Genomic DNA, 115,343 nt, shown 5'->3' with positions numbered 1-115,343 from the left:
GATCCGCCTTCGCCACCGGTGTTCCTCCTGATATCTGCGCATTTCACCGCTACACCAGGAATTCCGATCTCCCCTACCGAACTCTAGCCTGCCCGTATCGACTGCAGACCCGGGGTTAAGCCCCGGGCTTTCACAACCGACGCGACAAGCCGCCTACGAGCTCTTTACGCCCAATAATTCCGGACAACGCTTGCGCCCTACGTATTACCGCGGCTGCTGGCACGTAGTTAGCCGGCGCTTCTTCTGCAGGTACCGTCACTCACGCTTCTTCCCTGCTGAAAGAGGTTTACAACCCGAAGGCCGTCATCCCTCACGCGGCGTCGCTGCATCAGGCTTCCGCCCATTGTGCAATATTCCCCACTGCTGCCTCCCGTAGGAGTCTGGGCCGTGTCTCAGTCCCAGTGTGGCCGGTCGCCCTCTCAGGCCGGCTACCCGTCGTCGCCTTGGTGAGCCACTACCTCACCAACAAGCTGATAGGCCGCGGGCTCATCCTGCACCGCCGGAGCTTTCCACCCACTTGGATGCCCAAGCAGGTCAATATCCGGTATTAGACCCCGTTTCCAGGGCTTGTCCCAGAGTGCAGGGCAGATTGCCCACGTGTTACTCACCCGTTCGCCACTAATCCCCCACCGAAGCGGGTTCATCGTTCGACTTGCATGTGTTAAGCACGCCGCCAGCGTTCGTCCTGAGCCAGGATCAAACTCTCCGTGAATGTGTACCGGTAATCCGGTCACACACACGAGAGCGGAACCAGAGGGAGGAATAATCCCCCCGGTCCACAGCATCCTCGCTGTGTGTTTCTTCAAAGGAACCCAAACCCAAGACAGCCACAAACGACTGCCGAGAGTCAGGGGTATCAACATATCTGGCGTTGACTTTTGGCACGCTGTTGAGTTCTCAAGGAACGGACACTTCCTTCGTACTCACCCCGACCATTCAGCTGAGGCTTTCCTCCGGGCGTTTCCCTTCGGTGTTTCCGACTCTATCAGATCCTTTCGGCTCCGATTTCCCTGTCGGCGGGATTGTCTTCCCGGCCTCGCGGCCGTTCCGACGTTTCAAACTCTAGCCCATTTCCCGGGCGGCTCCTAATCGAGCCGTAGAATTGCAATTCGGGCATGCCGAAAGAATTCCCGCAGGAAGGTCGTGCTGAGAGTTTGGGTTGCCGCTACTGCGGCGGGAGTGCTGCCGTTGCGACCTTCCGGCCCCGTGGCAACTCGAAGAACCTTACGGATCGCCCAGGGGGCTGTCAAGCGACGTCAGAGCGGGTCCAACCCCGCTGTCAGTCCAGGTCCTTGAGCCGGCCGCTCGCGTCGGGCTGGGCGTGTTCGACGCGTTTCAGCAGGCGGGTCAGGACCTCGCCCAGTGCCGTGCGGTCCTCCGAGGAGAGGTCCTGGAGCAGCTCCTCCTCGAAGACCGTGGCGAGCCGCATGGCCTCCAGCCACTTCTCGCGTCCTTCGACGGTCAGCTCGATGTTGACGCGCACGCGGTTCGACTCGTCGCGCTCCCGGGTGACGAGGCCTTCGCCGACCATCCGGTCGATGCGGTGCGTCATGGCGGCAGGGGTGAGGCCGAGCCGCTTCGCGAGTTCGCTGGGGCCCAGCTGGTAGGGCGCGCCGGAGAGGACGAGGGCCTTCAGCACCTCCCACTCGGCGTTGCTCATGCCGAGGGTCGCCGTCTGCCTCCCGTACGCGACGTTCATGCGCCGGTTGAGACGGGAGAGCGCCGAGACGATCTTCTCGACCTGGGGATCCAGGTCGTGGAACTCGCGCTGGTAGGCGGCGATCTGTGCCTCGAGGGTGCGCTCGACCTCGCTGGGGGTCTCGTCCATGGGCAGTGAGTATGACACGTAGGGACTTGGCATCGAAGTCCTTCCGTGTGTAGTGTTTAGCTTCGAACTTTAGCTTTGAAGTCTCCACTCCTGCAGCACGCGGGGTGGACGCAGCGGGGGCCATGCCTCCGACCAGTGAAAAGGGCAGGTGAAAGTGACCAGGGCGATGGGCGCGCTGCGCCGTATCCAGACAGGCAGCTTGCTGAGCGCGTTCGGCATCGGCTTCACGGTGCCGTTCCTCTACGTCTATGTGGCACAGGTGCGGGATCTCGGCGCCGGTACCGCGGGAGTCGTGCTCGGCGCCTTCGCCATGGCCGCCCTGATAGTCCTTCCCCTGACCGGACGCACCATCGACCGCCGGGGCCCGCTGCCGGTGGTCGTCCTCGCCTCACTGGTCGCCGCCCTGGGCGCACTCGGCCTCGGTTTCGCGACCACGCCGTTCGCCGCGGTGGCCGCGGCGGCGGTGCTCGGCGCCGGTACCGCGGTGATACAGCCCGCCCTGGCCACGATGATCGTGTGGTGCTCCGCCCCGGAGCGGCGGACGCGGTCCTTCGCCATGCAGTTCTTCCTGCAGAACCTCGGGCTCGGCATCGGCGGCCTGCTCGGCGGCCAGATCGTCGACGAGCACCGGCCGGGCAGCTTCACCGTGCTCTTCTCCATCGAGGCCGCGATGTTCCTGGTGCTCGCCGGGATCGCCGCCACGGTGCGGATACCGGCTTCGGCGGTCCTCGGGGAGAGCGCGCCCCGTGAGGAGCCGGGGGCCCGCGGGCTGCGCGCGCTGCTCGGGCACCGCGCGATGGTGCAGCTGTGCGTGCTGGGCTTCGTCCTCTTCTTCGCCTGCTACGGGCAGTTCGAGTCGGGGCTCTCGGCGTACGGCGTCGAAGCGGCCGGGGTCACGCCCTCGACGCTCGGCATCGCGCTGGCGGCGAACACCGCCGTGATCGTGATCGCCCAGTTCGCGGTCCTGCGGTTCGTGGAGCGGCGCCGGCGCTCCCGGGTGATCGCGGCCGTGGGGATCCTCTGGGCACTGGCCTGGGCCTTCGCGGGATACGCGGGCCTGGGGCACGGCAGCCAGGCGATGGCGACGGCGGCCTTCATCTCGACGTACGCGCTGTTCGGACTGGGCGAGGCGATGCTGGCGCCGACGGTGCCGCCGCTGGTGGCCGATCTGGCGCCGGAGGGCATGGTCGGTCAGTACAACTCGGCCTTCGCCCTGGTCAAGCAGCTGGCACTGGCGGTGGGACCGGCGGTCGGCGGCCCGATGGGCGCCTCGCTGCACGCTCCGTACATCGTCGCCTTCCTGCTGATATCCCTCGGGATCACCGCGCTCGCGATACGGCTGGGACGTCGGCTGGCACCGGTGCAGGACCGGCCCGCCTCGCTCGGCTCCCGGATCGTCGCGCAGGGCCCGGTGCGGACGGAGTCGGCGCACGCCTGAGCGGCAACGCCCCGGAGGACGCGCCGCGGCCGGGCCGCCAGGCCGAGGTGACCGACAGGCGAGGAGGTGACCGTCGAGGCGAGTGGGTGCGTCAGGCGGACATAACCGTCAGGTGAGTGGGAGCGTCAGGCGAAGGTGAGCGTCAGGCGGACGTGTCCCGCTCCGCTCCGCGCTCGCCGTCCGAGCCCTGTTTGCTCCCCTGTCCGTGTCCCTGCTTCTTCTCGGCTCCTCGGCCCGGTGGCTTCTCCCGCTCGGCGGGCGGGTCCGACTGCGGCAGGGCGAACTCGCACCAGACCGACTTGCCCCCGCCCGGGGTGCGGCGGGAGCCCCAGTTGGAGGCGATGGTGGCGATGATCGAGATGCCGCGTCCGGTCTCGTCGCCGGGTTCGGCGCGGCGGCGGCGCGGGAGGTGCTCGTCGGCGTCGGTGACCTCGACGATGAGCCTGCGGTCCGTGCGCCGCAGCTTCAGGCGCATCGGCGGTGTGCCGTGCTGGAGGGAGTTGGCGACCAGCTCGCTGACGGCGAGGACACCGAGATCGCGCAGTTCGGTGGGGAAGCGCCAGCTGGCGAGGACACCCGAGGCGAAGGCGCGGGCGCGCGGCGTGGCCTCGATGCCGCCGAGCAGGTCGAGGGCGGCGTTGCGGAAGAGTTCGCCACGTGCTCCGGCCCGCGAGGGGTGCTGGAGGACGAGCACCGCCACGTCGTCGTCGTGGTCGGCGGTGACCCCGGCGGCGCGCAGCAGCCGGTCGCAGATGGCCGCCGGGCTGCCGGTGGCACTGGCGAGGGCGCGCTCCAGGGCCGAGACGCCGACGTCGATGTCCTCACCGCGGCGTTCGACCAGGCCGTCGGTGTAGAAGACGGCGGTGGAGCCCGGGGCGAGCGGGACCGAGCCGGAGGCGTGCAGCCAGCCGCCGGTGCCGAGCGGCGGGCCGGTGACCTCGTCGGCGCGGTGGACGGTGCCCGATTCGTCGCGTACGAGGATCGGCAGGTGGCCCGCCGAGCTGTAGACGAGCCGGCCTTCGTTGGGGTCGTGCACGGCGTAGGCGCAGGTGGCGATCTGGTTGGCGTCGATCTCGGTGGCGAGGCCGTCCAGGAGTTGGAGTACCTCGTGCGGAGGGAGGTCGAGCCGGGCGTAGGCGCGTACGGCGGTGCGCAGCTGGCCCATGACCGCGGCGGCGCGGACACCGCGGCCCATGACGTCGCCGATGACCAGGGCGGTGCGGCCGCCGCCGAGGGTGATGACGTCGTACCAGTCGCCGCCGACCGCGGCCTCGGTGCCGCCGGGCTGGTAGGTGACGGCGATGCGCAGGTCGTCGGGCTCCTCCAGTTCCTGGGGCAGCAGGGAACGCTGGAGGGTGACGGCGGTCTCGCGCTGGCGTCGCTCGCTGGTGCGCAGGCGTTCGGCGGCCTCGGCGTGGTCGGTGACATCGGCGGCGAAGATCAGCACCCCGCTGCCGGGGGTGCCCGGATCGCCCTGCCCCGTGTCGATGGGGGTGCAGGTCAGGGTGTACGAGCGGCCGCCGGGCGCCCTGCGGGACTTGACCGTGCGGGGCTTGCCGCTGCGCTGCACCTGGTCGAGCAGGGCGGGCAGTCCGAAGGCCTCCAGCTCGGTGAGGGTCTCGCGGGCGGGGGTGCCGAGGGTGCGCGGGCCGAAGGTGTCGACGTAGGCGTGGTTGAGATAGCTGAGGCGGTGCTCGGGGCCGTGGACCAGGGCGACGAGCGCGGGGATGCGGTCGAGCACCTCGCGCGCGGGCAGTTCGCCGACGGAGCCTGCGGCGGCGGCGCGTTCACCGCGGGCCGCGGGTACCGGGCTCTCCGTACGCCGTGGGGTGAGTCCGCCGTTGTCGGCGGTGCGCGCCGCGGTGCGGCGCTGTGTTCCGGGGAGCCGGGCGCTCCAGCGCGTGAAGTTCACCGATGCACGCCTCGTGTTGTGGTGGTCGGCTGCACGCCGTGAGTGGTGGTCGGCCTGCCCGTACGGCCGGTGGGTCCCGCGTGGCCCGGGTCGGGGTGCACGGGGCGGGTGTCGTACCCGTTGGGGAACTGCACGGTGTGAAGCCTCGTCAGGAGTGGGAGGCGGGCGAGCCGCCAGGGTCAGCGGGAACAGTGTGGCGGACCGGACCGGTATTCGTCAGACGCCCGGGGCACGGGGCGGAGTTCCCGGTTCCGGTGGGCGCCGCCCCAGTGTCGTGCCCGTGGGTTTCCGTTGCTTGTCCGGTGCTTGTCCGTTGCCGGACTTCTGGTGCCGTCCGGTGCCGGACTTCCGGTGCCGGGTTCTGGTGCGGTGTGCTGCGTGTGCGGTGCGTGTCCGGGTGTGCGGGTGCGTGTCCGGCGTGGTCGCCGGGGCGCGCCTTGCGGGTGCCGGGCGTGCAGGGCGCGGATCCGGCGGGTGCGCATGGCGCGATTCCGGGTGGTTCTGGGTGGTTCCGGATCTTTCCGGGTGCTTCCGGAGCGAATTCAGGGCGAGCCCTCCGCGGTGCCTCCACCCTCGCGCGTACCGCCGTCTTTGTCACCGCCCCCGGCGCCGCCTTCTCGGGCCGGGCGGGAGCCGGGCCCCGGGCGGCCGCCGCCGGCCGCGAGGGCGAACTCGGCGCGCGGGTGCTCCAGGGAACCGAGCGAGACGACCTCGCGTTTGAAGAGGCCGGAAAGGGTCCATTCGGCGAGGACCCGGGCCTTGCGGTTGAAGGTGGGCACCCGGCTCAAGTGGTAGGCGCGGTGCATGAACCAGGCCGGATAGCCCTTGAGTTTTCGGCCGTAGACATGGGCCACGCCCTTGTGCAGGCCCAGCGAGGCGACCGAGCCCGCGTGCTTGTGCGCGTAGGCGGCGAGCGGGCGGCCGTGCAGGGAGGCCGCGAGGTTGTCGGCGAGGAGCTTCGCCTGGCGCACCGCGTGCTGGGCGTTGGGCGCGCAGACGGCCCCCTCCTCCTTCGCCGTGGTGTCCGGCACCGCGGCGGCGTCGCCCGCGGCCCAGGCGTGCGGGGCGCCGTCGATGCTCAGGTGGGTGGTGCACTTCAGGCGTCCGCGCCCGTTGAGGGGCAGGTCGCTCGCGGCGAGCACCGGGTGCGGTTTGACGCCGGCCGTCCACACCAGGGTGCGGGTCGGGAAGCGGGCGCCGTCGCTGAGTTGGGCGATGCGGTCCTCGCAGGAGTCGAGGCGCGTCTCCAGGCGGACGTCGATATTGCGGCGGCGCAGTTCGCGCACGGTGTAGCGGCCCATGTCCTCGCCGACCTCGGGGAGGATCCGGTCGGTCGCCTCGACGAGCAGCCACTTCATGTCGGTGGGCTCGATGTTGTGGTAGTAGCGGGTCGCGTAGTGCGCCATGTCCTGGAGTTCGGCGAGGGCTTCCACGCCCGCGTAGCCGCCGCCGACGAAGACGAAGGTCAGGGCCGCGTCGCGGATCGCGGGGTCGCGGGTGGAGGAGGCGATGTCCATCTGCTCGATGACGTGGTTGCGCAGGCCGATGGCCTCCTCGACCGTCTTGAAGCCGATGCCGTGGTCGGCGAGGCCGGGGACGGGCAGGGTGCGCGAGACGGAGCCCGGGGCGAGCACGAGTTCCTGGTAGCTCAGTTCCAGGGAGCCGGTGCCCTCCTCCTCGGTGGCGAGGGTGCTGAGCACGGCGGTGCGCTTGGCGTGGTCGATCGACTCGGCCTCGCCGATCAGCACCCGGCACCCGCCGAGGACGCGGCGCAGCGGCACCACGACATGGCGCGGCGAGATCAGTCCCGCGGCGGCCTCCGGCAGGAAGGGCTGGTAGGTCATGTACGGATCGGGGGTGACCACCACGATCTCGGCCTCGCCCCTGGCCAGCTCCGCCTTGAGGTTCCGCTGGAGCCGCAGCGCGGTGTACATCCCGACGTAGCCGCCGCCCACGATCAGAATGCGCGCGCCCGGCGCCGGGTCCGGGGCCGTCCCCCGGGAGAATGCAGCCTTCACCTGTCCATGAGGCATCGGCGCGGCGCGTTTGTCCACAGGCCCGTCAATTTGTGTGACGGGAAGTGGAGCGCTGAGCGACCGCACAGTAACCAGGCGCTCGTACGGGAGAACGCAGGTCAGAGTGGGTGCGGGGGTGGCTACTGCCGGGTACCCGAGGCACCGGAGCGGAGCCGGTTCCGATCGGCGGGAGGACCATGGTGAACGTTCCCCTTCTGAATTGACTGCACCTCAACTATCTTCGTAAGCCGTCGGGGTGTCGGGGGATGCGCTCGGCGGGCTGTACACCAAGCCTGCCCACGACTGCCAGTTCCTCGTTCTCTCCGGCTGCCAGCAAGGCAGGGAGCGTCTCCGGGGGGAGACGTCAATAAACCGGGGGAACGGTCATGCATATTCACGATGCTCATTGGTCCGGCGCGACTGCGGTCGCTTCCGAGGTGAAGGTCGCCGCGCGCGGACGCAGGCCGGCCGACGGCCGGACCACCCCGCTGCGCGTGGACGCGCAGCGCAATCTCGAACACGTTCTACGCGCGGCACGCGAGGTGTTCGGCGAACTCGGCTACGGGGCGCCGATGGAGGACGTGGCCCGCCGGGCACGCGTCGGCGTCGGCACGGTCTACCGCCGCTTCCCGAGCAAGGACGTACTGGTCCGGCGGATAGCCGCGGAGGAGACCTCGCGGCTGACCGAGCAGGCCCGCGCGGCGCTCGGGCAGGAGGACGAGCCGTGGTCGGCGCTCTCCCGCTTCCTGCGCACCTCGGTGGCCTCGGGGGCCGGGCGGCTGCTGCCGCCGCAGGTGCTCCAGGTCAGCGTCGGGGACACCAAGGAGGTGGTCGGGGACACGCTGGTGCCGCAGCAGCGGCTCAACGGCGAGCTGCCGGTCACGCCCGAACTGCGGCTCGTGGGACGGATATCCGGCCCGGGCGAGGGCCCGGACGCCGAGGCGAACGCCACGGAGGCCGCCGAGTCGGGTGACGACGGAACCGGCGCCGAGGAGCTCCTGGAGGTGGTCGGGCGGCTGGTGGAGCGCGCCCACGAGGCGGGCGAGCTGCGCGCGGACGTGGCCGTCGCCGATGTCCTCCTGGTCATCGCGACCGCCGCGCCCTCACTGCCCGACCCGGCCCAGGAGGCCGCCGCCTCCGCCCGCGTCCTGGAGATCCTGCTCGAAGGGCTGCGCGCCCGGGGAGTACGGCAAGGGGTCTGAGGAGAGGGTGGACACCGGCGGTCGCCGAGGGGCGGCCGGTGCCGGAAGGCTGAGTGGTACCGGAGAGCCGGCCGGTACGGAAGCCGACCGGCCGTCGGAGAACCGCCGGGCCGGAGGCCGCCCGTATCGGAGAGCCGACGCCGGACGCCGACGCTGCCGAGGGCGCTCTCCCGGTCCGCGCAAGAGGCGAGTGCCGAGGATCTCAGGAACTTCCGGCGTCTACGGCGTTTCTGGACATTCGGCCGTTACGGGCGGGCAGTTCGCGGAGCTGACCGAGGCGGCGGCGGAAGCCATCACCACAGGATGCCGCGGGAAAAGCGGCCCGGGGAGGGCTTCGCGGGAAGTCGCCACCAAGGAGTGGCAGGCACCCTTGCACCACGGGGGCAACCGCTGTCCGTGTGACACTCTTGCCCGGTAAACGACCGGTGAGCAGTGACCCAGAGGGCGGCGGAGGCAGTCCGCGATGAGTGTTGACGGGCGGGACGAACCGCTGCACGAGGGCGGCGGCACCGACGGGCTGTCCGCCCGCAAGGTGCCCGGACAGGGCGGTCCCGGCGGACAGCCCGGGCACCGTACGGGCCCGGAGACCGGAGCGCAGGACGCCGGCGGCGCCGCGGAGGAGTTCAGCGTCCCGGCGCAGCGCGACCCGGTCGGCGGTGAGGGCGCGGGCGCGGTCACGGGTTCGGGTGAACTTCCGCCCGGCGACGGTGACTTGCTGCTCCGGATGCGCGAGGGCGACGACACCGCCTACGAGGAGCTGTACCGCAGGCACGCCGACGGGGTGCGGCGCTACGCGCGTACCTGCTGCCGGGACGCCGACACCGCGGACGATCTGACCGCCGAGGTCTTCGCCCGCATGCTCCAGGCCGTACGCGGCGGGGCCGGACCCGAGTACGCGGTCCGGGCCTATCTGCTGACCACGGTCCGCAGGGTCGCCGCGGGCTGGACGAAGTCCGCGCGGCGGGAGCACCTGGTCGAGGACTTCGCAGTGTTCGCCGGGCAGGCCGCGCGCAGTGCGGAGGCACCGGACGACGAGACCGTCGAACAGGGCGCCGATGTCCGCGCCATGCACGAGGCCGAGCAGACCCTCGCCATGCAGGCCTTCCGCAGCCTGCCCGAGCGGTGGCAGGCCGTGCTCTGGCACACCGAGGTCGAGGACGAGGCGCCGAGCAAGGTCGCCACCCTCTTCGGCCTCGACGCCAACGGTACCCGGGTCCTCGCCAGCCGGGCCCGCGAGGGGCTCAAGCAGGCCTACCTCCAGGCCCATGTCAGCGCGACCCTGACCACCGACGGCGAGTGCGCGCGCTACGCCGACCGGCTCGGCGCCTACGCGCGTGGCGGACTGCGCAGCCGGGCCGAACGCGGGCTGCGCAAGCACCTGGAGGAGTGCGCCAAGTGCCGCCTCGCCGCGGGCCAGATCCAGGAAGTCGCGGGCAGCATCCCCGCGGTCGTCCCGGTCGCGGTCATCGGCTGGTTCGGCGCCGCCGGGTACGCGAAGGCCGCGGCGCTGTTCGCGGGCGGCACGGCGGGTGCCGGTGCCGCCGGAGCGGCGGGCGCGGCGGCGGGCAGCGCGGGCGGATCCGGTGCCTCGGGCGCCTCCGGCGGCGCGGCCTCCGAAGGCCTCGGCGCCCCTGTGAAGGCGGGCGCAGCGGCCGGTCTGGTGGCCGTGGCGGTCGCCGTGGTCGCCCTCGCGCTGGCGGGCGGCGACGGTTCCGAGCCCGCCAAGAAGCCCGTCGCGAAGCCCCCGGCCTCGCAGCCCGCGGCGCCCGAGGACCCGCCGCCCGCCGCCGAGGACAAGCCCGCCCCGCCCGCGGACAAGGCCGAGCCCGCGCCGCCGAAGGCCCCGCCCGCCGAGAAGCCGGAGCCCGCGCCGCAGGACGAGAAGGACACGCCCTCCCCCGAGCCGACCCCGACCACCCCGGACCCCACCGAGCCCACGCCCACCGAGCCGCCGCCCGAGAGCCCGACACCGCCGCCCCCGCCCGCGGTCTACCAGTGGAGCGAGCTCTCGTACGGGCTCTTCGGCGACGGCACCGAGCCGGAGATGCGCCTCGGCAGCAGTCCGGTCTGGCAGCGCGACAGCGTCTCCATCGACGGCACCCGCTACCAGAAGGGCGTGACCGTGAGCGGCAGTTCCTCGGTCACCATCGATCTGAACCGCGACTGCTCCGCCTACGACGCCCTGGTCGGCATCGACGACCTCTCCCTCGGCTTCGGCAAGGTCCGCTTCACGGTCTACGGGGACGGGGCGCAGCTCTACCGCTCCCCGCTGGTGAGCGGCAAGGACCCGGCCCGCCCGGTACACGTGAACCTCACCGGCGTGGACACCCTCCGCCTGGTCGTCGAGCCGAACGCACCCGTGGACGCGCTGGTCTCGGCGGACTGGGCGTCCTCACGGATGAGTTGCTGAGGACTGCTGGTCCACGGCTGGCTTTGATGCTGGTTCACGGCTCCGGCCCGGGGGGGCTGAACTGGTCGGCCGCGGGCGCCACTTGGCGTTCCAGGGTTGGCCGGGCGGCGGGGCAGGGTTCAGACCCGCCGACTGCGGACTGCTGAGCGCTGAATGCTGAGTGCGGAGTGCTGACTGCGAAGGACTGACCGTCGGCTCCCGGCTCCCGGCTCCCGGCTCCCGGCTCCCGGCTCCCGGCTCCCGGCTCCCGGCTCCCGGCTCCCGGCTCCGAACTGCTGCACGGGGGTGCGGGATTCGGGTCCGGGTGTTCGTCGGTCTGTTCGGGTGCGGCAGGTGGTGGTTAGGTGCCGGTGACGGCGGTGAGTTCGGCGAGGAAGGCGTCCTCGGTGAGGGTGAAGCCCCTGCTGAGTTCGCGGACGAAGCCCTCGACTCCGAGGGCGGCCTCGCCGTGTTCGCGGACGTGCCGGGCCTCGCCGAGTTCGGGTTCGGTGCGGGGGACGCCCCGGCGCTGTCCGCCGGCGCCTTGGAGCCGGGCGGCCCGGGCGTGCTCGCCGAGTTCGCCGAGGAGCCAGGCGCCGCTGTCGAGCAGGCTCGCCACCACCAGGTCGGCGCAGTTCGAGGCCAAGGCGTACCGCAGCGCCTCGACGAGCAGCGGCAGCCCCGCCCCGGCACCGGACTCCGCGGCCACCAGCCTGGCCTCCAGCCCCTGCATCGCCGCGTGGAACTGCGGCGGCGGTGAACTGCGCGCCGATTCCACCCCCGCCGCCTCGGCCTGTTCCCTGGCCAGGGCGAGGTTGCCGTCGCTGAGGGCGATGACCGCGTGCAGGAAGCGGACGAAGGCGCGGGCGTCCGGGACGGCGTAGCGCTCGGACTCGTCGCTGGCCTCCTTCAGGATCTCCAGGGCGCTCGCGCGGTCCCCGCCCCGGAAGGCGGTCTCCGCGAGCCGGGCGCGCAGGAAGGGCGACTCCGCGTGCGCCCCCACCTCGCTGGCGTGCCGCAGCGCCTCCTGGTACTCGTGCGCGGCCTCGTCGAGGTGGCCGCGCGCCATCGCCGTCTCGCCCGCCGCGCTGCACACCTGGGCCCGCATCCAGCGGTCGCCCACGCGCGGGCCCAGCTCGCGCAGTTCGGCCAGGTTCGCGTCGATCTCCCGCATGCCGCCGGGCCGGTCGACGGCGAGGTGGGTACGGAACATCAGGGTGACGCCGATGTCCCAATCGGTGCCGTGGCGGCGGCAGTTGGCGAGGGCGCGGTCCATCGCCTCGGTGAGCGCGCCGGAGCCTTCGAGCATGAAGACCGTGAACGGCCAGATGGTGCCGGGGAAGACGGCGGCCTGCGGGACGGGCCGGTCGAAGGCGGCGCGCAGCCTTGCCAGTTGGGTCCGCCGGGGCTCCTCGGTGAAGACATTGGTGCCCCGGGTCTCGGAGATGAGCAGGAACTGCTGCAACCGCAGGTACATCCGCGTCCAGAAGAGCGGATGCGCCTCCTCCTCCGGGCTGGGGACGAGCCCCTGGGCTCCGGCGTCCTCCGGGGCCTTGCTCCCGAGGTCCCCGCCTCCGTCGCGGGCGCCGTCTCCGTCCCCGTGACCGTCTCCGTCACCGCCGCCGTCCCGCTCGCCGAGGCCGTCCCCCTCGCTGAGGCCGTCCCGCTCGCCGAGGCCGAGGGCGAGGGAGATCCATTCGATGCCCTCGCCGCGGTAGTTGCGCAGCCACCAGAACCAGCTCATGGTCAGGGCGAGTCGGCAGGCCGTCTCCTCCTCGCCCGCCTCCGCGGCCCGGTCCAGGGCGGCCCGGATATTGTCGAGTTCGCTCTCCAGGCGCTGGATCCACGGGAGTTGGCCGCCGGTCCGCAGCTGCGAGTCGGCGCGCTGGGCGAGGGCGAGGAAGTACGCGGCGTGCCGGCGCTCGGCGGCCGCGCGCAGACCCGGGTAGGCGGCGGCCCGTTCGGTGGCGTACTCGTGGATGGTCTCCAGGAGCCGGTAGCGCATCCCGCCCTCGCCGCCGGAGCCCACCGGCCCCGCGACGACCAGGGACTTGTCCACCAGGGCGCCGATCAGGTCGGCGGCGGGGCCGCTGCACACCGCCTCCGCCCCGGGGAGGTCCCAGCCGCCCGCGAAGACGGCCACCTCGCACAGCACGGTGCGCTCCTGCTCGTCGAGCAGGTCCCAGGACCAGTCGACGACGGCACGCAGGGTCTGCTGGCGCGGCAGTACGGTACGGCTGCCGCTGGTGAGCAGCCGGAAGCGGTCGTCGAGGCGGTCCGCGATCTGGCGCGGGGTGAGCAACCGGAGCCGGGCGGCGGCGAGTTCGATGGCGAGCGGGAGTCCGTCGAGGCGGCGGCAGATCTCGGCGACCGCGGCGGCCTCGCGCTCCGGGTCGAAGTCGGGCCGTACCGCCGTGGCCCGCTCGGTGAAGAGCCGCAGCGCGGGATCCGGCGGCAGCGGTTCGACCGGGCGCACCAACTCCCCCGGTACGCCGAGGGGTTCACGGCTGGTCGCGAGCACCGTGAGGCCCGGGCAGCGGGTCAGCAGCGCCTCCGAGAGTTCGGCGGCGGCGGCGATGAGGTGCTCGCAGTTGTCGAGGATGAGCAACAGCTCCCGGCCCGCGCAGTGTTCGACCAGGATGGTCAGCGGGTCCTCCTGCACGGGGTGCGTCTCCCCGCCGCGGCGCAGCATGGTCTCCCGCAGCCCGAGCGCGGTCACGACGGCGCCGGGAACGGCCTCGGGGTGGTCGAGCGGGGCGAGTTCGGCGATCCAGGACCGCGGATAGCGCGCCGCCGCCTCCTCCGCGAGCCGCGTCTTGCCCGAACCGCCGGGCCCGATCAGCGTGACCAGCCGAGAACGCCCCAAGTCGTCTTGTATCGCGTCGAGTTCGGCCTCCCGACCGACGAAGGAGGTCAGCCGGGGGCGCAGATTTCCCTGCCGGGCGGCTGAGGGGGTGTGCGGTGGGGCGTCCGCCTGGGGTGGGTGCGGTGAGGTGCGGGGCGGGTGGCCGTCACGGGAGAGATCGGTGCCGAAGTGGGCTTCTCCGGGGCGGAGTTCAGTGGGGTGAAGCTCTGCGGGGTGGAGTTCTGCGGGGTACGGCTCGGGTTGCTGAGGGCGGGGGTTGCGTTCGTCGCGTTGAGGGTCGCGTTCCTGGCGCCGGGCGTCGCCCTCGTCGGGGCGTGGATGGGGTTCTTCGCCTCGGGGGCCGGGGGCCTTGCGTCGGAGGTCGCGTTGCTCTTGGGGTCGGGGGTCGCCGGCGGGGGCCGTGGGGTGTGGGTCGGTGGGATACGGCTCGGGGTCGTGAGCGGCGGCGTCGCGGGGGTCGGCCACGGGCCCCGGTGACCCGTACTCAGCCGGTTGCGCCGACCTCGCGGCCCCGTACGGCTGTTGGGCCCCACGTCCTGCGGCGCCCGGGGCGGTCGTCAGCAACTCGGCGTGCAGGGAACGCAGTTCGGGCCCGGGCTCGGTGCCCAGGCCCTCGTCCAGGGTGCGGCGGGCCTGCTCGTACGCGGCGAGGGCGTCGGCCCGGCGGCCCGCGTCCCGCAGGGCACGGAGCAGCAGGGCGTGCAGTTGCTCGTCGTAGGGATGAGCGGTGGTCAGCTCGCGCAGTTCGGGTACGAGTCCGGCGGCGCCGCCGAGGCGCAGCTCGGCCTCCGCGCGGGAGCGGACCGCCTCCAGGCGCTGGGCTTCGGCACGTGCACCCGCGCCGCGGTCGGGCAGGTCGTCGAGGGCGGGCCCGCGCCAGAGTGCGAGCGCCTGGCCGAGGAGTTGGGCGGCCCGGCCCGCCTCGTCCCGCTCCAGGGCCGTACCGCCCTCGGCTGCGAGACGTTCGAACGCGAACAGGTCGACGTGTTCGCGCGGGACGGCGAGGCGGTAGCCGCCCGGTTCGAGCAGGACGGCGTCCCGGCCGAGCACCCGGCGCAGGCGGCCGACCAGGGCCTGGAGCGCGGCGGGGGCGTCGCCCGGCGGGTCGTCGGCCCAGACCTCGTCGATGAGGAGCTCGGCGCCTACGGTGCGGTCCGCGCGCAGCGCGAGCGCGGCGAGCAGCGCCCGCAGGCGCGCTCCGCCCAGGGGCAGCAGTTCGCCGTCTTCGCCGCGCACCTCGGTGACGCCCAGGATTCCGTACCGCACCCGCCCATTCTCACCGCTCAGGCAGCTGAGGTCGCAGGGCTTTTCCGCGTGGCGGGGCGGGGCCGACGATCGGGAGGGACCGGATGGCGCGGAGAGGCAGGGGGAGAGCAAAAAGGGAGAGGGATGAGGCGGGGTGCCGGGCGGGCGGCTGGCGGCTGGCGGCGGGCGGCTGGCGGTGGAAGCGGTGGGGGGCGGGCAGCGATAGCAGATGACAAGTGACGGGTGACGGATGACAGATATCAATGACTGTCATCTGTCACCCGTCATCCGTCATCCGTCACTTGGCACCCGACACCCACACGCCCGCCCCCGTCAGCCACACGCCCGCCCCCACACGCCCGCCTCCACCCGCACCCACCGCACCTACCGCACGCACCGCACCCACCCCAACCCCCCTCACCCCTGAGCCGCCCCCAACTCCCCCCGCTCCGGCACCACGCTCCCCGAGGGAACGGCGCGCTGGCGGCCGGGAGTGCCGCTCCAGCAGGTGCCGCGGCGGGCGATGAGGCGGCCGAGCCAGAGTTCGAGGGAGACCAGGTCGGCCAGTCCGTCCAGCGGCAGGGGGGCGCCCTGGGACGCCGCGCGCAGGGCCTTGCGGACCACCCGGGCCTCGATGAGTCCGGCCTGGGCGAGCAGCGGGGCGTCGAAGAGGTCGAGCAAGTCCCCCACGGCCACCCGCAGCCCGGTGCGCATCGCGGCCGTGGACCCGGGCCCGGGGGTGCCCCACCCCGGCGGCAGTTCGGCGACCCCGGCGCCCTCCAAAACGGCGCGCAGGATGGCGGCGCGCGCCCCGGGCTGGACCCGCAGGGTCTCGGGGAGCGCCCGGCAGGCCCGTACCACCTGGTTGTCGAGGAAGGGGGCGTGCAGGCGCTGGAAGCGGATCTCGGCGGCCTGTTCGAGGACGCGGAGGTCGGCGGCGTGCCGGGCGAGCGCGGCGCGGGCGCGGAACTCGCCGGGGTGCTGGCCGGGGCCCGGGCCGCCGCGGGCGGTGGCGCCCTGGAGGCGAACCGATACTTCAGCGAGGGCCTCGCCGGTCAGCCAGCGCGCGGCGGGTCCCGGCCGGCCCCAGGACAGCGCGGCGAGGGTGGCGCCGAGCGGCTCGGCCGGGTCCGTGAAGGCGCGGCGCAGCAGCCGGTCGGCGAGCGCGTCGATGCCGGTGCGGTAGGGGGTGCGGGCCAGGCGCCGGGCCGCGCCGTAGACCCGGGCGGGGACCAGGACCGAGCCGTCGGCCTTGGTGAGCGCGGCGACGGGCCGCAGCAGATGGCGGCGTTTGCGGTCCATCAGGAGGTCGGCGAGGCGGGCCGGGTGGGCGTCGAGCACCTGGCGGGCGCCGTAGCCGGTGAAGTGGTCGGCGCTGCCGGAGGCCAGCCGGTTGCGGTGCCGGGCGGCGCTGATCAGGGAGGGGCCCGGTTCGTCGGTGAGGGGGCCGTCGAGTTCGCCGAAGGGCAGCGACTCCTCGGCGGCGGCGACCACGACATGGTGCAGCCGGGGGTTGGCGGCGAGCGCACCGGCCCGCTCGACCTCGGCCTCCCGGCCGGGCACCACCAGGTCGTTGAAGGTGACCGCGAGCAGCCGCTCGCCCGCGCCGGTGCCGTGGCCGAGGACGGTGCCGGGCATGCCGGGCAGCCCGGCGGCGAGCAGCGCGAGGGTGGCGGAGGCGGGGCCGCCGGAGAGGTCGGCGCCGATGCCCGGCACCGGCAGCCGGCGCGGGCCGCGCCGCTCCTCGGGCCCCATGCCGGGCACCGGACCGGCGTCGATGCCCTCGCCGGGTACATGGCGCGGGGCGGCGAGCCGGGCGCGTACCGACTCGACGAGGGCCTCCTGGACGCCGTGCACCGCGCTCTCCGCGTCCTGGGCCGGGGCGGCGACGGCGAGCGAGGCCACCGGTTCGTACCCGGCGATCTCGCGCGCTCCGGCCCGCAGGATCAGGGCGTGGCCGGGCGGGACGCGGCGCACCCCGAGGTACGGGGTCGAGTCGTGCAGCGCCTCGGGGACGTCGGGGGCGGCGAGCAGGGCGGCGAGGTGGCCGATGTCGAGGTTGGCCTCGACGAGGTCGGCGAGGGGGAGGGCGGCGGTGGCGTAGGCGGTGCCCTCGTGCCAGGGGGTGTGGAAGACGGGGCGGGCCCCGGCGAGGTCCCCGCAGACGGTGATCCGGCGGCCGACCTGGACGACCGCGGTGTAGCTGCCGGGCCAGTGGGTGAGGTGCCGCAGGGCGCCGCCGCGGGCGGCGAACAGGCCGATGCGCAGCTGCTCGTCGCTGGCGCCGCAGATGCCGAGGACGGCGATCCTGGTCCCCTGGTCGGCCTGGACCACGCGGACCTCGTCGGGGCGCCAGTCGCCGACCGCCCACAGCGGATCGGGGTCGCCCCACAGGAGGTGGGCGCCGACCGGCTGCACGGTCTCGCCGTTGGTGCCGGTCACTCCGGCGGAGCCGAGGTCACGGGGCCCGGCGGCGGTACTGCTCCACCCCACCAACCACCGCATCGCCGCCTCCACAGGCTGTGGACAACAAGGGCCGCCCGGCAGGACTCCGCGGGTGGCGGTGCCGTCTCCGCGAGGCCGGGGCCGGGAGTCGGGATCGTACGCCGCCCGCGGCCGGGCCGGTTCCGCCCGGGGGACGGTCCGGCTCCGCTCGCCGAACTCGCCCGTCCCTCCGCCGTCTTGGGAGCGCCGCCTGCACGGCACGCCCAGGAGGCGGCCGGGCGGAACGGCCAACCGCGAGGAATCCTGCGCGAACGGGACCATGCTGCCACGAAGGAGGCGCACGGGAAGGCCCACGGTGCAGCTTTGTGCTCCCCGGGCGCTCCCCCGAGTGCGCCCCTGCCGGGCGTTCGGCGTCCCGCGCGCGGCAAGGCACACCCCGGGGGAGGCGGGCGGCGGACGGGGCGGCCGGGAGGAAGAAGCCCGGCCCGCAAGGGAGGCGGGCCCGGTCCGCCGCCGGAATCCGGCGCTCACCAAGGGAAGTTGCCAGAGACGGAATCAGCGCTTCCGGGTCGCGGCCCGACGGCCGCGAGGGGGTGCCCACTTGGGCGATTTCCGGCCATTCTCGATCGGGATGGCCGAGGATGCGCACCACGCCCCGCACCCCGAGGGCGGGCACGCAGTCCGGGAGGCACCGCTGCGCCTCCCGGACCGGTCCGCCGCCCGCGGGGATGGGGACGGCGGGTGTTCCCCCAGCCCGCTGGACCCAGTGCAGCGGGCCGACCCACGCGTCCTCCAGGTAAGTCGCCGCGTCCGCGGGGGTGAAGAGCGCACGCACGGGCGCACGGCCACACGGGCGGGGCACGCACCCCGGGGCGCGAGGAGCACCGGCCACAATCCCGCCATCCGGAAGGGACCCCCTTAACGCTTGGGATGCGTCGAACTACGCTGTGTTTACGAATGCCGCGCGAGTATGCCAGCCGGGCGGCAGCCGTCTGTTCTGTGTCGAGGGGTGGCGCATGTCCAGGGAGCAACGCGAACCGAACGACAAGCTCGGCGCAGTTCTCGCCCTCGCGGGAATCAGCAACGCGGGTCTCGCCCGCAGGGTCAACGACCTCGGCGCCCAGCGCGGTCTGACGCTGCGTTACGACAAGACCTCGGTGGCCCGGTGGGTCTCCAAGGGCATGGTGCCGCAGGGAGCGGCGCCCCATCTGATCGCGGCCGCGATCGGGCACAAGCTCGGTCGGCCGGTACCACTGCACGAGATCGGCCTCGCCGACGCGGATCCGGCGCCCGAGGTCGGCCTCGCCTTCCCCCGGGACGTCGGCGCCGCCGTCAAGTCGGCGACCGAGCTGTACCGGCTCGACCTGGTCGGGCGCCGCACCGGCGGCGGCATCTGGCAGTCCCTGGCGGGCTCGTTCGCGGTGAGCGCGTACGCGACGCCTGCCTCCCGCTGGCTGATAACGCCGGCCGACAGCTCCGTGGCGCGCGACGCCGGGGTGGCCGAGGGCAGCGGCACGGGCCGCGTCGGCCACAGCGACGTGCAGAAATTACGCGAGGCCGCCGAGGACGCGCGGCGCTGGGACTCCAAGTACGGCGGCGGGGACTGGCGTTCGTCGATGGTCCCCGAGTGCCTGCGGGTCGAGGCGGCGCCGCTGCTGCTCGGCTCCTACTCGGACGAGGTCGGCCGGGCGCTCTTCGGGGCGAGCGCCGAACTCACCCGGCTCGCCGGGTGGATGGCCTTCGACACCGGCCAGCAGGAGGCCGCCCAGCGGTACTACATCCAGGCGCTGCGCCTGGCCCGGGCCGCCGCCGACGTCCCGCTCGGCGGGTACGTCCTCGCCTCGATGTCCCTCCAGGCCACCTACCGCGGCTTCGGCGACGAGGGCGTCGACCTGGCGCAGGCCGCCCTGGAGCGCAACCGGGGCCTCGCCACCGCCCGCACCATGAGCTTCTTCCACCTCGTCGAGGCGCGCGCCCACGCCCGTTCCGGCGGGGCGCAGGCCGCGGGCACCGCCCTGCGCGCCGCCGAGGGCTGGCTGGAGCGCGCCCGGGACGGCGACAACGACCCGAGCTGGCTGGGCTTCTACTCCTACGACCGCTTCGCCGCCGACGCCGCCGAGTGCTACCGCGACCTCAAGGCCCCGCGCGAGGTGCGCCGCTTCACCGAGCAGGCGCTCTCCCAGCCGACCGAGGAGTTCGTGCGCTCGCACGGGCTGCGGCTCGTCGTCTCGGCCGTCGCCGAGCTGGAGTCCGGCAACCTCGACGCCGCCTGCGCCCAGGGCACCCGCGCCGTCGAGGTCGCGGGCCGCATCTCCTCGGCCCGCACCACCGAGTACGTGAAGGACCTCCTGAACCGCCTGGAGGCGTACGGGAACGAGCCCCGGGTGGTCGAACTGCGGGAGCGGGCGCGGCCGTTGCTGATGGCGCCGGCGTAGGCGCCCGCACAGGGCGGCTCGCGGACCGCGGACCGGGACCCGTCGGCGCAGGCCCGTCGGCCGAGGCGCGGCGGGCGCCGGGCACTCGCGCGGCGCGGGCCCTCGGACGCCTCGGCCCCCGACCCCCGGCCCCCGGCCTGCGATCCGCGATCCGCGATCCGCGATCCGCGATCCGCGAGGGGGATCCTCGCTCCCAGGGATCCGCAGTCCCCCCATATCCCCTTTTCGCACCCACCGCGGCCCGACACCATGGACGACGAGGGCAACCGGACACGCATCCGGTGCCGTATCCGGGTTTGGGGGTCGACGGGGCTGTGCAGTGCACTATCGAGGACAGGAGCAGCGGGGGAGCACGTGCGAAGGCAGGAGGTGGAGCACGTGCCGACAGAGCGGACAGCGCGGACGTACGACTGCGATGTGCTGGTCATCGGCGGCGGCATCGTGGGCATGGCGACCGCCTACGCCCTGAGCAGGAGCGCGCCGGGCACCCAGGTCACCGTCCTGGAGAAGGAGACGGCCCCGGCCCGCCACCAGACGGGGCGCAACTCGGGCGTGATCCACAGCGGCATCTACTACCGCCCCGGTTCGCTCAAGGCGCGCTACGCGGTCCGCGGTGCCGCCGAGATGGTCAAGTTCTGCGCCGAGTACGACATCCCGCACGCGGTGACCGGCAAGCTGATCGTCGCCACCGGGCGCGAGGAGCTGCCCCGGCTGCACGCCCTCGCCCAGCGCGGCCGGGAGAACGGCCTCTCGGTACGGGAACTGGGCCCCGCCCAGATCTCCGCCTACGAACCGGAGGTCAACGGCCTCGCCGCCATCCATGTCGCCACCACCGGCATCTGCGACTTCACCGCGGTCACCCGGCAGCTCGCCGAGGCCTCCGGCGCGGAGATCCGGTACGGGGCCCGGGTCACCCGGATCGACCGCCGCCCGGGCCTGGGGGTCGCGGTGCGCGCGGCGGGCGGGGAGGTGGTGCGCGGCAGGGTCCTGGTGAACTGCGCGGGGTTGTACTGCGACGAGGTGGCCCTGCTCGCGGGCGACGAGCCGGACATGCGGATCGTGCCCTTCCGCGGCGAGTACTACGAGCTGGCCCGCCCGGACCTGGTCAGAGGGCTCGTCTATCCGGTGCCGGACCCGGCCTTCCCCTTCCTCGGCGTCCACCTCACCCGCGGTATCGACGGCGGCGTCCACCTCGGCCCGAACGCGGTCCCCGCCCTGGCCCGCGAGGGGTACGACTGGACCACCGTCTCCCCGCGCGAGCTGGCCGCCACCCTGAGCTGGCCCGGCTCCTGGCACATCGCCCGCCGCCACTGGCGCTACGGCGCGGGCGAACTGCACCGCTCCGCCTCCAAGGGCGCCTTCACCCGCGCCGCCCGCCGCCTGCTGCCCGCGCTGACCGACCAGGACCTGCTGCCCACCCCGGCCGGGGTACGGGCCCAGGCGGTACTGCGCGACGGCACCCTGGTCGACGACTTCCTGATCCGCGAGGCCCCCCGCACAGTGCACGTACTCAACGCGCCCTCCCCCGCGGCCACCGCCTCACTGCCCATCGGCCGTGAGGTGGCCCGCCGCGCCCTCGCGGCGCTGAACGGGGAGTGAGTCCGGGCGGCCGAGCGCGCTCCCGGCCGGGTGCTCCACCACCGCCGCGACGTCGGCCACGGCTGGCGGCACCGCCCTCGTTCCCGCCCTCCCGGCCTCCGTGACCGCCTCCCGCCCCGCCTCCGTAGAATCGAAGGCACTGTGTCCGAGCACCCCAGAACCCCGCATCCCCCTGCCCAGGCGAGCACCCCGGCCCCTGCCACCGCTGCCCCGGCCGCCCCCGCTGCTGCCGCCGCCGAGGAGACTGCCGCGCGGCCGAGCCAGGCCGAGCAGGCCGAGCACGTCGAGCAGACCGGACAGCCCGAGCAGGCGATCCGAGCTGAGCAGCTCGATCGGCCCGAGCAAGCCGAGCAGCCGAGCCAGGCCGGACCGACGGCCACCGCCGCGGCCACTGCCGAGGCCGACTCCGGCGCCCCCGCCGCCACCACCACCGAGACCGCCACCGAGACCGAGACCGATAGGCGCCGCCCGCCCCGTACGCGGAAGTTTCCCGAGGGGCCCGCGCCGGATCCGGCGGGATCGCACTTCGAGCGGCGGATCCGCAGCTTCCAGCCGCGGCGCAGCCGGGTCACCCCCGGGCAGGCGGACGCGTTGCGGCGGCTCTGGCCGCTGTGGGGCTTCGACATCGACGGGCAGCGGACGCTCGATCCGGCGGCGATGTTCGATGGGCGGCCCGTCGTCCTGGAGATCGGCTTCGGCATGGGCGAGGCCACCGCGCAGATGGCCGCCGCCGACCCGGACACCGGGATCCTCGCGGTCGATGTGCACACCCCGGGCCAGGGGAACCTCCTCGGTCTCGCCGAGCGGGCCGGGCTGCGCAACCTCCGGGTCGCGAACGGCGACGCGATCATCCTGCTGCGCGCGATGCTGCCGCCCGCCTCGCTCGACGGACTGCGGGTCTACTTCCCCGACCCCTGGCCCAAGAAGCGCCACCACAAGCGGCGCCTGATCCAGCCGGAGTTCCTCAGCCTGGCCGCGGGCGTCCTGAAGCCGGGCGCCCTGCTGCACTGCGCCACCGACTGGGAGCCCTACGCGGAGCAGATGCTGGAGGTGCTCACCGCCCACCCCGACTACGCCAACACCGCGCCGGACGGCGGCTACGCCCCGCGCCCCGCCTTCCGCCCCCTGACCCGCTTCGAGGGCCAGGGCCTGGACAAGGGCCACCGCGTCCACGACCTGCTCTTCCGCCGGGTGGAGCGGTGAGGTGCCGGGGCGGCGGGCCCGCCTCCGCAGGCAGCGCGCCTCGGTCTGCCCCATGATGGAAGTCCGCCTCGGAGACCTCTGACGGACGCCACGGTGTTCCGGACGTCAGGGCGTTTCGGACGTCACAGCGTTTCGGACGCTTCGAACATCCAAGACGTTCCGGACGCCCCGCGGAGACTCCCGAGACCGCCCTCCCCCGGGACCGACCATGGCCGTATGGCATGTCCGGGACTTCACCCCGGACGATCTCGAAGCGGTGGTGCGGCTGGACGGTGAGAGCACGACCACCGACCGGTCGGCGATGTTCCGGCTGTCCGAGGTCGTCGCCGCGCTGCAGGCGCAGCATCCGAGCGTCGTGGCGGTGGCCGACGGGCATCTGGTGGGCGCGGCGGTGGCCCGGGTCGACGGCGACCGGGCCTGGGTGCTGCGGATCTCCCTGCACCCCTCCTGGCGCCACCTGGGCCTCGGCAGCGCCCTGCTCGCCGCCCTGGAGCACCGGCTGCACGGCGCCGGGGCCAAGATCCTCGCCGCGGTGCTGCCCGAGGAGGAGACCGGCGCGACGGCGCTCGGCAACTCGGGCTTCCGGCCGCACCGGGGGCTGACGTACTTCGAGAAGGTGCAGCCGGTGACGGCGCAGGACTCGGCGCTGCTCTCCTCGCTCGGGGCGATGGTCCCCGAGGGCGGCCTCTGGGAGAAGCTGACCGGGATGGCGGACGAGAAGCAGCTGATCGATCGCCGTCTGGTGCTGCCGCTGGCCCATCCCGAGCTGGCCGAGGAGCACGGCGTCGAACCGCCGCAGGCGGTGGTCCTGTTCGGGCCGCCGGGCACCGGCAAGAGCACCTTCGCCAAGGCGGTGGCCAGTCGGCTCGGCTGGCCCTTCGTGGAGTTCTTCCCGTCCCGGATCGCCCTGGAGGAGGGGATCGCCAACGGGCTGAGCCGCCGTTTCGAGGAGGTCGCCCAGCTCGACCACGTACTGGTCTTCATCGACGAGGTGGAGGAGGTCGCCGCGGCCCGCAATCTCGCCGACCCCGCCTCGGTGGGCGTGGTCAACGAGCTCCTCAAGTCGATCGTGCGCTTCCGCGACCGCGACGGCAGGCTGCTGATCTGCGCCACCAACACGGTCGCCGCCCTGGACCCGGCCTTTCTGCGGCACGGGCGGTTCGACTACGTGCTGCCCGTCGGGCCGCCCGACCGGCACGCCCGCAAGGCGCTGTGGGCCGGGTATCTCGCCAGGACCGGGACCGAGGCCGACACCGAGGTGCTCGCCCGGGCCAGCGAGGGCTTCACCCCGGCCGACATCAAGCAGGCCGCGCGCACGGTCGCCCAGTCCGTCTTCGAGCACACCCTGGACACCGGGGCGAGGACCCAGCCCGGCACCGAGGAGTACCTCCAGACGATCAGCCGCACCCGGCCCACGGTCACCCAGGAGATGGCCCTGGAGTTCGCCGACCACACCATCCGCTACGGCCGCACCTGAACCCGTACGGCGGCACCTGGACCCGGCACACCCGGCCACCGGTCACCTGCCCCGACCTTCGACCGAGGACCGCCCGGCGCCTGTGACTTCGGGCCGCCCCCTCCTCGCCGTCTTCCCCGACCCCCGGCTGCCGTGATACCCAGGACGCGGATACTCAACAAAGAGACTAGTCGCATTGACGACTACAGCCTCCTCCACGCACACCCCGCGCCCTCACGCCCCGATCCCTTCCCACCCCGATCCCCTCACGCACTGCCCCCTCACGCCCTTCCCGCCCATGACCCGGCGGCGCGGTACGCGGAGAACCGCGTACGGCCCCGGTCGCCCCCAGGAGGCCCGATGACCCCGCAGCCGACCCACGACCTCGCCGCCGACTCCGCCCCCGTCACCCCCGCCCAGGCCACCGCCGCCCGCTTCCGCGAGGCCGTGGAGACGCGGGACCTGGCGGCGATCGAGGCGCTGTTCACCGAGGACATCCGCTTCTACAGCCCGGTGAAGTTCACCCCCTTCGAGGGCAAGCCGCTGGTGGTCGGCCTCTTCGGGGTGCTGCTGCGGCTCTTCGAGGACTTCCGCTACCTGGGCGGCTTCGAGGGCGCCGCCGAGACCAGCGCGGAGGGCACCGAGGCCCCCGCGGTGGTGCTGCCCTTCCGGACCACCGTGCGCGGCAAGGAGATCCACGGCATCGATCTGCTGCATGTCGACGAGGCGGGCCTGATCAAGGAGTTCACGGTGATGGTGCGCCCGCTGTCGGCGGTGCGGACGCTGGGGGACGCGGTGCTCGCGGGCCTGGTCGAGGCCGGGCTCGTCCCGGCCCCCGAGGCGGGCTGAGGGCGGCCGGCCCCGCGCTCCCCGCGCCCGCGCGCACCCGTGCACCGTCGCGCCCCGGGCTGAGGGGTCGTTAGTGTCGAAGGGTGGCCTTCCGTTTTCCGCACCCCGAGCCGGCGGGCCCGGCGCCTTCCGCGCAGCCGGGCCCGCCGCCTGCCGAACCCCCGGGGCCGGTGCGGCACGCGCGCTGGTGGCAGCGGCGGCCGGTGCGGCTCGGCGGGGCGGCGGCGCTGCTCGGGCTCTCGGGGCTGGTCATCCTGGCCCTGGTGCACGAGCAGACCGGCACCCAGGGCTTCCTGGTCGGCCTCGGGCTCGCGGTGACGCCGGTGCCGCTGCTCTTCGCCGCCTTCCGGTGGCTGGACCGGGTGGAGCCGGGGCCCTGGCGCGACCTGGTCTTCGCCTTCGCCTGGGGTGCCTGCGCGGCGGCGCTCATCGCGATCCTCGCCAACTCCTTCGCGACCCGGTGGATAGCGACCACCACCGCCAGCCCGCACAGCGCGGACACCCTCGGCGCCCTGGTGATAGCGCCGGTGGTCGAGGAGTCGGCGAAGGCGGCCTCGGTGCTGCTCGTCTTCCTGCTCCGCAGACGGCACTTCACCGGGATCGTGGACGGGGTGGTGATCGCCGGGCTCACCGCCTCGGGCTTCGCCTTCACCGAGAACATCCTCTACCTCGGCAACGCCTTCGGCACCGACCGGCTCAGCGGCAGCACCGGGCTCACCTCGGTCACCGCCGCGACCTTCTTCGTCCGTATCGTCATGTCGCCCTTCGCGCACCCGCTGTTCACGGTGCTGACCGGCATCGGCTTCGGCATCGCGGCGCTGAGCGCGGAGCACCAGCGGGTGCGCCGGGTCCTGCTCCCGCTCACCGGCCTGCTGCTCGCGATGGGCATGCACGCCTGCTGGAACGGCTCCGCCGCGCTCGGCCGCTACGGCTTCTTCCTCGTCTACGCGACCGTCATGCTGCCCGCCTTCGCGCTGCTGACCTGGCTCGCCGTCTGGCTGCGCCAGCGCGAACTGCGCACCGTGCGCGAGGAGCTGCCCGCCTACGCCGCCGCGGGCTGGCTCACCGCGCCCGAGCCCTCCGTGCTCGGCTCGATGCGCGGGCGCACCCTGGCCAGGGAGTACGCGGCGCACGCCCTGGACCGGCCCGCCGCCCGCGAGGTCCTGGACTACGCCCGCTGCGCCACCTCGCTCGCCGTGCTCCGGCGCCGGGGCCGCCGCGGCCGGGCGGGCGCCGACTTCCCCCGCCGCGAACGCGAACTCCTGGACGCCCTCTGGCGCCACCGCACCGTCGCCGCCCCCGCCCTCGCCTACGCGGCCCGCCTCACCGCCCCCCGCCCCTGGCCGCACCGCCGGACGGCCCCGCCCCCGCCCTGGCCCCACGGCCGACCGCGCCCGGGCCCCGGCCTTCAACCGCCCGGCGGCAGCCCCGGCCCGCACCCGTCCCCGTACGGAACACCGCCTTCGTACGGGACCCCGCCCGCGTACGGGACCCCGCCTCCGCACGGAACACCGCCCCCGTACGGAACCCCGCCTCCGCACGGAACCCCGTCCCCCTACGGAGCCCCTCCCCCGTACGGCGACCCCGCGGCCGCCCGCCCCGCGCCGCCCGTCCACCACGCGGCCCCCGGCTGGCACCCGGCGCACCACCGCGCCGCCCAGGACCGGCACCCGCGCTGAGCCACCGCGCCCCGGACCGGACAGCCGCCGCACCGGCCGGGGACCGGCACCGCCGCCGGGCACCGGGGGCTCAGGCCCCCGGTCCTGAACCCCGGCCCCGGCTCAGACCTCCACGTCGAAGACGACCGCGAGCGCGGCCTTGCCGGTGACGTGCAGGGGGACGCGTACCGCCGGGTTGAGGGTGCCGTTGACGGCGGCGACCGCGGCGGCGAGGTCGTCCGGGGGCGGCTGGGTGAACTGTGCGAAACCGGCGTCCACGGCCCGGCGCAGGCCCGGTGCGGAGCAGACGTAGGGCAGCAGGCGGTCGTGGGTGGTGTGCTGGATGTGGAGTTCGACGGTCTCGCTCGCGTAGGCGGCGTGCAGGAACTCCTGGATGTCGCCCTGGTCGAGCCGGAGCCCGGTGTCCAGGTCGACCTCGGTGTCCGGGAGCAGCAGCGAGGCGCGCAGGAAGCCGGGGTGCGCGTCCAGGTGCAGCAGGGCGCCCTCGTCCTGGACCGCCTCGCCGAGACCGTAGAGGTCGGGGCGGAGCCGCGGGGTCAGGCCGACCACGATCGCGGCCCGCCCGCCGAGCCCCATGAAGGTGACCGAGCCGTCCTCGACGCAGACGTTGTGCGGGACCACGGCCTGCACAGGGCCGGTCCCCGCGGGGTGGCTGGCGCGGGTCTGCGCGGCCACCCGGTCGGTGAGGCTCGGGATGGTGATCGGCGGCAACTGCCGTGCGCCGAGCCGGAGTCCGGGGCGGGCGGGCGCACCGTCCCCCGCCGTCCGGTCGAAGACCGAGAGGCCCACCGGCGCCGATCCGCGCCCGCCGCCCCGGCCCGCCCCTGCCTTCTTCGTCCTCCGCCACCATGCCATGCGGGGACGGTAGCGGGACCGGCCCGGGAGGGGTCCCGGCCCGGTGCCGGTCTCCCTCCCGCCCCGGTTCCGCTCAGTCCGAGGCCGCGGTCAGCCCCGCCAACTCCTCCTCGGTCAGCCGGAGACCGGTGGCCGCGAAGAGGGCCGGGAGCTGCTCGGGGACGCGGGCGCTGGCGAGCAGCGGGCCCACGGTCGGGCGGGCGGCGAGCCAGGCCAGGGCGACCGAGGCGATCTCGGCGCCGTGCGCCTCGGCGACCTTGTCGAGTTCGGCGAGCACCCGCCGGCCCCGCTCGGTCTCCAGGTGCTTGGCGGCTCCGCCGGCGCGGGCGCTGTCGACCTGCCGCCCCGGCCGGTACTTGCCGGTGAGGAAGCCCGCGGCGAGCCCGAAGTACGGGATGGTGGTGAGGCCGCCGCGTTCGGCCACGCTCTGCAGCCCGCCCTCGTAGGTGTCCCGGGAGACCAGGCTGTAGTGGGCCTGGAGGGCGACGTACCGGGCCATGCCCGCGCGGTCGGAGAAGTCCAGGGACTCCTGAAGGCGTTCGGGGCTGATGTTGGAGGCGGCGACCGCGCGGACCTTGCCCGCCCGTACCAGCTCGTCCAGAGTGCTGATGATCTCCTCGACCGGTACGTCGGGGTCGTCGAAGTGCGTGTAGAAGAGGTCGATCCGCTCGATGCGCAGGCGGCGCAGCGAGGCCTCGGCGGCGGCGCGCAGCGTCCCGGCGGCGAGGCCCAGGTGCTCGGGGTGGCGGGCCGCCTTGGTGGCGATGACCAGGTCCTCGCGGTTGCCGCGGGAGGCGAGCCAGTCGCCGAGGACGGTCTCGGACTCGCCGCCCCGGTGGCCCTCGACCCAGGCCGAGTAGGAGTCGGCGGTGTCGACGAAGGTGCCGCCGCCCGCGGCATAGGCGTCGAGGACCGCGAAGGACTGCTTCTCGTCGGCGGTCCAGCCGAAGACATTGCCGCCGAGGGCGAGCGGGGAGACCTCGATACCGGAGTTGCCGAGGGTGAGCGGTGCGGACATGGGAGCCGTGACCTCTTCCCGGGTACGGGCGCCGGGCCGCCTGCGGGGCAAGTGGCCGGTGTGCGCCGGTGGTTCATGGGTACGCGACCAGTGTGCGCGTGCGGGGCCGCACGCCGGACGGCGGGCCGTGTGGCGCGGGCCGGACCGCCCACCGTAGTACCCGCCCGGCCGGTGGAGCCGAAACCCGGCCGCCGCAACCGGAAGCGGCACCCGGCGGCGCTGTCGCACCGCGGATGCCGCTGCGGGAAGGGGTCGGTCCTGCGGTCGGCCGGGGCCGGGACCGGTATCAGGTCTCAGCGTGGCCGGGCCGCAGGAGTTCCGCCTCAGGAGTTCCCGGGCCTCAGAAGTTCCGGGGCCTCAAGGATTCCCGGGTCTCAGGGGTTGATGCCCTTGGACTGGAGCCAGGACAGCGGGTCGATGCCCGTGCCGTCCGGGGTGTGGACCTCCATGTGCAGGTGGGGCCCGGTGACGTTGCCGGTGGCGCCGACGCGGCCGATGACCTCGCCGGTGCTGACCTTCTGGCCCGCGCTGACGCTCATCGAGGACTGGTGGCAGTACCAGACCTCGGTGCCGTCCTCCAGCTCCAGGACCGTGCGGTAGCCGTAGGCTCCGGACCAGCCCGCGGACTTGACGGTGCCGGTGTGGACGGCCTTCAGCGGGGTGCCGGTCGGGGCGGCGAAGTCGAGGCCGGTGTGGTGGCCGGAGGACCACATGGAACCGGCGTCGCCGAAGTGCGAGGTGAGGGTGTACGAGGAGGTGGGCAGCGAGAACATCTTGGCGAGCTTGGCCAGGCGCTCCTCCTCGGCCTTGCGCCGGGCCTCCTCCTGGGCCTTCTTCTTCGCCGCGGCGGCCTTCTTCTCGGCCTTCTCGCGCAGTTCGGCGGCCTCCTCGGCGGCCCGCTCGGTGGCGGCCTCCTCGGCGGTCCTCTGCGCGGCGGTGTCGGCGGCGGCCTGCTGCTGCTCGGCCTGCTGGAGGATCCGGCTGCGCAGCGACTCCCCGGCGTCCTCGGAGGCGCTCTGCCCGGCGGCGCTCAGCGGGGCCGCGGCCTCGGCGGCGGAGTCCTCGCCGGAGCCCGCGACCAGGTCGCCGACGCCCGGCAGGGACTTGGCCTCGGGCAGCGAGGCGGTGACGGCGGAGACATCGGGTACGGAGATGCGGACCGGCGGCTTGCCGCCCTGGGCGGTCGCCATGCCCCCGGCGCCGACCGCGGCGATGACGCCGACGCCGAGCACGGTGGAGCTGCGGGCGAGGCCGCCGCGCTGCTTGATGACGCGGTGTCTGCCGCGCACCGGGCGGACCGACTCCGCCGTGGGATTCCACTCTCCGAGGGGCTCTTCGAGAGGTTCTCCGAAGGGCTGCCCGAAGGAGGACTCTTCGTCACCGGGCACATAAGTGACGCGTGTAGCGGGGCCGTTGGACGCCACGGAGGCGTACTCCTTTCCTTCCTTCTCGCCTACCGGGTTAGCTGACGGGTTCGGAGCAGGAAGGTCTCCTACCGCCGCCTCTCGAAGAAGAGGCGGCCGATTCACCCCAAGAAGTGGTTCCCCGGCTCCCTTGCGGGATTAGGCGCGTGCGCGCGGAGCCGTCGCGTGTGACGGCTGTGACGACCGCGCTGCGTTATCGAACGTTAATAGACCCGGGCCCGGTATTCCAAGGTTTCCCGGTGATCCTTGACCCGTTCCGGGCGGGACGATAGGGACATCGGGGGCCGCAGCGGGGCGAGTTGACCCCCACGGAGCCGTCTTCCTCACATCCCCGCAATGCTGACGGTGCGTCAATTGTTATCCCAGGGGCGTCGGACGCTCACCTACCGTGACCCTCGGAGCGGTCCCGGCGGCCCGCTCAGCCTTCGGAGGTGCCCGTTCCGCCCTGCCCGTTCGCCGTCCCGTTGCCCGCGGCCGGACGGCGCACCGCGAGCAGCGCCATGTCGTCCCGCGCCCCGCCGCCGGTGTGCGCCCTGACCTCCTCCACGAGCAGGGTCAGCAGGGCGCTCGGCGCCGGGAAGACCCGGCCCCGCAGGCGGGCCACCGGATCGTAGAAGACCCCCTCGGCGTCCCGGGCCTCGGAGAGTCCGTCGGTGTGGAAGAGGAGGGTGGCGCCGAGCGGGAACTCCGCCTCGTCCGTGCGGTCCGGTTCGGTGCTCAGCTCGGCGAGGCCGAGGGGCAGCGCGGCCCGGCTCGCCGAGAGCACCCGCAGGCCGCCCTCGGCGTCGAGCAGCAGCGGCCCCGGGTGCCCGCGGTTGAGCAGCCGCACGGTCCGGCCCTCGTGCACCACCTCGGCGAGCACCGCGGTGGTGAAGGCCTCGAAGTCCTCGGTGCCGCGCCGCAGTCCGGCCTCCCGGGCGAGCGCGTGGTCCAGCCGCCGGGCCACCGCCTCCAGGGTCACCTCCTGCTCGGCCGCCTCCCGGAAGGTGCCGATGAGCACGGCGACGGTGGAGACCGCGCCCATCCCCTTGCCCCGCACATCGCCGACGATCATGCGGATCCCATACGGGGTGTCCTGCACGGTGTAGAGGTCGCCGCCGATGAACGCCCCGGCCTGCGCCGCCTCGTAGCGCACCGCGATCTGCAGACCGGCGAAGCGGTCGGGCGGTTCGGGCAGCACGGCGCGCTGGGCGGCCTCGGCGATCTCGCGGGCGGAGGCGAGCTGGTCCCCGCTGCGGCGCACCACCCCGTTCATCAGCAGCGCGAGGAAGGAGACCGTGACCACGGTGATCGCCTCGGTGGTGCCCTCGACCTCGTCGAGGTCCGCGTCCTGGACGCGCAGCAGGAAGACCGCGAGGGTGGCGAAGGCGCCGGTGAGCGCGACCCCGCGGGTGGTGTAGACGGGCGCGGCGAGCAGCGGGGCCGCGGTGAACATCGGCAGGGCCGTGTAGAGGGCGGGGGTGGCCGCGTCGTAGTAGATGCCGAAGACGATCAGGAGCACCGGCAGGACGAGGAAGAAGGTCCGGGACAGCGAGCGGCGCTGCGGGCGCAGCGAGGGGTCGGCGTTCGCCCCGTGCAGCGACAGCGCGGCCTCCTCCGGCACGGCCCCCGCCGCCTCCGGGCGTGCGGGGCGGTGCGCCCCGCCGGGCTCGCCTCGGCTCCCCACCACTGGACTCCCATGGATTCGGACGGCACTCCTGCTCAGCCTTTCCCCTGCGGCCCGCGCGGTCGACCGGGCGGACCCGTGCGGGTGAGGACCGCACGGCACGTACGGCACGCCCGCGGACGGGCGGCAGGGGAAGAGGAGAGAAGTGAAACACCGGAGGCCGGAACCCGATCAGGGATTCCGGCCTCCGGCCTTGAGTAGCGGGGACAGGATTTGAACCTGCGACCTCTGGGTTATGAGCCCAGCGAGCTACCGAGCTGCTCCACCCCGCGTCGGTGAAATGAAGTCTACGCCATCCGCGGGGGTGCCTCGCACCATTTTCCCGCCGGGGCCGCCCGGGCCCGTCAGCCCGCCGGATTTCCGGCCTGGGTCAGGGTCTCCCAGGCCACGAAGAGGTCGTCGGTCCCGGCGGGCCTGGTGCGGCGCAGGAGGCGGTCGGCCTGGGGCAGCTTCAGCTGGAGCCGGTTCTCCAGGTGGTTGACCAGGACCTCCAGATCGGGGCCCAGGGTGCGCCGGACCTTTCCGCCGCAGAGCCAGGCCGGGGCCCGGGCGCCGTTCTGGTAGCGCGCGTGGAACTCGACGGCGGCGCGCAGCCGCTCCCGGTACGGGCCGTAGAGGTCGACGCCCTGGTGCCAGGCGGTCTCGGCGATGTGCGCGGTGGCGGCGAGCGCGTACCCGGCGTGCTGGAAGTTGCGGCAGCTCTCCTGGGCTAGGCCGTCCCGGAAGACCCGCTGCCCGAACCAGTACGTACGGATCGCGTCGGCGCCGCGGACCCGGCTGCCGGGCGGGGTCCGCGGCAGCGGCCCGTCGGAGCGCAGATAGAAGTAGGCGGGGACCCGGGCCCGGAAGCGGTCCAGGGCGCGCCGGAACCCGGCGTGGTCGTCGAGGAAGACGGCGATGGAGAGGGCCGCGTCGGTCATCGCCAGGTCCCAGTTGCCGTTGAAGTCGGCGGCGCCGGCCGTGACCGCGGGCCGGTAGGCGCCGCGCAGCATGGCGCCGAACCGGCGGACCGAGGCCCGCGGCCAGCCGGAGCCCGGGGTGCGCAGCACCTCGCCCGCGCGGGCCCAGGTGGCGCCCGCCCAGGCGGCCTGGAGTCCGGCGTTGCCCTCGGTGTGCCGCCGGACCTTCGCCGACCAGGCGTCCATGATCCGGGCGGCCGCGGCGGCGTGCGCGCGCTCCCCGGTGACGTACCAGAGCAGCGCCTGCGTATAGGCGGCGATCGCGTCCTCGCGCTCCTCGACGCAGCCGCGGCCGGGGCGGGTGTCCGGCGGGCAGGCCACCGTCGCGTAGGGGCGGGGCCGGTGGCCGAGGTCGCCGTAGCGGCTGTCGCGCATCGCGAGGAAGGCGCCGAGCCAGGGCTGCTCGCCGTGCTCCACATGGCGGCGTACGGCGTCGAGTTGCTCCCCGCTCACCAGCGCGCCCGGGTGCCGGAACTCGCGGCCGGGGGCGGAGCGCGGCCGGGGTGCGGCGCGGCCCTGGTTCCCGCAGGCCGAGGCGAGCAGGACGAGCAGCGGCGCCAGCAGGGCCGCGAGCGCACGGTGCGCGAGGGGGCGCATGTCCACCTCCGGGGTCGGCTTCCAGCAGCCTGACCCCTCGGCCGCCCGGCCCGCCTGATCTGTTGCGCTGCACGGGGTCCGGGAAAAGCGCAGGTCATGGGCGCGCAAAGGGCTCTTTACCGGTACGTGGCGCTTCCCGGGGGCGAGGGCCGGGGCCGGTGCACGCCCCGTGTGAACGCCGCACCCGGACCGCATGGCGCACGCACACTTCCGCGCGCCCCCGAACGCGCCTGAACTGGACGGACACCGGGCGGGACTGACGGACCCGCACGGAAGGGGACCGCCGGCCACCCCCCTGCCCTCGGCCGGCGGCCCCCGGAAGGAGCACCCGGATCCGGCGGTAGGGGCCGGGCGCGGGCTTTGGTGACGCGTCACAACGGGGGCCCGAAACTCTGGTCGCCGCTACAAAGCGCTCCGCCCCGTCCTCGCTCATGCTGAGCGTCAACCGAGCGCCAACGGGGGTGCGCGTCGTGCGGGACGTCCACGACGGTCCGCCCGCTGGCGGAGTCCGCGACCGAAGGACCGTCCATGAGCCGCTTCACCCCGCTCGGGGCCCGCCTGGCGGCAGCCGGCGCGGCCCTCGCCGTGACCTGCGCCCTGACCGCCGGTACCGCCCAGGCCACCGAGGACCGCGAGACCTACCCCGTCGGGGGCGTCGGGACCGCGCTGAAGAACTACGCCCTCAGCCCCGACAAGGTCGCCGGCGCCAACGACTGGAACTGCAAGCCGAGCGGGGAGCACCGCAAGCCGGTGGTCCTGGTGCACGGCACCTTCTTCAACTCCGGCGCCAACTGGGTCGCCCTCTCCCCGATGCTGGCCAACGCGGGCTACTGCGTCTTCACCTTCAACTACGGCATGCACCCGCTGCTCTCGCTGAACCGGGTCGGCGGCCTGAAGAGCGTCGCGAGCTCCGGCGAGCAGATGAAGGCCTTCGTGGACAAGGTCCTGAAGGCCACCGGCGCCGAGGAGGTCGACGTGGTCGGCCACTCGCAGGGCGGTCTGGTCGCCAACTACTACCTCAAGCGCCTCGGCGGCGCCGACAAGGTCGACGTCAACATCGGCCTGGCCCCGAGCAACCACGGCACCACGCTCAGCGGCCTCACCACCCTCGCCGAGAAGCTGCACCTGCTCGGCTTCGTCAACGGCCTCTTCGACTTCGCCGGCACCCAGGGCGTCAAGGACCAGATCGCCGGCTCCGACTTCCAGCGGGAGCTGTTCGCCGACGGCGACACCGTGCCCGGGGTGCGCTATGTCGTCGTCGCCACCACCAAGGACTGGGTGGTCACCCCGTACAAGAACGCCTTCCTCCAGGGTGCGGGGGTGGAGAACATCACCCTCCAGGACCAGTGCCCGGACGACCCGGCCTCGCACATCGGGCTGTTCAACGACAGCCCGACGCTGCAGAACGTGCTGAACGAACTCGGCCCGGACGTCCCGGACTTCAAGCCCGAGTGCAAGGACTACGGCCTGGTGCTCTGACCCGGCCGCAGGCGCCCGCCGCCCCGGTTCCCCGTGCGGGGGCCGGGGCCGCGGCATGCCGGAGCGGGGCACTGCTCCGGCCACAGAAGAAACCTTTCGGGGCGGATCTCGTGCGAACCGCCCGGCGGCGGCCCGGGTCTCGCATCCTTGATCCAGGAGGGCGCGCGTCCGTACGGGCGCCCCGGTACGGACGTCGGCGCACGACCGGCGGGAACGGCGAGAACCGGCAAGCGGTGGAGGCGAGTAGATGAGCCAGTTCGGCGACTACCAGCAGGAGATCTATCTGAACGGACTCGGCGGCCTGGTGCCGAAGTACCCGTTCACCCACGAGGAGCTGGAGTCCGCCGCCCGGGCAGCGCTGCCGCCCTCGGTCTGGTCGTACGTGGCGGGCGGCGCCGGGGACGAGCACACCCAGCGCGCCAACGCGGCGGCCTTCACGCGCTGGGGTCTGGTGCCGCGGATGTTCGTCGGGGCGGCCCGACGCGACCTGTCCGTCGACCTGTTCGGGATGCGGCTGCGCTCCCCGCTGTTCATGGCGCCGATCGGGGTGCTCGGCCTGTGCGCGCAGGACGGCCACGGCGATCTGGCGGCCGCGCGGGCGGCGGAGCTGACCGGGGTGCCGATGGTCGCCTCCACGCTGTCGGTGGACCCGCTGGAGGCGGTGGCCGCCGAGTTCGAGGAGACCCCGGGCTTCTTCCAGCTGTACACGCCCACCGACAAGGACCTCGCGGAGAATCTGGTCCGCCGGGCCGAACTGGCCGGATACCGCGGCATCGTGGTCACCCTCGACACCTGGGTCACCGGCTGGCGCCCGCGCGACCTGGCCACCGCCAACTTCCCCCAGCTGCGCGGCCACTGCCTCGCCAACTACTTCGGCGACCCGGTCTTCCGCGGCCTCCTCGACCGCACCCCCGAGGAGGACCCGGGCGCCGCGGTCCTGCGCTGGACGCAGATCTTCGGCAACCCGCTGACCTGGGAGGACATCCCCTGGCTGCGCTCGCTGACCGCGCTGCCGCTGATCGTGAAGGGACTCGGCCACCCCGAGGACGTCCGCCGCGCCAAGGACCTCGGTGTCGACGGCGTCTACTGCTCCAACCACGGCGGCCGCCAGGCCAACGGCGGGCTGCCCGCCCTGGACATGCTGCCCGGGGTGGTGGAGGCCGCGGGCGAGACCCCGGTGCTCTTCGACTCCGGTGTCCGCAGCGGCAGCGACGCGGTCAAGGCCCTCGCGCTGGGCGCCACCGCCGTGGGCATCGGCCGCCCCTGCGCCTACGGTCTCGCCCTCGGCGGCACCGAGGGCCTGGTGCACGTGCTGCGCTCGCTGCTCGCCGAGGCCGACCTGCTGATGGCGGTGGACGGCTATCCCACCCTCGCGGACCTCACCCCGCAGGCGCTGCGGCGGGTGGGCTGAGCCGGTGCGAGGGGCGGCCGGGACCCGTGCGTCCTGATCTGTCACGCGGATGACAAACGGCACCCGGTATTTCTTGCTCCGCTGACAAGCCCCGTCCCCCGGCCGCTCCCCATCCTTGTACGGCACCGCACGGCCGCCGACGCCGGGCCGGAAGGCGCCCCGGGCCCCTGGACGAGGCCGCCCGGACCGCTCTTCGGCAGCACTCTCCCCCCTCCGGGCCCGGCGGCAGCCTGAGCCGCACGCCCGGGGACCGCCCGCCGGGCCCCGGGTCCACGAAGGAGAGCGCGATGCCATGTCCGCACCGCTGAGGGCCCGGGTGGGAACCGCCGGCCGCCTCCCGCGCGGCCCCCTTCGCCCGTCCGTGCCGCCGTGCCGCTCAGGGGGCGCCGCGCCCCCGGGCGGCCGGGAGCGCGCCGCGCAGCCGCATCGCCCGCAGCACCAGTTCGAGTTCGAACCGCCGGTCGGGGTCGTCGAGTTCGGCGCCCCACAACTCCCGTATCTGGCGCATCCGGTAGCGAACGGTCTGCGGGTGCACCCCGATCCGCGCGGCGATCTCCGGCGCCCCGCCGCGGGTCTCCAGCCAGGCGAGCAGGGTCTGGGCCAGGCGGCCCGCGTGGGCCCGGCCGTGGTGCCCGAGCGGTGCCAGGCAGCGCCGGGACAACTCCTCGACCAGGGCGTCCGGTTGGAGCAGCACCAGGGCCTCGGTGTGCTCGGTGCAGTGCAGCAACTCGTCGCCCGGCAGCAGCCCTTGACCGGCGAGGCCGAGCGCGGTCTCGGCCCAGTGCAGCGACTTGGCGGCGGACGGGGTGGCCACCGGCGGGCCCAGCGCCCCGGACCAGCCGGCCAGGGCGCGGCGCAGCAGCTCGCCCCGGCCGCGGAGTTCGGGGTCGGGCACCACGAAGCGGGGGCGTTCGCACTCCATGTCGAGCAGGACGTCGGAGCCGAGGGCGGGGGCGACGGCGCCGAGCGCGGGCCGGACCAGGATGCCGACGGCGACGGTCTGGGGCAGCTGCCAGCCGATCCGGGCGGCGCGTTCGGCGAGGGCCTCGCGCGGGTCGTCGCGGTGCTGCGGGGCGAGCAGCAGCTCCATCAACCGGGCCTGCTGGCGCCGCCGTTCACCGGCCCGCTGGGCGGCGGCCTCCGCGTAGCCGCGGACCGACTGCTCGACGAGGCGGTCCAGGTACTCGTAGCAGGCGTCGGCGAGGTCGTACATGGCCTGCGGCGGGATCTCCACCCGCTGGCCGATGTCGCAGAGGCGGCGCCAGGCCAGCCGTACGCCGAGCCGGTAGAGGGCCTGCAGGGAGTCCAGGCTGCGCCCGCCGAGGCCCTCGGCGCGGCCGAACTCCTGGAAGAGCTCCGGGTCGGCGCGCGGTGCCCGCTTGTCGGTGAGCAGTTGCTGCACGAAGAGTTCGATGGCCCGGCGGATCGCGGTGAGCGCCTTGGGCTCCCCCGACTCGTCCGGCTCGAAGTGGAACTGGGGATAGCTCGCGCGGATCGCCCCGAGGATCTCCTCGGCCAGGGCGGGGGCCTCGGCGAGGGCGTGCATCACGAACTGCCCGACCCGCTCGGCCGAGACATCGCCCCAGACGGACCCCGGCGGCAGCACCGGTCTGCTCGTCGTGGTCACGGCTCAGCGCTCCTGGCGGGGCGTCTCGTAGCTGATGAGCGGGGTGTTGGGCTGCTCGGGCGTCTTGCCGAGGAGGGCGACGGCGCCGAAGGCGGTGCCCACGGCGAGGCCCGCTCCGAGGAGGACGGCACAGGCGGCGGCGAGGTAGCGGTTCATGGCGGCGCTCCAGCTTCTGTGTCGGGACCGCGGCCGCCGGGGCTTCGTCGGCCCGGCGGGCCCGCGGTCCGTACTGCCTTGCACCCGGCTGCCGTTGGCGTCCGACGCAGCGGCCTCGTCCGGTGGAATCGCATTCTTCCCACTTTGTTGACATTTGGTCAACACTTTGTTTACTTTTCCCGCCACCCCCGCTCCACCGTCCTCCGCCGCGCTCGCCCCGAGCCGGCTCGAACCCCTGGAGTGCCCGGATGCGCCGCAGACCCGCCCGCCGTTCCCCGCTCTCGCTCCTCCTCCTCGGCACCGGCACCTTCCTCCTCGTCCTGGCCCCGCTGCTCGCCTGGTACGTGGAGCCCCAGGCCCGGCGGACCCCGCTGGACGTGGACGTGACCACGGTCTTCGAGGGCAGCGGCAGCTACTTCGACACCTCGAAGGTGAGGCTGGTCGAGGACGAGCCGCTGACCGTGACCCGCCAGGTCCGCGGCGACGTCGCCGACGGCGACCGCAGCGGGCGCGCGGTCTGGGACGTCTCCACCTCGGTGGACACCGCGGACACGCTGCCCGCGGCCGATCCGCACGACTCGCTCCAGTGGACGACCGAGCGCTGGGTCACCGACCGGAAGACCAACCGCCCGGTGCACTGCTGCCAGGAGAAGCCGCGCTTCGAGGGCGAGGCCTATCTGAAGTTCCCCTTCGGGGTGGAGAAGCGCTCCTACCGCTGGTGGGACAGCACCCTCGGCGGCACCGTGGTCCTCAAGTACAGCGGCGCCCGGGCGGTCCAGGGCTACCAGGGCCTGCTCTTCACCGGCCGGGTGGAGGCCGCGCAGACCGGCACCCGGCTGGTCCCCGGCCGCCTGGTCGGACGCCCGAAGAGCTCCCAGGTCCTCGCCGAGGAGTGGTACGCCAACCACGGCGTCGAACTCGTCGCCGACCAGGAGACCGGCCGGATCCTGTACGCGGCGATCGGGCCCCGCAAGACGCTGCGCGCCCCCGGCGGCAAGAAGGACGCGATGGTCCTGCTCGACAGCCGCAAGCTGGCCTTCACCCCGGCCACCCAGCGGGCCCAGGTCGCGCTCGCCCGGGACGACACCGACCGGCTGCGGCTGCTCGGGCGCACCGTCCCGCTCGTCGCCCTCCCGGCGGGCGCGGTGCTCTTCCTGGCCGGGGCGGTGCTCCTGGTCCGCGGCGGCCGGATCCGCCGCGGCGGGCAGGCGGCGCCGCTGCCGGACACCGCCCGGCACGCCGCGCCCGCCGGACGCTGAGGCGGACCCGGTGGCGGCCGTCCACCACCGGGTCCCCCGGCCCGTACCACTGCGGCCGGTGAGCAATAAGGGCCCGCGAAACCGGCGAAGTTGTCATCCCGGTGAGTAGCCGCCCGGCAGCGCTCCGCGAAAACTGTGCTTCCGCCCCGAACCGCGCACCTGTTCCCCTCGCGCCTCCGGCGGACTCACCACCCGTACCGCAGAAGGCAGTTCGGCCCCGCAGCTCTCAACCACCGCACCTCGCGGGGGAGTCGGCCCCGTAAGGCCCCAGCACCGCGCACGCCCCGCACCCTTCGCCCCGCCCGCACCACGACCCGCGCTTCGCCCGCGTACGAGTCGGCCCCGGACCCGGACCCCGAGACGGAGTTGCTGCACCGATGACCCAGCACCTGCCCGCGCCCGCCCCGCGCACCGCCGCCCCGGCGGCCACCCGCGCCCTGCCCGCGCCGCCCCCGGCCGTGCCCCGCCGCATCGTCTTCCTCGCCCACCGCGGCCTCGGCAACCCGGCGGCGGGCGGCTCGGAACTGCTCGTCGACCGGCTCGCCACCGGGCTGACCCGGCTCGGCCACGAGGTCACCCTGGTCTGCGGGGGCCCCGCCGAGGCGCGCCCCTACCGGGTGGTCCCGGCGGGCGGCGGGCTCGGCCACTTCCTGCGCGCCCCGGGGGCCTTCGCCCGCGAGGTCGGCGAGTGCGATCTGCTCGTCGAGGTCTGCAACGGCATGCCCTATCTGACCCCGCTCTGGCACCGCGGCCCCACCCTCTGCCTGGTCAACCACGTGCACACCGACCTCTGGGAGATGCGCTTCGGCGGCGCCCTCGCCCCCGCGGGCAGGCTCGGGCGGCGCCTGGAGCAGTGGGCGCTCGCCGGGGCGCAGCGCGGCAATCTGACGGTCGCCGTCTCCCCCTCGACCCGGCGGGCGCTGCTCGGCCTCGGGGTGGCCGCCGAGCGGATCCGGGTGGTGCACAACGGCGTCGCGGACCCGGGGCCCGCCGCTCCGCGGTCCGCCGAGCCGCTCTTCCTCGCGGTGGGGCGCCTGGTCGAGTACAAGCGCATCGACCTGCTGCTGCGGCTGTGGGAGCGGGTCAGACCCGTCACCGGGGGCCGCCTGGTCCTCGTCGGCGACGGGCCCGAGCGCGCCCGTCTTGAGCAACTCGCGGGCCCCGGCGTCGAGTTCACCGGCCACATCGGTGAGGCGCACAAGCACCGGCTGCTCTCGGCGGCCTGGCTGCTGCTGCACCCCTCGGCGGTGGAGGGCTGGGGCCTGGTGGTCACCGAGGCGGCGATCCGGGGCACCCCCGCGGTCGCCTTCGACGTACCGGGGCTGCGGGACTCGGTCGCCGACCAGGTCACGGGGCTGCTCGCCACCCAGGAGAGCGCCTTCGCCGCGGCCTGGTGCACGCTCGCGCTGAGCACCGAGCGGCGCCGGGCGATGGGCGAGGCGGCCCGGGCGCACGCGGCCCAGTTCCGCTGGTCCCGCACCGTGGGCGCCTTCCGGACGGTGGCCGCCGAGGCCTACGCCCTGGCCGGACGGGGGTGAGGCCGTGAGCGGCACCTCCCGCACCCACCGCGGCGGCCCCGCCCACGCCCACCCGCCGGCCGCCCCCGAGCCACCCCCGTCCCCCCAAGTCCGTACCGTGGAACGGCAGTTGAAGGACCCCTCGCTACGCCGCTCGGCCGCGCTCTTCCGCGCCTTCCTGCGCGAGCAGACCGACCCGGACCACTGCTACGCGCTGCTCGCCCGGGACGCCGCCAACCAGGTCGAGGCCTGGGCGGGACCGCTCGCCGGGCGCCTGGTCGTCGATGTCGGCGGCGGCAGCGGCTGGTTCACCCGGGAGTTCCGGCGACGCGGGGCCGAGGCCTACCTCTTCGAACCCGACGCGGCCGAGCTCGGCGCCCGCCCGGTGCCCGGCGCGGTGCTCGCCGACGGCTATCTGCTCCCCCTCGCCGAGGGCCGCGCCGACGTCTGCTTCTCCTCCAACGTCCTGGAACACGTCGAGGACCCGGCGACCTTCCTCAGCGAGCTGGTGCGGGTCACCCGCCCCGGCGGACTGATCTACCTCTCCTTCACCAACTGGCTCTCCCCGTGGGGCGGTCACGAGTGGGCGCCCTGGCACTACCTCGGCGCCCACCGCGCCCGGGCCCGCTACCAGCGCCGCACCGGCCGCCGGGCCAAGCACACCCTCGGCGAGAACCTGCACGCCGTGCACATCGGCCCGACCCTGCGCCAGGTGCGGGCCCGCGGCGACGTGGAGATCCTCGTCCAGCGCTCCCGCTACTGGCCCTTCCTCGCCTCGGCCGTCACCCGCGTGCCCGGCCTGCGCGAATTCGCCACCTGGAACCTCCTCCTCGTCCTCCGGCGGTGCCCATGACCAGCACGGTGCAGACCCCTCCCCCGGCGACCGCCGCCCCCGAGCCACCCGCGCCGGACCCCGGGCCCGGACCCCGTTCGCGGCGCTGGCTGTTCGGCTTCTGGGCGGTGGTGCTCGCCGCCTTCCTCGCCGTCTCGCCGGGCCGCCAGACCTTCGACACCAAGCTCGGCGTCACCACCGACCCCTGGCAGTTCCTCGCCGACCTCGGCGACCTCTGGCACGAGCGCGCGGGCTTCGGCGGCATCCTCGACCAGTACGTCGGCTACGTCTTCCCGATGCTGCCCTTCCACGGACTCGCCCGGCTGCTGCACCTGCCGGTGTGGCTGGCCGAACGCCTGTGGCTCTCGCTGATCGTGACGGCCGCCTTCTGGGGCGCGCTGCGCCTGGCCGAACGCCTCGGCACCGGGAACCCGCGCAGCCGCCTGCTCGGCGCCGCCGTCTTCGCGCTGTGGCCGGTGTTCACCATCGTCGTCGGCTCCACCTCGGCCGCCGCGCTGCCCGGCGCGGTCCTGCCCTGGGTGCTGCTCCCGCTCACCGACACCCGCCGCACCGCACGGGCGGCGGCGCTGCGCTCGGCCCTGGTGATCCCCTGCATGGGCGGCGTCAACGCGGCCGCCACCCTGGCCTGCCTGCTCCCGGTCGGCCTCTATCTGCTCTCCCGCCCGGCGGGCCCGCGCCGCCGGGCGCTGCTCGCCTGGTGGATCCCCGGGGTGCTGCTCGCCACCCTGTGGTGGGTGGTGCCGCTGCTGCTGCTCGGCATCCACGGCGAGAACTTCCTTCCGTACGTGGAGACTTCGGCGACCACCACCGGCACCATGTCGGCCACCGAGACGCTGCGCGGCGCCGGGAACTGGGTCGCCTATCTGCACTTCGGGGAGTCCTGGCTGCCTGCGGGCTGGACCGTGGTCTCCGCCTGGCTCACCGTGCTCTGCTCGGCGCTGGCCGCCGCCCTCGGCCTCGCCGGGCTCGCCCGCCGCGACCTGCCCGAGCGCCGCTGGCTGGTCCTGACCGTGCTGAGCGTCGCCCTGCTCACCCTCGCCGGATACGGCGGCGCGCTCGGCGCCCCCTTCCACGGCGAGGTGCAGGACCTGCTGAACGGCGCCCTGGTCCCCTTCCGCAACATCTACAAGTTCCAGGCGGGCCTCGCCCTCGCGCTCGCCCTCGGCCTCACCCACCTGGTGGCCACGGCCCCGGCCCGCGCGCTGCGCCGCCCCGGCCGCCGCCGCCTGCTGCCGCTCGCCGCGGGCCTGCTCGTGCTGCCCGGGCTCGCCCTGCCCTACGTCAACGGCAGCATCCTGCAACCCGGTTCCTTCCAGGCACTGCCCGCCTACTGGCGCACCACCGCCGACTGGCTCCAGGACAACTCCGCCGACTCCCGCGCCCTGGTGGTCCCCGCCACCGCGCACGGCATCCACACCTGGGGCACCACCATCGACCAGCCCCTCGACGTCCTCGCCGACTCCCCCTGGGCCCAGCGCGACTACGTCCCCTTCGGCACCCCCGGCAACCGCCGCGCCCTGGACGCCGTCGAGCAGGCCCTCCTGACGGGCAGTCACGTACCGGGCCTGCGCGACTACTTGCACCGTGCCGGGCTGCACTACGTGGTCGTACGCAACGACCTCGACCCGGACCAGATCGGCCATGTCCCCACCACCACCGTCAAACGCACCCTGGAGGAGTCCGGCTACCGCCGGGTCACCGGATTCGGCCCGGTCACCACCGGCGGGCGCATCGCCGCCGACACCCCGCTGCAGATCGAGGGCCTCTACCCGCGCCAGCGCGCCGTGGAGATCTACGCCCCCGAGGACACCCCGAAGCCCGGCCGCGCCGCCCTGAAGCCGGTCTCCGCCACCGCCGCGGTCTCCGGCGGCCCAGAGTCGCTGCTCCCGCTCTCCGCCGACCCCGGCATGCGCGGGCGGCCCGCGGTGCTCACCGGGGACGCGCACCCCGGCACGGCAAAGCCCGAGGTGCAGGCCGTGGGCGACGGGCTGCGCCGCGCCGACACCCGCTTCGGCCTGGTCAACTCCAACACCTCGTACACCTACACGCCGCAGGAGAAGAACTCCCCCGAGGCGGTGCAGGATCCGGGGCGCGGACCGCACCAGATCCTCCCGGTGACCGGGCGCGCCCACCAGACCACGGCCGAGATCCGCGGCGCCGAGTCCGTCACCGCCTCCTCCAGCGGCAACTGGCTCTTCCATCTGCCGCAGTACGACCCGGTGCACGCCTTCGACGGCAACCCGGACACCGCCTGGGCCGAGGGCTCCGCCGCCTCCCCCGAGGGCGAGTGGCTGCGCGCCGACTTCGCCGGGAGCACCGGGGTCCCGGCCGCCTTCCCGGTGACCCCGCTGCCCCAGGAGGGCACCCGCTCGGCCCCGACCAGGATCCGCGTGGAGACCGAACAGGGCGCCGCCACCAGCGAGTTGCGGCCCGACGGCAGCACCCAGGAGGTGGCCGCCCGGCCGGGCGCCAGCCGCTGGATCAAGATCACCATCCTGGCCGCCGAGTCCGCGCACCGCGGCCTCACCGGCGCCGGGTTCTCCGAGATCGCGCTCCCCGGGGTGCAGATCTCCCGCGTACTGAAGCTGCCGACCGACGCCCTCGGCTCCACGGCGGACACCGAGGTCGTCTCCCTGCACCGCAGCGCCGACCCCGGCGGACTCTCCCCCGCGGGCAGCGAGTCCGCGCTCGGCCGCACCTTCACCACCGGCGAGGGCGGCACCCGGACGGTGCGCGCCCAGGCCGTACCCGTCCCCGGCGAGGCCCTGGACGAACTCCTCTACTCCGTCGCCCCCGACCAGCGCCGCCGCCTGGTCGCCACCGCCGACTCCACCTCCCGGATCGGCAGCGTCTCCCCGCGCAACCTCACCGACGGCGACCTCACCACCGCCTGGATCGCCGGGGACCGCCCGGTCATCCACCTGCGCTGGCCCGGCAAGAAGGCGGTCGGCGAGATCGTGCTGCCCGCCGCCGGGGGCCTGTCGACCCGGCCCGAGAAGGTCGAGATCAGCTCCCCGGACGGGGCGACCGTCGCCGGGGTCGACGAGAACGGCGTCGCCCGCTTCGCCCCCCTCACCACCGACCGGCTCGACCTCACCATCACCGCGACCGCGCCCCTGACCGTGCACAACCCGGTCGCCGACGACGACCTCCAGCTCCCGGTCGGCCTCACCGAGGTCTACGTCCCCGCCCTGGAGGAGTACCGCACCCCGCAGCCCAAGGCCTCCCGCACCTTCTCCCTGCCCTGCGGCCAGGGACCCCCGCTCGCGGTGGACGGCACCCTGCACGCCACCGCCGCGAAGGGCACCGTGCGGGACCTGACCGAGCGGCGGCCCGTCGAGGTCACCCTGTGCCAGAAGGGCAAGACGGACCCCCGGCTCGCCCTGGACGCGGGCACCCACCTCGTCCAGGCGGGCGGCGCGGGCCCGCTCGCCCTCGCCGACATCACCCTCACCCGCGGCAACTCCCCTGCCCCCGAAGGCGATCCGCGCACCGTACGGGTCCAGGACGCCACCGGCGACGACCGGAGCCTGACCGTCGGCGCGGGCCAGGCCTCGTACCTGACCACCTTCGAGAACGCCAACGACGGCTGGAAGGCCACCCTCGACGGCAAGGAACTCACCCCGCTCCGCCTCGACGGCTGGCAGCAGGCCTGGCTGATCCCCGCCGGAGCGGGCGGCACCGTCCACCTCAGCTACGAACCGTCCACCTGGTACCGCGCCGGACTCATCGGCGGGGCGGCCGGGCTGCTCCTGCTGGCGGGGCTTGCCCTGTGGCGACGGAACGCGGTCGACCGGGGGGCTGCGGACGGCAGTTCGGTAGTCGGTACGGGGAAGGCCGCCTCGGGGGGCAGGAGTTCGGGGGGCGGTACGGGAACTGCCGGTCCGGGCAGAGGTAGTTCGGCGGGCGGTACGGGAACTCCCGGCCGGGGCACGGGTAATTCGGCGGGCGGTACGGAAACTCATGTGCCGGACATGGGTAGTTCGGCGGGCGCTACGGAAACTCCCGGCCCGGGCAGGGGTAGTTCGGGGGGCCGCAGAGGAGCGTCCACCGCGAGCCTGGGCAGTTCGGGCGCCGGTACGGGAACAGCCGCGCCAGACGCGGGCAGTTGGGCGCCCTGGGTGCCCGCTCCCGGTCTGCTGCTCGGCACGGTGGCGCTCGCCCTGGTCGCCGTGGTGATCGCGGGGCCGCTCGCCCTGCTCCTGCTGCCGCTGCTGCTGCTCGCCTGGTGGCGCCCCGGCCTGCTCGCCCCCGTGGCCCTGACCGCGATGGCGGCGGCCGGAGTGCTCGCCGCCCTCGACGCGGGCGAGGCCCCGGGCGCGGAGCAGGGCGCCTTCAGCCCGGCGGCCCAAGTCCTCGCCCTGACCGCCCTGTTCGCGGCACTCGTGGGGGCCAGCCGCTCCCGGGAATCCGCGTTCGGCGGTACGGAGCCAGGGCCGGAGGCCGGACCTGGGGCGCGCACCGGACCGGGCGGCGACCCGGCGGGCGAGGAGGAAACCGAGGCTGCCCGGACCCGGCCGCTGCCCGCCGCACCGCCGCTGCCCCGCCGGGGCCCCCGGCGCCGCGCCCACCCGGGCCGCACCGGCGGCAAGGCGCCCCGACCCGCACCGGACGCCCAGGCCTCCGGCCCCACCCTCTCGGCCCGCGGGCCCTCGTCCGCCCCGGCCCCCTCGGGCGAGGACCCGGGGCCCAACCCCCGCCCGGACGCGGACGGCAACGGCAACGGCAACAGCAACAGCAGGGAGGCACGATGACCGCCCCGCACCGGGCGGCCCCGCCGTCACCGGAAGCCGACGGCGCCCGGGCCTCCTCGGCGCCCACTCCGCCGGGTGACCCCGTGGTCCCGGCCGTCCCAGATACCCCAGCCGTCCCGGCTGCCCCGGCTGCCCCGGCTGCCCCGGCTGCCCCGGCTGCCCCGGCATCATCAACTCACGTCCGCCAGAGTCCTGTTGACCGCATCCCCTTCCCCGTCGTCGACGAGATCTCCCGCCACTGCCTGGACCCGGACGAACCGGAGACCGTGCACATCGAGGTGCACCTGCCGGGCCGCCTGGAACCGGAGCGGCTGCGCGCGGCCTTCGCCGAGGCCCTGCGCCGCCACCCGCGGATCCTGATGCGCCAGGCAGCGGGCCCCTGGTACCGGCGCCGCCACTACTGGGAACTGACCGGCCAACCCGACGTCGACCCGGTCGAGTTCACCCTCGCCGCACCCGGAGCCCTGGACCGCGCCCGCACCCGGTCCCTGTCCGACGCCCCCTCGCTGCACGCCTCACCACCGGTGCGCCTGGAGGTCGTACAGGGGCCGTGGGAAGAAGCCGGGGAGGAGGGCGGCGTGCTTCCGGAGGCGGCGGGGGCAAGTGCCGCGCTTCCGGAGGGGACGGGACCCGGCGGCGCGCTTCCGGCGGGGGCGGAGGCGGGTGGCGCTCTTCCGGAGGAGACCGGACCGGGCATCGCGCCTCCGGAGCGGACGGGCCCGGGCCTTCGCGATGCCGCAAGTCCGGTACGGAGCAGGAGGGTTGACGGACCCGCGCCTCCACCCTCCGGGGCCGCCCTCGTCCTCACCGTGCACCACACCGCGCTGGACGGGCCCGCCTGCCTGCGGGTGCTTGCGACCGCCGCCGAGATCTACCGGGGCGCGGCGGACCCCCCGCCCGCCGCACCGCCCGCGCGCGTGGGCGCCCCGGAGCCGGGCCCCCTGCCGCCCGCCCCGTCCCCGTGGGCCCGCCCCGCGCGCATCCGCCGCGGCAGGCCGGACCCGGCGCCCGGCAACGGCCTCCTCCTCGCCGCACTGCCGGTGCCCGGGCGACCGCGCGGCGCCCCGTACACCGTCAACGACCAGTTGCTCGTGGCCACCGCGCTGACGCTCGCCGAGTGGAACCGCGCCCGGGGCGACCGGCCCCGGCCGCTGCGCCTGACGATGCCGGTCGACGACCGCGACCGCGGCCCGGACATGCCGCTCGGGAACGGCACCCGGCTGGTCGAAGTGCCTTTCACCGCAGCGGAGTTGGCGGCGGTACTGCCACCGGCGGCGCTCGGCGGCGAGGCCCTGGCCGCCCTGCTGCGGAACACCGCCGCCCGCACCCGCGCGCTCAAGGCCCTGGACCGCCCGCAGCTCGGCCGGGGGGCCGCCCTGGTGGCCGCGCCCTGTGCGCCGGTTGCCTGGCGGGGCGCGCTGACCCGGGCGCTGCGCCGGGCCGCCGGGCCCTGGACCTCGACGAGCCTGCTGAGCAACATCGGCCGCGTCCCGTACCCGCTCGACTTCGGCCCGGCGGGGGCGGCCCGGGCGGTCTGGTTCTCGGCACCGGCCCGGGTGCCGCGCGGGCTGACCGTGACCACCGCCTCCACCGCGGGACGGCTCCACCTCGCCCTGCGCTGGTCCACCTCGCTGCTCGGCCCCGAGGACGGCCGCGCCCTGCTCGACCGCTTCACCCACTTCCTCGACGCCACGGCCACCGGCGGCCCGGCCCCGCAGAGCAGGGGCGGCGAGCCGGGAGCCACGGCAGCCGGACCCCGAGCAGCCCCACCCGAAGCAGCCGAAGCAGTCGAAACACCCAAAGCGGCCGAAGCAACCGAAGCGGCTGAAGGAGCCGAAGCAACTCAAGCAGCCGAAGACCGACTGCTGCCCGAGGGCAGCGAACAGGAGCCGCGATGAGCAGCACCGCACGGACCGAGCCGCGCCCCCGCCCGCCCGGACTGCGCGACTTCTACGAGAACCCCTCGGTCCCCGTCGCCTCCGGTGACGCCCGCAGCCTGCGGCAGGCGCGGATGCTGGCCGCCGCGCTCGGTCCGGCCTCGGCGGGCGCCGCGACCGTGCTCGACGTCGGCTGCGGGGACGGCACCGCGGCCCGGGTCGCCGCCCCGCTGCTCGCCGGTCACCGGATCATCGGCGTCGACTGGTCGCAGGACGCGCTGCGCCGCGCGCGCCGCCGGCTGCCGTACGTGGTCCGCGGTGACATCGGCGGCGGGGGGCTGCCGTTCGCCTCCGGCAGCGTGGACGCGGTGCTCTTCAGCGAGGTGATCGAGCACCTGGTGGACCCGGACGGCGCCCTGGACGAACTGCGCCGGGTGCTGCGCCCGGGCGGCCATCTGATGCTCTCCACCCCGAATCTCGCGGCCTGGTACAACCGCGCCCTGCTGCTCGCGGGCGTCCAGCCGGTGTTCTCCGAGGTCAGCCTGCGCGGCATCTACGGCAGGCCGGGCTCGGAGGTGGTCGGCCACCTGCGCCTCGCCACCGCCCGCGCCCTCGCCGAGCTGGTGCGGGCCCGCGGCTTCGAGGTGGTACGGGTGGCGGGCGCCCCCTTCCACGGGGTGCCGCGCCCGCTGCGCGCCCTGGACCGGCTCGCCTGCGCGCGGCCCTCGCTCGCCTCCCTCCTGCTGCTGCACGCCCGAAGGACCTGAGGGCATGTGGTGGGGAGTGGCCGCGGCCCTGCTTGCCAACGCCCTCTACAGCACCGGCTTCGTCCTGGAGAAGCGCGCGCTGGGCCGGCTGCCCGCCGTGAGCGTGCGCCAACCGGCCCGCCTGGCTGCTGCTCGGCAGCCCGCTGTGGTTCTGCGGCGCGCTCGCCCTCGGTGCCGGGTTCGCGGCGCAGCTGGTGGTGTACCGGACGCTGCCGATCGCCGCGGCCCAGGGCATCTTCGTCTCCGGGCTCGTCCTGCTGCTGCTGATGTCCACCGTGCTGCTCGGCGAACAGCCCTCCGGCCGGGAGCGGTACGCCAGCGGCCTCATCCTGCTCGCCCTGCTGATGGTGGTGCTCTCCCTCGGCGAGGGCGGCGAGCAGCCGGGCGGCGAGGCCCCCGCCGCCCTCGTCCTCCTGGTCAGTCTGCCCGCGCTCGCCGCCGGACTGCTGCTCTTCGCCGCCGCCGAACGCCGCGCGCACCGGCGCCACCGGCTGCCCACCACCGGTATCGCCTACGGGGTCGCCGTCGGCCTGCTCTACGGGGTGAGTTCGCTGGCTGTCAAGGGCGTCTCGGGCCACCTCCCCGCACTGGCCGGGCGCCCGGTGCCCGCGGCGCTCGCGCTGCTCGCCACCCCGTACCCGTATCTGCTCCTGTGCACCGGCTGCTGCGGTCTGGTGCTCTCGCAGGCCGCGCTCCAGCGCTGCCGAGCCTCGCTGCTCGTACCGGTGTGCACCATGGTGACCTCGGTGTTCACCGCGGTGCTCGGCACCCTCGCCTTCGGCGAGGCACTGCCCGCCGCGCCCCTCCCCCTCGCCCTGCGCCTCGGCGGTTCGCTCCTCGCCCTCCTGGTCCTCCTCGCCCTGCCCGCACACGACCCCAGCCCGGATCCGACGGCACCCGCCAAGCCCCCTTCCACGGGCCCGAGTTACGGCTCCCCGCGCCCCGAATCACCACTCCCGCACGGCCCCTCGCCCGCCGTACGCCCCCTGTCCCGGGCCCGCACCCTCAGCGCGAGCCAGCCGCCGCCCCGGTCCGCCACCAACTGGGGCCCGGAGCACGGCACTTCGTCCGCCCTAGGGCAGCACGCCGCAGCACACCCGCCCACCCGCCAGGAGCAGCCATGACCACCACTCCCCGCACCCCCGAACCGTCCAACTCCCCTCCCCCTCAGCTGAGTTCGGACGACCCGCTGCTCCTCCTGCTCGCCTGCCCCCTCGACAAGGGCCCCTTGCACCTGCTGACCCCCACTCCCGGCGCCCCCGACCCCCTCGTACCGGAACAGGCCCTGTACAACCCCCGGCTGCGCAGGCGCTATCCGGTACGGGACGGGGTGCCGCATCTGCTGCCCGCCGCCGGTGAGCAGGTCGGCGCCGAGGAGCACGCGCGCCTGCTGCGGCGGATCGCCCCGTGACCCTCGCCGCGCGGCTCGCCCCGCACCTGCCCGGCCCCCTGGTCGCCCGCGCGGCCCGGCTGGTCTATCCGCGCTTCGAGCCGGAACTCGCCCGCCTCGCCGAGATGTGCCCCGCCGACTGCGGCACCGCCGTGGACGTCGGCGGCTGGTACGGCCCCTGGACGCACCGCCTGGCCCGCACCGCCCGGCGGGTGGTCACCGTCGAGCCCGTACCGCATCTGGCGCGGCTGCTCGCGGCGACGACCCCGGCGCATGTCCGGGTGCACCAGGCCGCGGCGGGCGAACGGGCGGGCACGGCCCGGCTGTGGCTGCCGCCGGGCGACCGCGGCGATCGCGGACTCGCCTCCCTGGTGCGCGGACGGGTGCACGCCCGCGCCGTCGACGTCACCTGCCTGACCCTGGACGGACTCGGCCTGCACGAGGTCGGCTTCATCAAGATCGACGTGGACGGCGGCGAACTCGTCGTCCTGCGCGGCGCGCGCCGCCTGCTCACCCGCGACCGCCCCGCCCTCTTCATCGAACTGGAGCATCGCATCAACCCGGTCGCCCCCGTCCTCGCCCTCCTCGACGAACTCGGCTACCACGGCTGGGTACTGCCCGGCGCGCGCTGGCTGCCGCTCGCGGAGTTCGACCTCGCGGCCCACCAGTCCCGTACCGCGCATGTCGCGGGGCGGGGCCTGCTGCGCCGCGTGCTGCCCGCGGGCGCCGGCCCGCGCTACGTCAACTCGGTGCTCTTCCTTGCCGGTTCACAGCGCCCGGGGCCGCTCTGAGGCGGCTGCGCGGGACGCCCGTACGTGCGTATGCGGCGGCCGGTGGCAGGCAGTGGGGGAGGCGGGTGGCGGGCCGCACATGCCGAAGGCCCGCAGCGGGGGGAGTGCGTACCCCTGCTGCGGGCCCGTTCGGCGGGGGCCGAGCGCTCGGCCCCCGGCGTCCGGCGTGCTCAGCCCATGGCGCGCGGCATCTGGCGGACCTTGCTGCGCAGGACGTCCTTGCAGTACTTGACGTAGCCCGTGTTGGCCGCGTACTTGGCCGAGATCCACGGCTGGCTCTTGTCACGCACCAGGTACCAGATGTCGTTGCCGGCGATGTTCTGGGCACGGACCTTGCAGACCACCCCGACCTGGGCGCGGTAGGGCAGGAAGCCCCGCACCGAGGAGTCGGTGGACGGGAACTGGCGCTTGTTCAGGCCCGCCTTGGTGGTGACGGTGGCGTACGGCTTCGCCGGTGCCATGACCGCCTGCTCCCCGGAAGGAACGGCGGCCTGGGCGGTCGCGCCGATACCCGCGGTCGCCCCGAAGACCATGGCCGACACCAGGCCTCCTGCCGCGGCGAGCCGGGCACCGCGCGCCGCGATTGTGGCGACTGAATTCATGAAGGTCTCCTTCTGCTCACAGATACGTCAGATACGACGTAAATGGGACATTAGGCTGAGCGGAGACCGGATCACCGCCGATCGCTCCCGACGCGCGCCCGGATCACGCGACCGGCCCCCCGTACCCGCCAACTGGCCCCGCCCGCAGCCCTGGCACCGCACCACGGGCGGGCGCGCGGAGCGGGCGGGCCCTCGGCGAAGAGGTCACCGGCCGGCGCGGGCCGCCCTCACTCCACCGTCGCCTCGAACATCGCCGTACAGCCGCGCACGGTCACCTTGTAGTCGGTGAAACGGCTGCTCAGCTGCGCGTGCAGGGCATCGAGGCCGTCCTCGGCGTTGTGGAAGGAACCGCGCCGGTTGAGCAACCACAGCAGCGCCCGGGCCTGCGGCGGCACCGGCACCCCCCGGCTGAGCACCGTGCTGCCGAAGAGCCTCCCCCCGGGGCGCACACAGGCGGCGGCGTGCCCGAGGGCGGATCCCTTGGCCGCGAGGTCGCCCGGCACGCAGTGCAGCATCAGGTTCAGCGCCGCGGAGTCGAAGGAGGCGGCGGGCAGCGGGAAGGGTTCGAGGACGGTGCCCCGGGCGGTGGCGACCTCGTACCGGTCGAGCCGTTTCGCCGTATAGGCAAGGCAGTTCGGGTTCAGATCGAACAGGGTCACCGCCCGCGGCCCGTCGGCGCCCCGGCACCGGTCGAGCAGATAACCGCTGCCCACCCCGATGTCCAGGTGCCGGGCGCCGATGTTGCGCCCGTACAGCGCGAGCAGTTCGGGCCGTGGGCAGCCCCAGAACATCCGGCAGGTGGTGGCCACCGTCGCGTCGTAGGCCCGCAGGGTCCAGGGGTTGTAGTCGGCAAGATTGACACGAACGGCCGCGGCCGCGTTCACGGGAGCCTCTGTCACGCCATCGCTTCCTTCCACCTCGTCCTCTGCGACCTCCGCGGACATCCGTGTCCTCTGCGGACTCCTGCGTCCTCTGCGGACGTGACGCCCGACGCCCGTTCGGCGCGCCCCGGAGGAAGGGCCGCGCCGAACGGGCGGACATCGCGCAGACGGTCACCTCACTACGCACACGTTCCCGGCGCCGGCACCGGACCGACGCCTGGATTCAGCCGTGTTTCCTGCTCCTCCTGCGCTCCAGGGCCGCCGCCCTGCGGACCTCCTCCTGATCCCAGAGGGCCTTCAACTCCAGGGCGCGCGCGTCGAGTTCGACCGGCACGTCGTTCTCCTCGTCGTCCTCGTCCCACAGCCCCTGCTCCTTGAGCTGGCGGGTGTGGATCTCCACCGGGGGCTCCGGGTCGAAGTCGCTGGGCCGCGGGCCCTCCGGCCCGTCGGGGCCGATCCGGATGAGGCGTTCGACGCGGGTGATGCGGAACCTGCGCCCGTCCACGCTCAGGCTGTTGGCGCGCTTCTCGTCCAACTGGTCGGCCGCACGGGCGTATTCGGCCCGCTTCTCCTCCGAGAGCCTCATACTGAACGGCGCCATCACCCGAAGCCACCTGGCCAGCGCGTCACGCGCCTCCTGCGGAGTGCCGTTCGAGGAACCGGGGTTCTGCGCGATCCACCGCCCCTCCTGCCGCTCGGAGGTCATGAAGACCGCCGGGAGCAGCACACCACCGGGGTAGTTCTCGGCGGCCCGTACGGCGTCGTCGCGCACCTCGGGCGGATTGCCGGGCGAGGTCCCGATGAACTGCACCAGGTCCAGCTTGAGGATGCTGTCGGACAGCCCGCTGGTGGTGTACGGGTCGACGACGAAGTCCTTGGTGCGGCGCGGCTGCCGGAAGCCCTCGCCGACTTCCGCCGGGTCGGGGTCGGAGGGGCGGGGAGGCTCGGGCCCGCTGCGGCCCATGCGGACGAACTTCGAGGCGCGCACGATCCGGAACCGCTCACCGCGGACCCGGATCTCGTCGAGGGGCTCCCAGTCCAGCCGCACCGCGGCCGCCATCCACGCCTTCTGCGCCTTCGCGTCCCCGGCCTCCTCGGCCGCCTTCGCCCGCAGCCGGAACTGCGACCCCAGCGAGTCCCGGGCCCCCTGCGGCGCCTCCACCCCCCACTCGGAGAGCTCCCAACCGCCCGCGTCACGCTCACGCGCGTGGAAGAACTCCCCCAGGCCCACCCCCATCAGATCGGGGTACCTCTCCCGCGCCAGCCACGCCTCCTGATCGGCGAAGGCCGCGATGGGCCCCTCCTGCGGCGCCACCCGGAACGTGAGGTAGGCGGGCACCCTGTCTTCGTAACCGGTCATGTACCGAATGTGCACGATCCCGACCGGACCTCGCTGAGGAACGGGGAAATCCGTCGCTCTGCGCGAGGGGGCGGGTCGGATGAGTCACCGGCCGCAGGCGGTACCGGCCGCGCCCTGGCCTACCTCGCCGCGTGCGAGCAGACCTACGACGCGATCTACAGCAACTTCGGCGCAGCCTGGTTCACCGACCCCGGCAAGCTGTTTCCCCTCGTCCGGTCCCGTCTCGACGCCGGAGGCGTGTTCGTCTTCTCGCAGCCCCCGGTCATCCCCGGCGCCTACGGGCCACAGGGCATGTACAAGGGCGGCTTCGCGGGCAGGGCCCTGTTCACCTACCGCTACAGCTACCGCCCGCCCGTCTGGGAACGCCTGCTGACGCGTGCCGGTTTCGCCACCGCCACGGCCCGTGTGCACGAGGCGCCGCGGCCGGGTCACATCGGCACCCTGATCGTCCGGGCGACGACCCGCGGCTGACCGCGGAGGGAGCGGCCCGGGGCACGCCCGAGCCGGTCGCCGCCTGCAAGCGCGCGGCGCGAACCGGCCTCGGGAGGCCCGGGCCCGTACGAGTCCGAGCCCGGGACCGACGGCAGCTCAGGCACCGCCCACGCCTCGCTCGCGCGAGCACCCGCCCCGCGGACGAAGAAGCGCCCGGGCCGACCGCAGTCGTCCCGGGCGCTTCCTGACAGGTCAGAGAGGGGTTCCCGCTCCCTCGTCCCCGTAGGCCGTGTGGGACTCGAACCCACAACCAATGGATTAAAAGTCCACTGCTCTGCCAATTGAGCTAACGGCCCGCCCGTGCAGCATAGCCCGCGTCCCCGCGTGGCGTGCGGGGGATATGCCCGTGCGGCGCGGGGGCGTCACACGTAGCGGGGGAGGCGGCCCGCCGCCACCGCTTCGGTGAGGGTCGGGGCCGTCGCGTCCTTGGCCGAGAGGAGGGGCTCGGGGGTGTCGGGCCAGGCGATGGCGAGGTCGGGGTCGAAGGGGTGGACGGTGTGTTCGCGGGCCGGGTTGTAGGGCTCGGAGCAGAGGTACATCACGGTGGCGTCGTCGGTGAGGGCGAGGAAGGAGTGGCCGAGGCCCTCGGGGAGGTAGAGGGCGCTGTGGTTGTGCTCGCCCAGCTCGACCGCCTCCCAGGTGCCGAAGCCCGGGGAGCCGAGCCGCAGGTCGACGACGACGTCCAGGACGGCGCCGCGCAGGCAGGTGACGTACTTGGCCTGGCCGGGCGGCAGTTCGGCGTAGTGGATGCCGCGCAGGGCGCCGCGGCGGGAGACGGAGACATTGGCCTGGGCGAGGGCGAGGGGGTGGCCGACGGCCTCGGTGAACTCCCGTGCGCGGTACGCCTCGTGGAGGGTGCCGCGGTGGTCGGCGTGCTGCCGCGGGGTGTGCAGCCAGGCGCCCTCGATGCCGAGTTCCTTCACGGGGAGTCAGTCCTTCCCGGGCCGGGGTGAATCCTCCTGCTGGGCCTCCGGCTCCCCGGATCGCGGGTCCAGGGACTGGTGCTCCGAGGACCGCCGATCCAAGGACTGCTGCTCCAAGGGCTGCCCCTCCGAGGACTGCCCCTCCAAGGACTGCGGCTCCGAGGACTGCGTTTCCAAGGACCGCCGATCCAAGGACCGCTGCTCCGGGGACCGCGGCTCCTGGGACCGCCGCTCCCCCGCACCCTGCTCCCGCCACCCCGGATGCCCCCGGTACCACTCCACCGTCGCCGCGAGCCCCTGCGGGAAGGCGTGTACGGGCCGGTAGCCGAGTTCGGTGCGGGAGCGGGTCCAGTCGAGGGCGTAGCGGTGGTCGTGGCCCTTGCGGTCGGGGACGAGGGTGATGCGGTCCTCGAAGGCGCCGCAGGCGGCGAGGAGGCGGAGGGTGAGTTCGCGGTTGGAGAGCTCGGTGCCGCCGCCGAGGTGGTAGACGCGGCCGGGGCGGCCCTTGGTGCGGGCCAGGTCGACGCCGAGGCAGTGGTCGTCCACGTGCAGCCATTCGCGGATCTGGGCGCCCTCGCCGTAGAGGGGGACGGTGCGGCCCGCGAGGAGGCGGCTGAGGAAGAGCGGGATGATCTTCTCGGGGTACTGGCGGGGGCCGTAGTTGTTGGGGCAGCGGGTGACGCGGACGTCGAGGCCGTGGGTGCGGTGGTGGGCGAGGGCGAGCAGGTCGGCGGCGGCCTTGGAGGCGGCGTAGGGGGAGTTGGGGGCGAGGGGCTGGTCCTCGGTCCAGGCGCCCTCGGCGATCGAGCCGTACACCTCGTCGGTGGAGACCTGGACGAAGACGGCGGTCCCGGCGCGCACGGCGGCGTCCAGGAGGACCTGGGTGCCGAGGACGTTGGTGCGGACGAAGGCGCCCGCGTCCTCGATGGAGCGGTCGACATGGCTCTCGGCGGCGAAGTGCACCAGGTGGTCGTGGCCCGGGAGCAGGCGGCGGACCAGGGCCGCGTCGCCGATGTCGCCCTCGACGAAGGTCAGGCGCGGGTCGCCGAGGAGTCCGGTGAGGTTGTCCCGGCGGCCCGCGTAGGTGAGGGCGTCCAGGACGGTGACCTCCAGGGGGCCGGAGGCGGGGGCGGGTGTGCTGTGCAGGAGGCGGCGTACGTAGGCCGAGCCGATGAAGCCGGCGCCGCCGGTGACGAGGATTCTCACGAGCGGATCCGTACCTCGCTGTGGTCGCCGAGTATCAGGCGGTGGGGTGCCGGGGCGGCCGGGGCGACGGTGGCGTGCCGTCCGATCAGGCAGCCCTCCAGCGGGCCGGTGCCCTCGATGCGGGCGCCGTTCAGGACGATGGAGTACGCCAGGGAGGTGTCCGCCAGGGTGCAGTCCGGGCCGATGGAGGTGTACGGGCCGAGGCGGCTGTCGCGGACCGCGGTGCCCGCGCCGATGATCAGCGGGCCTTCGAGGCGGGAGCGGACCACGGTGGCCCCGGCCTCCACGACGACCGGGCCGCGCAGCTCGCTGGCGGCGTCCACGCTGCCCTCGACGCGGGACCGGAGGCTCTCCAGGACCTGGCGGTTGACCTCCAGCATGGCCTCGGCGTCGCCGGTGTCCTTCCAGTAGCCGGTGATACGGGTGGAGCGGACCGTGCGGCCGCGGTCGACGAGCCACTGCAGGGCGTCGGTGATCTCCAACTCGCCGCGGGCGGAGGGCTTCAGGGCGGCGACGGCCTCGTGGACCGCCGGGGTGAAGAGGTAGACGCCGACCAGGGCGAGGTCGCTGCGCGGGCGGGCGGGCTTCTCCTCCAGGGTGACGACCCGTCCCTCGGCGTCGAGTTCGGCGACCCCGAAGGCGGTGGGGTCGGGGACCTCGGTCAACAGCAGGGAGGCGTCGGGGCGTTCGGCGCGGAAGGCGGTGACCAGGTCGCGGATGCCGCCGACGACGAAGTTGTCGCCGAGGTACATCACGAAGTCGTCCTCGCCGAGGTAGTCCCGGGCGACCAGGACCGCGTGCGCGAGGCCGAGCGGGGCCTCCTGCACCAGATAGGTCACCTGGACGCCGAAGCGGGAGCCGTCGCCGACGGCCTCCCGGATCTCCCGGGCGCGCGGGTTGACGATCAGCCCGACCTCGGTGATCCCGGCCTCCGCGATCGCCTCCAGGCCGTAGAAGAGGACCGGTTTGTTGGCGACCGGGACGAGTTGCTTGGCCGAGCTGTGGGTGAGCGGGCGCAGCCGGGTGCCGCTGCCGCCGGCGAGGACCAGGGCCTTCACGGGGCCGGCTCCCGCCGCCGGGCCATGGGCTCCTGCCGTACGGCCGCTTCCGCCGCCTCGCGCTCCGGTTCCCGGTGCCGGGTGCGGGGCTCCCCCGCCAGTTCGCTCTCCAGCCTTCGCAGCAGGGCGAGTTGGGCGGCGGCGTGCTCGGTGAGCAGGGCGTCGAAGCGGGCCGCGTGCTCCGGGGTGGAGAGGAAGACGGGCACCGCGAGGAGGTAGCCGCCGCCGCGGGGGACGATCAGCGGTTCGGGTCCGCGGCCCGAGTCGGGCGGGATCTCGCCGGGCTCGGGCACCTCGGGCGTCGCCAGCGGCCGTACGAACTCCGGTGTGGCGCCCAGGCGTTGGATGCGGGCGCGGCTGTCCTGCCGCGCGGCGGCGTCCAGCAGGCGCCGGGTGTCCGGGGCGTCGAGGGCGTCCCGGACCCGGCGGGCCAGGCGGGCGTCGGTGGTGCGCAGCAGGGGCGCGAAGTGGCCGGGGGCGAGGCGGTGGCGGCGGGTGGCGGTGCTCTCGAAGACGGAGACGGTACGGGCGGTCGTGGTCCGGGGGTGGTGGCCCGCCTCGGTCAGGCGGACGAGCAGGTCCCAGTCCTCCAGGCCCGGGGTGACCCGCCAGCCGCCGACCGACTCGGCGAGGCCCCGGCGGTGGGCGAACCGGCTGGGCTCGAACAGCGGGTCCAGATACTGGAGTTCGGGGTGCCAGCACAGGTCCCACCAGCCGCTCTCGCGGGTGGTGCGGCCCTCCTCGTCGACGGCCCGGTAGCCGGTGACGGCGAGCGGGGCGCCCTGGTCGAGCAGCTGGTGCAGGGCGTCCAGGTGGTCGGGGCGCCAGCTGTCGTCGTGGTCGAGATAGGCGATCCAGCGGCCGCGGGCGAGGGCGAGTCCCTGCTGCCGGGGGCCGCTCGGGTGGCCGGTGCGCCGGGCGCGGACGACCCGTACCCGGGGGTCGCCGGTGCTCTCAGCCACCCGCACGGTGTCGTCCGTACTGCCGTCGTCGAGGACGAGGAGTTCGAAGTCGGCGAGGCGCTGGGCGAGGACCGAGCGCAGGGTGGGGAGCAGCCGGGCGGAGCGGTTGTAGGTGGGGCACAGGACCGAGAACAGCGGGGCGTCGCCGTCCGGGCGGTCTTCAACTGCCCCTGGACGGCGGCTCATCGGGCCTCCTCCCAGAGCGGCAGTTCGCAGCCGCCGAGTGCGGCGGAGCGGGCGGTGAGGACGAGTCCGGCGAGGCCGGTGCCGAGGTCCAGGGAGAGTTTGAGCGCCTCGTCGCCGAGGGCGATCCGGTGCGGGCCGAGCGGGGCCGTGTACCAGGCGGCCTCCTCCAGGGCGCGCGCCACGGCCTGCTGCGAGGCGGGGGCGCCGGGCGCCGCGGCGAGCAGGAACTGCACCAGTCCGAGGCGGCCGTTGAGCAGTCCGTTGTGGGCGGCGGTGGTGTGCTGCGCGAGGGCGGTGATCCGGCTCAGCGGCTCGGCGAAGCGGTCCTCGCCGCTCAGCCGCACCTCGTCGTGGAGGGCGAGGCCGAGGCCGAGGGCGCCGCTGCTGAGCCCGGTGCCGAAGGCGGGCAGGGCCGCCGCGACCGGGGTGGCGCCGGGGCCGAAGCCGAAGCGGGTCACCTCCATGTCCAGGAGTTCCACGGCAAGTCGGGCGTACGAGGAACTGCCGAGGGCGGTGGCGGCGCGCCGGGCGAAGACGGCGAGCCCCGCGGCCCCGTCGAGGAGCCCGGCGGCGATCTGCTCCCGCTCGGCGGGCAGATCGGCGAGCAGCCGGGCGGCGAGCCGGTCCGCGCCCGCGAGGTCGCCGGTGGCCAGGAGGTGGGCGCCCAGCCCGCTGATCCCGGAGCCGAGGGAGAGGTCGGGGGCGGACTCGGCGGCGCCCAGGGCGCGTTCGCGGCAGTACGCGGCCAGCTCGGGGTCCAGTGCGGCCGTGGCGTGCGCGATGCCCGCGAGGCCGCTGTGGAAGCCGACCGGGATCTCCGGCTCGGCGTGCACCCGCCGCCGCAGCCAGTCCAGGTCGGCCGGGTCCACCTCGCCGCCGCAGCGGTGCAGCGCCCACAGGACGCCCGCGGCCCCGTAGGCGAGACCGAGGCCCCCGGCGGGCTGGAGGAACTGCCGTACGTCACCGGGGAAGAGCCGGTCCGCGCGCTCCGGGGAGCGCCAGGCCCGCAGGGACTCGGCGAGCCGGTCGACGAGCAGGGCGTCCTCGGCGGGCGGGGCGGGGACCACTACGGCACCGGCGGGGGGATCGGGGTGGGCTGGGGGCTCGTCGGGCTCAACTGTGCGCGTAGCGCCGCGAGTTGATGCCGCAGCGGGGATCTCAAGGCGGGCCCGCGTCTCGTCGGTCCCAACTGCACGCTCAGCTACGGAAATTGAAGCAGCGGCAGGGATCTCGGGGCGGGCCTCCGCCTCTCCGGCCCCAACTACGCGCTCAGCGAGCGGAGTTGCAGCAGCGGCCGTCTCCGCCGGTGCCAACTGCTCCCGTACTCCCGCGAAATACTCCTCCCCCACTCCGAACCGCTCGCCCGCCACCCGGCACAGGTCCTCCGCGCGCTCGGGGCCGAGGGCGAGGAGGCGGGTCATGGGGAGGAGGAGGCCGATGCGCATGCAGGCCAGGGCGTAGTGGTCGACCGCGCGGCCGAGGTGGCCGTGCGGGGCGCGGTAGCCGAAGACGCCCATGGTCTGGGCGTAGCCGTCGAGGTCGCGGGAGGCGGACTCGAAGTCGATGAGGTGGACGCGGTCCTCCTCGTCCACGATGACGTTGCCGGGGTGCAGGTCGCCGAAGACCCAGCCGCGGGCGTGCATCCGCGTGACGGTGTCGGCGACCTGGTCGACCAGGCCCCGGGCCCACTCGGCGTAGGCGCCGGGGCCGAGCGGGCTGCCGGGGCTGACGAAGGGGTTGCGCTCCAGGGCGAGGTCCATCAGGGAGCGGCCCTCGACGTAGGCGCGGCCGAGGAACTTGTGCTCGACGCCGTCCACGTAGGCGTCGACGGCGGGCACCCCGGGAAGGCCGGCCAGGTCGGTGAGGGCGGCGCGTTCGGTCTCCAGGCGGGCGAGGGCGTCCCGGCCGCTCTCGTCGAGGCCGCAGTGCGGGCGGGCCTCCTTGAGCAGCAGGGTGCGCCCGGGGGCCTCGGGGCGGGTGGCGAGGTAGACGCCGCCGCCGTTGGAGAAGTGCAGGGCGCGCGAGACGCGGTACGGGAAGTCGCCGAGGCGGCGCTCGGAGCGGGCCCGCAGGGACTCCTGGAGCACCTCGGGGACGGCCGCCCAGCTCGGCGGGTGGAAGCCGGGGCGGCGCTCGTCGGGGACGAGGTTGCCGTCCGGGTCCTCGATGCACTCGATCCGGCGGCCGCTCTCGTCGGTGCGGTGGCGGGAGACGAAGGCGCCGTAGCGCACATAGAGCGGACCCTCGCGAAAGCGCAGGTCGGAGAGGATGGTCGGGCCCTGGTGGCCGCCGATGAGCGCGTCGAGGGCGTCCAGCGCGGTGGCGAGGGCCTCCTCGGTGGGCGGGTAGAGGGTGAGGAACTTGCCGCTGCCGCCGCGGTCCGCGTACTTGCTGTTGCGCTGGCGCAGCGTCGGCATGCCGGACAGCGCCTTGAAGGGCAGGCGGGCGGCGAAGCAGTGGGCACAGACCGCGGCGAGGAGTTCCTCGGCGTTGGCGGTGGTGGCGCTGACGTGGATCTTCCAGCCCTGCCAGGGCAGCGGCACGTCCGCCCGGGAGTACATGATCCACTCCGAGCGGATCTCGCGGGCCCAGCCCTCGGGGAGGTCGGCGCGGTGCAGGGGGAAGAGGACGTCGGGGCCCTCGGTGCCGCGCTGCTCGTAGAAGGGCGAGCTGGGGTGGCAGTACTGGAGATAGGTGAGGTACATGTCCTGGCCCTGTCAGTGGAACGGCGCCGCGAACGGCAGCAGGAGGCGCTCGTAGGCCCAGCGCGGGAGCGGCATCGACCGGGCGTGCAACCGGGCGCTGCCGCGTCCGGGGGGCAGCGGGTGGTCGAGCCGCAGCGGGTAGCGCTTGCCCCGGATGCGGAGGTTGTCGGCGGTGACCGGGATCAGACCGCCGAGCGGTACGGAGGTCTCGCGGGCGGCGGCGGTGCCGACGGTGCCGGTGCCGAGGGTGCGGCGCAGCATCATCCCGGCCCTCTGCAGCTCGACCCGGTCGCCGGGCCGCACCGGCTGGAGTTCGGCGCCGGAGGGTACGTAGAGGTGGACGGCGCCGTCGGGGGTGACCTCGTAGGAGGCCACCTGGCTGCTGGACAGGCGCAGTTGGGTGCTGCCGAGGGCGAGGGCGGCGAGCAGCACGGCGAGGAGGGCGAGGCGCAGCGGGCGCGGGCGGTTGCCGCGGAAGGACTTCAGGAGTCCGCGGACGGTCTTGACCGCGACCAGGAGCAGCATGCCCGCGACGCAGCTGGAGAGCATCGCGCCGAAGGTGCCGAGCGACATCAGGGCGTCCAGCCACTGCCCGAGTCCGCGCACCACGAGGACCATCGGGGTGAGCAGGCAGCCGAGGCCGAACAGGGGCAGCCAGCCGGGCCCCTTGACCCGGTACGGCTTCTTGGCGAGCAGCGCCACGAAGCCCTCGCGCAGTGAACCGAGCGCGGCGTCCCGGAGGTTGGGGCGGTTGAGGTAGCTCATCAGGGCGATATAGCCGTCGAGCTTGACGAAGGGCACCAGGTTGACGACCGCGGCCGCCGCGTTGACCAGGGCGAACAGGAGCAGGGTGTCCCCGGCGGTGCCGCGCCCGACCAGGCCGGCCGCCGAGGCCGCGGCGCCGCTGACCCCGGCCTGGACGGCGATGCCCGCGAGGGAGACCTTGGCCCGCCGGAGGTGGTTGAGCCGCCAGGAGTCGGAGACGTCGCAGAACATCGCGGGCGAGAAGTAGAAGAGCATGACGCCCATCCGGCCCGGCCTGCCGCCGTAGTGGGCGAGCAGGCAGGCGTGGCCGAACTCGTGGGCGACGGTGGTGACGAAGACCCCGGCGAGGACGGTGCCGAGGGTGCCCATCGACACCGGGCTGCCGAGGACGTGCGCCACCTGCGCGTGCCGGGCGAGGAGCACCGCGGTGCCGATCGCCGCGAGGGCGGCCACCAGCCAGCCGAGCACCCGGGGCGGGGCGAGCCGCAGCGAGTTGATCCGGCGGGCGGCGGCGTCCCCGGAGCGGACCACGGCCAGCTGGAAGGTGAGCGGCGGCACGTACTTCCAGCGGCGGATCCTGCGGTGCCGCCCGGGCGCGAGGACCGCGGGGGCGAGCAGGTGCGCCCGGTCCAGGGTGGTGACCGCCTGCCGGACGGCGGCCGCGCTCCAGGGCGGGCCGAGGCGGGCGGCGAGGGACTCCGCGTCGCCGGTGCCGTCGAGGGCGCGGGCCAGCCGCGCGAGGTCGGCGCCGATCCGGAAGTACTGGTGCTCGCCGCGCTGCATCACCCAGGGCTCGCCGTCCGCCACCGGCGGGTGCACCCGTACGCCCGTGGTCAGGCGCGGGCGCCGCAGGTGGGCGGTGCCCGGCTCCTGCCGCGGGGGCTCGGGGCGGCGGCGGAGCACCTGGGTGAGGCTCATCCGATGTCCCTGCGCAGCAGCGAGACGCGGGCGGCGGCGGTGAGCGCGGCCACCCAGACCACCGAGACGAGCGCGGCCGCGGCGACCGGCAGCAGGTCCGGCTTGGGGTCGCGGTACAGGCTGCTCAGCGCGATGGTGAACAGGAACTGGGCGGCCTCGGGCGCGAAGCGCTGGACCGCCGGTTCGATGCCGACCATCAGGACCAGGACGCTGAGCACGGCGAGGGTCTGGTTGCGCACCAGCCAGCCCGTCATCAGGCCCCAGACTCCGGAGAGCAGTACGCAGGCGGCGACGCCGAGGAGGGTCTTGGTGGACTCGGCGTTCCAGACGAGGTCGGTCTCGGTGGAGCGGGCCGCCAGCGCCCAGTTGGCGAGCGCGCCGCCGACCGCGACCACCGCGAAGAGCGCCGAGGTGGCGAGCGCCGCGAGCAGTTTGGCGAGGAAGACCCGGCCCCGGCCGCCGTAGCTGAGCACGGCGCGGGCGAGGGTGCCGCCGGAGACGTCGCGGGTGACGATCAGGGCGCAGGTGATCGCCGAGAAGAGCAGCATCATCATCCAGCCGCGGATGATGTCGCCGGTGACGGCGCCGGAGGCGAGGGCGGCGGCGTCGTCGCGGCCCTGCGCGTAGTAGCCGTAGCCGGTCAGGGCGCACCACAGGGCGCCGCCGAGCAGCGAGCCGAGGGTGGCCCGGCCGGTGCCGGTCTTCATCAGTTCGGCGCGGAAGTGCTGTGCCGGTCCGCTCATGCCCGTATCCCTCCCACGACCTCGAAGAAGCGGTCCTCCAGGGCGAATCGGCCGCCCGCGGTGAACTCGTGCAGCGAACCGGTGTGCACCAGGCGCCCCTTGTCGAGGAGCAGGACGTCGTCCACGGTGTTCTCCATCTCGGAGAGCTGGTGGCTGGAGACCAGGACGGTCTTGCCGGAGGCGGCCATGTCCTTGATGAAGCGGCGGACCCAGCGGATGCCGTCCGGGTCCAGGCCGTTGGCGGGCTCGTCGAGCATGAGCAGTTCCACGCCCGGGACGAGCAGGGCGGTGGCCAGGCGCAGCCGCTGGCGCTGCCCGGTGGACAGCTTGGCGCAGCGCTGGCGCTCGTGGCCGTTCAGCTCGACCAGGTCGATCACCTCGCGGATGCGGTGCTTCGGCACGCCCAGCGCCGTCGCCCAGAGGGCGAGTTCCCTGCGGACGGTGGCCGCCGGGTAGAAGCCGATGCCGTCCATGGCGACGCCGACCCGCTGGGCGTGGCCGGGCCCCGGGGCGGCACCGAAGATCTCGACGCTGCCGCTGTCCGCGGTGGCGGTGCCGAGCAGCGACTTCATCAGCGTGGTCTTGCCGGCGCCGTTGCGGCCGAGCAGTCCGACCACGCGGCCCCGCGGCACGTCGAAGGAGACGTCGCCGAGCACCTGCCGGTCGCCGTAGGACTTCGACAGGCCGCGGACGCTGATGACCGGCGGTTCGGCCGGTGCGAATCCCCGGTCAGCCGTCATGGCGCAACACCTTCACGAGGGCCCCCACGGAGCCCGCGACGACGAGGACGCCGACCGTCAGCAACGGGTAGACGGCCCAGCCGCTCCACGCGTCCCCGAGCAGGAGTACGGCGATGAGGCCGACTGCCGCGACGAGGGCGAACAGAGCCAGTCCGGCCGCCCGGGGCGTCGCCGTGCCTTGCTCGTTCATGATTCTCCAAGCTGTCGTACGAGGGCCGTGCCGGCTGGGGCACCGCGCGTTGCCCCAGCCGCTACGACCTGATGATCAGGTGGTGACGACCGCGCTGATCGCCGTGTAGGCGGCGGCGCTGGCGCCCGCCACCGAGACCACGGCGGCGGTCGCCTTGAAGCCGGTGGAGACGCCGGTCCAGAAGCCGGGGGCCTCCAGGGTCTCCAGCTCCTGGAGCGCCAGCTCGAGGCCGGACTCCTGGAAGGCCCCTTCGGTGCTCTTCATGTTGTTCTCCTTGCTGTACAAGGCGGACTGTCGGTCAGCGTGCTCAGGTGGCGATCGTGGCGGCGGTCAGCGCGTAGCTGCCGTACGCGGCGGCGCTCGCCGAGACGACGCCGACCGAGATGCCGACGTTCGTCCACAGACCCGGAGCCTCAAGGGTCTCCAGCTCCTGCAGACCCAGCTCCAGGGCGGCGCTCTCGTGCGCGGCCTTGTCCAGTTCGAGGATGTCGTTCATGGTGTTTTCCTCCCCCCTCGGTGAGTGGTGATCAGTGCACCCGCGCGGTACGCGGGAGTCGGTGGGCGCAGTACGCGCAAGTCGCCGAGGAGCAGGCGCAGTTCGGCGGCGCCGAGCCCGGCGAGCATCGGCAGTCCGCCGCCCCACATCCGCAGGCAGGAGGCGACGACCGCCTCGGTGTCGGCGGGGGCGGGCGCCGGGGCCGGGGCGACGCCGAGCAGCGCGAGCCAGGCGGCGAAGCCCTCGGCGGGGTCGGCGGGCAGCGGGGCGGGCGCGGTGGGCGAGGCCGCGAGGACCGCGCCGCGCAGGGCGGCCCAGGTCCGGGCGACCCGGTCGGCTCCGGCCGCGTCCCGGGCGGCGAGGTGGCGCCAGTAGCCGGGGACCAGGTTGGCGAGGGCCGTCATCTTCCGCAGGCCGAGGCGGTGCGCGAGGTTGTTGGCCAGGAACCAGATCTTCACCGTGAACGGCAGCCGGTCTTCGAGGAGTTGGGCCTCCTGGGTGGCCACGCTCAGCTCGGCGAGCGCGGTGCGCTCGGCCGCGGTGGCCGCCCCGGTGGCGCCGATGCCGCTCAGCAGGGCGGCGGCCTCGGCGCCGAGCCGCAGCGCCGCCTCGTCGGCCGCCGTCCAGGGCCCGGTACTCCCGGCGACCGGGCCGACGCCGCGCAGGATCAGCTCCAGGGCGCCCTCGACCAGGAGGTGCCCGGGCAGGCCCTCGGTGCAGCGGGCGTCGAGCAGCGCCGCCTCGGGTTGCAGGGCGAGACTGGTGAAGGCACGTTTCTGCTCTTGGTGTACGTAGCTGACGATGCCGCTGACCTCGGCGGCGGTGCCCAGCGTGGTGGGAACGGCGGCCAGCGGCACCGGGCGCGGGCGGTCCGGGCCGAGCACCCAGCCGCTGCGCTGCGGCGCCGCGAGGATCCGGGCCACCAGCGGATCGGCCACCGCGAGGGCGAGCTTGGCGGTGTCGAGCAGTGAGCCGCCGCCGACGGCCACCACCAGGCGGCCGCCGGTGAGCCGCGGCGCCAGCGCCCGCGCGTCGTCCAGCGAACAGGCGCCCGGCACCGGCACCACCCGCACCGGCGCCCCGCTCTGTGCGAGCAGCCGGTGGCAGGCGGCGAGGCCCGGGTTGCCGTCCAGGGCCGCGTCGTGCACGAGCAGCACGGGGCCGGTGCCACCGGCCGCGAGCCGCGGCAGCGCGTCGAGTCCCCGGTGCACGCGGCACCTGTTGACGAGGGTCATGCCGCCGCTGCCCCGGTGTGCGCGTCCACTCCGGCGCGGACGGCGGCGAGCAGCTCCCCGACCTCGGCGGCGCTGTAGGTGAGCGCCGGGATCAGCTGGATGCCGTGCGGTCCGCCGTGCACCGCGGCGCCCGCCCGCCGGATGTGCCGGATCAGCGCGGGCACCTGCCGCGGGTCGAGGGGGGCGCCGGGCTCGCGCGGGTCGGCGAGCTCGACGGCGCGGAAGCAGCCCCGGCCGCGGAAGCCCCGTACCCGGGCGTCGGTGCGCTGCCAGTCGGCGAGCGCGGTGTCCAGGGCGGCGGCGACCGCGCGCCCCGACTCCACCGCCTTCAGCCGCTCGAACTCGGCGAGGGTGGCGCTCACCGCGGCGGCGGTGACCGCGGTGCCGCCCTGGGTCTCGCCGTGCAGGAGCAGCGCCCCGGTGGACGAGAAGCGGTCCGCGATACGGGAGTTGACCAGCAGCGCGGAGGCCGCCATGGTGCCGTTGGTCAGGCCCTTGGAGACGAGCACCACGTCCGGCGGGCGGCCCCAGGTGCCGGAGGCGAACATCTCGCCGGTGCGGCCGAAGCCGGTGGCGACCTCGTCGGCGACGAGCAGGGCGCCGCTCTCCTCGGCGAGGGCGCCGAGCCGGGCCAGGAAGGAGGCGGAGAGTTCGACGGCGCCGTTGCCGAGCACCGGCTCCACCACCACCGCGGCGATCTGGCGGCCGAGGGTGGCGAAGAGCTTGTCGAGGGCGGCCTCGTCGTTGGCGGGCAGATGGCGCACCAGGCGGGTGTCCACCCCGTAGGCGCGCTGGCCGAGGTCCTCGCCGGTGAGGGCGTGCGCCCCGAAGGTCAGCCCGTGGTAGCCGTCCTTCAGGCCGACCACCAGCTTGCGGCCGCCCTCGCCGCCGAGTTCGTGGTACTGCCGGGCCAGCTTCATCACCAGGTCGTTGGCGCTGCCGCCGGAGACCGAGAAGACCACCCGGGCGAAGTCGTGCGGGTGCGCGGCGAGCAGTTCACCGGCGGCCTTCCGGGCGGGCCCGTTCTCGTAGCGGAAGACGCCCGCGTACGAGTGGGTGCGCAGCGCCTCCGCGACCGCCCGGGCGACGGCCTCGTTGCCGTAGCCGAGGTTGGCGTTCCACAGTCCGCTGGTGCCGCAGAGCACCTCGTTGCCGTCGGCGTAGCGGACCCGGTGGCCCTCGGCGCCGACCACGCAGATGCTGTCGTCGTCCGCCTCGGCGAGCGGCATCATCATCGGCCACAGGCTGCCGGTCATCGTGCTCCCTCTTTCCGTGCGCGGATCAGCGCGGCGGCGTAGCGCTCGCCGGGCAGGGTGGCGGTGTGCTCGACGGTGAACCCGGCGGCGGTGAGGTCCGCGGTGAGTTCGCCCTGCGGGACGACCCGGATGTACGAGTGGCAGACGGTGCGCGGCACCCCGGGCCCGCCGTCGGGGCCGAGCACCACGGTGTAGCGCCCGGCGCGGTCGGGGGCGACGAGGTCGTGCACCTGGTAGGAGCTGCCGGATGCGCCCCGCACCTGGAGCGCCCGCTCGGCCAAGTCGCCCGCGTCCGCGCTGATCTGAGCAGTCGTCAGGACGAAGATCCCGCCGGGGGCGAGGTTCTGCCAGGTGCGCCGCAGCATCGCCTGCCGCTGCGCGCGGCCGAGCAGCGAGACCGAGGTGGTGCCGAGCACGGCGGCGCCGACCGGCTCGGGTGCCGCGTAGGTGGTGATGTCGCCCCGCACGGGGGTGCACCGGGCGGCCGCGGCGGCGGGCAGCAGGGCCAGGCGCTCGCGCAGCAGGGCGAGCATGGCCTCGGACAGGTCCACGGCGAGCAGTTCGCGGCGCAGGCCGAGCAGCGGGAAGGTCAACCGGCCCGAGCCCGCGGCGAGTTCGAGGACAGTGCCGGTGGAGGCCCGCACCTCGCGCAGGATGTCCCGCACCTCGGAGGTGTCCCCCAGGGTGAAGTCGTGGTAGATCTCCGCCCCGCGCGGCTCGTACATGTCGCAGACCAGGGTGTCGGCGGGCAGCGCGGCCACCGCCCGGGCGGCGGCACTGCCCGCGAGCTGCGCGGGCAGCGCCTCGGCGGGGGCGCTCATACGGCGGCCCCGGCGGGGGCGGATCTGCGGTCCAGGAAGCTGCGGGCCTGCGCCCAGGCAGTCCCGTCCTCGGCCGCCTGGGGCCGCACCAGGGCGCGTTCGAGGGTCAGCGCGGCCTCGGCGCCCGCCTGGAAGGTCCGCCCGCCGTCCGGCTCGTAGACGAAGAACTCCTCGCCGGAGCGCAGCAGTACGGGCGCTCCCGGCAGCGCCAGGTCCGGGGCCTCGGGGCCGGTGTCCAGGTGGCCGTTGAAGCGCAGTCCGAAGCCGGAGACCTCGGCGCCCTCGTGGCCGCGGGCCCGCAGCGACTGGAGCGCCTGCACCGCCGCGTGGTAGCGGCCGAGCCAGGGCCGCCCGGCGACCTCGCGCCGCAGCTCGGCGGCGACCGGCAGCTGCTCGGGGCCGGGGGCGCCGGTCTCCTCGGCCTGCCCAAGTGGCGTGCCCAGGGCGCCGGTTCGGGCCTCGCCGTCCCGGTCCAGGTAGAGCCGGAGGCCGGGGCCGTCCAGGGGCGCGGCGCCGCCGAGGGTGCGCACCTCCGCGAGCTGCACCGCCGGGTTGGTGAGCACCTCGGGCCAACTGCCCTCGTGCAGCGCGGAGTCGGCGTCGGCGAGGAAGGCCTCGGCGTCCTCGTCCTCGGTGATCCGCAGCGCGGTGGGCCCAAGCAGGGCGAGGAAGCCCGCGATGCTGTACGCCTGCACCTGGAGGAAGAAGTCCTCCCCGAACTGCGCCTCCGCGCCCGCCTCCACCAGCGAACCCCGGTAGGGCACCACGGCGGCGGCACCCGGCGCCTCGACCCCCGGCGGCGCGAACACCAGGCTCCCGGCGCCCACCAGGCCCTTGTCCAGGGCCCGGTGGAGCGCGTCCGCGTCCTCGGCGACCGCGGTGGCCGCGCCCTGCCCGCCCGGCCGCAGCCCGAAGGCGCGGCCCGTGACCCAGGACATCAGATGCTGCTTATAGGGGTTCATCAGGCGCTCGCCTTCTCGAAGTGCCGCAGGATCGCGGCGAGTTCGCGTACGGCGACCTCCGGGCCGTACACCGCGCAGACACCGGTGGCGTTGAGGACCACCTCGTCGGCTCCGGCGTCCCGGTAGGCGAGGAGCTTCTCGGTCAGCTCCTCCTCGCCGCCGTAGAGGAAGCCGTCGTGGGCGACCAGCTCCCGGGCGTCGAGCGCCGGGTCGCCGGTGATCTCCAGGCCGCTGCTGCGCAGCATGCTCTGGTAGTGCGGCAGCGAGAGGTGCGGCTTGTTGCTGGCGAGCGCGAGCCGCACCGGGTCGCGGTCCTCGGCGGCCAGCGCCACCGGGACGATCGCCACGATCCGGGGCGCGGGGCGTCCGGCCCGGGCCGCGCCCTCCGCGAGCGCGGGGGCCAGCGTCCCGGCGAGGTAGGGCGCCGGGGTCAGCCAGGTGATCGCCGCGTCGGCGACCTCCCCGGCGACCTTCGCGGCCCCCTTGCGCAGCACCCCGAGGCCGACCTCCACCGGCGGCGAGGGGTAGGGCTGGAGCTGCCCGTGCACCTCGAAGTGGTCCCCGGAGAAGTCGAGCACCTCGCCGTCGAGCAGCCTTCGTACGGCACCGAGGTACTCGCGGCAGGCGCCCAGCTGGCTGGCGTACTCCTTGCCGAGCACCGAGCGCTGGAGTTGCAGCGCCCCCGGCCCGAACCCGGCGACGACCGGCTGCCCGGTGGTCAGCGCGAGGGACCGTGCCTGCACGGCGGCGTCGTAGGGGTGCCGGAAGGGCATCAGGGAGACCCCGAAGCCGACCGGGAAGCGGAAGCCCGCGCCCGCGAGGTAGCTGTAGACATGGTGACCCTCGGTGAGCAGTCCCTGCCCCTGCCACAGCCGGTCGGCGGAGGACCAGGACACCAACCCGGCGAAGGGCAGCGCCTGTTCGGGCCGTTTCGGAACGAACGGCAGCATCACCGAAGTCTTCATGAACCCGATTTCCTGGAGCAGGCCCGAAAGGGCTCGACGGACACCAATTCCCGTTGCGCGGACGGCTGTTGAAGCAGAAGGAGCGGAACAGCACCCGCGGAGAAACAGCGCAGAAAGGCAGCACCGGAAAAGGCAGCTCCCCGGCATACCGAAGGAACTCCCCCAAGGGAAACCACCACAGAGAAAACCACCGCGGCAAAGGGCGGCACGGAGAGGGCGGAGCGTCAGCGGTTCACCGGGGAAACCGGTATTCCCGAGCACCGGGGAAAGCCCCCGGCGGACGGCCGAACCGCCCTGCGGTTCACCCTCAACTCCCGTACCCCACAGCGGACTTGGCACCGCGGGGACCCGGCATCAGCCGTGGTCCGCCCCGTGGGCCGCCCGCTGCCCTCACCTTGCGGCAACTAGGCCGAGGTGCGGCTCTGCCAGGGCATACATCGACGACGGCGGCACAATCGGTCACCAGCACTCACGAGATCCCCCACACACGACTTGCCAGGCTCCCGAGGGAGCATCCGATCGGGCAGCGCGGCCACGGGCAGGAATTCCCCCTGCGCACACGGCGCACCATCCGAAGCACCGACTCCCGCGGTCATTCGGAAGTCGAGCACGATCACCGGAAAACATCGGCGATCCGACGCCGACCCCTCCGCGGGGATCCGGCGCGACGCACAAAACTTCTCACACGGGAACGCAGGATTCAATTTTCCGGAGAGAGAGTGACGCAGGTCACTCGCTCCCGCTCAACCCGCAGGGAACAGCAGGTCGGATCGATTGCACTGCGTAGTGCATTACTCACGCTTTACCCGCGTGGCGATCACCAAGACCCCGCCGGGGAGACGGACTTCGAGGGAAGAGGGCTCTCCACTCATTCTGGTTCCGCGGCGCAGATTTCGGTTTCGGAATTCTTCTCGCCGTCATCTTCTACCGAAAGTGATGCTTCTGGTGAGTACGGTCAGTGATCGGGGCGGGCCGGCAGGGGAGTTGGGGTCCGGCCTGGCACGGGGTGCGTCATCACATCGCGTCGCTCGCATCGCGTCGCTCACATCGCGTCTCGTCTTGTCCCGTCCCGTCTCGTCTCGTCTCGTCTCGTCTCGTAGAGCCGCGCGTACGGACTTACGGTCGTACGGACGCAGGCGGGCGGGGGCGCGGCAGGGGCGCCACGGGAACGGGCGGGGACGCGAACGGGCGGGGCCCGGTGCCAGGAGGTTGGTCCTGGCACCGGGCCCCGCCCGTGCTGTGCTGCTCTGCTGCTCTGCTGTGTGCTCCGCGCTGCCGCGCGGCTGTGCTGGGCGGCCGCCCCGCCCCCGGACCCGGAAGGTCTCAGAGGCGGCTGCGGCTCAAGTCCTCAGCTGCCGTTGCGCTTCCAGCGCGGCTTGTCCTCGCGGCGGCCGAAGGAGGACGTCGAGGAGGAGGGGGCATTGCCGCCCCGGTGGTCGTCACGGCGGGCGAAGGGGCGGTCGTGGCCGCCGGAGCGGTGGCCGCCCGCGGGGCGGTCGTCGCGGCGGTCGCGGTTGTACGGGCGGTCCCCGGCGCGGTGGCCGCCCCGGTCGTCCCGGCGGAAGCCGCCGCGGTCCCCACCGCGGTCGCGGTTGAAGCCACCCCGGTCGTTGTCCCGGCGGAACCCACCACGGTCACCGTCACGACGGTCGTCACGGCGGAAGCCGCCACGGTCGTTGCCGCGGTCGCGGTTGAAGCCGCCCCGGTCACCGCGGTCGCCGCGGTCGCGGTCCTCACGGCGGTCGAAGGAGCGGCCGCCCCGGTCGTCCCGGCGGTCGTCCCGGCGGAAGCCACCGCGGTCGTCGCGGCGGTCGTCGCGACGGAAGCCGCCGCGGTCGTTGCCGCGGTCGTTGCCGCGGTCGCGGTTGAAGCCACCCCGGTCGTTGTCCCGGCGGAACCCACCACGGTCACCGTCACGACGGTCATCGCGGCGGAAGCCACCACGGTCACGGTTGAAGCCACCGCGGTCGCCGTCCCGGCGGTCGTCCCGGCGGAAGCCGCCGCGGTCGTCACGGCGGTCGTCCCGGCGGTCGTAGGAGGAGCGCTCCTCGCGGACCGTGCGCGCGGCGGGCCGCTCGGCCTCCGCGGAACGGTCCACGGCCTCGGCGGCGGGCTGCTCCGGCACCGACACGGCGGCCTCGGCCACCGCGCCCTCGGTGCTCTCGGCACCCTCCGGCCGCTCCGTGACGGCCGCGGCCTCGGCCGGGTCCTCGCCGCGCTCGCGGGCCGCCCGCACGGTCAACCGGTCGGCCTCCTCGCGGAGTTCGGCGGCGCGGCGCTGGGCGCGCTCCAGTTCGCGGGTCAGCTCGGCGACCTCGCGCTCGGCCTGCTTGGCGGAGTTGCCCGCGGCCTCGGCCTGCACCTCGGTCATCGAACGGGCGCCGGTGATCTCGGCGACCTCCGGCTCGAAGACCCCGCCGCCGCCGACGATGTGGCGCGAGGCGTCCACGCCCGCGTCCTCCATCAGCCGGAAGATCTGGCGGCGCTGGTGCGGCAGCGACAGCGAGACGACGGTGCCCGAGCGCCCCGCGCGGGCCGTACGGCCGGAGCGGTGCAGATAGTCCTTGTGGTCACCGGCGGGGTCGACGTTGAGCACCAGGTCGATGCCGTCGACGTGGATGCCGCGGGCGGCGACGTCGGTCGCGACGAGCGCGTTGACGTAGCCGTCCTTGAAGTCGGCGAGGGTGCGGGTGCGCGCGCCCTGGGTCATGCCGCCGTGCAGCGCGTCGGCCTTCACCCCGGCGTCGCGCAGCTGCTCGGCGATGCGGTCGGCGCCCAGCTGGGTGCGGACGAAGATGATGGTGCGGCCCTTGCGGGCGGCGATCGCGGCGGTCACCGGTGCCTTGTCGCGCGGCTTCACCACCAGGATGTGGTGGGTCATCGTGGTGACGGCGCCCTGGGCGGCGTCCACCTCGTGCGTGACCGGGCTGTTCAGGTAGCGCTTGACCAGGGTGGAGATCTCGTTCTCCATGGTCGCGGAGAACAGCATGCGCTGGCCGCCGCCGGGGATCTGGTCGAGCAGCTCGGTGACCTCGGGCAGGAAGCCCAGGTCGGACATCTGGTCGGCCTCGTCGAGGACGGCGACCTGGACCTGCTCCAGGGAGCAGGCGCCGCGGTTGATGATGTCGCGCAGCCGGCCCGGGGTGGCGACGAGGATGTCGACGCCGCGCTCCAGGGCGTAGATCTGGTTGCCCATCGAGGTGCCGCCGCAGACGACCTTCATCTTCAGGCCGAGTACGTCACCGTAGGGCTGGAGGGCGTCGGCGACCTGCATGGCCAGCTCGCGGGTCGGGGTGAGGATCAGTCCGCGCGGGCGCTTCTTCTCGGTGTAGCCGCCGGACAGGGTGGCGAGCAGCGGCAGACCGAAGGAGAGGGTCTTGCCGGAGCCGGTGCGGCCGCGGCCGAGGATGTCCTTGCCGGCCAGGGCGTCCGGGATGGTGGCGGCCTGGATCGGGAACGGGACGGTCACGCCGTTCTGCGCGAGCTTGCGCACCACGCCCTCGGGGAGACCGAGGTCGGCGAAGGTGGTCTCGGGCGCGGCGGCCTCGGCGGACTCCACCGTCTCGGCGGCCTCGACGGCCTCGACTGCTTCGGCCTCTACGGACTCGGGCACGACGATGTGATCAGTGCTGGAAACAGACATGCGAAATGCGAAACCTTCCGGAGTCTCGGCACGCGCGCCCAAAACTCCGTGATTCTCGCAATCGACCGCCTCAATGCGGTCCAGCCACGGCTAGGGGGAGTACGCGCCACACGCGGCGCGCTTCGTTTCCTCGTACGGTGAGGAGTGCGCCGGGCAAATGGGATCAAACGATCTACCACCATACGCACCCCCTGCCCCGAGGAGCAAACCGGCTGGTGAGCGCCGTGACAAGGCCCTCGGAGCGCCCCCTGACCGGAGCGGAATGAGACCCCTGGGGCGTTCCCCGACCGAGCGGAGTCCGGGACCCGGCTCACCCCGCGGGCACCGGCGACTCCGTACCCGGCGGCTCACCGCTCGGGTCCGGCGAGGGCTCGGTGGGCGGCGGTGTCGTACCGCCCGGCGACTCGGGTCCCGGCCCCGGTCCGGGTTCCTGTCCGCCCGAACCGCCGCTCTGGCCACCGCCGTTGCCGCCGCCCGGCCGGTCCGCGGAACCGGAGCCCCCGCCCGGGCGGCCCGTGGCCCCGCCGCCGTCCGGGGCGGAGGCGCTCGGCGAGGCCCCGTCCTCCGCCGCGTCCCCGGAGGCACCGGGGCTCGGCCTGTCGTGCCCGCCGTGGCGTCCGTCCCCGTCCTGCCGGTCCCGGCCGCCCTCACCCCCGACCGTGTCCCCGGCGTCCACCCCGGCGACGGCGCCGCCCTGCCCGTCCGGCACCGAGGGGCGGTCCTCGCCGCCCCCGCCGACTTTCACGCAGCCCGCGGCGGCGAGCACGGTCAGCGCGGCCGCGGTCAGCCGTACGGGGTGGGGCAACCGGAAGGTCAGGGGCAAGGGGCGCACGGCGGCCACCTCCGGGAGACGGGGACACGGGAAGGTTCCGGCCCTGCCCAACTCACTTGGCGCACAAGAGGACACGCACCGCGCACACACCGGCGCACACGCCTCCGCGCCCGCCCCGTAGCTCCCGCCGGAGCGCCACGGGGCGCGGGGACGGCGGCCCGCCGCGCGGATTCCCGCGCCCGGGCGGCCCCGTACCGCTCCGCGTCCCGGACAATGGCGGTGTGCTGGAGATGACACGCGACGCCTTCGAAGAGCTGGTGGCCCAGGCCCTGGACCGGATCCCGCCCGAGCTGACCCGGGTCATGGACAACGTGGCCGTCTTCGTGGAGGACGAACCCGCCGCCGAGGACCCCGAACTCCTCGGCCTCTACGAGGGCACCCCGCTGACCGAGCGCGGCGAGTGGTACGCCGGGGTCCTGCCCGACCGCATCTCCATCTACATGGGCCCGACCCTGCGCTACTGCGCGACCGCCGAGGAGGTCGTGGAGGAGGTCGCCGTGACCGTCGTCCACGAGATCGCCCACCACTTCGGCATCGAGGACGACCGCCTGCACGAACTCGGCTGGGGCTGACCCGCACGCCCGGAGGCGGCGGCGCACACGCCCCGTGCGCCGCCGTGCGCTCCGGCGCACCCCCTTGGCCCCGCATAACCCGGCCCCCGTACGGGCATATCGGATGAATGGTCCGCGCCCCGGCCCTCCTGGAGCGCCTCGCGCGGCGTCTGCGGGACGCCGCTCGCGGCCCCGGCGGCGCACTCCCCGGACGGCTCCGCACCCGCCGCCGCGCCCCCGCCCTGGAACTGCGCCCGCCCGACCGGCGCGAACCCCCCACCTATCTGCGCGCCCTCGGCCTGTGCACCGTCGTCGTCCTCGGCGCCTGGCTCGGGCTGCTCGCGGCGGGCAGCGCCTCGGTGCCGGTCGGCCCGATGGACACCCGGATGGCCCTGCGGCCCTCGCTCAGCGGCGGCACCCGCATCAACGTCTCCCCGCTCGGCGCCCTCGACCTGCGCTCCCACACGGCACCGCTCCGCCTCGACGTCGATGTGGACCGCCTCGACCCGGTGCGCTCCGAGGCCCTGGTCAACCACCCCGAACGGCTCTCCGGACTCCAGGAGGAGGTCTCCCGCGACGTCGAGGACGGCACCCGCGAGCTGGCCGTGCGCTCCGGGGCCGCCGTCGTCCTGGGCGCGGGCGTGCTCGCCCTCGCCGTCTACCGCCGCCCGCGCCCCGCCCTCGCCGCGGGCGGCCTCTCCCTGGTGCTCCTGGCGGGCTCCGGCACCCTCGCCGCCACCACCTGGAACCCCAACTCCGTACTCGAACCGAAGTATTCGGGCCTGCTCTCCTCGGCGCCGAACGTGGTCGGCGACGCGCGCAGCATCGTCAGCGAATTCGACGTCTACCAGAAGGAGTTGGCGCGCCTGGTCACCAATGTCACCAAGCTCTACGACGTCACCTCCACCCTCCCCGCCTACCAGCCCGACCCCACCACCCTGCGCGTCCTGCACGTCTCCGACATCCATCTGAACCCGGCCTCCTGGCACATCGTGGGCTCGCTCGTGAAGCAGTACGACATCGATGTGATCGTCGACTCCGGCGACACCATGGACCACGGCAGCGCGGCGGAGAACGGCTTCCTCGATCCGGTACGCGACCTGGGCGCCCCGTACGTCTGGGTGCGCGGCAACCACGACTCCCGGCTCACCCAGGAGTACCTGCGCCAGATGAAGAACGTCCGGATCCTCGACGAGGGCCGACCGGTGACGGTGGCGGGGCTGCGCTTCGCGGGCATCGGGGACCCGCAGTTCACCCCGGACCGCTCCGCCGGGGGCGAGGGCGACTCCCCCGCGGCCCTCGCCTCGGAGGTCACCGCGGGCAGGCAGCTCGCCGCGGCCCTCGCCCGGCTCGCGGACGACGGCAAGCCCGTCGACATCGCGGTCGCGCACAACCCGGAGGCCGCCCGCCAGACCGACGGCCACGTCCCGCTCGTCCTCGCCGGGCACATCCACCACAACGAGATGGAGGTGCTGCGGGACGGCACCCGGCTGCGCATCGAGGGCTCCACCGGCGGCAGCGGCCTGCGCGCCGTCGAGGGCACCTACCCCGACCCGATCGAGGCCTCGATCCTCTACCTGGACCGCTCCACCAAACGCCTCCAGGCCTGGGACGCCATCAAACTCGGCGGCCTCGGCCTCTCCACCGCCGAGGTCAGCCGCCACCTCCCCAAGGAGAACCAGCCCGGCGCCGGCCTCCTCCCCCCGACCCCGCCCCCCTCTGCCTCCCCTTCCTCCCCGTCTTCCTCTTCCTCCCCTCCGTCTTCTTCCTCCCCGCCCTCGTCCACTCCTCCGGTTCCGCCACCGCCGCCTGCCACGCGCTCGCGCTCGGGCGCGGGCGCGGGCGCGGACTAGGGATCCCGGCGCCGGGCCGGACAGCGGCTGAGCGGTCCCCGGCAGCCGGGCGGCTGAGCGGGCCGAGCGGCGCCTTCGCGTACCCGCTCGGGCCTCCGACAATCGTTTTGGCGATACCTCGCCGCATCCCATATGCTTCTCACGTCCCCGACGCGCCGCCTCACCGCGGCGCCCAGGCGGGCCGATAGCCCTCATCGTCTAGCGGCCTAGGACGCCGCCCTTTCAAGGCGGTAGCACGGGTTCGAATCCCGTTGGGGGCACGCAGTTCGATGTGCGAGACTTGTCCCGCACCTCACACAATGCCTGGTCCTGTGGAGCAGTTTGGAGTGCTCGCCACCCTGTCAAGGTGGAGGCCGCGGGTTCAAATCCCGTCAGGACCGCTGAAGTTCCTGGTGAACTTCGTGGCTGGGTAGCTCAGTTGGTACGAGCGATCGCCTGAAAAGCGATAGGTCGCCGGTTCGATCCCGGCCCCAGCCACTCGCATGAGGACGTCCCGTACGGCATGCCGTACGGGACGTTCTTGTTGCGCGCCCCGGCGAAGACAGCCCCCTGAGAGCAATCGGCCCCACACCCGCAGCCCCCGTTTTCGGTGTCCTCGGTGCCACCGCTCGCGCCCGCACCGGTCTGAGTCAGGCACCGTGGCGACATCTGATACCAACGCGGTATCATTCATGCATGGCGATGACACTCCGACTCCCCGACGACCTCGACGCGAAGCTCACCGCGCGCGCCGAACGCACCGGCCGCAGTAAGCAGACGCTCGCCATCGAAGCGATCCGCGAAGCCGAGGCCCGCGCCGAACTCAATGTGCACGACATCCTGGCCGAGCTGACGGACACCGACGCGGAGATCCTGGACTACCTGAAGTGAGCGAAGTCCGCTACGTCCAGCTCGACGAGATCCTGGCCATCGCGGCCAAGATCAACGGCACCGAACACAGCGTGCGCGACCTCGGCTTGCTCGTCTCGGCCACCGAGCGACCACGCACCAACGTGTTCGGTGCCGTGCTGTACCCCACGCTCCACGAGAAGGCGGCAGCGCTGCTGCATGCCCTCGCCCGCAACCACGCGCTGATCGACGGCAACAAGCGCACCGCCTGGCTCGCCATGCGCTTCTTCCTGCGCATCAACGGCCTGCCCGCCGGACGGCCGGTCCCGTCGGCCGAGGAGGCGGGCCCGTTCGTCGAGGCCGTCGCCCAGGACCATCTCGACGTACCCGTCATCGCCAAGCGACTCGCGGAGTGGTTCCCGGTCCCGTAGCCGCCCCGGGACAAGAACCCACCGCAGCCCCGCCAAGGGCATACGGCCGAAGATGCGATCCACTGCCTTTGGCCTATACCAGACCGAGCTGTGCCAGGCGGGCGAGCGTCTCGCGCAGTGCGCCGGATACCGGGCATGGGCGTCGTGGACGGGCGACGCATGCCATGGCCCAGCTCGTTACCCTCCCCTGGCCGAGTCGTGTGAACGCGTCGGGGACCCGCCCGCGCCGGTGATCGCCCCTGCCTCGGCACTCCAGCGGCGAGGCGACGGCGACCCCCGCGATACGTACCGACCGCCCGGTACTCGCTCTGTCCCGGCCGGGCGGTCGCCCACGTACCCACGCGCACACCGCGCCCGGGGAGCCGAAGCACCCCAGGCGTGTCGCCAGCCCTACTGATAGATCGTGTTCTTCCCGGTGCCGCCCGAGATGAAGTCGTTGCCGCCGCCTCCGTGGATGGTGTCGTTGCCGCTGTTGCCGTAGAGGGTGTCGTCGCCCGCGCGGCCGATGATCATGTCGTGGTCGGCGCCGCCGCGGAGGTCGTCGGGGCCGTCGGTGCCGACCAGGGTGTCGTTGCCCGCGCCGCCCACGGCGCCGTAGTCCGGGGCGCTGAGCAGGTCGGCGCCGTTGCCGCCGTCCTGGGTGCCGCCGGTGAGGGTGTCGTCGCCGTCCTCGCCGAAGATGAAGTTGTTGCCGCCGCCGGTGATCTCGTCATTGCCGGAGCCGCCGTGCAGGGAGTTCTCGCTGCCCGCGTGCATGGAGAGGGTGTCGTCACCGTCGCCCAGCTCGACCCGGATGCGTACCCAGTAGTCGCCGAACTCGGTGAGGGTGCAGACCACCTTGGTCTGGTCGGAGGCGTCGGGGTGCACGCAGTCGGTGCCGGCCTTGATCGGCACCACGTCGTCGATGGTGAACTCCGTGCCCTTGGCCTCGGTGATCACCACCCGGTTCTCCTGCGCGGAGCCCGCGGTGTACGTGATCGCGTGGCCGCCGTCGTCGGCGACCGCGCCGGCCTCGGTCGGCGCGGCGGCACCCGCCGGAGCGGTGCCGAGGGCCAGCCCGGCCGGAGCGGCGATCAGCGCGGCGGCGGCCAGTAAACGCAACGAACGGGCGGAGTGAGCGGAACGGGTCGTACGAGACATGAGTCCCCCAGAGTCCAGAGCGAAGAGCGAAGAGCGAAGAGCGAAGAAGAGAGAGGGCGGAGGAGAAGAGGAGGCAGAGAGAGGAGAGAGAGAAGGAGAGGGGAAAGCGCGGTCCCCCTCGCTCCGTCGCACACCTTGACCCGCCGAACCGCCGAAGGGTTGCGCCCTTCCGGGGTGGAAAACGCCCGGAATCTCCCCGAAAGCCCGTGGACGCCAGGTGTCCAACTCCCCTCAACCCGCCGTTCACCCCGCCCTTCCCGCGCCCGCGCCCGCACCCGCGCCGCCCCTCACCCCGCCGCGTGCTCCCCCTTCGGCAGGGAGGCCGAGGCGCCCGGGTGGCGGTGGCGCCAGAGCCAGAAGACGGTCGTGCCGAGCAGGGCCCAGCCGCCGAGGACGAGGAAGGGCAGGGGGTGCTGGTGGCCCTGGAAGTAGACGGCGGTGTGCTGGGCGTTGACCGAGGCGCCCGGCGGCAGCCAGCGCCCGATGGCGCGGAGGACGGGGGGCAGCAGGGGGCCGGAGACGGCGCCGCCGGAGGAGGGGTTGCCGAGGATGATCATCAGGCCCCAGGTGGGCAGCATCGCCCAGCGGCCGAAGAGGGTGGTGAACATCGTGCTGACCATGCCCGCGGTGAACATGGTGAGCGCGAGGATCGCCCAGGACTCCCCCTCCGGCAGGTCGAGGGCGCCGATCCACCAGTCGACCACCGCCACGATGGCCAGCGCGCCGAGCATCGCGTACGCGGCGGTGAAGACGATCCGGGCCACCGGGCCGAGGTCCTTGCCGTGCACGGACAGCTGGATCGAGCCGACGAAGCCGATGATCACCGAGGCGAGGGTGATGTAGAAGATCGCGAGTCCGCGCGGGTCGCCCTCCTGGAGCGGGTTGAGGTCGCTGACGCGCACCCGGACCCCGGCCTCCTTCGCGACCTTCGGGGCGGCCTCGGCGATCACGTCCGCGACCGAGGCCCCGGAGGCGCTGGAGACGGCGAGCGCGACCTCGCGGCCACCGGGGCGGACGTCCACGATGGCGAAGATGTTCTGCTCCTGCACCTGGTGCCGCGCCTCGGCCGGGCGGTCGTAGGGGTGCAGCCGCAGCGAGGTGCCGAGTTCCTTCTCCAGGCGGTCGACGTAGGACTCGCCGCGCAGCGCCTCGTAGTCGCCGGTGATGCCGATGGGGATGCGGTGCGGGGTGGGTTTCGCCATGGAGTACGTGTACGAGCCCGCGAAGACTCCGGCCGCCGCGGCGAGGATCAGCACGATGACGGTCGCGGGCCAGAAGGGCGTGCCCCGGAACCAGTCCCAGCCCGCGCCGCGCTCCGGGGCGCGGGCGTGCGCCCGGGGCACGGGGTGCGCGGAGGAGCCGCCACCGGCCTCGTCCGGCGCCTCGCCGTCCGGGCCCTCGCTCCCCGGCCCTTCGCCCTCCGGCCCTTCGCTCCTCGGCCCTTCGCTCTCCGGCCCTTCATTCCCCAGGCCTTCGCTCTCCGGGCCTTCGTCCTCCGACTCCCGCCCCTCCGGCATTTCAGACATAAGGTCACGCTAGGACACCGCCCCACGGCTGTCGTGACGGGCGCCGCAGCAAAAGGGTTCGCCACGGATTTCCCCGGGATGAGATCCTGGAGTCCGTATGTCTACGCAGCCCGCCCCCGCCTCCGCCTCGGGCACCGCCCCGCAGGGCCCCCGCCCCAGCCCCCTCGGTCCGCTCGGCGACCGCCTCTCCGGTCTCTCGCTGCGCGACGCGCACCGGCTCGGCCGCAGGCTGGAGGGCGCCCGGCGGATACGCAAACCCGAGGCGCGCACCGCCGTGCTCGGGGAGATCGAGGCCGAGATCGCGTCCGGTGAGGCGCGGCTCGCGGAGCGGGCGGCACGGGTTCCGGCCGTCAGCTATCCCGAGCAGCTTCCGGTCAGCCAGAAGAAGGACGCGATCCTGGCGGCGATCCGGGACCACCAGGTCGTGATCGTCGCGGGTGAGACCGGGTCCGGCAAGACCACCCAGATCCCGAAGATCTGCATGGAGCTGGGGCGCGGGGTGCGCGGCATGATCGGCCACACCCAGCCGCGCCGGCTCGCCGCCCGTACCGTCGCCGAGCGGGTGGCGCAGGAGCTGGACACACCGCTGGGCGAGGCGGTCGGCTGGAAGGTCCGCTTCACCGACCAGGTCGGCGCGGGCACCTTCGTGAAGCTGATGACGGACGGCATCCTGCTCGCCGAGATCCAGACCGACCGCGAACTGCGCGCCTACGACACCCTGATCATCGACGAGGCGCACGAGCGCTCCCTCAACATCGACTTCCTGCTCGGCTATCTCGCCCAACTGCTGCCCAAGCGCCCCGACTTGAAGGTGGTCATCACCTCCGCGACCATCGACCCCGAGCGGTTCTCGCGGCACTTCGGCGACGCCCCGATCGTCGAGGTCAGCGGGCGTACGTATCCGGTGGAGGTCCGCTACCGCCCGCTCCTGGAGGAGGACTCCGAGGAGGCGGACCGGGACCAGATCACCGCGATCGTGGACGCGGTGGACGAGTTGAGCCGGGAGCCGCGCGGCGACATCCTGGTCTTCCTCTCCGGGGAGCGGGAGATCCGCGACACCGCGGACGCGCTGGAGAAGAAGTACCGGCACACCCAGGGCATGCCGGGGGCGACCGAGGTCCTTCCGCTGTACGCGCGGCTCTCGCACGCCGAGCAGCACCGGGTCTTCCAGCCGCACCAGGGCAGACGGATCGTGCTCGCCACCAATGTCGCCGAGACCTCGCTGACGGTGCCGGGCATCAAGTACGTGATCGACCCGGGCACCGCGCGCATCTCGCGCTACAGCCACCGCACCAAGGTGCAGCGGCTGCCGATCGAGGCGGTCAGCCAGGCAAGTGCCAATCAGCGCAAGGGGCGTTGCGGCCGTACCTCGGACGGCATCTGCATCCGGCTCTACTCCGAGGACGACTTCCTCGCGCGGCCCGAGTTCACCGACGCGGAGATCCTGCGCACCAACCTCGCCTCCGTCATCCTGCAGATGACCGCGGCCGGTCTCGGCGACATCGAGAAGTTCCCCTTCATCGACCCGCCGGACCACCGCAACATCCGCGACGGCGTCCAACTCCTCCAGGAACTGGGCGCCTTGGACCCCGAGCAGAAGGACTCACGCAAGCGCCTCACCCAAGTCGGGCGGAAACTCGCCCAGTTGCCGGTGGACCCGCGCCTGGCCCGGATGGTCCTGGAGGCCGACCGCAACGGCTGCGTCCGCGAGGTGATGGTGGTCGCCGCCGCGCTCTCCATCCAGGACCCGCGCGAACGCCCGGTGGAGAAGCAGGCGCAGGCCGACCAGCAGCACGCCCGCTTCAAGGACGAGACCAGCGACTTCCTCGCCTACCTGAACCTGTGGCGGTATCTGCGCGAGCAGCAGAAGGCGCTGTCCTCCTCGGCCTTCCGCCGGATGTGCAAGGGCGAGTACCTGAACTACCTGCGGATCCGCGAGTGGCAGGACATCTACTCCCAACTGCGCACCGTGGCCAAGCAGATGGGCCTGAAGACCGGTGGCTCCGAGGGCGCGGACCAGGCGCCCGACCAGCAGATCCACATCTCGCTGCTCGCCGGTCTGCTCTCGCACATCGGCATGAAGGACGTGAAGACCGGCGGCAGCGGCACCCAGGCCACCGAACGCGAGCGCGGCGGGCGCAACGAGTATCTCGGCGCGCGCGGCGCGAAGTTCGCGGTCTTCCCGGGCTCGGCGCTGTTCAAGAAGCCGCCGCGGTTCGTGATGTCGGCGGAGCTGGTGGAGACCTCGCGGCTGTGGGCGCGGGTCAACGCCCGTATCGAGCCGGAGTGGATCGAGCCGCTCGCGGAGCATCTGCTCAAGCGGACGTACTCCGAACCGCACTGGGAGAAGGACCAGTCCGCGGTGATGGCCTACGAGAAGGTGACGCTGTACGGCGTGCCGATCGTGGCGCAGCGCAAGGTCAACTACGGGCGTATCGACCCGGAGGTGAGCCGCGAGCTCTTCCTGCGGCACGCCCTGGTCGAGGGCGACTGGCGCACCCACCACAAGTTCTTCGCCGCCAACCGCCGACTGCTCACCGAGGTCGAGGAGCTGGAGCACCGGGCCCGGCGCCGCGACATCCTGGTGGACGACGAGACCCTCTTCGACTTCTACGACCAGCGGGTGCCCGAACACGTCGTCTCCGGCGCCCACTTCGACTCCTGGTGGAAGCACAAGGCGAAGGAGGACCCCGAACTCCTCGACTTCGAGCGCTCGATGCTCATCAACGAGCAGGCGCAGGCGGTCACCAAGGCCGACTACCCGGACTCCTGGCGGCAGGGCGGGCTGAAGTTCCGGGTGACGTACCAGTTCGAGCCGGGCGCGGACGCGGACGGGGTGACCGTGCACATCCCGCTCCAGGTGCTCAACCAGGTCTCGGAGGAGGGCTTCGACTGGCAGATCCCGGGCCTGCGCGAGGAGGTCGTCACCGAGCTGATCCGCTCGCTGCCCAAGCCCATCCGGCGGCACTACGTCCCCGCGCCCAACTTCGCCCGGGCCTTCCTGGAGCACGCCGAGCCGCTCCAGGAACCGCTGCCGGTGACCCTCGCCCGCGAGCTGAAGCGGCGGGTCGGGGTGCCGGTCACCGCCGAGGACTTCGACCTGGGGCGGGTGCCCGAGCACCTCAAGATCACTTTCCGGATCGTGGACGAGCGGCGCCGCAAGCTCGCCGAGGACAAGGACCTCCAAGCGCTGAGGCTGCGCCTGAAGCCCAAGGCGCAGAAGGCGATCTCGCAGGCGGCCGCGGCCACCGCGGAGCGCACCGGCGGCGAGTCCGTGGAGCGCAGGGGCCTGACCGACTGGAGCCTCGGCACCCTGAGCCGCGTCTTCGAGACCCGGCGGGCCGGGCAGCCGGTGAAGGCCTACCCCGCCCTGGTGGACGACGGGGACACCGTCTCGGTGCGGCTCTTCGACACCGAGGCCGAGCAGCAGCAGGCGATGTGGCGCGGCACCCGGCGGCTGATCCTGCGCAACATCCCGGTGAACCCGGCCAAGTTCGCCTCCGACAAGCTCAACAACGCCCAGAAGCTGGCTCTTTCGGCCAATCCGCACGGCTCGATCCCGGCGCTCTTCGCGGACTGCGCGCAGGCCGCCGCGGACAAGCTGATCACCGACTTCGGCGGCCCGGCCTGGGACGAGGAGTCCTACCGGAAGCTGTACGAGAAGGTCCGCGCCGAGATCGTCGACGCCACGGTGGCCACCGTCGGCCAGGTCCAGCAGGTCCTCGCCGCCTGGGGGTCCTGCGAACGGCGCCTGAAGTCCGTCCGCAGCCCGGCGCTGCTCGCCAACCTCGCCGACGTACGGGCCCAGTTGGACGCGCTGATCAGGCCGGGCTTCGTCACGGAGGCGGGGGTCGGGCGGCTCGGGCACCTGATGCGCTACCTGGTCGCCGCCGACCGGCGCCTGACGCAGATGCCCGCGAACGCCCAGCGGGACACCGCGCGGATGGAGAAGGTCCACGAACTCCAGGACGAGTACGCCTGGTTGCGCGAGCAGCTGCCGCAGGGGCGGCCGGTGCCGCGGGAGGTCCTCGACATCCGCTGGATGCTGGAGGAGCTGCGGGTCAGCTACTTCGCGCACGCCCTCGGCACGGCCTATCCGGTCTCCGACAAGCGCATCCTCAAGGTGATCGACAAGTACGCCTAGCCCTTGCCCTTCGGGCGGCGGGTGCCGGGGATCTCGCGCGGTCCGCACCCGGACGGACCTGGACGGGCCCCGGACCTACCCGGGGACGGGCCCGGAGGCCACGCACCGCCCCGTGGCGGTACCCGCGGCCACCGCCGGGGTACCGCCGCGGTGTCTCAGCGGACGGTGATCGTGCTGACGACCGTCTCCTCGCTCTTGGGCTGAGGCGGAGACCTCGTCGACGCACTTCCTCGCGCCGGGCGCGGATTCCGCTTCCCCGCCCGGCGCCCCGACGGACCGCCCCCGGCCTGGCCCGATGAGGCTCCGGAGCGCCGCCGGGACCGGGAACGGGAGGCCCCGGGGCCCTGGTCCGCCGCCAGTTCGACCGGCGCCCCTGACCTGGGGTACAGTCTCTTCCGCAGCGAAGGAAAGTTCCGCTGCGAAGCCAGGTCCTGTGGAGCAGTTTGGAGTGCTCGCCACCCTGTCAAGGTGGAGGCCGCGGGTTCAAATCCCGTCAGGACCGCTTTCCCGAAGGCCCCGCAACCCACCCGTGGTTGCGGGGCCTTCGGCATGCCCGGCCGGTACGCGAACGAACCGGGCGCCCCGTTTGGCGCACCCCGCACCCGTACTCCCGCGCCGTCTCCCGGAGCCGGCGGATGTCACAACTGACACCTCCCGCCGGGCAACCTCGGGGACCCCTCGGCCATCTCCCCCTGCGAGAGGGCCCTTTCCTTAGTGCAGGCATCGCCCCGCAACAAGACTTCTGACATGTGACAGGTGTCACTCAATCTCTTTTGGTGGGACCGTTACTTACCCCTCGCCTACAACTGATCAATTTAATATGTGCAATTGCACGTACGAGGGGAGAGTCCGGGGGCCGGCTTCACCCTCCGTACGGGCTCTTGGAGGAACCCCACAGTGGGGCGTACGCGGCACCGCGGGCGCCCCGTACGGGACTTTGCCGCCCGAGGGCTTTTGGCGCGCCCCAGCGCGCGCCCAGGCGCCCCGGCGCGCCGCCTGTACACCGACTCCCCGGACTGGCAGGCCCCGGACCAGGGCATAAAAAGATCGCGCTGGACCCGGCGGAGTCCAGCGCGATCGACGACGCACCCATGTGAAGTTGCGAGGGAACAGGGCCTGTTGGGGCAGGGCCCGCGTCGTTGGAGCTGTCAGCGGACGTTTCGCCGGATGGGGGTCCGGCTGGTACTCAACGTCCGGCTATCTGCGGTTTCTCAGGCCTCGCTGCGCTGCTGCGGAATGCCCGCGAGCAGTGCGCGGACCTCCGCCTCGCGGTAGCGGCGATGCCCGCCGAGCGTGCGGATCGATGTGAGCTTGCCCGCCTTTGCCCAGCGTGTGACCGTCTTAGGGTCGACGCGGAACATGGTGGCAACCTCAGCAGGGGTCAGCAACGGCTCTGCATCAGGGGTGCGAGCGGTCATGAGCGGCCTCCTCGGAGAACCGAACCTTCGGTTCTTTCCTCTAAATTCTGCACCTTGACCCGCGTTGCCCGAAATGGTCGACGCGGGTCGAGTCGGTTATAGGACGAACGGCTTGTCCTCGGCACTACAACTACACCATCTGTCCAGCCGCGTCGGCCAAACCGATGGAATTGCCCCTTCAGGTATCCATCGGCGACGGAAGCCGATGGACCATGCCATAGCGGACAGTTACACCCCAGTAACGATCAGTTACGGCGGCGCTCAGGCGTCGCGGGGACCCCCGATAACGTGCAATGTCGAGCATTCCACCCATAGTTGAGCAGAAGGAGGCCTCACCGGACTCCTTGTCCTATTTTGGCACGAGGAGGGGTGATGGGCGCAAGAGGGCCGTAAGTGCGGTCCGTCACGCTTGGGAGTTTGGCCCCGGATCGGGACCTACGTCCCCGTAACCGCGCGCACCCCGCGAGCAGTTCGCGCTCACACCGCGAGCGTGCCGCGATCAGTTCGCGGACTGCAGCGCCCGTACCGCCCGCCAGCGCTCCACCAGCTTCCGGTACGCCTCGCCCGCGGCCACCCCGTCGCCCTCGCGCAGGGACTTGATGCCCTGCGCCACATCGGCCGCCGAGTGGTCGCCGTCCAGATCGTCCGCGGACAGGGCGTGCGCCAGGCCGCCGTAGTCCAGCTCCACGAGTGAACGCGGATGGAACTCTTCCAGCCATCGGCCCACTTCTACAAGCCCGTCGAGCAGCGGGCCCTCGTCGAGGGTGTCCTTCATCGTCTTGAAACCGCGGGCCACCCGCCGCCGGGCCTGCACCATCGGCGTGCGGTACCGCAGCCGCGCCGGGTGCCCGCCGTCCGCCTTCTCGTACTCCCGCTCCTCGTCGGCGAAGAGCACGAACCAGCTGAGCGGGACCTGCCAGGTGGAGGTGCGGATCCAGGGGCGGGCGTCCGGGTGCTCGGCCAGCCAGGCCTCGTAGTCGGCGGCGGCCTGCTCGCGCACCACCTTCGGCAGCACCGCGTCCAGGACCGGCGCCGGCCACTGGCCGCCCAGCCTGCCGAGCGACTGCCAGCCGCGCAGCCGGGTCCGCCAGGGACAGACGCACAGCACGCCCTCCACCTCGGCCACGAAGGCGTCGTCGCTCTCGTGCACCGGCACCACCACCGGCGGCACCGGCAGCAGATCGGCCAGCGAACGGCGCAGTTCGTCCTGGTGGGAGGGGTGCTCGGGGCGTTTGGCGTACCGCTCCCAGTGCCCGCGCTCCGGCTCGGGGAAGGCGGCCAGCGGCTCGTAGACGCGCAGATACGCGGCGTACGGCACGATCACCGAGGGCACCTTGGGCACAGCGACTCCTCACCCGTCCACAGCCCGGAGACCCGGGAAAACACTGCAAATCGTGCCATGCTCCCGCGCCGTCAGAAGGTGATCGGTCCGACTGTGCGCACACACTGCCCCGCAGGCCCTAATCTCATGCCCATCGGCCCGCAAGGCCGTCCGCACGAAGCCGCTGACCGGGCAGCCCGCCACAAGCGGCACCCAGGACGCGGAGCACCCATTCCACCGCCGCTTCTTACCCAGGAGTCACCACAGTGACCGACGTAACCGGCGCTCCTGCCGAGGTTCTGCACACCCTGTTCCACTCGGACCAGGGCGGCCATGAGCAAGTCGTGCTCTGCCAGGACCGCGCCAGTGGCCTCAAGGCCGTCATCGCCATCCACAACTCCGCGCTCGGCCCCGCCCTCGGAGGCACCCGCTTCTACCCGTACGCGAGCGAGCAGGAGGCCGTCGCCGACGCGCTGAACCTCTCCCGCGGGATGTCCTACAAGAACGCGATGGCCGGAATCGGCCACGGCGGCGGCAAGGCCGTCATCATCGGCGACCCGGACTACCTCAAGAGCGACGAACTGCTGCGCGCCTACGGCCGGTTCGTGGCCTCGCTCGGCGGGCGCTACATCACCGCCTGCGATGTCGGCACCTATGTCGCCGACATGGACGTGGTGGCCCGCGAGTGCCAGTGGACCACGGGGCGTTCGCCCGAGAACGGCGGCGCCGGCGACTCCTCGGTGCTCACCGCCTTCGGCGTGTACCAGGGCATGCGGGCAAGCGCCCAGCACCTGTGGGACAGCCCGGCCCTTCGCGGTCGCAAGGTCGGTATCGCCGGGGTCGGCAAGGTCGGGCGCCACCTGGTGGGCCACCTCCTGGAGGAGGGCGCCGAGGTCGTGATCACCGATGTGCGCGCCGAGTCGGTGCGGCAGATCACCGAGCAGCACCCGGAGGTCCGGGTCGCGGCCCACACCAGCGAGCTGATCCGCACCGAGGGCCTGGACATCTACGCCCCGTGCGCGCTCGGCGGCGCCCTCAACGACGAGAGCGTGCCCGCCCTGACCGCCTCGGTGGTCTGCGGCGCGGCCAACAACCAGCTCGCCCACCCCGGCGTCGAGAAGGACCTCGCCGACCGCGGCATCCTCTACGCCCCCGACTACGTGGTGAACGCGGGCGGGGTGATCCAGGTCGCCGACGAGCTGCACGGCTTCGACTTCGAGCGCTGCAAGGCCAAGGCCTCGGAGATCTACGACACCACCCTGACGATATTCGCGCGCGCGAACGACGACGGGATCCCCCCGGCCGCGGCGGCGGACCGGATCGCGGAGGGACTGATGGCCCAGGCCCGCCGCGCCTGAGCGCCGTACCACCGGCCGCGGCCGGTCGGCGGCCGGGCGACCCCCGGCCCCGCCCGTGCGGGATCTGGCCGGAAAGTGCTTGACCAGCAGGACCAGAGCGCTCGGCGGGGGTGAGAGACAAGACTCACCCCCGTCGGCGGGTCGGCCGCCCCGAAGAGGTTAATATGGCGGCTGACCAGCGAGGACAGGGCTCCTCGCGGGTTCTGCTGACAGGCGCGTCCTGCGGGCGGCGTACCGTATGGCCGCAACAGCAGGTACCGTGGAAGCCCTACGGACCGGACTCTCCACGGAGGGCCCGTTCCCGAACATGAACGCGTGTCAAGACTCTGGGGCCGTCGAGCCCCGATATCGAGGGGGTCGAGCCATGGGGCGCGGCCGGGCCAAGGCCAAGCAGACAAAGGTCGCCCGCCAGCTGAAGTACAACAGCGGCGGGACTGACCTGTCGCGTCTGGCCAATGAGCTGGGCGCTTCGACTTCGAGTCAGCCTCCGAACGGCGAGCCGTTCGAGGACGACGAGGAGGAAGACGACCCGTACGCCCAGTACGCGGATCGCTACAACGGCGACGACGACGATGCGGAGGACTCGGACGAGTCCGGCCCCTCGTCGCGCCGCCGCGGCGCTTGACCACGCGACACCGGTGGTTTCGTAGCTTCGGCTACCGCTCTCGCGACAATCACATGTCACCCGGTCCGGGGCTTCAGCACCGGACCGGGTTTCGTGCTGCCGCCCGCGGCCTGCGTCAGGCGGCGTAGTCGCCATGGAGTGCCGCACCGGTGGAGTGCTCGCCGCGGGCGGTGATCTCACCGGCGACCCAGGCCTCGACCCCGCGGTCGGCGAGGGTGGTCAGGGCGGCGTCCGCCGAGTCGCCGGGGACGATCGCGATCATGCCGACGCCCATGTTGAGCGTCTTCTCCAGTTCGAGCCGCTCGACCCGGCCCTCCCTGCCGACCAGGTCGAAGACCGGGGCCGGCGTCCAGGTCCCGCGGTCGAGGGTGGCGTGCAGCCCGTCCGGGATCACCCGGGCGAGGTTGGCCGCGAGGCCGCCGCCGGTGATGTGCGAGAAGGCGTGCACCTCGGTGGTCCGCATCAGGGCGAGGCAGTCGAGCGAGTAGATCTTGGTGGGTTCGAGCAGTTCCTCGCCGAGGCTGCGGCCGAACTCCGCGATCTCCTGGTCGAGCCGGAGCTTCGCGCGCTCGAAGACCACGTGCCGCACCAGCGAGTAGCCGTTGGAGTGCAGCCCGGAGGAGGCCATCGCGATCACCGCGTCGCCCTCCTGGATGCGGTCGGCGCCGAGCACCCGGTCCGCCTCGACCACGCCCGTACCGGCACCGGCCACATCGAAGTCGTCGGGCCCGAGCAGGCCCGGGTGCTCCGCGGTCTCGCCGCCGATCAGCGCGCACCCGGCGAGCACACAGCCCTCGGCGATGCCCTTGACGATCGCGGCGACCCGCTCCGGGTGGACCTTGCCGACGCAGATGTAGTCCGTCATGAACAGCGGTTCCGCGCCGCAGACCACGATGTCGTCCATGACCATGGCGACCAGGTCGTGGCCGATGCTGTCGTAGACGCCCAGCTGCCGGGCCAGGTCGACCTTGGTGCCGACGCCGTCGGTGGCCGAGGCGAGCAGCGGGCGCTCGTACCGCTTGAGGGCGGAGGCGTCGAAGAGTCCGGCGAAGCCGCCGATGCCGCCGAGGACCTCGGGGCGGCGGGTCTTCTTCACCCACTCCTTCATCAGCTCGACGGCGCGGTCGCCCGCTTCGATGTCGACACCTGCGGCGGCGTACGAGGCGCCGGCGGGCGCGCCGGAGGAATCAGACATAAGTGACACGTCTCCTTGGGAGGCGAGAGGGAGTTACGGGCGACGGAGCGCTTCGGCCGCGGCCGTGGAGGCCGGTCCTGCGGCCAGCTCGGTCTCCAGGAGCTGCTTGCCGAGCAGCTCGGGGTCGGGCAGGTCCATCGGGTACTCGCCGTCGAAGCAGGCGCGGCAGAGGTTCGGCTTGGCGATGGTGGTCGCCTCGATCATGCCGTCGATGGAGATGTACGAGAGGGAGTCGGCGCCCATCGACTTGCCGATCTCCTCGACCGTCATGCCGTTGGCGATCAGCTCGGCGCGGGTGGCGAAGTCGATGCCGAAGAAGCAGGGCCACTTCACCGGCGGCGAGGAGATCCGGATGTGCACCTCGGCGGCGCCCGCCTCGCGGAGCATGCGCACCAGGGCGCGCTGGGTGTTGCCGCGCACGATGGAGTCGTCGACGACGACCAGGCGCTTGCCCGCGATGACTTCCTTCAGCGGGTTCAGCTTGAGGCGGATGCCCAGCTGGCGGATGGTCTGCGAGGGCTGGATGAAGGTGCGGCCGACGTAGGCGTTCTTCACCAGACCGGCGCCGAAGGGGATCCCGGAGGCCTCGGCGTACCCGATGGCGGCGGGGGTGCCGGACTCCGGGGTGGCTATCACCAGGTCGGCCTCGACCGGGGCTTCCTTGGCGAGCTTGCGGCCCATCTCCACACGGGAGAGGTAGACGTTGCGGCCCGCGATGTCGGTGTCGGGGCGGGCCAGGTAGACGTACTCGAAGACGCAGCCCTTGGGGCGGGCCTCGGCGAAGCGGCTGCTGCGGAAGCCGTTCTCGTCGACGGCGACGAACTCGCCCGGCTCTATCTCGCGGACGAAGGTCGCCCCGCAGATGTCGAGGGCGGCGCTCTCCGAGGCGACCACCCAGCCGCGTTCGAGGCGGCCGAGGACCAGCGGGCGGATGCCCTGCGGGTCACGGGCCGCGTACAGGGTGTGCTCGTCCATGAAGACCAGCGAGAAGGCGCCCTTGACCTCGGGCAGCACCGTCATCGCGGCCTCTTCGAGGCTGAGCGGCTTGCCGTCCTCGTCCTTCTGCCCGGCGAGCAGCGCGGTGACGAGGTCGGTGTCGTTGGTCGCGGCGACCTTGGCGTTGCGGCTGCCGTTCTCCCGGGGGAGTTCGGCGACCAGCTCGGCGAGCTGGGCCGTGTTGACCAGGTTGCCGTTGTGCCCGAGGGCGACGGAGCCCTCCGCGGTGGCACGGAAGGTGGGCTGCGCGTTCTCCCAGACCGAGGCACCGGTCGTGGAGTAGCGGGCATGGCCCACGGCGATGTGGCCCTGGAGGGAGCCGAGAGAGGTTTCGTCGAAGACCTGGGAGACCAGGCCCATGTCCTTGAAGACGAGGATCTGGGAGCCGTTGCTCACCGCGATTCCCGCGGATTCCTGACCTCGATGCTGGAGGGCGTAGAGCCCGAAGTACGTGAGCTTTGCGACCTCTTCGCCCGGGGCCCAGACTCCGAAGACGCCACAAGCGTCCTGGGGGCCTTTCTCGCCGGGGAGCAGATCGTGATTGAGTCGACCGTCACCACGTGGCACGCCACCGAGTGTAGGCGAGATCGACCACTGGTCCGAATTGGGGTGGGGGGACTCCTGGTCCCCGGGACCCGCACTCCCAGGGACCGGCGGTACCGGGAAAGCCCAGCGCAGGGCGGCAATGAGACGCGGATGTCCGATTACCGGATGCCCGTTGACAGCCAAAGGTGTCTTCGGTCACGCTTCCGGCCATGCAGCTGCCCAGCGGCCCCGGCGCCGTTCTCGTGGAGCGCCGCCACGTCGACCTGGTCCGGGTGGCGAGCGCGATCTGTCGCCGCATCCGCTGAGCGCAGCCTCGGGCCCGCTCCCGCTGTCTCGAATTCGCCCCTCGGCGCCGACAGCTCCCGGACCCTGACGGGCCGCCTGCCCGCAGAGGCCGTACCCAGCCGCACGGGCCTCCGCCCGGGGTTCGCCACCACCGCCACAGGCGCCCCTCCTCACCCTCTGTCACCACCTCTCCCACCGCGCCGGTCCCACCCGCGCGGGCCCGGCCGTGCTCATGCCACCGCCGCCGCCCGCGCCGGCCCCGTGCGCGCCCTACCCGGAGCCTTCCTGTGCCCTCTTCCTCCCGTACGCCTTCGTCCCGTACGCCCGCCTCCGCCGCCTCCACTGCTTCCGCCGGGGAGACCGAGGACGGCTCGCGCCGCTCCCTCTCCCGGCGGGCCTTCCACACCGCCGTCGGCGCCGGAACCGCGGCCGCCGCCGTGGGCCTGCCCGCGAGCGCCGCCACCGCCGACTCGGCCGGGGCCGCCGCCGAGCACCGCGAGCGCCCCTTCCGGGCCGCCCCCGGCCGCCACTCCCGGCGCCCGAACATCCTCTTCATCCTCGGCGACGACCTCGGCTGGGCCGACCTGTCCAGCTACGGCGCCCCGCACATCAGGACCCCGAACCTGGACCGCCTGGCCCGCCAGGGCGTCCGCTTCACCGACGCCTACTCCGGCTCCGCCACCTGCTCCCCCACCCGCTTCAGCCTCTACACCGGCCGCTATCCGGGCCGTACGAAGGGCGGTCTCGCCGAGCCGATCGCGGACCGCACGGTCGGTCTGGAGCCCACCCACCCCACGCTGGCCTCGCTGCTGCGGGACGCCGGCTACGCCACCGCCCTGATCGGCAAGTGGCACTGCGGCTACCTCCCCGACTACTCCCCCACCAAGTCCGGCTACGACGAGTTCTTCGGCAATCTCGGCGGCGCCCTGGAGTACTACTCCAAGCTCGGACTGCTCGGCGAGTACGACCTCTACGAGGGCGACGCCGAGTACAAGGACCTGCGCTACTACACCCGGGTACTGACCGAGCGGGCGAGCGAGTACGTCTCCCGCGAGCACGAGCGGCCCTGGCTGCTGAACCTCAACTTCACCACCCCGCACTGGCCTTGGATCGCCGAGGGTGACGAGGAGGAGAGCGCCGAGATCACCCGCCGGATACGCGCGGGGGTCAAGGGCGCGCTCAACCACCGGGACGGCGGCTCGGTCGAGAAGTACCGCGAGATGGTCGAGGACCTGGACCGCTCCGTCGGCAAGGTGCTCGCCGCCCTGCGCCGCTCCGGCCAGGAGGAGAACACCCTGGTCTTCTTCGGCAGCGACAACGGCGGCGAGCGCTTCTCCTACAACTGGCCGCTGACGGGCGGCAAGTTCGGCCTCCAGGAGGGCGGCATCCGGGTCCCGTCCCTCGTCCGCTGGCCCGCCCGCCTCGACGGCGGCCAGGTCAGCGAGGAGCCGGTCTTCACCCCCGACTGGACCGCCACCCTCCTCGAACTCGGCGGCGCCCGCCCGCACCCCGCGTACCCCCTGGACGGCAGCAGCCTCGCCGGATACCTGCTGCGCGGCGAGGAGTTGGCGGAGCGCGAACTCTTCTGGCGGGTCCGCGGCGAACGCGCCCTGCGCCGCGGCAAGTGGAAGTACTACCGGGGCCAGGACGGCAAGGACCACCTGTACGACCTCCACGCGGACGCCCGCGAACAGGCCGACCGAGCCGCGGCGGAACCGGAGTTGGTGAAGGAGCTGCGGCAGGCCTGGGAGCGCATCGACAAGAGGCTGCTGCCGTACCCGGACGCCAAGAAGAGCTGATTACCCGTCAACTCACGCCTACGGCCCGCCCCTTGAGCTTCCGGGGGCGGGCCGCGAGCGTACGGAGCTGGATGGCGCGCTGCTAGAGCACGCCCTCCTTCAGGGCGGTGATCAGCTCGGTCACCGGGCCACGGGGGAGCAGGAGGGCCGGGCCGTGCGGGGACTTGCTGTCGCGGACGGCGACCATCTCCGGGTCGACGAGGCCGAACTCGACGCAGTCCGACTGGGCGCCGGAGGCCGACGACTTCCACCAGGTGACGGGCAGGGTGGCGGCATCCATCCGGCCGAACTCGACGCAGTCGCCCTGCGCGCCAGAAGCAGAGGACTTCCACCAGGTCACGGACAGGGTGGCGGCGTCTTCAACGTGGCTCATGAGTGCTTCCCTTCACCGAGACAACAGCACTAGCTCAGGGTGCCGTCCTTGAGCCCCGCGACAAGGCCCCTCACAGCGCTCCGACCGAAAAGCAGCGCAGGACCGCGCGAAGCTTTGCTGTCACGGACGGCGACGATCTCACCGTTCACAACGCCGAACTCCACGCAGTCACCCTGTGCGGCGGAGGCAGAGGACTTCCACCACGTGACGGCCAGGGCAGCAGCGTCTTCAACGTGACTCATGGGTGCAACTTCCTTATCTCTGAGATCAGTTCGACCGACTTCTCGACGGACAGCGCCGAAGCTTGGAGTCTCTCGAAGGCATTCCGGTAGACGCCGACATGGTCGGGTTCCTCGACGTAGAGGAGAGAGGTGAGGCTCTCCACATGCACCACGTCCAGGTCGGCGTGCTCCTCGAAGCCGAGCACAGAATACGAACCTGTCTGCCCCGCGTGCGGCGATGCATCGGCAGGCAGCACTTGGATGGTGATGTTCGGGCGACGCCCCAACGACAGGAGTCGGCCGAGCTGTTCGGTCATCACGCCCTCGCCCACACACTGCGTGCGCAGGACGGTCTCCGAAATGATCGCCCACAGGTTGAGCGGATCGTCACGCGTCAGTACCGCTTGCCGGGCCAGGCGAATCTCGACCAATGCGTCCACCTTGGCCTCGATCGCCTCCGACATCGCCGTGGCGGTGACGATCTCGCGCGCGTACTCACCGGTCTGCAACAGGCCCGGGATGACGCCCATCTGCCAGGTACGCAGCGTCGTCGCCTCAGCCTCCAGGCTGATCCAGTCCTCGTAGACCGACGACAGAATCCCCCGATACGACTGCCACCACCCCCGCCGCGCGCCTTCCCGCGTGAGGGAGAGCAGAGCCCGGCGCAGCTCCTTGTCCTTGATCCCGTAGAGATCGAGGAGGAGTTCGACGTCCTTGGCCTTGGCGGCGGTTCGGGCCGTTTCAATGCGTGAGAGTTTCGCGGGGTTGATCGCGCCGGCCGACTTGGCGGCCACCTCGTCGAGGGTGCTGCTTCCCCGCAGGCCGCGCAGCTTCACCCCGAGGCGGCGCCTGCGCACGGTGGGTGCGCTCACGTACTTCCCTCCCCGTAGTGATCCAGTAGCCGACAGTCTGCCGCGCTCGTGCACCGGATGCCACCTCGCCTTCCGCTCCGCCATCCTGACACTCACAGACGTGCATGCAATTTTGCATTCACTCTTCCGATAGCTTGCACAGGAGAGGGATCAGCAGGCACTCTGACGTGACGAAGAGCTACCGCATCGCTACGGGTGTGGCAACTGACCCTGCTCACCTGGCAGATGCTGCTGAGGAGGCTTGCATGACGTGTAGGCGACCGAATCGCTTATCTCCGGCAAATGCGACAGCGGAGCATCCGCCCTCCGGCCGGTCGCCCGCCGAACTGAAACTCCCGAGCGCTCCCGAGTCCGTACGTCAAGCCCGGGAATACGTACGGAAGTTCGCCGGGTCGTATGCGCCGGAGGTGCCGGAGGAACGCGTCGACGAAGCGGTTCTCGTGCTGTCGGAGCTGGTCACCAACGCGGTGCGGTACGGCTCGGCGCGGGAGGACTTCGTCCTCGTCTCCCTTGTGCTGAAGGCGAGTCACCTGCGCATCGAGGTGCACGACGCCGGGCGGCGGCGCCCTCGGCTGCGGCACTCGGCGGCGGACTCCGCCACCGAGCAGCGCGGGCGCGGGCTGTTCATCGTGGCGGAGCTGGCCGCCGACTGGGGCGTCGGGGAACGGCCGTTCGGGAAGTACGTGTGGGCGGAGCTGGCCTGGCCACGGGAGGCCCGGCGGGAGTGAACCGCTCCCCGCAGCCCCGCCCTCTCAGGCCCCGTCCACCGCAGCCCCGCCCTCTCAGGCCCCGTCCACCGCAGTCCCGCCTTCTCAGGCCCCGTCCGCCGCGAAGGCGCCGCCTCCGGTGAAGGCCAGCTTGGCGAAGCGTTCGCCGATGCGGCTGTGGGTGGCGGCGTCGGGGTGGAGGGCGTCGGGCAGCGGGAGTTCGGTGAGGTCAGCGGCGCCGTAGAGTGCGCGGCCGTCGAGGTAGTGCAGGTGCGGGTCCTCGGCGGCGCGCTGGGTCACGATCCGGGAGAGCTCCTCGCGGATGATGCCCAGGGTCAGCTTCCCGGCCGCCTTCTCCGCGGGGTCGCCCAGCGCCTTGAACTGGATCTGGCCGTTGACGAGATTGCCGAGGTCCGGGGCGCAGGGGCCCGGGGTGTCCTCGTGGATCGGGCACAGGATCGGCGAGACGACCAGGAGCGGGGTCTCCGGGTGCCCCTCGCGGATCGTGTCGAGGAAGCCGTGCACGGCGGGGGCGAAGGCGCGCAGCCGCATCAGGTCGGCGTTGACCACGTTGATGCCGAGCTTGAGGCTGATCAGCTCGGCCGGGGTGTCCCGCAGGGCGCGGGCGAGGAAGGGGTCGAGCAGGGCGCTGCCGCTCAGGCCCAGGTTGATCAGCTCCACTCCGGCGAGGGAGGCGGCGAGCGCCGGCCAGGTCGTGGTGGGGCTCGCCGCGTCCGAGCCGTGGCTGATCGAACTGCCGTGGTGCAGCCACACCTTGCGGCCCCGGTCCGGGAGGGGTTCCACGGGGGCGTCGGTGCGCAGGGCGAGGAGTTCGGTGGCCTCGTTGTGCGGCAGCCAGATCTCCACGTCCTTCGCCTCGCGCGGCAGTTCGGTGAAGCGGACGGTGCCGGGCGGGCCTGACTCGGTCGTGGTGGTGCCGGTGGTCATGTCGATGGTGAGGGTGCTGCCGCCGGAGACGGAGGCCTGCCGGACGAGGCGTCCGTCCACGAGGAGGTCGTACACCCCGTCGGGGCGGGGCGGGGCGCCCACGTACGCGCGCTTGGTGCGCAGGGTGTCCAGTTCGACGGCGGTGGCCCGGGTGCGGAAGACGAGCCGTACGCCGGAGGGTTGGGTCTCCGCCACCGAGAGCTGGCTGTCGGTGTACTGGGCGCGTGCCCGGGCGGGCAGCCGGTGCGGCTGGAGGCCGCCGCGCTCGGTGGTCTCCAAGTCGAGGGCGCCGCGCAGCAGTTCGGGGGTGAGGGGGGTGGTGATCCAGTGCGGTCCCGGGCGCGGTGCTGACTCGGGACGCGGTACGGGCTCGGGGTGCGGTACGGGTTCGGGGTGCTGCATGGGGTCCGCCTGTCGGGTCGGAGGGGAGGGGCCGGGGCGCGCCGGGCCCGGCTCAGGGGGTGGTGGGGGCGGCGGGCCAGTTCCGCAGCAGGGCGTCGAGGGCGTCCAGGATCCGGGGCCAGGTCTCCGCGGCGGCCGGGCTGCTGTGGTCGAAGGACCCGCCGCCCTCCATGGTCACGAAGCCGTGGAAGACGCTGCCCAGGAGCCGGACGGCGTGCGTCTGGTCCGGTTCGGTCAGGTCGTAGCCGCGCAGGATGGCGCGGATCATCTGGGAGTGCCGGGGACCGGCGCCGGCGGCCGCGTCCTCAGGGGCCAGCCGCAACTGGGCGGCGGCGTACCGGCCCGGGTGCTGCCGGGCGTAGTCGCGGTAGACGTTGCCGAGGGCGGTCAGGGCGTCCTTGCCCGAGCGGCCGGCCAGGGCGGCGCTGCCCCGGTCGGCGAGTTCCTTCAGGGCGAGCAGGGCGATGCCGGTCCTGAGGGCCCCGGAGTTCTTCACGTGCGAGTACAGGCTCGCGACGCGGACGTCGAAGCGCCGGGCCAGCGCCGAGACGGTGACCTGGTCGAAGCCCTCCTCGTCGGCCAGCTCCGCCCCCGCCTGGACCAGGCGTTCCGTGGTCAGTCCCGCGCGTGGCATGCGCCGCCCTCCGTTCCGCTGCCTTCCGGTTCCTCTGCCTCGCCTGCCTCTCCTCATGCGTCCGCGTCCGCGTCTTCGGCGGCAGCCTGAGCCGACGAGGCCGCGAACGCCCAGGTGGGCAGCTTCGAGTATGCATTTACCTAAAGGGTTTAGGCAAATGTGGAAGGAGATTAGGCAGGGGCGATGGGACGGGCAGGGAGGCGGGATCGGGCAGGGGGATCAGGCAGGCCTCGTCCGGTCAGGACATCAGCGGGAGGAGGGCGGAGAGGTCGGAGCGTTCGCCGCTCGCGCTGATCTTCGCCGCGGAGTGCGCCTCGGCCCAGGTGGTACGGCCGGTCGCCAGGCGGACCCAGGTCAGCGGGTCGGTCTCGACGACATGGGGCGGGGTGCCGCGGGTGTGCCGGGGCCCCTCCACGCACTGCACCACGGCGAAGGGCGGCACCCGCACCTCGGTGGAGCCGCCGGGCGCCTTGACCGCGAGGGCGTCGGCGAGCATCCGGGTGCAGGCGGCCAGGGCCTCGCGGTCGATGGGGATGCCGAGTCCGGTGGCGCGGTTCAAGTCGTCGGTGTGGACGGTGAGTTCGACCGTACGGGTCACCAAGAAGGGGAGGAGTTCGATGGTGCCGAGGCGGGTGGTGAGGCGGCGGTCGTCCGGGGTGGCGGCGAGGTCCTCGGCGAGCTTCGCGGCGACCTTCGCCCCGAAGGCGGTCAGATCGCGCTCGGCGGCGGCCAGCGCCCGGCTGCCCTCGGCGACCGCCTCGGCCAGGCTCGCCGTGACGAACGGGGCGTCCAGCAGGGCCAGTTCGGCCTTCGGCGGTTCCGGGAGGTCGATCGCGGCGCTCACGGCCCGTACCGCGATGGACACATGGGCCGCCAGATCGCGAACTGCCCAGCCGCCGAGGTGCGTCGGCGCGTCGAGCTGCTCCTCACTGAGCCCGGCCACCGCCTCTCGCACCTGCGCGTACTGGCCGAGGACGGCGCTGCGGATCTTGGCGGAGTCGTAGCTGCGGAGGCGCTTCCGGGGCGGCATGGGGTCAGCTTATGACGGAGGGAGGGGGCGGGGTCAGGGCGTCCGGACCCTGGTCCGGCTCGGCTCCGAGCGAGCTCTCGCCCCGGAACACAGCGCGGGCCCCGTCGCGTCGACGGGGCCCGCGCTTCATGTCCTTCCCGAGGGCGTCAGGCCAGCACCGCCGGGATCGTCGTCTCGTGGGCCGTGCGGAGTTCGCTCAGCGGGAGGCTGAACTCGCCCTGGACCTCAAGCACCGCGCCGTCCTCCTCGCGGCCGTCGACCACGCCGATGCGGGTGGCGGGCAGGCCGCGGGCGCCGCACATGTCGGTGAAGCGGAGCTCCTCCGAGCGGGGGACGGCGACGAGGGCGCGGCCCGCCGACTCCGAGAAGAGGAAGGTGAAGGCGTCCAGGCCGTCGGGGACGACCAGGCGGGCGCCCTTGCCGCCGAGCAGGGCCGACTCGGTGACGGCCTGCACGAGGCCGCCGTCGGAGAGGTCGTGCGCGGAGTCGGCCATGCCGTCGCGGGAGGCCGCGATGAGGATCTCGGCGAGCAACCGCTCGCGCTCCAGGTCGACTTGGGGCGGCAGCCCGCCGAGGTGGTCGTGCACCACCTGCGACCAGGCCGAGCCGCCGAACTCCTCGCGGGTGTCGCCGAGGAGGTAGAGCAGCTGGCCCTCCTCCTGGAAGGCGACCGGGGTGCGGCGGGCCACGTCGTCGATGACGCCGAGCACCGCGACGACGGGCGTCGGGTGGATCGCCACCTCGCCGGTCTGGTTGTAGAGGGAGACATTGCCGCCGGTGACCGGGGTGCCCAACTCCTGGCAGGCGTCGGCGAGTCCGCGGATGGCCTCGGCGAACTGCCACATGACGGCCGGGTCCTCGGGCGAGCCGAAGTTCAGGCAGTCGGAGACGGCGAGCGGCCTGGCACCGGTGGTGGCGACATTGCGGTACGCCTCCGCCAGCGCCAACTGGGCGCCGTGGTACGGGTCGAGCTTGGCGTAGCGGCCGTTGCCGTCGGTGGCGAGGGCGACGCCGAGGCCGGACTCCTCGTCGATACGGATCATGCCGGAGTCCTGCGGCTGGGCGAGCACCGTGTTGCCCTGCACCAGGTGGTCGTACTGGCTGGTGATCCACGCCTTGGAGGCCTGGTTCGGGGAGCCGACCAACCGCAGTACCTGGTCGCGGAGTTCGTCGCCGCCGGCCGGGCGCGCGAGCTTGTTCGCGTCGTCGGCCTGGAGGGCGTCCTGCCAGTCGGGGCGGGCGTAGGGGCGCTCGTAGACCGGGCCGTCGTGGGCGACGGTGCGCGGGTCGACGTCGACGATCTTCTCGCCGTGCCAGTAGATCTCCAGGCGGTCGCCGTCGGTCACCTCGCCGATGACGGTGGCGATGACGTCCCACTTCTCGCAGATCGCGAGGAAGCGCTCGACCTTCTCCGGCTCGACCACCGCGCACATGCGCTCCTGCGACTCGCTCATGAGGATCTCCTCGGGCGAGAGCGTGGAGTCGCGCAGCGGGACGTCGTCCAGGACGACGTGCATGCCGCCGGAGCCGTTGGAGGCCAACTCGCTGGTGGCGCAGGAGAGTCCGGCCGCGCCGAGGTCCTGGATGCCGACCACCAGCTTCTCGGCGAAGGCCTCCAGGGTGCACTCGATGAGCAGCTTCTCCTGGAAGGGGTCGCCGACCTGGACTGCCGGGCGCTTGCTGGGCTTCGCGTCGTCGAAGGTCTCGGAGGCCAGGATGGAGGCGCCGCCGATGCCGTCGCCGCCGGTGCGGGCCCCGTAGAGGATGACCTTGTTGCCCGCGCCGGAGGCCTTGGCGAGGTGGATGTCCTCGTGCCGCATCACGCCGATCGCCCCGGCGTTGACCAGCGGGTTTCCCTGGTAGCAGGCGTCGAAGACGACCTCGCCGCCGATGTTGGGCAGGCCGAGGCAGTTGCCGTAGCCGCCGATTCCGGCGACCACTCCGGGCAGCACGCGCTTGGTGTCGGGGTGGTCCGCGGCGCCGAAGCGCAGCGGGTCGACCACGGCCACCGGGCGGGCGCCCATCGCGATGATGTCGCGCACGATGCCGCCGACGCCGGTCGCGGCGCCCTGGTAGGGCTCCACGTACGAGGGGTGGTTGTGGCTCTCCACCTTGAAGGTGACCGCGTAGCCCTGGCCGACGTCGACCACGCCGGCGTTCTCGCCGATGCCGACGAGCAGCGCGTCCGACTGCGGGGCCTTCTCGCCGAACTGGCGCAGGTGCACCTTGGAGGACTTGTACGAGCAGTGCTCGGACCACATCACGGAGTACATGGCGAGTTCGGCGCCGGTCGGGCGGCGGCCGAGGATCTCGACGACGCGCTCGTACTCGTCTTTCTTCAGGCCGAGTTCGGCCCAGGGCAGCTCGACGTCGGGGGTGCGGGTCGCGTTGTCGACCGTGTCGAGAGTCATGCGGAGACCAGCCTCTTGAGGATCGAGGTGAAGAACGGCAGCCCGTCGGTGCGGCCGTTGCCGACCAGGGACTCGACGGCGTGCTCGGGGTGCGGCATGAGGCCGACGATGCTGCCGGTCTCGTTGGTGATGCCCGCGATGTCGCGCAGCGAGCCGTTGGGGTTGTGGCCCACCCCGGGGACGGCGCCGGCCTCCTCGTCGGCACCGGCCACATAGCGGAAGACGACGCGGCCCTCCGCCTCCAGCATGTCGAGGGTGCGCGCGTCGGCGACGTACCGGCCGTCCATGTTCTTCAGCGGGATGTGGATCTCCTGGCCCGCCGTGAAATCGGCCGTCCAGGCGGTCGCGTCGTTCTCCACGCGCAGCTTCTGGTCGCGGCAGATGAAGTGCAGGTGGTTGTTGCCGAGCATCGCGCCGGGCAGCAGGTGGGCCTCGGTCAGGACCTGGAATCCATTGCAGATGCCGAGGACCGGCAGGCCCGACTTCGCCTCGGCGATGATCGTTTCCATCACGGGCGAGAAACGCGAGATGGCACCGGCCCGCAGGTAGTCGCCGTACGAGAATCCGCCGGGCAGGACCACCGCGTCGACCTGCTTCAGGTCTTTGTCCTTGTGCCACAGGGCGACCGGTTCGGCACCGGCGAGGCGGATGGCGCGCTGGGTGTCGCGGTCGTCGAGACTGCCGGGGAAGGTGACAACTCCAATACGCGAGGTCACTTTTCCTCCTCGACCTTCACGGTGAAGTTTTCGATCACGGTGTTGGCGAGGAAGGTTTCGGCGAGCTCGTGGATTCGGGCGAGCGCGGCGTCGTCGACCGGACCGTCCACTTCGAGTTCGAACCGCTTTCCCTGACGTACATCGGAGATGCCCTCGAAGCCGAGGCGCGGCAGCGCCCGCTGAACGGCCTGGCCCTGGGGGTCGAGGATCTCCGGCTTGAGCATGACGTCGACTACGACGCGTGCCACTGGCACTCCCGGTGTGTGGTGCTGAGCAGGTTCGTTCAGACTACCCGTACAGAATTTCTACGCGGGTAGATTCGTAGGTTCCGACGAGACACCGATCACTTCGCGGACGGGAGGAAGAGCTTCCGGGCACAAATACTCCGCGAGAAACCCCGGGGGCACCCCGCAAGCACCCGGGAAGAACCCCAGGGAAGCCCGAACCGGACCCGAGAAGCCGCGAAAAGCGCTAGGCGCAGATTGTGTGCAGACACGCTGAGGTATTTCGAAGGGCTTCCCAGTGCAATGCCGCGCCCTGTACAAAGGGAATATCTCACGGGGATTTTCCCCGCAACCAGCCGGACAGTCGGCAAACGGGCACGTCAAGAGCACCGGATGCCGCGCGAAGGGACCGATATTCGTGGCGCAGCGTGTCGTGGTCACACTCTTTGACGACATCGACGGCGGGGAAGCGACGGAAACCATCGCCTTCGGCCTGGACGGCACGTCGTACGAGATCGACCTCAGCAAGACGAACGCCTCGAAGCTGCGCAAGGCGCTCGAACCCTACGTGGAGGCGGGCCGCAAGAAGGCCAGGTCCGGCAAGACCTTCACGCACACCTCGGTCACCCCGGACCCGGCCGCCGTCCGCGCCTGGGCCCGCTCGCACCGGATGGACGTGCCCCCGCGCGGCCGCATCCCCAAGAAGGTCTACGAGGCCTTCGACGCCGCCCGCTGACCGGCGGACGCCGGGCGCCGGACCAGGGCCGACGACCCCTCGGGGCAGCCGACTTGCGCAGTACCCCCGCTGGTCAGCTAAAGTCTGGAGCACGCCGAGGGGCGAGGCCGGAAACGGCAAGTCCCCGAAGTCGTGCGGGTGTAGTTCAGTAGTAGAACACCCCCTTTCCAAGGGGGAGGCGCAGTGTGCAATTCCTGTCACCCGCTCTGCACCGCCGTTCCGGCCACTCTTGTGGATGCGGTAGGCTGGTGCTCGCGCCGATCGGTGAGAGCCGGTCGGAGGCAATGCGAACGTAGCTCAGTTGGTAGAGCGCAACCTTGCCAAGGTTGAGGTCGCGAGTTCGAACCTCGTCGTTCGCTCTGAAGCAGAAGAGAGAAACCCCGTTCCTGGTGAACGGGGTTTCTTTCGTTTACCAGCCGCTCGCGTTACCGCCGCTCGCACCTCCCCGGCACGCCTCCCGCTTCCCGCTTCCTGATTTCTGCCGGGCGTTCCCTTTTCCGCCGATCCCGCCCGTTCTCGCTCCGCCCGCTTCTGACATTTGTCATGCGGGCCGATGACACCTCGCACTGCCGGGCCGCCGGATGCGCGGCGAGGCTCGACACATGGACAGCGAGGAGTACGTGATCAGGGCGGACGAGGTACGCCGGGTCTACCAGGGCGGCTTCGAGGCGGTACGCGGGGTGAGCTTCGCCGTGCGGCGGGGCGAGCTGTTCGCGCTGCTCGGCACCAACGGCGCGGGCAAGACCTCCACGGTGGAACTGCTCGAAGGACTGGCCGAGCCCGCCGGAGGCCGGGTACGGGTGCTGGGGCACGACCCCTTCGGCGAACGGTCCCGGGTGCGGCCGCGTACCGGGGTGATGCTCCAGGAGGGCGGCTTCCCCTCGGGCCTCACCACGGCGGAGACGGTCCGGATGTGGGCCGGGTGCACCAGCGGTCCGCGGCCGGTGGACGAGGCGCTGGAGATGGTGGGCCTCGCGGACCGCGCCGGGGTGCGGATCAAGCAGCTCTCCGGCGGCGAGCGGCGCAGGCTCGACCTCGCGCTCGCCCTCCTCGGCCGCCCCGAGGTGCTCTTCCTCGACGAGCCGACCACCGGCCTGGACGCCGAAGGGCGCCGCGACACCTGGGAGTTGGTGCGCAGGCTGCGCGCGGAGGGCACCACCGTGCTGCTGACCACGCACTACCTGGAGGAGGCCGAGGAGCTCGCCGACCGGCTCGCGGTGCTGCACGAGGGCCGGATCGCCGCCTCGGGCACCGTCGCCGAGGTGGTCGCCGAGCAGCCCTCGCAGATGTCCTTCCAGCTGCCCGAGGGCTACCACCCGGGCGACCTCCCGCCGCTGGCCCCGCTCGGCGTCACCCGGCACGAGGTCGAGGGCCGGCTCCTGCGGCTGCACACCCGGGAGCTCCAGCGCACGGCGACCGCGGTCCTCGGCTGGGCGGAGCGGACCGGGGTCGAGCTGCGCGGCCTGAACGTACGCGCCGCCTCGCTGGAGGAGGCCTTCCTGCGGATCGCCCGGGAGGCGGGCGAGGGCTCCGGGGGCGGGCCGGACGAGAGGAACACCGGCAAACGCGGCGGCAAGGGCCCCGGCGGGCTGCGCGGACTCGGCGGCCTGCGCGGTCGCAAGGCGCGGGCACCCCGGGCTTCCGTACAGCAGCAGTCGGGCCCCCCGCAGGTGCGGGCACCGCGGGCCGACGGAGCGAAGGAGCACAGCGCATGAGCGGCAGCACCCAGGACCTCGCCCCCTCCGCCGGGCCCGCGCCGGGCAGCGGCGGCGACCGGATCCGTACCGGAGGCGGCGCCGACGGACCGCGGACCACACCCCTCGGCCGGATGCGGGCGCTCGCCCGGGCCGAGCTGACGCTGCTCGGCCGCAGCCCCGGCACCCTCTTCGTGGCGCTCTTCGTGCCGCTGGCGCTGCCCGCGAGCCTGCGCACCACGGTCAAGGACATGGACCTGGCGAAGCACGGGCTGAACCTCGCCGAGGTGCTGCTGCCTGCCGCCATGGGCTTCGCGCTGCTCTTCGCGGTGTACACGGCGCTGGTCAGCACGCTGGTCGCGCGGCGCGAGGAGCTGGTGCTCAAGCGGCTGCGCACCGGGGAGGCGGGCGACGGCGAGATCCTGGTCGGGGGCGCGGTGCCCGCGGTCGCGATCGGCCTGGCGCAGTGCCTGCTCGTCGCGGTCGCCAGCACGGCCGTACTGGACGTGGAGCTGCCCGGCGCCCCGCACCTCGCGGTGGCCGGGGTGCTGCTCGGCCTTGTGCTCAGCGCCGTGTTCGCGACGCTGACCTCCGCCGTCACCCGCACCGTGGAGTCCGCGGGCGTGACCGTGATGCCCTTCATGATGCTCTCGCTGATCGCCTCGGGGATCACGGTCCCGCTGGAGGTCTTCCCGGACCGGCTCCGCGCTGTCTGCGAGCTGCTGCCGCTCTCCCCGGTGATGGCGCTGATCCGCGGCGCCTGGACCGGCGAGCTGTCCGCCGCCGAGACGCTCGGCCACCTCCTCACCGCGCTGGCGTGGATCGTGCTCGGCTGCTTCGCTGTGCGACGGTGGATGCGCTGGGAACCCCGGCGGTGACCGCGGCCGGGCCGGTCGGCGCGGTGGCCGGGGCGGCGGACGGCAGGGAGAGCGAGATGCGAAGGCCGGGCAACTGGTGGCGGCGCAAGAGCACACCGGCGAAGGTCGAGGCGTACACCCGCTGGTGCTACTGGTTCATCGCCGCCAGCGAGACCCTCGCGGTCGGCGTGGCCGGATTCGGGAAGCTCTCCCCCGGCCTCGCCGCGGGGCTCTTCCTCGCGGTCGCCGTGCACGCCGCGGTGGGCGCCCTCGCCGTCGGCCCCACCCTGGAGTGGGTGCTCGACCGGCGGCCCCGGCCGCGCCGCCACCTCGCCGCGGTGGCCGCCGCCACCGTGCTCGTCGCCGCCACGGCCCTCGCCCTGGCCCAGCACGGACCCGGCGAACACAGCACCGCCGCGGGCGCCACCCTCTACAGCGGGGTCCTGGTCTTCGGCATCGGCCTCTTCGGGCTCGGCCTGGGCAGCACGAAACGCCTGGTCTGGCTGGTGGCCGGGGGCGCGGTCGGCGCCGCGCTGCTCGCCGTCCCGCTCGGCATGGCGCCGCTGGCCGCCCCCGTGCTCGGCCTCGGCATCCTGCTCGGCGGCGGATTCCTCGCCTTCACCTCGGGCTTCTCGGTCTGGCTGCTCAAGGCGGTGTACGCGCTCGACGAGGCCCGGGAGACCCGGGCCCGGCTCGCGGTCGCCGAGGAGCGGCTGCGCTTCGGCCGCGATCTGCACGACGTCCTCGGCCGCAACCTCGCCGTCATCGCCCTCAAGAGCGAACTCGCCGTCCAGCTCGCCCGCCGCGAGCGCCCCGAGTCGGTGGACCAGATGATCGAGGTCCAGCGCATCGCCCAGGAGTCCCAGCGCGAGGTCCGCGAGGTGGTACGGGGCTACCGCGGAGTCGCCGTGGACACCGAACTCGCCGGTGCCCAGGGCGTGTTGACCGCCGCGGGCATCGACTGCGCGGTCACCGGGGCGGCGGCCTCCACCCGGCTGCCGACCGCCGTGCAGGGCGCCCTCGGCTGGGTGGTGCGCGAGGCGGCCACCAACGCCCTGCGCCACGGCGACGCCACCCGCTGCACCATCGCGCTCACCGTCACCGGGGGCCTGGCCACCCTCACGGTCGAGAACGACGGGGTACCGGGGCCCCAGCCGGGCGGCCTCCCGGGGGCGCTCGGGGGCACGGGGAGCACCGGCGGCTCCGGCCTCGCGGGCCTGCGCGAACGCCTCGCCCCGGTGGAGGGCTCGCTGACCGCCGGTCCGATCGGGGACGGCAGGTTCCGGGTGGTCGCGGAGGTGCCGGTACGCGAGGACACGGATGCGGAGGTACGTGGGGAACGGCGGGTACCCGGGGTACCCGGCCCGCACGGGGAGCCGGAGGAGCGCGAGGAGCAGCGGGAGGGGCGGGAGCAGCAGGAACAGCGGGAACAGGACGACGTGGAGCAGGACGACGTGGAGCAGGACGACGTGGAAGCGGGGCCGGGCAAGGCGGTCCGGGGCGGAGAGAACGGGGCGGCGGCGTGACGGACGACGGGGTGCCGGGTGGGCAGCGGACGCCGGACGGGCAGGGGACGCCGGGCGAGCGAGCGCCAGGCGAGCGCGCGAGCGCCCGGCCCGGCAGCAACGGCAGCGGCAGCAGCAGCAGCAAAGGCAAAGTGCGGGTGCTTCTCGCCGATGACGAGCACCTGATCCGGGGTGCGCTCGCCGCGCTGCTCGCGCTGGAGGAGGATCTGACGGTGGTCGCCGAGGCGGCCTCCGGGCCCGAGGCGCTGGCGATGGCCCGGGCGCATGTGCCGGATGTGGCGGTGCTCGATCTGCAGATGCCCGGCGCGGACGGTGTGACAGTGGCCACACGGCTGCGGGACGAACTCCCGGGCTGCCGTTCGCTGATCGTGACCAGCCACGGGCGTCCCGGCCACCTGAAGCGGGCGCTCGCGGCGGGGGTGCGCGGCTTTGTGCCGAAGACCGTCAGCGCCCAGCGGCTGGCCGAGATCATCCGTACCGTGCACGCCGGAAACCGTTATGTCGACCCGGACTTGGCGGCCGACGCGATCTCCGCCGGGGACTCGCCGCTGACCGCGCGGGAGGCCGAGGTCCTCGAACTCGCGGCGGACGGGGCGCCGGTCACCGAGATCGCCGACCGCGCCCGGCTCTCCCAGGGAACCGTGCGCAACTACCTCTCCTCGGCGGTCAGCAAACTCGGGGCCGAGAACCGGCATGCGGCAGTACGTCTCGCGCGCGCCCGAGGTTGGGTATAGTGGGGCCCGCGCTTCGGCGCATGCGAACGTAGCTCAGTTGGTAGAGCGCAACCTTGCCAAGGTTGAGGTCGCGAGTTCGAACCTCGTCGTTCGCTCCGAAGGAAGAGAACCCCCGCTCCGGGTGAGCGGGGGTTCTTCCGTTCCGCCACCCCGTCCGTTCCGTCGGCCCCGAAAACCGCCCGCCTCCGGGGACCGGATCCGGCCCCTTCCGCCTTGTCCGTAAGGGGACTTGACCCTTCCGGTGCGTTGTTTGCCTGAGGCGACCATCCAGTAGCGTGCCCGTCGCACCCGGCCCGCCGGATCCCGGCCGGGCCGCTTCCGCGCGTATGGAGGTCGGCGATGACGGCACCGCAGCAGCAGTGGGACATCACCTCGGGTGTGGGGATCACCGCCCTCGCCGTGGCCGCCGCGAGAGCGCGGGAATCGCTCCGCCCGGACCGGCTGATCAACGACCCGTACGCGAGCGCCTTCGTCGAAGCCGCCGGGCTCGACCTGCCCTTCCTGCGGCTCGAAGCGCCCCGCGAGAAGTCCGACCCCGCGCTGATGACCGACTACGTGGGCGTCCGCTCCCGGATCTTCGACGACTTCCTCGTCACGGCGGCGGAGGACGGTTTGCGCCAAGTCGTGGTGCTCGCCTCCGGGCTGGACAACCGCGCCTTCCGGCTGCCCTGGCCCGCCGGCACCCGCTGCTTCGAGCTCGACCAGCCGCTCGTACTCGACTTCAAGCTGCGGGTCCTCGGCGCCGAGGGGGCCAGGCCGCTCTGCGCGCACACCCCCGTCCCGGTGGACCTGCGGGACGACTGGGCGGCGGCCCTGGAGGCGGCGGGATTCGACGGCGCGCTGCCCACCGCCTGGCTGGCCGAGGGGCTGCTGCCGTATCTGCCGCCCGCGGCCGAGGAGCAGCTCTTCCGGGAGATCGACCGGCTCTCCGCCCCGGGCAGCCGGGCCGCCGTCGAGCACATCGACCAGGCGGCCGCGGTGGCCCGCGAGCCCCAGCTGCTCGCGGACGGCGAGGCGTACGGCATCGATCTGAAGGCCCTGCTGCCCGAGGGGGAGCGCAGGGCACCGCAGGAGCAGCTCACCGCGCTGGGCTGGCGGTGGAGCGCCGCCTCCGCACACGAGTCGGCCCGCGGACTCGGCAGGACGCTGCCCTCCACCGGGGCGACGGACCGCGCCGTCCACCTCCTCGCGCGCAAGGACTGAGCCTCCGGCAACGGCTGAGCCTCCCGCAAGGGCTGAGCCTCCCGCAAGGACTGAGCTTCCCACCCGCCCCGCACCCGGCTCCCACCGGTTTCCCACCCTTGCCGCCCTACCGTCGTGACCGCCGGGGGCCGTCCAGGACCGGCATCACGAGGCTCCCGCCGTCCGGTGCGATGGCGGCGGGGCGGGAAGGCAGGTGGCGATGTACCGCAGGCGCACACGTCTCCGGGGGCGGCGGGCCCCCGGCCGCGCTCCGGGCCGCACGGGGGTGTGGCTCGCCCTGGGCGCCCTGCTGCTGGCCGGGGGCACCGCCTGCGGCGACGGCGGCTCCGGGAAAGCGGCGGAGGAGTCCGCGGACCCCTCCGCCCGGCCCTCGGCCGACTCCGGGGAGGCGGCCTCGCAGCGGAACATCGTCTTCGTCCTCACCGACGACCTCTCCGAGGATCTCGTCCAGTACATGCCGCACGTCGAGGAGATGCGGAAAGCGGGCCTGTCCTTCGCCGACTACACCGTGACGGACTCGCTCTGCTGCCCCTCCCGCTCCTCGATCTACACCGGCAAGTACCCCCACAACACAGGGGTGTTCACCAACACCCCGCCGGACGGCGGCTTCGACGTCTTCCATCAGGAGGGCAACGAGGACCACACCTTCGCCACCGCGCTCCAGAAGCGCGGCTACCGCACGGCGATGATGGGCAAGTACCTCAACCGCTACGAACCGGACATGACGGTCGGCGGCGAGAAGAACTACGTACCGCCCGGCTGGGACGAGTGGGCCGTGGCCGGAAACGGCTACCCCGAGTACGACTACACGCTGAACGAGAACGGCCGCACCGTGAAGTACGGCCACGAGCCCGAGGACTACCTCACCGATGTGGTGAGCAGGAAGGGCCAGGACTTCATCACCGAGTCGGCGAAGGACGGCAAGCCCTTCGTCCTGGACATCTCCACCTTCGCCCCGCACGGGCCGGCCACCCCGGCGCCCGAGGACGAGGAGAAGTTCGCCTCTCTGAAGGCCCCGCGGCCGCCGTCCTTCGACAAGCTGCCCGAGGACGCCCCGAAGTGGCTCGCGGACCGGAAGCCGCTGCCCGAGAAGCAGCTCAGGAAGATCGACCGGAATTACCGGGAGCGCGTCCGCTCGGTCCAGGCCGTGGACCGCATGATCGGCGGCCTCCAGACCCGGCTGAGGAAGGAGGGCGTCTACGAGGACACCGTCTTCGTCTTCGCCTCCGACAACGGCTTCCATCTGGGCGAGTACCGGCTCACCCCCGGGAAGCAGACCGCCTTCGACACCGACGTCAAGGTGCCGCTGATCGTCACCGGACCCGGCGTCCCCGAGGGCCGCACCAGCCACGCGGTGGTCGGCAACATCGACCTCGCCCCCACCTTCACCGCACTCGGCGGCGGCACCCCGGCCCCCGAGGTGGACGGCCGCAGCCTGGTCCCCCTGCTCGGCGGCGAGACCCCGAAGGACTGGCCCCGGGCCGCGCTGATCGAGCACCACGGCGCGAAGGACACGGCCGAGGACCCCGACCGCCCGCGCAAGGGCAGCGGCAACCCGCCCGGCTACGAGGCCATCCGCACCGCCGACGTCACGTACGTGGAGTACGCCGACGGCTCCCGCGAGTTCTACGACCGGCGGCGCGACCCGGACCAGCTGCACAACACCTACGGGGAGCTGTCCGCGGAGAGGAAGAAGGAACTGGCGCGGCAGGTGGCCGCGTTGCGGGCCTGCGAGGGTGCGAAGGAGTGCGGGGCGGCGGCGGGTTCGTAAGTGTGCGGGATCGCGGCGGGATCGTAGAGGTGCCGGATCGCCGCGAGTTCGTACAGGTGCGGGGGCGCCGGCTCGCAGCGGGCGCGGGGGGCCGGGTCGCTGGTTGTGGACCCGGCCCCGTTCCGCCGGTGCGGGGGCCTCGTACGGAGGCCACGTACGGGGGCCTCGTACGGAGGCGGGGCAGCGTAGGGAAGCGACGGCCTCGTACGGAGGTGGCGTCGCCGTACGGAGGCGGGGGCTTCGCGCGGAATCGGCGGGCCCGCGCGGGCAGTTGGGGGGATCAGTCCCAGTTCAGCCCGGTCAGCCGCTCGTAGGCCTCGATGTACTTGGCGCGGGTCGCCTCGACGACCTTCTCCGGCAGCGGGGGCGTCGGCCGCTCGGCGGCGCGGTCCCAGCCGGACTCGGGGGAGGTCAGCCAGTCGCGGACGAACTGCTTGTCGAAGGAGGGCTGCGCACGGCCGGGCTCCCACTCCTCGGCGGGCCAGAACCGCGAGGAGTCCGGGGTGAGCACCTCGTCGGCGAGGACCAGTTCCCCACCGTCGAAGCCGAACTCGAACTTGGTGTCCGCGAGGATCAGCCCGCGTTCGCGCGCGGTGTCCCGGGCCCGGGCGTAGACGGCGAGGGTGGTCTGCCGCAGCTCCGCCGCGGTCTCCGCGCCGACCTGGCGGGCGACCTCCTCGTAGGAGACGTTCTCGTCGTGCTCGCCGACCGCCGCCTTGGTCGCCGGGGTGAACACGGCCGCGGGCAGCTCCGAGCCGTCGACCAGTCCGTGCGGCAGGGCGAGACCGCAGACGGTACGGGTCTGCTCGTACTCCTTGAGGCCGGAACCGGTGAGGTAGCCGCGCGCCACGCACTCGACGGGGACCATGTCGAGCGCCTTGCAGACCAGGGTCCGGCCCGCCCAGTCGGCCGGGGCGCCCTCGGGCGGCTCGCTGCTCAGTACGTGGTGGGGGACCAGGTCGGCGAGCTGGTCGAACCACCACAGGGAGAGCTGGGTCAGCACCCGGCCCTTGTCGGGGATCTCGGTGGGCAGCACCCAGTCGTAGGCGGAGATCCGGTCGCTGGCGACCATGACCAGGTCCCCGGACGCGTTGCGGTACAGGTCGCGCACCTTGCCGGTGTGCAGATGCACCAGGCCCGGAACCTCCCTGGGTTCGGGCTTCTCGACGAATCCGGACACCGGTTCCTCCTGTGGCTCAGTCCCTCGCTCGGTACATGCGGGGCTCCGTACGTGCCCTCCGATTCTCGCTCATGGCACGGGTGACCTGGTGAGGGGGCCGTCGGCGGGCCCCTCGTTCCGGGTTCCGGATCCTGGCCGCTCCGGCGGAGGGCCGGTCGTGCTCGCGGCTCAGTCGTGCTTGCAGATGCGGTCGAGGAGGTTGGCGGTCGCGCGCTGGACGCGGGGGTCGACATGGCCCGGGCGGTCCAGGGCGGGCGACCAGGCGAAGGTGCCGGAGGCGAAGACCAGGGCACCCGAGGGCGCCCGGTACAGCGAGGTCTCCTGGTGGCGGCGGGCGCCCTCGGCGTCCTCGTACGGGGAGTGGGCGAGCAGCACCCGGCCCTCGTGCTCGGGCAGCGGGGTGCGCGGGAAGTAGCGGTCGGCCTCCCCCGCGACCAGGCCCTCGATGCCCTCGCCCTCGTGCGCCCCGGTCGCCTCCCACAGCCAGTGGTCGGCGTTGCGCACCACCAGCGGGCTCGGCTCGGGCACCCGGCCCGCGTACTGGATGCCCATCAGCTCCTGCTCCGGCCGGTCGATCTCGCGCCAGAGCGCCGGGCGGCCCGGGCCGCGCCGCTTGCGGCAGCGCATCAGCCGGTCCGGCACCCCGGACGGCGAGGGGCCCAACTCGACCTGCCAGTACATGGAGTTGGCGGAGAGGAAGACCAGCGAGGTGCCGTGCTCGCGGGCGCGTTCGGTGGTCCGGCGCATCGGCACGGACCAGTATTCGTCGTGCCCCGGGAAGACCAGGCCGCGGTACCGCGTCGGGTCCACGCGTCCGGCGTGCAGATCGCGCGTGTCGGCGTAGGCGAGGTCGTAGCCGTACCGCTCCGCCCAGCGGATGAAGTCGTAGGCGTGGCCGACGTGCAGGGGCAGCCCGGCGCCCGCGTACGGCCGGTCGAAGGAGACCGTGGTCGCCGCCTCCCGCTCGCCGAGCAGCCGCCCCTGCTCGTCCCAGGCGTGGTAGAGGCTGGCACCGGTGCGGCCGTCCTCGGGGAAGAGGTTGTACGCCTGCCAGGTGACGTCCGGGAGCAGCAGGAGCAGGTCCGCGCGGCGCTCGTCGCGGACGGTGAAGGGGACGTGCGAACGGAAGCCGTCCACCGTGGTGAGCACGGCGACATACGCGCCCACGTTCCAGTAACTCGGCACCTGGAGGCGCCAGGAGAGCCACCAGTGGTGGCAGGAGACCGACCGGTCCGCGGTGAGCGGCGGCTGCTGCTTGATGCCGGAGAGCCGCGGGCTGGTGGTGATGTGCGCGGCGCCGTCGCCCTGGTAGTGGCCGATCCGGTAGATGTCCACACTGAACTGCTGCGGCGGGTCGACCGTGACGTGGAAGTCGATCGCCTCGCCCGGCACCACCGCGCCGGTCGCGGTGAACCCCTTGATCTGCCGGTGCACATCGTCCGCCATCCGGGGCCCGCTGGGGCGCGGCGCGGGGACCCGGCGGGCACCGGGCGCGGGGGCGTGGTCCACGTACCAGGGGACCACCTGACCGGTGTCGTCGAAGTAGTGCTCACTGCCGCGCAGCCAGGGCAGCGGCCCCTGCCCGAAGGGGTCGCTGACCGCGTGCGCCAGCGCCCCGGACTCCCAGCGCCGGATCAGCGGCGGGGCCGCGTCGCCGGTGGTGGAGGTGGTGGGGGCGGCGGTGGTCGTGGGGGTGGTTGGGGTGGTGGCACCGTTCGCGGGCTTCGCGGTGGTGCCGGGTGGGGGCTTGGCGGTGGCGTCGCTCGGGAGCTTCGCCGTCGTCGCGGGCTTCGCCGTCGTCGCGGGCTTCGTGGTGGTCGCGGTCGCCGGGGCGGCCGTGGGCTGTGTGGCGGCCGTGGGCTGTGTGGGGGGCGTGGGGTGTGCGGGGGGAATGGTGCTCTTCGGCGGTTGCCCGGCCGGTTGCTGCTGCGCTCTCATCGTGGTTCCCCTCCCTCGCCTTGCGGGTGGTGCGGGTGGTGCGGGTGGTGCCGGACGTCGTGGACATGTGGGAAGTGGGCTTACCTGAACTCGCCGGGGGCTGTGGGGTGTTGCCTGCGAGGGCTGCCTCCAGGGCCCTGCCCGCCGGAGGGCACGGGGGGTCGCGCTGAGCGACCTCCCGGCCACGACTCGTGTCAGGACCGGTCCCAGCACATCACATGACGCACCGGCCTCGTCACCTTTCGTCG

General features: G+C 73.3%; 85 protein-coding genes, 9 tRNA genes, 1 rRNA gene, 3 pseudogenes and 1 riboswitch (1 of these 99 only partly in view). Of the genes and pseudogenes, 45 read left to right on the top strand and 53 right to left on the bottom strand.

Going from position 1 to position 115,343, the window contains the following annotated elements; translation table 11 throughout:
- A 16S ribosomal RNA gene (locus MID12_RS17515) occupies positions 1 to 712 on the bottom strand; it reaches 818 nt to the left of the window's first position.
- A 567-nt stretch (positions 713 to 1,279) separates the two neighbouring features.
- Positions 1,280 to 1,828 carry a MarR family winged helix-turn-helix transcriptional regulator gene (locus MID12_RS17510; protein WP_040251898.1) on the bottom strand — a complete coding sequence of 183 codons (549 nt, stop codon included), beginning with the start codon at positions 1,826 to 1,828 and terminating at the stop codon, positions 1,280 to 1,282.
- A 166-nt stretch (positions 1,829 to 1,994) separates the two neighbouring features.
- Between MID12_RS17510 and MID12_RS17505 the strand changes: the two genes are divergently transcribed.
- Positions 1,995 to 3,266: an MFS transporter gene (locus MID12_RS17505; RefSeq protein ID WP_263173217.1), complete on the top strand. Its 1,272-nt coding sequence runs from the start codon at positions 1,995 to 1,997 to the stop codon at positions 3,264 to 3,266.
- A gap of 142 nt (positions 3,267 to 3,408) precedes the next feature.
- On the opposite strand, the gene MID12_RS17500 is transcribed toward MID12_RS17505, so the two are convergent.
- Together MID12_RS17500 and MID12_RS17495 are read right to left on the bottom strand one after the other, a co-directional pair.
- Positions 3,409 to 5,178 carry a SpoIIE family protein phosphatase gene (locus MID12_RS17500; RefSeq protein WP_078845052.1) on the bottom strand — a complete coding sequence of 590 codons (1,770 nt, stop codon included), beginning with the start codon at positions 5,176 to 5,178 and terminating at the stop codon, positions 3,409 to 3,411.
- Between the two features lie 542 nt (positions 5,179 to 5,720).
- Complete coding sequence (locus MID12_RS17495) at positions 5,721 to 7,211, bottom strand: NAD(P)/FAD-dependent oxidoreductase (RefSeq protein ID WP_263168452.1); 1,491 nt, start codon at positions 7,209 to 7,211, stop codon at positions 5,721 to 5,723.
- 368 nt (positions 7,212 to 7,579) lie between these two features.
- Between MID12_RS17495 and MID12_RS17490 the strand changes: the two genes are divergently transcribed.
- Both MID12_RS17490 and MID12_RS17485 read left to right on the top strand, forming a co-directional pair.
- A complete protein-coding gene (locus MID12_RS17490) occupies positions 7,580 to 8,395 on the top strand; it encodes a TetR/AcrR family transcriptional regulator (protein ID WP_263168448.1) in 816 nt (271 codons plus the stop codon).
- A 463-nt stretch (positions 8,396 to 8,858) separates the two neighbouring features.
- Complete coding sequence (locus MID12_RS17485) at positions 8,859 to 10,805, top strand: sigma-70 family RNA polymerase sigma factor (protein WP_263168446.1); 1,947 nt, start codon at positions 8,859 to 8,861, stop codon at positions 10,803 to 10,805.
- Between the two features lie 340 nt (positions 10,806 to 11,145).
- Here the strand turns inward: MID12_RS17485 and MID12_RS17480 are convergent, their stop codons facing one another.
- Both MID12_RS17480 and MID12_RS17475 read right to left on the bottom strand, forming a co-directional pair.
- Entirely contained in the window at positions 11,146 to 14,916 is a 3,771-nt protein-coding gene (locus MID12_RS17480) for an AfsR/SARP family transcriptional regulator (protein WP_263168443.1), read from the bottom strand.
- A 396-nt stretch (positions 14,917 to 15,312) separates the two neighbouring features.
- The gene (locus tag MID12_RS17475; protein WP_263168440.1) at positions 15,313 to 17,400 is read right to left on the bottom strand and encodes an asparagine synthase-related protein; all 2,088 of its coding nucleotides are present in this window, start codon (positions 17,398 to 17,400) and stop codon (positions 15,313 to 15,315) included.
- Between the two features lie 956 nt (positions 17,401 to 18,356).
- Here MID12_RS17475 and MID12_RS17470 point away from each other — a divergent pair.
- The 6 genes from MID12_RS17470 to MID12_RS17445 all read left to right on the top strand — a co-directional run bounded on the left by MID12_RS17470 (position 18,357) and on the right by MID12_RS17445 (position 26,561).
- Positions 18,357 to 19,775: a hypothetical protein gene (locus tag MID12_RS17470; protein ID WP_040251886.1), complete on the top strand. Its 1,419-nt coding sequence runs from the start codon at positions 18,357 to 18,359 to the stop codon at positions 19,773 to 19,775.
- A gap of 378 nt (positions 19,776 to 20,153) precedes the next feature.
- Complete coding sequence (lhgO, locus tag MID12_RS17465) at positions 20,154 to 21,374, top strand: L-2-hydroxyglutarate oxidase (protein WP_263168437.1); 1,221 nt, start codon at positions 20,154 to 20,156, stop codon at positions 21,372 to 21,374.
- A 141-nt stretch (positions 21,375 to 21,515) separates the two neighbouring features.
- Positions 21,516 to 22,577, top strand: coding sequence for a tRNA (guanosine(46)-N7)-methyltransferase TrmB (gene trmB / locus MID12_RS17460; RefSeq protein ID WP_411576967.1), 1,062 nt, complete (start codon positions 21,516 to 21,518; stop codon positions 22,575 to 22,577).
- A 208-nt stretch (positions 22,578 to 22,785) separates the two neighbouring features.
- Positions 22,786 to 24,054 carry an ATP-binding protein gene (locus tag MID12_RS17455; RefSeq protein WP_040251885.1) on the top strand — a complete coding sequence of 423 codons (1,269 nt, stop codon included), beginning with the start codon at positions 22,786 to 22,788 and terminating at the stop codon, positions 24,052 to 24,054.
- Between the two features lie 339 nt (positions 24,055 to 24,393).
- On the top strand, positions 24,394 to 24,882 hold the full coding sequence (locus MID12_RS17450; RefSeq protein ID WP_263168434.1) for a nuclear transport factor 2 family protein: 489 nt from the start codon (positions 24,394 to 24,396) through the stop codon (positions 24,880 to 24,882).
- Positions 24,883 to 25,052: 170 nt separating this feature from the next.
- A complete protein-coding gene (locus MID12_RS17445; RefSeq protein WP_263168432.1) occupies positions 25,053 to 26,561 on the top strand; it encodes a PrsW family intramembrane metalloprotease in 1,509 nt (502 codons plus the stop codon).
- A 102-nt stretch (positions 26,562 to 26,663) separates the two neighbouring features.
- Here MID12_RS17445 and MID12_RS17440 read toward each other — a convergent pair whose 3' ends face one another.
- From MID12_RS17440 to MID12_RS17415, 6 genes are all read right to left on the bottom strand, one after another.
- Positions 26,664 to 27,416 carry a hypothetical protein gene (locus MID12_RS17440; protein WP_040251882.1) on the bottom strand — a complete coding sequence of 251 codons (753 nt, stop codon included), beginning with the start codon at positions 27,414 to 27,416 and terminating at the stop codon, positions 26,664 to 26,666.
- Positions 27,417 to 27,489: 73 nt separating this feature from the next.
- A complete protein-coding gene (locus MID12_RS17435; RefSeq protein WP_263168429.1) occupies positions 27,490 to 28,434 on the bottom strand; it encodes an aldo/keto reductase in 945 nt (314 codons plus the stop codon).
- 374 nt (positions 28,435 to 28,808) lie between these two features.
- Positions 28,809 to 29,858 carry a M23 family metallopeptidase gene (locus tag MID12_RS17430; RefSeq protein ID WP_263168427.1) on the bottom strand — a complete coding sequence of 350 codons (1,050 nt, stop codon included), beginning with the start codon at positions 29,856 to 29,858 and terminating at the stop codon, positions 28,809 to 28,811.
- An 11-nt stretch (positions 29,859 to 29,869) separates the two neighbouring features.
- A riboswitch (cyclic di-AMP (ydaO/yuaA leader) is annotated at positions 29,870 to 30,013 on the bottom strand.
- A gap of 263 nt (positions 30,014 to 30,276) precedes the next feature.
- On the bottom strand, positions 30,277 to 31,524 hold the full coding sequence (locus MID12_RS17425) for a PP2C family protein-serine/threonine phosphatase (RefSeq protein WP_411576966.1): 1,248 nt from the start codon (positions 31,522 to 31,524) through the stop codon (positions 30,277 to 30,279).
- A gap of 198 nt (positions 31,525 to 31,722) precedes the next feature.
- Positions 31,723 to 31,796: transfer RNA gene (locus MID12_RS17420), tRNA-Met, on the bottom strand.
- 72 nt (positions 31,797 to 31,868) lie between these two features.
- Complete coding sequence (locus tag MID12_RS17415) at positions 31,869 to 33,080, bottom strand: alginate lyase family protein (RefSeq protein ID WP_263168425.1); 1,212 nt, start codon at positions 33,078 to 33,080, stop codon at positions 31,869 to 31,871.
- Between the two features lie 528 nt (positions 33,081 to 33,608).
- Between MID12_RS17415 and MID12_RS17410 the strand changes: the two genes are divergently transcribed.
- Both MID12_RS17410 and MID12_RS17405 read left to right on the top strand, forming a co-directional pair.
- Positions 33,609 to 34,559 carry an esterase/lipase family protein gene (locus MID12_RS17410; protein ID WP_040251870.1) on the top strand — a complete coding sequence of 317 codons (951 nt, stop codon included), beginning with the start codon at positions 33,609 to 33,611 and terminating at the stop codon, positions 34,557 to 34,559.
- 247 nt (positions 34,560 to 34,806) lie between these two features.
- A complete protein-coding gene (locus MID12_RS17405) occupies positions 34,807 to 35,970 on the top strand; it encodes an alpha-hydroxy-acid oxidizing protein (RefSeq protein ID WP_040251867.1) in 1,164 nt (387 codons plus the stop codon).
- Positions 35,971 to 36,346: 376 nt separating this feature from the next.
- Here MID12_RS17405 and MID12_RS17400 read toward each other — a convergent pair whose 3' ends face one another.
- Together MID12_RS17400 and MID12_RS17395 are read right to left on the bottom strand one after the other, a co-directional pair.
- A complete protein-coding gene (locus MID12_RS17400) occupies positions 36,347 to 37,597 on the bottom strand; it encodes a PucR family transcriptional regulator (RefSeq protein WP_052482419.1) in 1,251 nt (416 codons plus the stop codon).
- A gap of 3 nt (positions 37,598 to 37,600) precedes the next feature.
- Positions 37,601 to 37,753, bottom strand: coding sequence for a hypothetical protein (locus tag MID12_RS17395; RefSeq protein ID WP_163011120.1), 153 nt, complete (start codon positions 37,751 to 37,753; stop codon positions 37,601 to 37,603).
- 248 nt (positions 37,754 to 38,001) lie between these two features.
- Between MID12_RS17395 and MID12_RS17390 the strand changes: the two genes are divergently transcribed.
- The 9 genes and pseudogenes from MID12_RS17390 (at position 38,002) to MID12_RS17350 (ending at position 50,961) form a co-directional block, all read left to right on the top strand.
- On the top strand, positions 38,002 to 39,012 hold the full coding sequence (locus MID12_RS17390) for a DUF3068 domain-containing protein (RefSeq protein WP_263168421.1): 1,011 nt from the start codon (positions 38,002 to 38,004) through the stop codon (positions 39,010 to 39,012).
- 377 nt (positions 39,013 to 39,389) lie between these two features.
- Complete coding sequence (locus MID12_RS17385) at positions 39,390 to 40,550, top strand: glycosyltransferase family 4 protein (RefSeq protein ID WP_040251856.1); 1,161 nt, start codon at positions 39,390 to 39,392, stop codon at positions 40,548 to 40,550.
- 109 nt (positions 40,551 to 40,659) lie between these two features.
- Positions 40,660 to 41,382: a class I SAM-dependent methyltransferase gene (locus MID12_RS17380; protein ID WP_040257535.1), complete on the top strand. Its 723-nt coding sequence runs from the start codon at positions 40,660 to 40,662 to the stop codon at positions 41,380 to 41,382.
- Complete coding sequence (locus MID12_RS17375; RefSeq protein ID WP_263168419.1) at positions 41,379 to 46,136, top strand: DUF3367 domain-containing protein; 4,758 nt, start codon at positions 41,379 to 41,381, stop codon at positions 46,134 to 46,136. Before MID12_RS17380 ends, MID12_RS17375 begins: the two co-directional genes overlap by 4 nt.
- Entirely contained in the window at positions 46,133 to 48,034 is a 1,902-nt protein-coding gene (locus tag MID12_RS17370; protein WP_263168417.1) for a condensation protein, read from the top strand. The genes MID12_RS17375 and MID12_RS17370 overlap by 4 nt, the downstream gene beginning before the upstream one ends.
- Entirely contained in the window at positions 48,031 to 48,780 is a 750-nt protein-coding gene (locus MID12_RS17365) for a class I SAM-dependent methyltransferase (protein WP_040251854.1), read from the top strand. The genes MID12_RS17370 and MID12_RS17365 overlap by 4 nt, the downstream gene beginning before the upstream one ends.
- Positions 48,781 to 48,796: 16 nt before the next feature.
- Positions 48,797 to 49,685 (top strand): annotated as a pseudogene (locus MID12_RS17360) (hypothetical protein); the annotation flags it as partial.
- Positions 49,686 to 49,951: 266 nt separating this feature from the next.
- Entirely contained in the window at positions 49,952 to 50,191 is a 240-nt protein-coding gene (locus MID12_RS17355; RefSeq protein WP_040257529.1) for a Trm112 family protein, read from the top strand.
- On the top strand, positions 50,188 to 50,961 hold the full coding sequence (locus tag MID12_RS17350; protein ID WP_263168414.1) for an FkbM family methyltransferase: 774 nt from the start codon (positions 50,188 to 50,190) through the stop codon (positions 50,959 to 50,961). The genes MID12_RS17355 and MID12_RS17350 overlap by 4 nt, the downstream gene beginning before the upstream one ends.
- 170 nt (positions 50,962 to 51,131) lie before the next feature.
- On the opposite strand, the gene MID12_RS17345 is transcribed toward MID12_RS17350, so the two are convergent.
- From MID12_RS17345 to MID12_RS17335, 3 genes are all read right to left on the bottom strand, one after another.
- Complete coding sequence (locus tag MID12_RS17345) at positions 51,132 to 51,563, bottom strand: SH3 domain-containing protein (protein WP_263168412.1); 432 nt, start codon at positions 51,561 to 51,563, stop codon at positions 51,132 to 51,134.
- 227 nt (positions 51,564 to 51,790) lie between these two features.
- A complete protein-coding gene (locus MID12_RS17340) occupies positions 51,791 to 52,462 on the bottom strand; it encodes a class I SAM-dependent methyltransferase (protein WP_263168410.1) in 672 nt (223 codons plus the stop codon).
- A gap of 205 nt (positions 52,463 to 52,667) precedes the next feature.
- Positions 52,668 to 53,804 carry a DUF5954 family protein gene (locus tag MID12_RS17335; RefSeq protein WP_040251846.1) on the bottom strand — a complete coding sequence of 379 codons (1,137 nt, stop codon included), beginning with the start codon at positions 53,802 to 53,804 and terminating at the stop codon, positions 52,668 to 52,670.
- Between the two features lie 135 nt (positions 53,805 to 53,939).
- Between MID12_RS17335 and MID12_RS17330 the strand changes: the two are divergent.
- Positions 53,940 to 54,275, top strand: a pseudogene (locus MID12_RS17330) (SAM-dependent methyltransferase); the annotation flags it as partial.
- A 244-nt stretch (positions 54,276 to 54,519) separates the two neighbouring features.
- Here the strand turns inward: MID12_RS17330 and MID12_RS17325 are convergent.
- The 19 genes and pseudogenes from MID12_RS17325 to MID12_RS17235 all read right to left on the bottom strand — a co-directional run bounded on the left by MID12_RS17325 (position 54,520) and on the right by MID12_RS17235 (position 74,902).
- Positions 54,520 to 54,592, bottom strand: a tRNA-Lys gene (locus tag MID12_RS17325).
- A 66-nt stretch (positions 54,593 to 54,658) separates the two neighbouring features.
- The gene (rfbC, locus tag MID12_RS17320; protein WP_263168407.1) at positions 54,659 to 55,219 is read right to left on the bottom strand and encodes a dTDP-4-dehydrorhamnose 3,5-epimerase; all 561 of its coding nucleotides are present in this window, start codon (positions 55,217 to 55,219) and stop codon (positions 54,659 to 54,661) included.
- 246 nt (positions 55,220 to 55,465) lie between these two features.
- Positions 55,466 to 56,425 (bottom strand): annotated as a pseudogene (rfbB, locus tag MID12_RS17315) (dTDP-glucose 4,6-dehydratase); the annotation flags it as partial.
- Positions 56,422 to 57,483: a glucose-1-phosphate thymidylyltransferase gene (locus MID12_RS17310; RefSeq protein ID WP_040251825.1), complete on the bottom strand. Its 1,062-nt coding sequence runs from the start codon at positions 57,481 to 57,483 to the stop codon at positions 56,422 to 56,424. The gene MID12_RS17310 and the pseudogene rfbB, both read right to left, overlap by 4 nt.
- Positions 57,480 to 58,631 (bottom strand): glycosyltransferase family 2 protein, encoded by a 1,152-nt coding sequence (locus tag MID12_RS17305; RefSeq protein ID WP_263168405.1) that lies wholly within the window; start codon positions 58,629 to 58,631, stop codon positions 57,480 to 57,482. The genes MID12_RS17310 and MID12_RS17305 overlap by 4 nt, the downstream gene beginning before the upstream one ends.
- Positions 58,628 to 61,336: a class III lanthionine synthetase LanKC gene (gene lanKC, locus MID12_RS17300; RefSeq protein ID WP_263168404.1), complete on the bottom strand. Its 2,709-nt coding sequence runs from the start codon at positions 61,334 to 61,336 to the stop codon at positions 58,628 to 58,630. Before lanKC ends, MID12_RS17305 begins: the two co-directional genes overlap by 4 nt.
- Before the next feature lie 12 nt (positions 61,337 to 61,348).
- Positions 61,349 to 63,019 carry a daptide biosynthesis intramembrane metalloprotease gene (gene mpaP, locus MID12_RS17295; RefSeq protein ID WP_263168402.1) on the bottom strand — a complete coding sequence of 557 codons (1,671 nt, stop codon included), beginning with the start codon at positions 63,017 to 63,019 and terminating at the stop codon, positions 61,349 to 61,351.
- Positions 63,016 to 63,762, bottom strand: a complete 747-nt coding sequence (locus MID12_RS17290; RefSeq protein ID WP_263168400.1) for an ABC transporter permease — start codon at positions 63,760 to 63,762, stop codon at positions 63,016 to 63,018. The genes mpaP and MID12_RS17290 overlap by 4 nt, the downstream gene beginning before the upstream one ends.
- Entirely contained in the window at positions 63,759 to 64,502 is a 744-nt protein-coding gene (locus tag MID12_RS17285) for an ABC transporter ATP-binding protein (protein ID WP_040251813.1), read from the bottom strand. The genes MID12_RS17290 and MID12_RS17285 overlap by 4 nt, the downstream gene beginning before the upstream one ends.
- Complete coding sequence (locus MID12_RS17280) at positions 64,492 to 64,692, bottom strand: hypothetical protein (RefSeq protein ID WP_040251811.1); 201 nt, start codon at positions 64,690 to 64,692, stop codon at positions 64,492 to 64,494. Before MID12_RS17280 ends, MID12_RS17285 begins: the two co-directional genes overlap by 11 nt.
- Before the next feature lie 75 nt (positions 64,693 to 64,767).
- Positions 64,768 to 64,956: a hypothetical protein gene (locus MID12_RS17275; protein ID WP_040251808.1), complete on the bottom strand. Its 189-nt coding sequence runs from the start codon at positions 64,954 to 64,956 to the stop codon at positions 64,768 to 64,770.
- A 43-nt stretch (positions 64,957 to 64,999) separates the two neighbouring features.
- Positions 65,000 to 65,188, bottom strand: coding sequence for a daptide-type RiPP (locus tag MID12_RS17270; RefSeq protein WP_040251805.1), 189 nt, complete (start codon positions 65,186 to 65,188; stop codon positions 65,000 to 65,002).
- Positions 65,185 to 66,423, bottom strand: coding sequence for a daptide-type RiPP biosynthesis dehydogenase (gene mpaC / locus MID12_RS17265; protein ID WP_052482413.1), 1,239 nt, complete (start codon positions 66,421 to 66,423; stop codon positions 65,185 to 65,187). Before mpaC ends, MID12_RS17270 begins: the two co-directional genes overlap by 4 nt.
- Positions 66,420 to 67,679 carry a daptide-type RiPP biosynthesis aminotransferase gene (gene mpaD / locus MID12_RS17260; protein WP_263168395.1) on the bottom strand — a complete coding sequence of 420 codons (1,260 nt, stop codon included), beginning with the start codon at positions 67,677 to 67,679 and terminating at the stop codon, positions 66,420 to 66,422. The genes mpaC and mpaD overlap by 4 nt, the downstream gene beginning before the upstream one ends.
- Positions 67,676 to 68,500, bottom strand: coding sequence for a daptide-type RiPP biosynthesis methyltransferase (mpaM, locus tag MID12_RS17255; RefSeq protein ID WP_263168393.1), 825 nt, complete (start codon positions 68,498 to 68,500; stop codon positions 67,676 to 67,678). The genes mpaD and mpaM overlap by 4 nt, the downstream gene beginning before the upstream one ends.
- Positions 68,497 to 69,462 carry a daptide biosynthesis RiPP recognition protein gene (mpaB, locus tag MID12_RS17250; protein WP_263168390.1) on the bottom strand — a complete coding sequence of 322 codons (966 nt, stop codon included), beginning with the start codon at positions 69,460 to 69,462 and terminating at the stop codon, positions 68,497 to 68,499. The genes mpaM and mpaB overlap by 4 nt, the downstream gene beginning before the upstream one ends.
- Entirely contained in the window at positions 69,462 to 70,427 is a 966-nt protein-coding gene (locus MID12_RS17245; RefSeq protein WP_040251791.1) for an LLM class flavin-dependent oxidoreductase, read from the bottom strand. Before MID12_RS17245 ends, mpaB begins: the two co-directional genes overlap by 1 nt.
- Positions 70,428 to 71,775: 1,348 nt before the next feature.
- Entirely contained in the window at positions 71,776 to 74,070 is a 2,295-nt protein-coding gene (locus MID12_RS17240; protein WP_263168388.1) for a DEAD/DEAH box helicase, read from the bottom strand.
- 310 nt (positions 74,071 to 74,380) lie between these two features.
- Positions 74,381 to 74,902, bottom strand: a complete 522-nt coding sequence (locus MID12_RS17235) for a hypothetical protein (RefSeq protein WP_263168386.1) — start codon at positions 74,900 to 74,902, stop codon at positions 74,381 to 74,383.
- A gap of 221 nt (positions 74,903 to 75,123) precedes the next feature.
- Here MID12_RS17235 and MID12_RS17230 point away from each other — a divergent pair, with 221 nt between their 5' ends.
- The 7 genes from MID12_RS17230 to MID12_RS17200 all read left to right on the top strand — a co-directional run bounded on the left by MID12_RS17230 (position 75,124) and on the right by MID12_RS17200 (position 78,565).
- Positions 75,124 to 75,474, top strand: coding sequence for a metallopeptidase family protein (locus MID12_RS17230; RefSeq protein ID WP_040251785.1), 351 nt, complete (start codon positions 75,124 to 75,126; stop codon positions 75,472 to 75,474).
- A gap of 107 nt (positions 75,475 to 75,581) precedes the next feature.
- Positions 75,582 to 77,306, top strand: a complete 1,725-nt coding sequence (locus MID12_RS17225; RefSeq protein ID WP_263168385.1) for a metallophosphoesterase — start codon at positions 75,582 to 75,584, stop codon at positions 77,304 to 77,306.
- Between the two features lie 187 nt (positions 77,307 to 77,493).
- Positions 77,494 to 77,566: transfer RNA gene (locus tag MID12_RS17220), tRNA-Glu, on the top strand.
- A 45-nt stretch (positions 77,567 to 77,611) separates the two neighbouring features.
- A tRNA-Asp gene (locus tag MID12_RS17215) sits at positions 77,612 to 77,686 on the top strand.
- Between the two features lie 23 nt (positions 77,687 to 77,709).
- Positions 77,710 to 77,783, top strand: a tRNA-Phe gene (locus MID12_RS17210).
- Between the two features lie 198 nt (positions 77,784 to 77,981).
- A complete protein-coding gene (locus tag MID12_RS17205) occupies positions 77,982 to 78,176 on the top strand; it encodes a ribbon-helix-helix protein, CopG family (RefSeq protein WP_168536686.1) in 195 nt (64 codons plus the stop codon).
- A complete protein-coding gene (locus MID12_RS17200; RefSeq protein WP_263168382.1) occupies positions 78,173 to 78,565 on the top strand; it encodes a type II toxin-antitoxin system death-on-curing family toxin in 393 nt (130 codons plus the stop codon). The genes MID12_RS17205 and MID12_RS17200 overlap by 4 nt, the downstream gene beginning before the upstream one ends.
- A gap of 390 nt (positions 78,566 to 78,955) precedes the next feature.
- On the opposite strand, the gene MID12_RS17195 is transcribed toward MID12_RS17200, so the two are convergent.
- Positions 78,956 to 79,705: a calcium-binding protein gene (locus tag MID12_RS17195; RefSeq protein ID WP_263168380.1), complete on the bottom strand. Its 750-nt coding sequence runs from the start codon at positions 79,703 to 79,705 to the stop codon at positions 78,956 to 78,958.
- Positions 79,706 to 79,992: 287 nt separating this feature from the next.
- On the bottom strand, positions 79,993 to 81,231 hold the full coding sequence (locus tag MID12_RS17190; protein WP_263168379.1) for an ABC transporter permease: 1,239 nt from the start codon (positions 81,229 to 81,231) through the stop codon (positions 79,993 to 79,995).
- Positions 81,232 to 81,328: 97 nt separating this feature from the next.
- Between MID12_RS17190 and hrpA the strand changes: the two genes are divergently transcribed.
- Together hrpA and MID12_RS17180 are read left to right on the top strand one after the other, a co-directional pair.
- The gene (hrpA, locus tag MID12_RS17185) at positions 81,329 to 85,375 is read left to right on the top strand and encodes an ATP-dependent RNA helicase HrpA (protein WP_263168377.1); all 4,047 of its coding nucleotides are present in this window, start codon (positions 81,329 to 81,331) and stop codon (positions 85,373 to 85,375) included.
- A 427-nt stretch (positions 85,376 to 85,802) separates the two neighbouring features.
- Positions 85,803 to 85,877 (top strand) — tRNA-Asp (locus MID12_RS17180).
- A 709-nt stretch (positions 85,878 to 86,586) separates the two neighbouring features.
- On the opposite strand, the gene bldC is transcribed toward MID12_RS17180, so the two are convergent.
- Positions 86,587 to 86,793, bottom strand: coding sequence for a developmental transcriptional regulator BldC (gene bldC / locus MID12_RS17175; protein ID WP_003949541.1), 207 nt, complete (start codon positions 86,791 to 86,793; stop codon positions 86,587 to 86,589).
- A gap of 499 nt (positions 86,794 to 87,292) precedes the next feature.
- Positions 87,293 to 88,135 (bottom strand): hypothetical protein, encoded by an 843-nt coding sequence (locus MID12_RS17170; RefSeq protein ID WP_040251777.1) that lies wholly within the window; start codon positions 88,133 to 88,135, stop codon positions 87,293 to 87,295.
- A 245-nt stretch (positions 88,136 to 88,380) separates the two neighbouring features.
- On the opposite strand from MID12_RS17170, the gene MID12_RS17165 reads away from it, so the two are divergent.
- Entirely contained in the window at positions 88,381 to 89,472 is a 1,092-nt protein-coding gene (locus MID12_RS17165; RefSeq protein ID WP_040251774.1) for a Leu/Phe/Val dehydrogenase, read from the top strand.
- A gap of 364 nt (positions 89,473 to 89,836) precedes the next feature.
- Entirely contained in the window at positions 89,837 to 90,097 is a 261-nt protein-coding gene (locus tag MID12_RS17160) for a DUF3073 domain-containing protein (RefSeq protein ID WP_040251772.1), read from the top strand.
- A gap of 115 nt (positions 90,098 to 90,212) precedes the next feature.
- Here MID12_RS17160 and purM read toward each other — a convergent pair whose 3' ends face one another.
- Both purM and purF read right to left on the bottom strand, forming a co-directional pair.
- On the bottom strand, positions 90,213 to 91,292 hold the full coding sequence (purM, locus tag MID12_RS17155; protein WP_040251771.1) for a phosphoribosylformylglycinamidine cyclo-ligase: 1,080 nt from the start codon (positions 91,290 to 91,292) through the stop codon (positions 90,213 to 90,215).
- Between the two features lie 33 nt (positions 91,293 to 91,325).
- Positions 91,326 to 92,855 carry an amidophosphoribosyltransferase gene (gene purF, locus MID12_RS17150; RefSeq protein WP_040251769.1) on the bottom strand — a complete coding sequence of 510 codons (1,530 nt, stop codon included), beginning with the start codon at positions 92,853 to 92,855 and terminating at the stop codon, positions 91,326 to 91,328.
- 188 nt (positions 92,856 to 93,043) lie between these two features.
- Between purF and MID12_RS32290 the strand changes: the two genes are divergently transcribed.
- Positions 93,044 to 93,139, top strand: a complete 96-nt coding sequence (locus MID12_RS32290) for a putative leader peptide (protein WP_312885419.1) — start codon at positions 93,044 to 93,046, stop codon at positions 93,137 to 93,139.
- Positions 93,140 to 93,406: 267 nt separating this feature from the next.
- Entirely contained in the window at positions 93,407 to 94,918 is a 1,512-nt protein-coding gene (locus tag MID12_RS17145; RefSeq protein ID WP_263168332.1) for a sulfatase, read from the top strand.
- Positions 94,919 to 95,000: 82 nt separating this feature from the next.
- On the opposite strand, the gene MID12_RS17140 is transcribed toward MID12_RS17145, so the two are convergent.
- From MID12_RS17140 to MID12_RS17130, 3 genes are read right to left on the bottom strand one after another with little or no spacing between them, the layout of a single operon-like run.
- Entirely contained in the window at positions 95,001 to 95,291 is a 291-nt protein-coding gene (locus tag MID12_RS17140) for a DUF397 domain-containing protein (RefSeq protein WP_263168330.1), read from the bottom strand.
- A gap of 29 nt (positions 95,292 to 95,320) precedes the next feature.
- The gene (locus tag MID12_RS17135) at positions 95,321 to 95,533 is read right to left on the bottom strand and encodes a DUF397 domain-containing protein (protein ID WP_263168328.1); all 213 of its coding nucleotides are present in this window, start codon (positions 95,531 to 95,533) and stop codon (positions 95,321 to 95,323) included.
- A complete protein-coding gene (locus tag MID12_RS17130; protein WP_263168326.1) occupies positions 95,530 to 96,384 on the bottom strand; it encodes a DUF5753 domain-containing protein in 855 nt (284 codons plus the stop codon). The genes MID12_RS17135 and MID12_RS17130 overlap by 4 nt, the downstream gene beginning before the upstream one ends.
- A 104-nt stretch (positions 96,385 to 96,488) precedes the next feature.
- Between MID12_RS17130 and MID12_RS17125 the strand changes: the two genes are divergently transcribed.
- Positions 96,489 to 97,112, top strand: coding sequence for an ATP-binding protein (locus MID12_RS17125; protein WP_317633391.1), 624 nt, complete (start codon positions 96,489 to 96,491; stop codon positions 97,110 to 97,112).
- Between the two features lie 84 nt (positions 97,113 to 97,196).
- Here the strand turns inward: MID12_RS17125 and MID12_RS17120 are convergent, their stop codons facing one another.
- The 6 genes from MID12_RS17120 to purS all read right to left on the bottom strand — a co-directional run bounded on the left by MID12_RS17120 (position 97,197) and on the right by purS (position 103,480).
- Positions 97,197 to 98,441: an SGNH/GDSL hydrolase family protein gene (locus MID12_RS17120; RefSeq protein WP_263168320.1), complete on the bottom strand. Its 1,245-nt coding sequence runs from the start codon at positions 98,439 to 98,441 to the stop codon at positions 97,197 to 97,199.
- Between the two features lie 52 nt (positions 98,442 to 98,493).
- Complete coding sequence (locus tag MID12_RS17115) at positions 98,494 to 99,075, bottom strand: TetR/AcrR family transcriptional regulator (protein WP_263168318.1); 582 nt, start codon at positions 99,073 to 99,075, stop codon at positions 98,494 to 98,496.
- 238 nt (positions 99,076 to 99,313) lie between these two features.
- On the bottom strand, positions 99,314 to 100,105 hold the full coding sequence (locus MID12_RS17110) for a maleylpyruvate isomerase family mycothiol-dependent enzyme (RefSeq protein WP_040251753.1): 792 nt from the start codon (positions 100,103 to 100,105) through the stop codon (positions 99,314 to 99,316).
- Positions 100,106 to 100,251: 146 nt separating this feature from the next.
- The gene (purL, locus tag MID12_RS17105) at positions 100,252 to 102,516 is read right to left on the bottom strand and encodes a phosphoribosylformylglycinamidine synthase subunit PurL (RefSeq protein WP_040251750.1); all 2,265 of its coding nucleotides are present in this window, start codon (positions 102,514 to 102,516) and stop codon (positions 100,252 to 100,254) included.
- A complete protein-coding gene (gene purQ / locus MID12_RS17100; RefSeq protein WP_040251747.1) occupies positions 102,513 to 103,232 on the bottom strand; it encodes a phosphoribosylformylglycinamidine synthase subunit PurQ in 720 nt (239 codons plus the stop codon). The genes purL and purQ overlap by 4 nt, the downstream gene beginning before the upstream one ends.
- Complete coding sequence (purS, locus tag MID12_RS17095) at positions 103,229 to 103,480, bottom strand: phosphoribosylformylglycinamidine synthase subunit PurS (RefSeq protein ID WP_008409760.1); 252 nt, start codon at positions 103,478 to 103,480, stop codon at positions 103,229 to 103,231. The genes purQ and purS overlap by 4 nt, the downstream gene beginning before the upstream one ends.
- Positions 103,481 to 103,874: 394 nt before the next feature.
- Between purS and MID12_RS17090 the strand changes: the two genes are divergently transcribed.
- The 10 genes from MID12_RS17090 to MID12_RS17045 all read left to right on the top strand — a co-directional run bounded on the left by MID12_RS17090 (position 103,875) and on the right by MID12_RS17045 (position 111,977).
- Positions 103,875 to 104,192, top strand: a complete 318-nt coding sequence (locus MID12_RS17090) for a histone-like nucleoid-structuring protein Lsr2 (RefSeq protein WP_040251737.1) — start codon at positions 103,875 to 103,877, stop codon at positions 104,190 to 104,192.
- Between the two features lie 134 nt (positions 104,193 to 104,326).
- A tRNA-Gly gene (locus MID12_RS17085) sits at positions 104,327 to 104,398 on the top strand.
- A gap of 80 nt (positions 104,399 to 104,478) precedes the next feature.
- Positions 104,479 to 104,551 (top strand) — tRNA-Gly (locus MID12_RS17080).
- A gap of 243 nt (positions 104,552 to 104,794) precedes the next feature.
- Positions 104,795 to 105,907 carry an ABC transporter ATP-binding protein gene (locus tag MID12_RS17075; protein WP_263168310.1) on the top strand — a complete coding sequence of 371 codons (1,113 nt, stop codon included), beginning with the start codon at positions 104,795 to 104,797 and terminating at the stop codon, positions 105,905 to 105,907.
- The gene (locus tag MID12_RS17070) at positions 105,904 to 106,764 is read left to right on the top strand and encodes an ABC transporter permease (protein WP_078845041.1); all 861 of its coding nucleotides are present in this window, start codon (positions 105,904 to 105,906) and stop codon (positions 106,762 to 106,764) included. Before MID12_RS17075 ends, MID12_RS17070 begins: the two co-directional genes overlap by 4 nt.
- 56 nt (positions 106,765 to 106,820) lie before the next feature.
- A complete protein-coding gene (locus MID12_RS17065) occupies positions 106,821 to 108,269 on the top strand; it encodes a sensor histidine kinase (protein WP_263173211.1) in 1,449 nt (482 codons plus the stop codon).
- 131 nt (positions 108,270 to 108,400) lie between these two features.
- Positions 108,401 to 109,003, top strand: a complete 603-nt coding sequence (locus tag MID12_RS17060) for a response regulator transcription factor (RefSeq protein ID WP_040257509.1) — start codon at positions 108,401 to 108,403, stop codon at positions 109,001 to 109,003.
- Positions 109,004 to 109,025: 22 nt separating this feature from the next.
- Positions 109,026 to 109,098, top strand: a tRNA-Gly gene (locus MID12_RS17055).
- Between the two features lie 244 nt (positions 109,099 to 109,342).
- A complete protein-coding gene (locus MID12_RS17050) occupies positions 109,343 to 110,206 on the top strand; it encodes an SAM-dependent methyltransferase (protein WP_263168308.1) in 864 nt (287 codons plus the stop codon).
- Positions 110,207 to 110,405: 199 nt separating this feature from the next.
- The gene (locus MID12_RS17045) at positions 110,406 to 111,977 is read left to right on the top strand and encodes a sulfatase (protein ID WP_263168306.1); all 1,572 of its coding nucleotides are present in this window, start codon (positions 110,406 to 110,408) and stop codon (positions 111,975 to 111,977) included.
- A 280-nt stretch (positions 111,978 to 112,257) separates the two neighbouring features.
- On the opposite strand, the gene MID12_RS17040 is transcribed toward MID12_RS17045, so the two are convergent.
- A complete protein-coding gene (locus tag MID12_RS17040; protein ID WP_263168304.1) occupies positions 112,258 to 113,157 on the bottom strand; it encodes a phosphoribosylaminoimidazolesuccinocarboxamide synthase in 900 nt (299 codons plus the stop codon).
- A gap of 168 nt (positions 113,158 to 113,325) precedes the next feature.
- Positions 113,326 to 115,095: a N,N-dimethylformamidase beta subunit family domain-containing protein gene (locus MID12_RS17035; protein ID WP_263168302.1), complete on the bottom strand. Its 1,770-nt coding sequence runs from the start codon at positions 115,093 to 115,095 to the stop codon at positions 113,326 to 113,328.
- Positions 115,096 to 115,343 lie beyond the last annotated feature (248 nt).

This window comes from Streptomyces sp. SCSIO ZS0520 (assembly GCF_025643355.1).
Taxonomy (GTDB): Bacteria; Actinomycetota; Actinomycetes; order Streptomycetales; family Streptomycetaceae; genus Streptomyces; species Streptomyces physcomitrii.
Note: the sequence above shows the minus strand (reverse complement) of the source record. Positions and strands in the feature narration are given on the sequence as shown.

What these genes read in the sequence shown, in the direction of transcription:
- MID12_RS17510 (WP_040251898.1), bottom strand. Translation starts at nt 1,828, where the DNA reads ATGGACGAGACCCCCAGCGAGGTCGAGCGCACCCTCGAGGCACAGATC.
- MID12_RS17505 (WP_263173217.1), top strand. Translation starts at nt 1,995, where the DNA reads ATGGGCGCGCTGCGCCGTATCCAGACAGGCAGCTTGCTGAGCGCGTTC.
- MID12_RS17495 (WP_263168452.1), bottom strand. Translation starts at nt 7,211, where the DNA reads ATGCCTCATGGACAGGTGAAGGCTGCATTCTCCCGGGGGACGGCCCCG.
- MID12_RS17490 (WP_263168448.1), top strand. Translation starts at nt 7,580, where the DNA reads ATGCATATTCACGATGCTCATTGGTCCGGCGCGACTGCGGTCGCTTCC.
- MID12_RS17485 (WP_263168446.1), top strand. Translation starts at nt 8,859, where the DNA reads ATGAGTGTTGACGGGCGGGACGAACCGCTGCACGAGGGCGGCGGCACC.
- MID12_RS17475 (WP_263168440.1), bottom strand. Translation starts at nt 17,400, where the DNA reads ATGCGGTGGTTGGTGGGGTGGAGCAGTACCGCCGCCGGGCCCCGTGAC.
- MID12_RS17470 (WP_040251886.1), top strand. Translation starts at nt 18,357, where the DNA reads ATGTCCAGGGAGCAACGCGAACCGAACGACAAGCTCGGCGCAGTTCTC.
- MID12_RS17455 (WP_040251885.1), top strand. Translation starts at nt 22,786, where the DNA reads ATGGCCGTATGGCATGTCCGGGACTTCACCCCGGACGATCTCGAAGCG.
- MID12_RS17450 (WP_263168434.1), top strand. Translation starts at nt 24,394, where the DNA reads ATGACCCCGCAGCCGACCCACGACCTCGCCGCCGACTCCGCCCCCGTC.
- MID12_RS17440 (WP_040251882.1), bottom strand. Translation starts at nt 27,416, where the DNA reads ATGGCATGGTGGCGGAGGACGAAGAAGGCAGGGGCGGGCCGGGGCGGC.
- MID12_RS17435 (WP_263168429.1), bottom strand. Translation starts at nt 28,434, where the DNA reads ATGTCCGCACCGCTCACCCTCGGCAACTCCGGTATCGAGGTCTCCCCG.
- MID12_RS17415 (WP_263168425.1), bottom strand. Translation starts at nt 33,080, where the DNA reads ATGCGCCCCCTCGCGCACCGTGCGCTCGCGGCCCTGCTGGCGCCGCTG.
- MID12_RS17410 (WP_040251870.1), top strand. Translation starts at nt 33,609, where the DNA reads ATGAGCCGCTTCACCCCGCTCGGGGCCCGCCTGGCGGCAGCCGGCGCG.
- MID12_RS17405 (WP_040251867.1), top strand. Translation starts at nt 34,807, where the DNA reads ATGAGCCAGTTCGGCGACTACCAGCAGGAGATCTATCTGAACGGACTC.
- MID12_RS17395 (WP_163011120.1), bottom strand. Translation starts at nt 37,753, where the DNA reads ATGAACCGCTACCTCGCCGCCGCCTGTGCCGTCCTCCTCGGAGCGGGC.
- MID12_RS17390 (WP_263168421.1), top strand. Translation starts at nt 38,002, where the DNA reads ATGCGCCGCAGACCCGCCCGCCGTTCCCCGCTCTCGCTCCTCCTCCTC.
- MID12_RS17385 (WP_040251856.1), top strand. Translation starts at nt 39,390, where the DNA reads ATGACCCAGCACCTGCCCGCGCCCGCCCCGCGCACCGCCGCCCCGGCG.
- MID12_RS17375 (WP_263168419.1), top strand. Translation starts at nt 41,379, where the DNA reads ATGACCAGCACGGTGCAGACCCCTCCCCCGGCGACCGCCGCCCCCGAG.
- MID12_RS17370 (WP_263168417.1), top strand. Translation starts at nt 46,133, where the DNA reads ATGACCGCCCCGCACCGGGCGGCCCCGCCGTCACCGGAAGCCGACGGC.
- MID12_RS17365 (WP_040251854.1), top strand. Translation starts at nt 48,031, where the DNA reads ATGAGCAGCACCGCACGGACCGAGCCGCGCCCCCGCCCGCCCGGACTG.
- MID12_RS17345 (WP_263168412.1), bottom strand. Translation starts at nt 51,563, where the DNA reads ATGAATTCAGTCGCCACAATCGCGGCGCGCGGTGCCCGGCTCGCCGCG.
- MID12_RS17335 (WP_040251846.1), bottom strand. Translation starts at nt 53,804, where the DNA reads ATGACCGGTTACGAAGACAGGGTGCCCGCCTACCTCACGTTCCGGGTG.
- MID12_RS17305 (WP_263168405.1), bottom strand. Translation starts at nt 58,631, where the DNA reads ATGAGCCGCCGTCCAGGGGCAGTTGAAGACCGCCCGGACGGCGACGCC.
- lanKC (WP_263168404.1), bottom strand. Translation starts at nt 61,336, where the DNA reads ATGTACCTCACCTATCTCCAGTACTGCCACCCCAGCTCGCCCTTCTAC.
- mpaP (WP_263168402.1), bottom strand. Translation starts at nt 63,019, where the DNA reads ATGAGCCTCACCCAGGTGCTCCGCCGCCGCCCCGAGCCCCCGCGGCAG.
- MID12_RS17290 (WP_263168400.1), bottom strand. Translation starts at nt 63,762, where the DNA reads ATGAGCGGACCGGCACAGCACTTCCGCGCCGAACTGATGAAGACCGGC.
- MID12_RS17285 (WP_040251813.1), bottom strand. Translation starts at nt 64,502, where the DNA reads ATGACGGCTGACCGGGGATTCGCACCGGCCGAACCGCCGGTCATCAGC.
- MID12_RS17280 (WP_040251811.1), bottom strand. Translation starts at nt 64,692, where the DNA reads ATGAACGAGCAAGGCACGGCGACGCCCCGGGCGGCCGGACTGGCTCTG.
- MID12_RS17275 (WP_040251808.1), bottom strand. Translation starts at nt 64,956, where the DNA reads ATGAAGAGCACCGAAGGGGCCTTCCAGGAGTCCGGCCTCGAGCTGGCG.
- MID12_RS17270 (WP_040251805.1), bottom strand. Translation starts at nt 65,188, where the DNA reads ATGAACGACATCCTCGAACTGGACAAGGCCGCGCACGAGAGCGCCGCC.
- mpaC (WP_052482413.1), bottom strand. Translation starts at nt 66,423, where the DNA reads ATGACCCTCGTCAACAGGTGCCGCGTGCACCGGGGACTCGACGCGCTG.
- mpaD (WP_263168395.1), bottom strand. Translation starts at nt 67,679, where the DNA reads ATGACCGGCAGCCTGTGGCCGATGATGATGCCGCTCGCCGAGGCGGAC.
- mpaM (WP_263168393.1), bottom strand. Translation starts at nt 68,500, where the DNA reads ATGAGCGCCCCCGCCGAGGCGCTGCCCGCGCAGCTCGCGGGCAGTGCC.
- mpaB (WP_263168390.1), bottom strand. Translation starts at nt 69,462, where the DNA reads ATGAACCCCTATAAGCAGCATCTGATGTCCTGGGTCACGGGCCGCGCC.
- MID12_RS17245 (WP_040251791.1), bottom strand. Translation starts at nt 70,427, where the DNA reads ATGAAGACTTCGGTGATGCTGCCGTTCGTTCCGAAACGGCCCGAACAG.
- MID12_RS17240 (WP_263168388.1), bottom strand. Translation starts at nt 74,070, where the DNA reads ATGTCTGTTTCCAGCACTGATCACATCGTCGTGCCCGAGTCCGTAGAG.
- MID12_RS17225 (WP_263168385.1), top strand. Translation starts at nt 75,582, where the DNA reads ATGGTCCGCGCCCCGGCCCTCCTGGAGCGCCTCGCGCGGCGTCTGCGG.
- MID12_RS17205 (WP_168536686.1), top strand. Translation starts at nt 77,982, where the DNA reads ATGGCGATGACACTCCGACTCCCCGACGACCTCGACGCGAAGCTCACC.
- MID12_RS17195 (WP_263168380.1), bottom strand. Translation starts at nt 79,705, where the DNA reads ATGTCTCGTACGACCCGTTCCGCTCACTCCGCCCGTTCGTTGCGTTTA.
- MID12_RS17190 (WP_263168379.1), bottom strand. Translation starts at nt 81,231, where the DNA reads ATGTCTGAAATGCCGGAGGGGCGGGAGTCGGAGGACGAAGGCCCGGAG.
- hrpA (WP_263168377.1), top strand. Translation starts at nt 81,329, where the DNA reads ATGTCTACGCAGCCCGCCCCCGCCTCCGCCTCGGGCACCGCCCCGCAG.
- bldC (WP_003949541.1), bottom strand. Translation starts at nt 86,793, where the DNA reads ATGACCGCTCGCACCCCTGATGCAGAGCCGTTGCTGACCCCTGCTGAG.
- MID12_RS17160 (WP_040251772.1), top strand. Translation starts at nt 89,837, where the DNA reads ATGGGGCGCGGCCGGGCCAAGGCCAAGCAGACAAAGGTCGCCCGCCAG.
- purM (WP_040251771.1), bottom strand. Translation starts at nt 91,292, where the DNA reads ATGTCTGATTCCTCCGGCGCGCCCGCCGGCGCCTCGTACGCCGCCGCA.
- MID12_RS32290 (WP_312885419.1), top strand. Translation starts at nt 93,044, where the DNA reads ATGCAGCTGCCCAGCGGCCCCGGCGCCGTTCTCGTGGAGCGCCGCCAC.
- MID12_RS17140 (WP_263168330.1), bottom strand. Translation starts at nt 95,291, where the DNA reads ATGAGCCACGTTGAAGACGCCGCCACCCTGTCCGTGACCTGGTGGAAG.
- MID12_RS17135 (WP_263168328.1), bottom strand. Translation starts at nt 95,533, where the DNA reads ATGAGTCACGTTGAAGACGCTGCTGCCCTGGCCGTCACGTGGTGGAAG.
- MID12_RS17125 (WP_317633391.1), top strand. Translation starts at nt 96,489, where the DNA reads ATGCAATTTTGCATTCACTCTTCCGATAGCTTGCACAGGAGAGGGATC.
- MID12_RS17120 (WP_263168320.1), bottom strand. Translation starts at nt 98,441, where the DNA reads ATGCAGCACCCCGAACCCGTACCGCACCCCGAGCCCGTACCGCGTCCC.
- MID12_RS17115 (WP_263168318.1), bottom strand. Translation starts at nt 99,075, where the DNA reads ATGCCACGCGCGGGACTGACCACGGAACGCCTGGTCCAGGCGGGGGCG.
- MID12_RS17110 (WP_040251753.1), bottom strand. Translation starts at nt 100,105, where the DNA reads ATGCCGCCCCGGAAGCGCCTCCGCAGCTACGACTCCGCCAAGATCCGC.
- purL (WP_040251750.1), bottom strand. Translation starts at nt 102,516, where the DNA reads ATGACTCTCGACACGGTCGACAACGCGACCCGCACCCCCGACGTCGAG.
- MID12_RS17075 (WP_263168310.1), top strand. Translation starts at nt 104,795, where the DNA reads ATGGACAGCGAGGAGTACGTGATCAGGGCGGACGAGGTACGCCGGGTC.
- MID12_RS17070 (WP_078845041.1), top strand. Translation starts at nt 105,904, where the DNA reads ATGAGCGGCAGCACCCAGGACCTCGCCCCCTCCGCCGGGCCCGCGCCG.
- MID12_RS17065 (WP_263173211.1), top strand. Translation starts at nt 106,821, where the DNA reads ATGCGAAGGCCGGGCAACTGGTGGCGGCGCAAGAGCACACCGGCGAAG.
- MID12_RS17050 (WP_263168308.1), top strand. Translation starts at nt 109,343, where the DNA reads ATGACGGCACCGCAGCAGCAGTGGGACATCACCTCGGGTGTGGGGATC.
- MID12_RS17045 (WP_263168306.1), top strand. Translation starts at nt 110,406, where the DNA reads ATGTACCGCAGGCGCACACGTCTCCGGGGGCGGCGGGCCCCCGGCCGC.
- MID12_RS17035 (WP_263168302.1), bottom strand. Translation starts at nt 115,095, where the DNA reads ATGAGAGCGCAGCAGCAACCGGCCGGGCAACCGCCGAAGAGCACCATT.